Below are 115,343 nucleotides of genomic sequence, written 5' to 3'. Positions count from 1 at the left end.
CCATACCCATACTTTTCACGCAAAGCCTTAAACATAGTCACAACATCATTTCTATAGATGTCCGGATCAAAGTAAACTCCTTCACTTAACTCTTTTGTTACATGCATATCGTGATTCTTACCACCGTATAGCCCCAATTGACAACGAATATGTCTGAACCCACGTTCAATTAATAAATCAACATTTGAAAAAAGTTCTTCAAGCGTTAATCCGTCTGCATGTGTATAGGCTGCAATAGCGTTCTTAGATTTCCCACCTAATACTTGATAGAGTGGCATATTGGCTAATTTGGCTTTTATATCCCACAAGGCCATATCTACGCCAGCAATAGCATTATTTATGACAGGACCGTTTCTCCAATAAGAATTAACCATCAACATATGCCAGATATCTTCAATTTGATTCGCATCAAGGTTTATTAGTAATGGTCTTAAATATTCATCAATAACGGTTTGAACAGCTAAAGGGCGTTGTTGAAAAGTTGCGCAACCATATCCATAAACTCCTTTATTTGTTTCGATCTTCACGATAATAAGATTATGTCTGTGTGGGTTGGTCACAAATGATTTAACGTCTGTTATAAGTGTAGGTTCCAACTGCGATTCTTCCTCTCATTTTAAATTGCATTTGTCAATTCGAAGCAATTTATACTCAAAGTAAAACACAATGAAAATAACAACGTCAATTTGGTATGAGAAGTACATCACTTAAGAAAATTTACCGTACCAATTTGATCTTTAAAAGATTGTAAAGTGTTGATAACGATGGGTTTATTGTTTTTTTTGGTCTATTTTGAAGCGCTTTCAAAAAAACTTTTTTCCATGCTATCATTGGCATGTCAATTCGAATTGTAATTTTATATGTAAGATGTTGTATCTATTAATTTTTCTCAAGGAGACGAAAAATCATGAAAGAAAAAGAAACTGTAATAGACATCATCAAATTTGTAGGTGGAAAAGAAAATATCAAAAAAGCATGGCATTGTATGACAAGACTCCGCTTTGATTTGTATGATGATTCTCTAATTGAAGTTAATGAGATTAAGCAATTAAAAGGTGTTATTGGTGAACAGTTACAAAACGATCAGTATCAAATCATAGTAGGTACTAATGTACAGAAATATTATTCTGTATTAGCTGAGGAATTAGAAATGGAAGATGAAGAACATGATACAGTCTATGGAAATCAAAAGAAAAAAAGTCTTTTTTCTCGCTTATTAGATGTTGTTTCAGGCGTATTTGGACCAATTGTTCCAGCTATCGCTGGAGCAGGAATGGTGAAAGGAATTATAGCAGGGCTAATCGCATTAGAAGTTCTATCACTAGATACTGAAACAGTTAAAATTCTAGATTTGATTGCAAGTAGTGTCTTTTATTTCTTGCCATTTTTCATTGCAGTCTCAGCATCGAAAATATTTAAAACAAACATGTATCTCTCCATAGCTATTGCTGCTGGTTTTATGTACCCAACATTAAACGATGCCGCTAAATTAGGTGAAATAAGTAACTTTTATTTTATAGGTCTACCTGTTCCTGTTATTAACTATGCGGGTAATGTCATACCAATTATCTTGTCAATATGGGCACTAAGCTATATTCAAAGAAATGTTGATAAATATATGCCTAATGTATTAAAAACTGTATTTACTCCAACCTTCACGTTACTTATTGGACTACCATTTGCATTGATCGTGACCGGACCATTAGGAAGTTATGTAGGTAAGGGTTTAGCGTTTATGGTGGATTCATTATTTGGTATCTCTAATATCTTAGCTGGAGTTGTAATGGGTGGTCTCAGACCACTTGAAATAGTTTTTGGCGTTCATCATGCAATGACACCAATTGCGCTTCAAAATTTTGCGGACAAGGGATATGACATGTTAATGCCGATGATGTTTATGACAAATATGGCAATTGCAGGCGCGACATTTGCAATGTTCTTTAAAACGACTAGTAAATCAGAGCGTTCTATCATTGTTTCGGCAACTATTTCTGCTCTGTTAGGTATCACAGAACCTGCGTTATTTGGTGTACTAATCAAAAATCGAAAAGCGTTTATAGGTTGTATGATTGGGAGCGCATTAGCAGCAACATTTTTTGCTGTTATGGGTGTTAAAATCTACGGTTATATCCTATCAAGTATTGTCAGTTTAGTAGCGTATGTTGGTCCATATTTCTCTTACGCTTTGATTGGTATTACAATCGCAATCGTTACTTCGTTCCTTATTACATACTTTACTGTAAAGTCTAAAACTAAAAACACCTTGGATAATGTCACACTAAAAGATATTGGTTGATCCTTCTGTTTATTTATAACTATTCGAAAAACAATTTTGCTCATTCTACTGTACTTACTTGGACAAAATGAAAGGAATTAATTTATGAAAAAGTTAGCAGTTTTGAACAAGATAATTGATAAAGGTATCATTGCTGTCGTTAGAGCGGATTCAAAAAATGAAGCTCTTAACATATGCGAAGCACTTATAAAAGGTGGCATTACTGGCTTAGAGATAACTTTTACAATTCCAAATGCAGAAAAGATCATTCAGGAAATAAAAGAAAAAACTGAACATATCGAAGATGTCATAATAGGAGCTGGAAGTGTTCTAGATGCAGTTACTGCAAGAATCGCTATTTTGGCTGGAGCCAAGTATATTGTAAGTCCATTCTTTGATCGGGAAACTGCAAAATGTTGTAATTTATATCAGGTTCCTTACCTTCCAGGGTGTACTACTATTACAGAGATGTCTGAAGCATTAAAAGCAGGTGTCGACATAATAAAACTTTTCCCTGGAAATATGTTTAGTCCTGGATATGTAAGTGCAATAAAAGCACCGTTACCGCAAGTGAATATCATGCCTACAGGTGGTATTAGCTTAGACAATATGGACCAATGGTTCTCTAATGGAAGCGTGGCAATTGGAGTAGGGGGTAGTTTATTAGCACCTGCTAAAACTGGAGATTTTGATAAAATAACGAATTTAGCTAAACAATATGTACAGCGACTTAAAGAAATAAAAGGAGAACAATAATATGGGGAGAGTTTTAACTTTAGGTGAAGTAATGCTAAGACTTTCTACTAAGACAGATACTAGATTAAGTGAATGTAAACAATTTCAGGTTAATTATGGTGGTAGTGAAGCTAACGTTGCGGTTAGCCTATCAAACTTTAATCATGATGTATCTTTCGCCAGTAAAATTCCTGATAATGCATTGGGATTAGCTGTTAAAAAACATTTTCAGCATTTTGGAGTGGTAACTGATGATTTATTATTTGGCGGATTTAGATTAGGGTGCTATTTTTTAGAGGATGGTATTGGAGAACGTACATCTTCTGTTATTTATGATCGAGCTAATTCAAGTTTTGCAGAAATGAATACACTTGAATGGTCAATGGAGAATCTTTTTAATAACGTAGATTTATTACACATTTCAGGTATAACACCAGCGATATCTAGTAGTTGGACTATGCTGACATTACAATTAGTAGAAGAGGCAAAAAGACGCAAAGTAAAAATCAGCTTTGATTTTAATTATAGGGCTAAATTATGGAGTCATTCTAAAGCGAAAAAGGTATTAAAGAAACTTCTCCCACTTGTTGATTATTGCTCTGCAGGTAAATTAGACGCCATTCATTTATTGGATATTGAAGAAAATAAAACGAAACAAGATGATATTCGCTATTATTACGAAAAAATGAGTAAACTTTATCCTAACATAAAGGTGTTTTATTCAACTTTAAGAGAGATAAAATCAACTAGTCGTAATTATTTAACCGGATTCATGTGGAATGAAGGAATTTTATACACTTCAAAAAAACACTATATTACGCCTATTGTTGACCGAGTTGGTGGTGGAGATGCTTTTTCAGCAGGAATATTACATGGTTTACTGACGGACAGAGATTTTGATTATACAGTATCATTTGCAACAGCTGCATCCGCGTTGAAACACACTATTTATGGAGATTGCAATCAATTTTCTGTCCAGGAGATTGAAGAATTCATGAATCGTACAGATCAAAGAATTATGAGGTGAAGCTGAGCAACGAGAATGTAAAGAATTAAGATACCGATACAAAAACACATACATTATGTTATATAGTTAAAAAATAATTATAAATTTAAATAAATTTTAAAGCTCATAAAACTACTTAGAGTATGCATCAAAACTGCTCAAGTAATTTTATGAGTTTTTTTATATGAAAATTTATATTAATTATTTAACTATTGAAAATGTATAATTAAAAAAGGGAAAAAATACATTTTTAAGGAGAACAAACTTTGAAAAGAACAATTATTACTAGCGTAATTACAATTGCAGCTATTGTAACGATAGGATTAGCTGTTTTCTTTATATTCAAACCAATCGAACTAAAAACTGAAAAAAGGTCCAGTACCTCTCTGATCCAAGAAAAGATAGTAGAGCTATCGGAGCTAGCCACTTTAAAATATGAGTACAGTGATGTAGTGGTTAGTCGTACGAACAGAAAAATTTCACTTGGAGTCACCGATTTAAAGTTTGCTGAGGCGATAAAACTCATCAAATACTCTGGGTATTTAAAAGCAGGAACTGATCTTTCTAAAGCAAGTGTGTCGTATAACAAAGAAAAAAATTTGATGCTTGTACGAGTACCGAAAGCTAGAATTCTCGATAATGTTGCTGAAATCGAAAAAGCAGAGGTAGAAGATGTAAAGGGAAACATCCTATCGGACTATCCGACGCAAACTGTGTTCGATGTCATAAGTAAGAATAAAGAAAAGGTGGAAAAGAAAAAGATAAGTGAAGGACTTTTAGAAAAAGCAGATCAATCTACTCAAAAGTTGCTAACATCTTTTTTGAAATCGAATGAATATAAAAATATTTCGATTGAGTTTTATTGAGTTATTATACTGTTATAAATTTCATATAGTCCGCTTCTTTCTTAAACTGATCATTCACAATCAAATCCGGTGAAATCAAATAGGTTCCGACATATTCACCGTGCTTAATTTTGAAATAGCATGTCTTCGGTGCGAGTAGACTTTTTGATTGATGAATCTGCTCTCGTGATAGTGGCGTCCAACCTGATTGATCTTGTGAATTAGCGAAAGAGACAACAATCGATTGATCAGCTTGAATCAATAGTACAAGATCGTTGTCTTGTAAACGTGATGGATTGACGTGGGCGAGGATCGGGTCGGCAGACTTAGCGATAAACCCGCCAATAGTAGCGTGTGACTGCTGTTCCTTGATGAATTGTTGAATCAAAGTTATCCCCCTGACTGGACCATAGATTACTCCGACTTTTCTTTCGTGATGATACCGATACCGCAACCAAATAGCATGATGATACCCGTAACGAGTAACGCAGGCACGTGACTTTCTAGTGCCATGTAGAGACCTGCACCACTTAAGATGACGCCGGTTGGAATCAAAACGTTTCGCATGAAGTATTCCTCCCGAAAGGATAATGACGTTGTTTTCACTATACCGGATAGAACGTCAGATAAAACACATACTTTAGTAAATAATGACAATCTGATTTTGAATATACAGAACGAAAACAGACGCCGTCTATTAACTTGGACAGCGTCTGTTTTTCATTATGTTCGCTCTAGTACATTGACGAGCATCTGATGGATGACGTCATGATCCCGAACGTCATGGACACGATAACTGCCGGGTAACGTATAAACGTCTATCGCCCCGACATAAGCAATCTTCAGTTCCAACGTTCCGTCCTCCTGACAGGTCGTCCGGAGTTCGAGTTCACCGCTGATGACACCAACTTCTTGCGTCATGACACCATGTGTGGCGGTAAAGGTAGAGGTTTTCGTTTCCATCGAATCGACTCCTTTTTAGTATGTACATGTGTTCAACATCGTTTGTAAGGCGGTTTTTTCACTCGACTGTAAGCTGAGGTTCCAGCGGCTCTTCGTATTGATCCACATCTTCGAGTAAGCGCAGCTCGCACCTGCTCGTGTCGGCTTCCATGTCGACGGATCCTGATCTCCTTTTGAACGGTTCGAGCTTGCGGAGACAGCAATCAATTGTGGACCTGTCAAATCGTTTGCGAACGCTTGACGTGTTGTCGTCGTCCAGCTGCTTGCTCCTGAGCGCCATGCTTCCGCAAGCGGTACGACATGATCGATGTCGAGGTCAGACGGATTCGTGAATGTCAGTCCGTCATAGTAACTATACCAAGAACCAGATGTAACGGGGCACGATCCGACATATGAATCAGCGTCACGTTTTAAGACGACTTGTCGTGTATCACAGCCGCCTCCTTGACTGCTCCAGTGCGGGAACAAATCACGCGAATAACCGGTCATGCTGCCTTCTGTTTTAACCGTTAAGGCATCGAGTTGAGACTGGGCCGTCGCTTTCGATGAGATGCCCGATGGTAACGCGGAAACAGACGTCGTATCGAATTGGAAAGCGGTCAGGCAGACGAGCGTAGTGATGACGATGGACTTGATGGCTTTGAACACGTGTCATTCCTCCTATGTATGAGACGAGATGATGTGAAGACACCCTTCACAATTTTTAGTATGGCATCACTTATTTAGGAAAAAATGAATATCGTGTAAATGTTATTAAAATTAAACTTTTGTCATTATATAGAAGGGTCTGATGTTAGGATTTAGGTGGAGAAGAAAGGAAACTACATAATGAACGAACGAATTAGAGGATGGTTGATCGTGTGCGGTATCTTTTTAGTCGTAAGTGGCACGTTGACGGAAGCGCAACGTTATTTCAACACAAAAGAACTAGATAATTGCATCGCGCAAGCTCGCGCTGCCCACCAAGAATATGAATATGAGATCGTTAATCCTGTCACACGCGCGTATTCATTCCGTGCGCATTGATTTTCTAAAAGATGTCTGGTCATCTCGCATATGGTACGCTTTTCAGGAAGCAGGATTTTAATGATTCGAGGAGCTGGTATGCATGAATAAAAAAGACATCGCCGACATCCGTCGTCACTTCAAGATGGATGCTGATTTACTAAAAATCCATGAAATCTACAACGTCTATATCCGAAAAGAGACGAGCGAAATCTATCATGAGGAAGCCCGACCGTTTCCGTTGCTTGATCCGGAACAACAGGAGCTGTTTCTTGCGAACTTCAAGAAAGTACTAGGTGGAAAACTCGACGTCAAGCTGTTCGAGGTCAAGTTCACCCATCCGGAAGAAGGAGAGACGGGTCATACGCAACAGCTCCTTTATGAAGGACTGTATGCGGAAGAGCCGGAGGACTGGGTCGAGCAGATGCAGACTATGGCGTTGAAGATGGTTCAAGACGTCCAGTACGAGAATGACCTCGTCGTCACGTTCATTCGCGGACAATACTATAAAACGACGAAGCGCCAAGCGGATGAGACAGAGATCGATCCGAATGACGACGTCTATACGACGCCGTTCATCCTCGGTAGCCTTAACTTAACGGAGTTACCGAAACAATCGCTCGTCTTTGATTTTGTCGAACGGGAATTCAAGTCGAACTTATTCATCAATCCGGTCATCAAACTGGCGTCGCCAATTGGTGGATTCCTCTTCCCGACCTTCACCGACAATGCAGCAGACGTCAATCATGTCTTGTATGCGGCAGGTAAGCCGAATAAACCGGATTTCGGGTTCCTTGAAAATGTCTTGAACGGTCAACCGATCGTCACGGCAGATGAGGATAAAGCGATCTTCGAGGAAATCGTCAAATCGGTCGTCGGTGAATCAATGGATACGAAGACGTTAGCCGGTGTCTATGAAAACATCAATCAGTTGATCGTCGTCGAAGAGGATCAGGATGAGGAAGAAGTGCCAATGCTCGACGTCCAAGAAGTCGAGCGTGTGCTCAAGGCAAGTGGTGTCGAAGACGTCAGCACGGAGCAGGTCGAACGGGCGTTCAAGACGGTCGTTGACGATCCGACATACGAGATGAAGGCAAGTAACATCGTCCCGAACTATGAAGCGAAATCGATTAAAATCAATACGAAGGTCGCAAATATCGCGATCAGTCCGCAAGACTTGAAGTACGTCAAACAAGTCAACTATCAAGGGAAACGATGCCTGTTGATCGAGGTCGAGGAAGACACGGTCATCGATGGCTTTACGATCGTTTCCCAAGAACAATTACGATGAGGATCAGCGCAGGCGACTGCGCTGATTTTTTTAGGTGAAACATTTGCTTCTGCTGTCAAAGACAGGTATATTGTGATGTAAGCGGTCTCTTTTTTAAAAAAGAGGCATTCGAAATTTTTTTAACTGTTACCGAAAGCGCTTTCGATAACGGTTTGACTAGAAAGGAAGCGATTCATTTGTCTACCGCATCGATGCAAGACTTACTACGGACGTTACGAAATCGTTCATCCATCCATCAAGACGGACTTGAGATCGTCGATAAGCCGATTCCTGACGTCTCGACTCCAGGAACACTCGATCCGCGTGTCCGTGAGGTCGTCCTCACGCAGCGTCCATCGGTCTCGATTCCAGAAGGGGCGTCGCCAGTCGAACTCGCGCGTGCCGGCATGGGCTGGGACAACGAAGACGTGACGACTCGGCAAATCTCAACGGATGTCCTCGCGATCCCAAGACTCGGTACCACGATCGAAGCACGGCTGTATTGTCCGAAAGCGGCGCGTCCACTCCCGCTCGTCGTCTATTTTCATGGCGGTGGTTTTTTCGGGGGCACGCTCGAGACGGTCGAGAATCCGTGTAAGGCATTAGCCGATAAAGGGAACGTCGCCGTCTTGTCCGTTGGTTATCGATTGGCGCCAGAGCATCCGTTTCCGACAGGGCTTGAGGATTGTCATGCATCGATCGATTGGGCAGTCGAACACGCTGATCGACTTGGGATTGATCCTAGCGCAATCGCCGTCGCTGGTGACAGTGCCGGTGGGAACTTAGCGACGGTCTGTTGTTTGCTCGACCGCGAGCGTCCGACGCCGTATATCCGCTATCAAGTCTTGTATTATCCGGTCGTTAATGTCGGCGAACATCCGAATTCGGAATATGATTGGACGCTTGAAGCGTATGACCGACAAACGGAACCGGAGCTACTCGAACGGATCATTTTGTCGCTGCAAGATGAAGAGGGTGTCCTCGAGCAGTGGTACGTTCAAACAAGTGACGCAAAGGATCCGAGGATTTCTCCGTTGTTCGCGACACTCGACGATCTACCAGAGGCACTCGTCATTACAGGAGAGTTTGATTACTTACGTCTTGAAGGGGAAGCGTATGCGAAAAAGCTCGCACGCGCCGGCGTCAAGACCCGCTATCTCCAGTACCGCGGGATGGAACATGCCTTTCTTGATAAACTCGGTCTGTATCCGCAAGCCGAGGACAGCTTAGACGAAATCGCGAAAGACTTAAAACGACTTTTTTCTCAAACTAACTAACAAAGGTGGATGACGCATGACATACACGCTCGATTGGCAAGCCTATACAAAACTCGCTCGACAAACCGTCGCGGAAGGGGCGGTCCTCTTACAAAATGATGGTGTACTCCCGTTACAACCCGCATCGACGGTCGCTGTCTTCGGACGTAATCAGTTCAACTACTATAAAAGCGGTACGGGATCAGGCGGAATGGTCAACGTCACGAACGTCGTCAGTCCGCTCGATATGCTACGCGAAGACGTAACGCTGAATGCAGACGTCCTCAAGGCGTACGAGACGTGGCTTGAAGACCATCCGTTTGACCAAGGTGAAGGCTGGGCAGCCGAGCCGTGGTCGCAAGAAGAGATGCCGCTTGACGCGACACTCGTTCAGCAAGCAGCGCTTGACTCCGATGTTGCCTTGATCATGATCGGTCGTACGGCTGGGGAAGACCGCGACAATACAGCGGATCCAGGGAGTTATTTTTTAACGGAGACGGAACAGGAGATGCTCCGACTCGTGACGACACACTTCAAACAAACTGTGGTCGTCTTGAACGTCGGGAATATCATCGATATGCGCTGGGTCGAAGAGACGGCGCCAAGTGCTGTCCTTTACGCGTGGCAAGGAGGGATGGAAGGCGGAACTGGACTGAGTGATCTTTTGCTCGGCCGCGTCTCGCCGTCCGGAAAATTACCAGATACGATCGTCCGTTCACTCGATGATTATCCGTCAACACCACACTTCGGTCATGCTGATCGCGCGTTGTATCAAGAAGACATCTATGTCGGGTACCGTTACTTCGAGACGTTCGCACCGGAAGCGGTCTTGTATCCGTTCGGTTATGGATTATCGTATACGTCGTTTGACCTTACGACAGACGTGACGACGTCAGCTGATGCTTGGACGGTGACGGCGACGGTGACGAATACCGGGCAGACGAGTGGGAAGGAAGTCGTACAAGGATACCTCGAGAAACCACAGGGACAACTCGGGAACCCGACGCGTCAACTTGTTACGTTCGGAAAGACAGAAGAACTCGCACCAGGCGAGCAAGAATCTCTCACACTCGTCGTACCGTTTGCCTCATTTGCGAGTTATGACGATAGTGGCGTCACCGGGCATAAGTCGTCTTATGTCGTCGAACCTGGCACGTATCAGCTCTATCTCGGAACGGACGTCCGGTCGGCGGTTCCAGTCGCAAGCCATTTCGTCGAGACGCTTGACGTCACGGACGTCTTAACGGAGAACATGGCACCAGTGACGGCGTTTGAACGCATCAAACCACAAGCGACCGAAACGGGATATACGGTGACGTATGAAGCGACACCACTGCGGACGATCGATCCAGAACAACGTCGTCAACAGGAGCGTCCCGTTGAACGGACGCAGACGGAAGATGCCGGTTGGAAGTTACGCGACGTCAAAGAAGAGCGTGTCACGCTTGAGACGTTCCTCGATCAATTGACGAATGCGGATCTCGCGGCGATCGTCCGGGGGGAAGGGATGAACTCACCGCGCGTCACACCGGGAACGGCGGGCGCCTTCGGTGGCGTGACGACAGAACTCGAAGCGCTCGGTATTCCAGCAGGCTGCTGCGCGGATGGTCCGTCCGGAATCCGGATGGACATCGGGACGAAAGCCTTCTCGTTACCGAACGGAACATTGCTTGCCTCGACGTTCAACACAACATTGATTGCCGATCTATTTGAGATGACAGGTCTTGAGTTACGGAAGAACGATATTGATACGTTGCTTGGACCCGGGATGAACCTTCACCGCCATCCACTCAATGGACGGAACTTCGAGTATTTCTCGGAAGATTCGTATCTGACTGGAAAAATGGCAGTGGCACAACTCGACGGGATGCACCGGGTTGGTGTGACGGGAACATTGAAGCACTTCAGTGCCAACAACCAAGAGTTCCACCGACACGATCTGGATTCGATCGTATCAGAACGGGCGTTACGTGAGTTGTACCTGAAAGGGTTCGAGATGGCCGTCAAGGACGGGAAAGCCTACTCGATCATGACGACGTACGGTGCCGTCAATGGGATCTGGACTGCCGGCTTATATGATCAGAACACACGTATTTTGCGCGATGAGTGGGGCTTTGATGGAATCGTCATGACCGACTGGTGGGCGAAGATCAATGCGGAAGGAACGGAAGCAAACCGTCAGCAAACGGCGACGATGGTCCGTTCGCAAAACGATCTCTATATGGTCGTCGGCGAACCGGGAACGAATCCGTTCGAGGATGATACGTTGACGGCTCTCGCTGACGGAACACTTCGACGTTCCGAGTTACTGCGGAGTGCTGCGAACATTTGTCAGTTCCTGTTACGCTCACCGGTCATGGACCGTGTGATGGGAACAGGATCGCCGGTCGAAGTTCTCGGGGCACCGGTCGAAGAGGAGACGCTTGAAGAGCAAGCGGTCTCACACCAACGCCTCATCAGTGGAGATGCCTTCCCGTTAACGGACGTCACGACGACGACAGGCAGTAGTCATGTCTTCGCTGTCACGGCAGAAGAGACAGGGATGTATCAGGTCACGTTGACGGCACGTTCGAACGCCGGTGAACTGGCGCAGATGCCGGTGACACTATTTGCGAACAACATGCCGGTTGCGACCTTTACCTTCAACGGAACGAACGGCGAGTGGGTCAGCCAGACGAAGGATGTCTTCGTCTTCAACCCGCACAACTATTTAAAACTCTACTTTGCACTCGGTGGTCTGGAGTTAAAAGAGTTGACGTTTACGCTTGCGGAATCGTTTCATATGAAGAACGGCTAATCACATTAGTCGGACGGAAAGGACGGATCGCTTGCAGTTTTCCATCATCAAAAAACGGGTCGAGCAACTGCTCGCCCCGTCGTTACAGGGACGGATTGCTTTTCATGCAGCTGTCTACCGGATTCAAGATAGTCCTAGTCGCGTTTGGGTGACGTTTGACGGAGAAGAGATTCTCGGAGCAGACGACTTTCACTTCGAGCGGGAAGTCGAGCGGCGTTATGCATTACAAGCTGCACAGCTACCGGAAAAACCAGCCGGATCGTTATGGCAGTCCGACTGGTTGAAGCAGTCGCATGCGTTATCCACTGAGATCGAACGACAGGTCAAACAGGACGGATATCTAGAGAACTATGAGATGCAGCAAGACTTGTTACAGTATCCGAATCTTCCTTTTGAACAAGCGCTCGTTCATCCACATCCTTTCATCCGTGGCATCGCACGTCTCGATCGGCGACTCGGCAAACGACGTTTTCTGTTGCTGACGCATCAGTCTGACTTTGAACAATGGTGTGCAGATACACGTCAAACTATCGAACACTGGTGATACGAAAAAAGCACGCTTCCTCAAGACGAGGAGGCGTGCTTTGTTGTTAAATTGAAAACGAGTTGACCTCGTGAATTCCTTCTTCTTCAACGAAGGCGTCGAGTAAGGCACGCACTTCGTCCGTTGAGTTCGTCTCCATCAATTTGACCCGCAGTTCACTCGCGCCACGGAATCCGCGGACGTAAATCTTGAAGAACCGGCGTAATGGCTTGAAGAGACGGGGCTCGAATTGAGCCGAGTAATGATCGTGCAGATCGAGCTGGAGACGTAACAAATCGAGGAGTTCTTGGCTCGAATGTTCTTTTTTCTCGACTTCGAACGCAAACGGGTTGTGGAAGATCCCGCGACCAATCATGACACCGTCGACACCGTATTTCTCGACGAGTTCAAGACCGTGTTGGCGATCGTTGATATCCCCGTTGATCGTCAGTAACGTCTGTGGTGCGATTTCATCACGTAACTTCTTGATTTCCGGAATCAATTCGAAGTGCGCTGGAACGGCACTCATCTCTTTACGTGTCCGGAGGTGAATCGAGAGGTTCGCGATATCTTGCTCGAGGATGTGGCGCAACCAATCGTGCCACTCTTCGACCTTCGTATAACCGAGACGCGTTTTGACGCTGACCGGGAGACCGCCCGCTTTTGCAGCTTGGATCAGTTCAGCTGCGACTTCCGGACGATTGATCAAACCGGAGCCTTTACCGTTAACAGCAACGTTATGGACGGGACAGCCCATGTTGATGTCGATCCCGCTAAAGCCCATCTCTGCCATGCCGATACTCATTTCGCGGAAATATTCTGGTTTGTCCCCCCAGATGTGAGCAACCATTGGTTGTTCATCTTCCGTGAACTCGAGACGTCCGCGGACGCTCTGCTTGCCTTTCGGATGACAATAGCTTTCTGTATTCGTAAATTCCGTGAAGAAGACGTCCGGACGCGCCGCTTTTGCGACGACGTGGCGGAAGACGACGTCGGTGACGTCTTCCATCGGTGCTAAGACGAAAAATGGTCGTGGTAAGTCCTGCCAAAAGTTCTTTTTCATAGTATATTAAACCCTTTCCTTAAGGTAATGCACATGTGTGGTTAAAGAATTTCATCAACTATACACTTTAAGCGCTCTGGCTAAAAAGTGCAAGTGAGTGCTATTCGTTACCGTGAGGAAAGAGAGCGATCCATCATATGCCGTGTCATCCAGTCCGGTCCCGGAATCAGGTGTCCGGCTTCGTCCTTATAGATGACGTGTTCGGGTCGAAGTTCCGTCGGCGAGACGAGTCCTGCTGCCGCTGTCAGGTTATAGAGACCTTCTCGTAACGAAATGATGTAGTTCGTCACGCGGAAACTTTTTTCGTCGACGATCAGCGCCTTTTGCAGCTTCGGATCGGTCGTCGCGACACCGACCGGACAGTGATTCGTATGACAAACTTGCGCTTGGATACAGCCGACATTAAACATCAGACCACGTGCGATATTGACGAAGTCGGCACCGAGAGCGAGAGCAATCGCAATCTTATCGGCACTGATCAGCTTACCGGACGCAAACACTTTGACCTTGTCGCGTAAACCAGCTTCCGTCAGGAGTTGATGGACGAACGGTAAGGCGGAAAAGAGTGGTAGACCAGCAGCATCCGCGAGTTCCTGAAACGTCGCGCCTGTCCCTCCTTCACCTCCGTCGACCGTCATAAAGTCCGGGTGACGTCCGGATTCTTTCATATAAGCAATCAACTGCCGCATGTCTTCGAGATTACCGACGACGACTTTGATTCCGACCGGTTTTCCGCCGATCTCACGTAGACGTTCGACCCAGTCGAGCATCGTCTCTGGTGTCGTGAATTCGTTGAACCGGTTCGGACTGTCAATTCCGACACCGATTTTGACCTTCCGGACAGCGGCAATCTCTTCTGTTACCTTTGATCCTTCGAGGTGACCACCGCGCGTTTTAGCTCCTTGAGCGAGCTTGAGTTCGAAGGCTTTGACTTGCGGTAACTCACTTTTTTTCTGGAACTCATCGAACGAAAAATCACCGTCTTCCGTTCGGACACCGAACAGACCGGGACCGATCTGACAGATGATGTCGACGTCACCTTTAAGATGAAAGTCAGACAGCCCGCCTTCACCGGTATTCATCCAGCTCCCTTTGGCGCGACCCAGTCCGATCGAGAGCGCGGTAATGGCACGGTCACCGAGCGCTCCAAAACTCATTGCTGATTGACCAATCAGTCCTTGGATTTGATAAGGGTGTCGACATGTCGTTGCGCCAATGACTGGTGCATCCTCCATTTTCAAGAGATACGGTGAAATTTGCTTCGCAACGAGATGTTCTTTACGTGTAAATAGTTCATCGCGGTCAATCTGATAGATGTGTGTGTCGACACGTTCCGACTGGTCGATGCGTAATTCCTGACGATTCGTTGGAAAGAGGGCGTTTTGTACATAAAAACCGGCTTCTTCAAAATCACGTTCCGATCCAAAACCGAGAATCCGACTTTGATATTTGCCGGAAAGGACGGCCGTCTTGTATTCATTACGGGAGAAGGGTTTCCCTTCGTTATTGTTGAGAAATAAGTATTGGCGGAGTTCCGGTCCCATGTTCTCGAGGATATAGCGCATTTTTCCAAGGACAGGGAAGTTTCGCAGGACCGCGTGTTCTTGCTGGCGACGATCAGCGCGCCAGACGTGCCAAAAGAGAAGCGGTGGGACAAGGATGATCAACAGGGCGATGGCGAGTAAAATGAAGAGAACAATCGTATTGATAGACATCAAAATTCCTTCTTTCCCGTAGATTCGTGGTATGTAAGTTGATACCACTGAAAGTTCGGATACAAACGATAATTTCCAGATATTGAATCTTTTCCGTCGGTGATCGCGTAAATGAACTTATACATTAAAGGAGGAGACCGGTATGCATACACTCTATATGAAAGAAAAAGCGTTCAGTTTACGTGGACGATTCTCGATTCAAGACGAGGCAGGGCACGACGCCTATCACATCGAGGGAAGTTTTATGAAACTTCCGAAGTCATTCAGCGTGACGAACCGAGATGGAGAGGAAGTCGCGGAAATCACGAAGAAGACGTTCAGTTTCCGACCGGTCTTTTATGTCGAAGCAGCAGGGCAATCGTTTGAGATCATTAAAGAGTTCACGTTCTTCAAGGACCGTTATACGATCAACTCGGATCAGTTCGAAGTAACGGGCGACTGGTGGGATGTTGATTTTGAGGTCTTACAACAAGGACAACGAATTGGTCGCGTGCAGAAGAAATGGATCTCTTGGACCGATCAGTACATCATTGAAGTCGAAGATGAAGCGATGGAAGAATTGTTGATCGCCCTCGTCGTCGCGATTGATTGCGTCAAGGCGGAGGAAAGTTCGAACTCTACATCTTTCATTGATTAAAAAGGAGCAGGATTTAGAATGGAACAGTGGGACGTATACACAGCAGATCGTAAGAAAACAGGACGGCTCTGGCAACGGGGAACGCCACATACAGCCGGCGATTATCACATGACGATTCATGTCTGTGTCTTTAACGCCAAAGGAGAGATGCTCGTCCAACAACGGCAACCGTTCAAATCTGGTTGGCCGAACATGTGGGATGTGACGGTCGGGGGCAGTGCGATCAGTGGGGATACGAGTCAGATGGCAGCACAACGGGAACTGTCGGAAGAACTTGGACTCGATATCGATTTCACAGGCATCCGTCCCCATCTGACGATTCCGTTTGAGATCGGTTTTGATGATTATTATCTCGTCGAGCAGGAAGTGGATTTGACGACGCTGACGCTGCAGGAAGAAGAAGTCCAACGCGTCGCTTGGATGACAGAAGAAGCGATCGTTAACGGGATCGAAGAAGGATGGTTCATCGGTTATCATGAATCATTGATTCGGCTGTTATTTGCTCTTCGTCATAGTTACGGCGCGCATAACGAGGCATAAAAAACAAGCCCTTCCGGTGATTCGGAAGGGCTTGTTGCTTGATTAAGCGGATTTTCGAAGTGCATCCGTCCGTTTTGGTTTTGTTTCTGGTAAGAAGAACGTGAAGAACAGATACACGGAACAGCAGAGGAAGAAGACGATCATCGAGACCGTATATCCCGCATGTCCGAGTGCGTAACTCCAAATGATCGTAAAGATCGTCTGCGTCGCATAAGCAATCGCCCAGAAGAGACCGAATAAGACGGTAATCTTTTGCGGTGTCATCCCTTTTCGTTCGTGTGCCAAGTTCATGAAGATCGGATACTGGATGTACATCGCAAATCCGGAAATGAACGCAAAGACATACGAAACGAGTGGCGAGATGTTTCCGAACAAGACGGTGACGAGGAAACTCGCGATCATGACCGTCCCGCTGATCAACAGAATCGGTTTACGAGGTGTTCCTTTGTTACCGATCCGTAGACCGACGAACGTTCCGACGATTCCGGCACCTGAGACCAACAGGTTGACGAGCGAACCGTTCAACTGCGTATACGTATCGAACACAGGTTTCAAGCCGACGAGCGATAAGATATAGAGCGTCAAGAAACCGCCGAAGGCAACCGCATATTTCCAGAGGAACGGATCGCGGACAGCATCTCCATAACCGTAAGGCGTTTCGTCCGCGTCCGCAGCATCGTTCAACTCGAACGACTCACTACCAATCCACCATGCGAAGAAGAGAATCGCTGTCAGACTCGCGAAAATCGTCAACGTCAGTTTCCAGTCACTGACGAATTGATCGGCAAACAAGGTGAACAAGAGTGACACGACGAATGCACCGACGTTATAGGAAACAGTGTTGAAGGCGTTGATCCGTAATTTTTCAGCCGGATCTTGGACGTAACGTGTCACGACCGGGTTCATGTAGACGATGACCATTGAACCACCGAGTCCCATGACCATGCGAGCGACCGTATACGCCCAGTAGTTCGGCAGATAGATGGCGACGATCGACATCATCAGGAACAACAGTGCGAGCAACGGTGCTTTTTTCGGACCGAGCTTCATCAAGATGAGCGCGGCGAGAATGTTGGCGAAGACACGCGCCGTCGTAATCGAATAGTTGACGAGTTGTGAGATGAGGGGGTCAACGGTCTGATTACCGAAGAAATGCGCCGTTATTTGTGGCGTCAACGATGAACCCGCGACCCAGTTCATGGCGAAGGTCGCATAGGCGAACCAGAGGACGATCATCATGAAATAGCCTTTTTTTGTGGTAGACATAAAAATCCCTTCTTTTCTGAAGTTCCGCTTCATACCTGAATCGAAAACTACTTAACTTTATTATCAATTCATTCAATATAAAGCCGTTCCGAAGGGAAGTAAAATAGATAGTTCTTATGAAATCTATAAGCAAATTGAATGAGTAGAGTTTGTTATTATTCTTCAAATGAATAATAAAAGGAAATTAAATGGTTATAATTGTAATAAAAGGAGGTATTCATTTGAAACCTAATATTTTTGATTATGCCACAAGTGAGTTATCACAAGACGCTTTTCTATGTTGGTTATTGAAGTGGGCGGAAGAAGGAGCACGAAGTCACGATCCGCAACTCCATACGATTGCGAATGTATTTGTTAAAGAAGTTTTTGATCTTCATAATTGCCAGTTAAACGAATCGATTCAAAGTGTGTGTATTAAAAGACAGTTCAATAGTCTAGATATATTAGCGATCATCAATGAGAAATATGCCATTATGATTGAGGACAAAGTATTTACGAGTCATCATTCAGATCAATTACGTCGATATCTAGAAATGGTCAAAACTCACCCCGAAACATGGTATTTGAAGCCGATACCGATTTATTACAAAATCGTAGAACAAGGCGACTACTCCGGCGTGACAGAAGCAGGATATCAAATATTTACGCGAACGAAGATGATCGAAGTACTGAGCGGCCTTCATACTTCGACGACCAATGATATTTTGAACGATTATCTTAAGTATCTCAAGCAGATCGACACCTCGATCGAATCTTATAAATCACTACCAATCACCGAATGGAATTCTTTCTCTTGGCAAGGATTCTATAGAGATCTGCAAAAAGAATTGAAGAACGGAAAATGGGGACGCGTTGAAAATGCACGTGGAGGATTTTGGGCATTCTGGTGGAAAGGAGACGATAGTCAACCGCACTATTGGCAGTTAGAAGAATCAATGTTAAAAGCAAAGGTAGAAGCTGCTGATAGTCAAAATATAAGAGAGTATCGAGATCACTGTATGCAAGCATTATTGGAGTATTCTCAAAAAAATGAGTTGAATTTAAGTCGACCAAAAAGTGTTCGTAGTGGAAAAACGATGACGATTGCACAACGCCCCGATTACATACAAGTCTTTGATGATCAAAAAATTAATTTTGAACAAACCGTATTAGAGTTGAAGCGTTATGCGTACTTTAGTCAGGCTCCGTTAGTATAGATCGATTGGTTGAAAAGATATTACATCATCTACTTGCGTCACCTTAAAAATATCTGGATTCTTCAGCTGTAAACTTTCTTCGAATCCAAAAGTAGGGTCAATCGAATGCAAGTATAAAGATAACAAATTCCCATGTGTCACGAGAATGGAACCATCATGCTGTTGCAACGCTTTTTCAACGACACGCGTGATGCGCTTAGTTGCTATCCGGCTAGATTCACCACCAGGACACGTATAGTCTGGATCGATGAACGTTAGACGAAGATGATCCTGCCAATCGTCAAGTGGAACGGCACTTAACCGTCGTTCTTTTAAGTCATCTTCTTGTGCAACGGGTAGTTTCAGAGCAGTCGCAAGTGGTTGAATCGAGTCGAGCGCTCGGCGATACGGACTCGAAATAAGATGTGTGATCGGAAGCTCAAATAACTGCGTACACAGTCGTTGCGCCTGTTCTTCTCCACGAGGTGTTAACGGGGCTTCCGGTGCTTGACCAGTCGTTTCACAGTGGCGAATCAAGTAAATCGTCGACATGAATGTTTCATCCTTTCGTGATCAAGTCGTGCTGTATGATTTCTGGAAAAGATGGTAAAGTCCTTTTCATAGATTGAAAAAGCATTTTGAAAAAGGCGTTGACAAACGCTGTCGAGATTACTAGAATTAGAAACAATTCATCGATGCAGCGACGCATCGGATAATCAAATAAAGAGAAAGCTATGATTGTCATGGGTCACACTATGGCAGGAGCAGCTTCTGGAGAGACCGTGTCGACACGGCGCCGAAGGGTTCACAATCTCAGGCAAACGGACAGAAGAGTAATCACATGCAGCGACGGGCATTCATGGAATGTCATAGTGGCGTGTATGGGTTATTCCTTTGATTTTGTTGAGATTGGACATTCGTCCAGTCTCTTTTTTCTTTTTCAGGACCGACAGAACGGTCTGAAGCGTAGAGAAACCATCACAAGGAGGAGTTCAGGTTTGGAACAGCAAGGATTAAAGCGGGATTTATCGAATCGTCATGTACAGTTGATTGCCATTGGTGGAACGATCGGAACAGGGTTATTTTTAGGATCAGGAAAAGCGATCCAACTCGCCGGACCATCGATCATTTTTGCCTACTTACTCGTCGGGATCGCGATCTTCTTCGTCATGCGGGCACTTGGGGAATTGTTATTGTCAAAAGCAGGTTATCAGTCACTCACAGACATCGCAGAAGATTATCTCGGACCACGTGCCGCGTTCGTGACCGGTTGGACGTATTGGTTCTGTTGGATCATGACAGCGATGGCAGACATCATCGCTGTCGGTCTTTACGTCAAGTATTGGTTTGATATCCCGCAATGGATTCCAGCCGTTCTTGCTCTCTTGATTTTACTTGGATTTAACTTGTTGACCGTTAAATTGTTCGGTGAACTCGAGTTTTGGTTTGCCTTGATCAAGGTCGTGACAATCCTTGCTTTGATTGGTGTCGGAATCGTCTTGCTCGCGATTGGGTTTAAAACAGACGCGGGTCCGGTGACGGTCTCGAATCTCTGGTCACATGGCGGTTGGATGCCAAATGGAATTACAGGATTCCTGCTATCGTTCCAAATGGTCGTCTTCGCTTATGTTGGCGTTGAGCTCGTCGGGGTATCCGCAGCAGAGACAGCAGATCCGAAGAAGAACATTCCATCCGCAATCAATAAGATTCCACTTCGGATCTTATTCTTCTATGTCGGTGCCTTACTCGTCCTATTGATGATCAACCCATGGACAGGATTAAGTGCAACAGAGAGCCCGTTCGTCAAGACGTTCAGTCTGATTGGGATTCCGCTCGCAGCAGGAATCATCAACTTCGTCGTACTGACGTCTGCTGCTTCTGCGTGTAACAGCGGAATGTTCTCGACGAGCCGGATTCTGTATAACCTGGGAAATCAACAGCAAGCGTCGAACAAGTTCTCGAAGTTGAATAAAAACCATGTCCCGGCAAACGCCTTGTTCGTCTCAACGATCGTCGTCTCAGTCGGTGCTTTGCTCAGTAAACTGTTACCAGGACAAGCGTTCAGTATCGTTACGACGATCAGTGCGATCTGCTTCATCTGGGTTTGGGGTGTCATCCTCGTCTGTCATCTCCGGTACAAGAAACAAAATCCGGAATTGCATGCGGCGTCGACATTCAAAGCACCATTGACACCACTCGTCAATTACCTCGTGCTCGGATTGTTTGCAGTCATTCTCGTCGTCATGCTGTTTGCTGACGATACACGCCCAGCCTTGTTGCTGACACCGGTCTGGTTCCTCGGACTATTCGGACTGTATCACCTCCGGAAAAAGAAACAACAAGCAGCTAATCAAAAAAGTGCGTAAGCCAAAACAAGCCGGTCGGATCTAATCCGACCGGCTTGATTTATGGTGTATCGAAAGCACCGTCCTGCAGTTGTTTTCGAAGTGCTTTCGCTTTCTTTCGAATATCGCGTTTGCTGTCCGCATCGCGCTTTCCCCATTGCCGATACATCATCGACATCCGCTGATTATCAGCGAACCGTTTTTCGTGCCGGTCGATGAAGTCCCAGTACAAGGCGTTAAACGGACAAGCATCCTCTCCGAGCATGTCCTTTTGATGGAACGGACATCCCTTGCAATAATCACTCATCTTATGGATGTAATTCGCCGAAGCGATGTACGGTTTAGTCGATAACGTTCCGCCATCAGCATGAAGCGCCATCCCGAGGACGTTCGGTAAGACGACCCAGTCATAGGCATCGATGTACATCTCGTTGAACCAATCTGCCGTCTGTTGCGGCGAGATCGCAAACAGATTAGCGAAGTTCCCGAGCACCATCAAGCGCTGGATATGGTGATTGTGCGCATGCTCGACAACAGGACGTAACGATTCAGCGACACAGTTCATTTTCGTCTTCCCGGTCCAGAAAAAGTCAGGTAAATCCACTTCATGACGTAGCGCATTGACGGAAGCATAGTCTGGCATCTCGGCTAGGTAGACGGCACGCATGTACTCGCGCCAGCCGAGGATTTGTCGAATAAAACCTTCGACCGCATTGAGCGGAGCATCTTGATCTTCAAGGGCGGCCTCGACTTGACGAATGACTTCTTCCGGTGTCAGCAATCCGAGATTGATTGCTGCTGATAAGAGCGAATGCGATAACGTATCTTCACCGGTCAGCATGGCGTCTTGATACGTTCCGAACGTCTCAAGTCGTTCTTCGATGAAACGATGAAGAGCCCGCGTCGCTTCCTTGCGCGTGACGGGCCAATGGAAGGAATCAAGTGCTCCCGGATGATTGGAAAAATCACGTTCGACCTTGTCGATGACATCCTTTGTGATGCGATCGGGACGAAACTGAATCGGATCGGGGAACGTCGTCCCGGACTTCGCCGGTTTTCGGTTCTCGGCGTCAAACGACCACTTTCTACCAATCGGTTTGGATCCGTTCATGAGAACGTTTCGTTCCTTGCGCAGTTTGCGATAAAAACGGTCCATCTTGTAGGGCTTGTCGCCGATTGCTTCGACCGCTTCTTCCTGTGTCAGTAAAAACAACGGCACGTCGGAACAGACCTCGACCTTGATTTTCTTCGGTAAAGCGTCTTGCCACTTGTGCATCGCCTTTCGCATCGGTTCGTCCGTGATCGCCGTATAGAATACATGATCCGGATCATGATCTTTCCGGTGCGCCTTAAATGCCTGATCGAACGAATCAGCTTCCCGGTAATCGACGGTGAAGCCTTTTTCGCGCAGTTCTTCCGCAAAATGTCGCATCGCTGAGAAGACGAGGACAAGTTTTTGTTTATGGTACGTCTTCCACTTGGAGCGTGAGGTCGCTTCGACCATCAGGATGACGTCGTCTTGTTTGTTTGCTTCCTTCAATAAAGGGAGATCGTGATTCAATTGATTGCCGAATATCCAGCGTGTCGCCATGAGTGTTCCTCCTTTTACTTTCGTTATATGATTACCGTTTTTCGTCAAAGTCATGCCTGATTGTATGCCGGCTGACGAAAATCTTCTTACCTGAATCGTCGCTTTTACACATTTCTGAATGTAAAAGAAGTTCCTTTCTGTGCAAGCTATGATAGGGTTATAATGGAAAGGTAAGTTGTCGTCATGAGGGGGAAGTTTTTCATGACAGGTAGTCCATAATATCAACGGGGATAGGAAGGATATCATGAGCAGTATGCCTAAAAAAACAGACGTTATTTTAATTGGTGCCGGAGTCATGAGCGCGACGTTAGGGGTCTTATTAAAAGAACTCGCGCCTGAGATCAACATCAAGGTATTCGAGAAACTCGCGAGTGCCGGGGAAGAGAGCTCGAACGAGTGGAACAATGCAGGAACAGGTCACGCCGCACTATGCGAACTGAACTATACGACGGAAAATGCCGATGGTTCGATCGATATCAGTAAAGCGGTCAAAGTAAACGAACAGTTCCAACTGTCACGTCAATTCTGGTCGCATCTCGTCAAGGAAGGTGTCTTGCCGAATCCGAAAGAATTCATCATGCCGATTCCACATATGAGCATGGTTGAAGGAACGAAAAACGTCGAATTCCTGAAAAAACGATTGGAAGCGCTATCAGCGAATCCGTTGTTTGCGGGAATGGAATATTCAGAGGATCCAGCGAAATTAGCCGAGTGGATTCCACTCATCATGAACGGTCGGACGTCACCAGAGCCGATCGCTGCGACAAAAATCGATTCAGGAACGGACGTCAACTTTGGTGCGTTGACACGAATCCTGTTTGAATATCTCGCACAACACGATGTAGCGATCAACTATCAGCATGGTGTCGAGGATTTGAAGCGTGTTGACGGGGGTTGGGAAGTCAAAGTGAAGAATGAGCGCGATCACCGGATCGAGCATCATACGGCGCAGTTCGTCTTCATCGGAGGTGGCGGCGGTAGTCTGCCGTTGCTCCAAAAAACAGGCATCGAGGAATCGAAGCAAATCGGTGGTTTCCCGGTCAGTGGTTTATTCCTCGTTTGTAAAAATCCTGAGATCATCGAACAGCACCATGCGAAAGTCTACGGAAAAGCGAAAGTCGGAGCACCGCCGATGTCAGTACCGCACTTAGATACACGATACATCGATGGGAAGAAATCACTCCTCTTCGGACCGTTTGCTGGCTTCTCACCGAAGTTCCTAAAGACAGGATCAAATCTTGATTTGATCGCGTCTGTCAAACCGAACAACGTCTTGACGATGCTTGCTGCGGGAGCTAAAGAGATGGGATTGACGAAGTATCTGATCGAACAAGTCCTCTTGTCGACGGAACAACGGATGAACGAATTACGAGAGTTCATTCCGAATGCGAAGACAGAAGACTGGGATGTCGTCGTCGCTGGTCAACGTGTCCAAGTCATCAAGGATACACCACAAGGAAAAGGGACACTCCAGTTCGGAACAGAGGTCATTAGTGCAGCCGACGGATCTGTCGCTGCCTTACTCGGGGCGTCACCAGGTGCCTCAACAGCAGTTCCCGTCATGCTCGAAGTACTCGCGAAATGTTTCCCGTCCGAATTACCGGTGTGGGAAGCAAAAATCAAGGAGATGATTCCGTCTTACGGGATCTCACTCGTTGAAAATCCGGAGCTGTTCGAACAGATCCATGCCGAAACAGCTAAAACGCTCGAGCTTGAACAAGGTCAACCGATTCGCTAAACGAAAACCGTCCGACTCCACAAGGAGCCGGACGGTGTTTTGATTTAGCGGAAGTTACGGAAGAAACGTGTTTTCTTCAGTGCAATCCCGACTGGAATCGCAACGAGGATTCCGACGACGTTTTGTGTGATGTTTCCTGGAATTGAAGCGACTGGTGCGACCCAGTTGCTGTAAAGGATACCTTCACAAACATAGTAAACAGCAAGCATGACGGGAGCAGAAACAATCATTGCGAAAATATTTAAGCCTGGATTGTCTCCTTTGTATCGCGAAGACCAGGCGATACGCCCGACAATATATCCTTGGAGTCCTCGAGCTACGATTGTAAATGGAGCCCAGAGTGTCCATCCACTGATAAGATCAAATAATCCCATGCCGATTGCTCCGGCAATCAGTGCTGTCCGTGGACCGAATAAAATCGCGATGAGAAAGAGCATCGCTGTTCCCATATGAACGAGACCACCGCTTGAAGCGATTGGCAATTTGATATTGATGAATAGTGTCGCGACAAGAACAAGTGCGATTGACATCGCAGTGATGACGAGCTGGCGAGTACGAGTGCTAGAATACGGTGCTGCTTTTTGCATGTGGCTAACCTTCTTTATGATAGATTTTAAGATAGCTTTAATCTATCAGATGACTGGACTAGTCAAAAGTGTCAACTTTGAATTATTTATAGGGGTCAGATTGACTAAAAAGTCGTCATTCGTTCTTAATTCCAAAAGAGTTTAATCTATTCATACAGTCTTAAATGAAAAAATCTCCAAAACGGTTGTCGTTTTTGAATCTACTTTTTGTTTTTTCTGTACAATGAACAGCGAAAGGAAGGGGAAGTTAATGAAATATCAGATCGCGACAGCTGTTTTTTTATTCGCTTCATTGTCACCAGTCATATCGGAGGCAAAGGACCAGACGACACAACATCAACGTTATTACGCGGCATATGAAAAAATCGTGCAGAAAATAAATCGGACACATGAAAATGCGGACGTCACGTTGCTTGCAGCAAATCAATTCGCAGACGAGGACTGGGTTTCGCCGAAACGTTTTCAGGAACGAGCAGTCAAACGGTTGAAGCCGTTACGTGTCCAAACGAGCTTCGAGTGGGATAGTGAACGGACGCTCGAACGCACGCAACGTGGAAACGAAGTCCGGATTATCGGGAATTTCGAGACAGAACTCTTGGAACAGAGTAAACGCCAACGATTATCCGATGTCTTTTCGATGACGTCTCTTGCGATCGATGATGGAAGATGGACGCAAACTGAATTTGTCGGTAGACCAATCGATGCAGGACAAACGATGGTCGTAACGGTCAGTGGTACATACGCGAAGCAAGGCATCTTAACAAAGCACCACATCACAAAAGAATTTCATTGTTCATCCGTTGGTGAAATCTACTATTGAAATAGAAAAAGAGCAAAACTCGTTTGAGTTTCGCTCTTTTCGTTTAATTCCGGATCAAGTGATCGAAAGCACCCAGTGCAGCTGTTGCACCAGATCCCATCGAGATGATGATCTGTTTATACGCGCTATCTGTGCAGTCTCCTGCAGCGAAAACGCCTGGTACGTTCGTTGCGCCGTGGCGATCGACTTGGACTTCACCGAACTTGTTACGGCTCACCGTTTCACCGAGCCAGTCCGTGTTCGGTACGAGACCGATCTGGACGAAGACACCTTCGAGCTCAACGTGACGCTCGACGTTCGTTTCGCGCTCGATGTACGTGATACCGTTCACTTTGTCCGTTCCTGTGATTTCCTTCGTCTGTGCGTTGACGACGACCGTGACGTTCGGAAGCGAAGCGAGGCGTTCTTGAAGAACAGCATCCGCTTTTAGTTCCGGTGCGAATTCAAGGACCGTGACATGCTTGACGATTCCCGCGAGATCGATGGCTGCTTCGATCCCTGAGTTTCCGCCACCGATGACTGCGACACGTTTTCCTTCGAACAACGGACCATCACAGTGTGGACAGTAGGCGACGCCTTTGTTCTTGAATTCGAGTTCGCCTGGGACACCAACGTTACGCCAGCGTGCACCTGTTGAAAGGATCAAACTCTTCGTCTTCAAGACAGCACCGTTCTCAAGCTCGAGCTCGAGGAGGTCTTTCTTCTCAAGACGAGTTGCCCGCTGCAGGTTCATGACATCGATGCCATATTCCTTGACGTGCTCCTCAAGACTTGCGACGAGTTTTGGTCCTTCCGTGTACTTCATGCTGATGAAGTTTTCGATGCTCATCGTATCCATGACTTGTCCACCGAAGCGTTCTGCGACGATTCCTGTCCGGATGCCTTTACGGGCTGCATAGATGGCAGCACTCGATCCAGCTGGACCACCACCGACGACGAGGACATCGTATGGATCTTTATCAGCGAAATCAGAAGCATCGGCACCTGTGCCAAGCTTCGCCAAGATTTCTTCGAGTGACATCCGTCCGTTACCGAATGCTTCGCCGTTGACGAAGACCGTCGGAACAGCCATGATCTCTTTTTGTTCGACTTCTTCCTTAAATGCCGCGCCATCAATCATCGTGTGACTGATGTTCGGGTTGAGGACGCTCATGACGTTCAATGCTTGTACGACATCTGGACAGTTGTGGCAGCTCAAGCTGATGTACGACTCGAAGTGGTACGTTTCTTGAATGCCTTGAATCTGCTTGATGACGTCCGCATCGACCTTCGGTGCTCGACCGCTGACTTGTAGCAGAGCGAGAACGAGGGACGTGAATTCATGACCGAGTGGGATTCCCGCGAACGTGATGCCGCTTGTCTCACCGACACGGTTGACTGTGAAACTTGGTGTCCGGGGAAGGCTTGCCTGCTCGACGGAGATGCGTGGTGTCATGCTTGCGATCTCTTCGACGAGTGCGCTCATCTCAAGCGAGACGGCGTCTGTCCCAGCGCTAACCGCTAGGACGAGATCGCCTTCGAGAAGCTCGAGGTATTGCGCGAGTTGTGCTTTAATGTCTGGTGCTAAAGCCATCGCGAATCCGCTCCTTAAATTTTTCCGACGAGGTCAAGGCTTGGTGTGAGTGTTGCAGAGCCTTCTTCCCATTTCGCTGGGCAGACTTCGCCTGGATTGTTACGTACGTATTGTGCTGCTTTGATTTTGTTGACGAGCGTGCTTGCATCGCGACCGATACCGCCTGCGTTGATCTCAACTGTTTGGATGACGCCGTCTGGGTCGATGATGAACGTACCGCGGTCAGCAAGACCATCTTGTTCGTTCAAGACTTCGAAGTTACGTGAGATGACGTGTGATGGGTCACCGATCATGACGTACTCGATTTTACCGATTGTTTCTGATGTTTCGTGCCATGCTTTATGTGTGAAATGCGTATCTGTTGAGACAGAGTAAACTTCAACGTCAAGCGCTTTGAGGGTTTCGTATTGGTTTTGGAGATCTTCGAGTTCTGTCGGGCAAACGAATGTAAAGTCTGCAGGGTAGAAACATACGACACTCCATTTACCGCGAAGGTTAGCATCCGTTAGGTCAACGAATTCTCCGTTGTGGAATGCTGATGCACTGAATGGTTTTACTTCACTTCCGATTAAAGACATGATAAAAATCCTCCTCAAGGGTTCTATTTTTAGAATCTGTTCTAGTGCATACAAACAATCTGTATTTATCACACTAGAATAATTCTAATCTAATACTAATTTCATATAGACCAACACTTTTGTCAAGGTATAATCGGTAATTTCTTATTTCAGGAAAGATTGTGTGAACAAAAAAAGAAATCCCGACTCCTAAATGAAACAGGAGTCGGGAGCTGTATTCTTTATTGCCAGTCCGTGTGGAAGATCCCTTCGCGGTCTGTCCGAGCATACGTATGAGCACCAAAATAATCGCGTTGTGCTTGCAACATGTTGGCATTCGAATTCGCTGTCCGGTAGCTATCGTAATACGTCAGTGACGTCGATAGAGATGGGAGTGCAAAACCAGATAACGCACCCTCGGCAACGACGTGACGTAACGATTCTTGATACGCCTGTACTTTCTCAGCGAAGAACGGGGCGAGCATCAAGTTCGAGAGGTTCGCATCATTTTTGAACGCTTCACTGATGACGTTCAAGAAGTCGGCCCGGATGATACATCCACCACGGAAGATCAAGGCGATCTCCTCAAGGCGTAAGTTCCAGTCATACAACTCAGACGACGTTCGGTACTGGGTGAAGCCTTGCGCGTATGCGGCAACTTTCCCCATATAAAGCGCTTGACGAATTCGTTCGACCCACGCGTCTCGCTCAAGCGTCGACAAGTCTTCGGGTCCCTTTAAGACAGCAGACGCTGCGACGCGTTCTTCTTTAATAGCTGAAAGGTAACGCGCGAACAGAGCTTCTGTAATGATTGAAGAGGCGATCCCATTATCAATGGCTTGCAGGCTCGTCCATTTTCCAGTTCCTTTTTGACCGGCTTGATCGAGAATGACATCAATCAACGGTTGCCCTGTCTCGTCATCCGTTTTTCGGAGAATGTCCGCTGTGATCTCAATCAGGTAACTTTTCAGTTCACCCGCGTTCCACTCAGCGAAGATATCCGCGACTTCCGTGACGTCGAGTCCGAGACGGAAACGGAGGAAGCTATACGCTTCAGCGATCAGTTGCATGTCCGCATACTCGATTCCGTTATGGACCATCTTAACGAAGTGACCAGCGCCCTTCGGACCAATATAAACACAACATGGATCTCCTTCGACGTGAGCGGCGATCTTCGTCAAGATTGGTGCGACATGTTCGTAAGCTTCTTTCGATCCACCCGGCATGATCGCAGGGCCGGTCCGCGCACCGACTTCACCACCCGATACACCGACACCGATGTATTCGATCCCGTGGCGTTGTAACTCGTCGAAACGACGCTCTGTATCGAGGAAGTGAGAGTTTCCGCCATCCATGATGATATCGCCTGTTTCGAGATGCGGAAGCAACGATTCGATGACTGAATCAATCGCGCTACCGGCTGTGACCATCATGAAGATTTTACGTGGGCGAGCGAGTGATTGAACGAATGCTTCAATGTCGTAGTACGGATGAAGAGGTAGTCCTTCATCATGTGCGACGAGATCGTCCGTTAAATCACGTGTGTAGTTATAGATGGCGACTTCTTCTTGATGACTCGCCATATTCAGTGCCAGGTTGCGTCCCATGACGCCAAGCCCGATGACTCCGATAGAATGTTGCATAAGTAGAACGACTCCTTTTCTTAGACGACGAGGCTGAGGAGAAGAACGAACCCAAGTCCACAAACGGAAATGATCGTCTCAAGCACAGTCCATGTCGCAAACGTTTCTTTTAATGATAATCCGAAATACTCTTTAAACATCCAGAAGCCCGCATCATTGACGTGTGAAGCGATCAGACTACCCGCACCAGTCGCGAGAACGACGAGCGCTAAGTTGACGTCGGATTGCTCTAGTAACGGAATGACGAGACCTGCCGTTGATAGGGCAGCGACTGTCGCGGAACCGAGTGAGATCCGCAGAATCGCAGCGATCAACCAAGCGAGTAGAATCGGGGATAACGCCGACCCCTCAAATAAGTGCGCGACGTATTTTCCAACACCACCGTCAATCAAGACTTGTTTGAAGGCACCGCCACCACCGATGATCAATAGCATCATCCCGATTTGGGCGATCGCCGTCGTACAAGATTCCATGACCGTTTGCATCGGAATCTTACGCGCGATCCCCATCGTGTAGACCGCGACGAGTAACGAAATCAACATCGCCGTCGAGGCGTTCCCGATGAACTCGATTGCCGAGATGACACTGTTTTCACCCCAACCGAGTGTTTCTTGTAAAAGCGTGAAGATTGTTGCGACCGACATCAAGAGGACCGGTAGCATCGCCGTGAAGACACTGATGCCGAAGCCTGGTGTCTCGTCTAAATCAAATTCTTTTTGTTCCCCGAGTGACGCGATGTTTCCTGTCCGTGTAAACGATTCAGGAACGAGTCGTTTGGCGATTTTCGTAAAGATAGGACCGGCGATGATGACGGTCGGAACAGCAACGATGAAACCATACAATAAGACTTCCCCGATATTGGCTTTATACTCCCCGGCGATGACGGTCGGACCCGGGTGAGGTGGTAAGAAGCCGTGCGTGACGGATAGTGCTGCGACCATCGGGATCCCGAGATACAGGATCGAGACGCGGAGCTGACGTGAAATCGCAAAGACGATTGGAATCAACAAAACGAGTCCGACTTCGAAGAAGAGGGCGATCCCGATGATGAACGAAGCGACGACAACCGCCCACTGGATGTTCTTTTCCCCGAATCGGGCGACAAGCGTCATGGCGATTCGCTGCGCCCCCCCGGCGTCAGCAATCAGCTTTCCAAGCATGGCACCGAGACCAAAGATCAGTGCCAAGTGACCAAGCGTTCCTCCGATACCGGCTTCGATCGTCTTGACGATCTGATCGAGCGGCATGCCGAGTAGTAGTGCAACGCCAAAGGAAACGATGATGAGTGAGACGAACGTATTTAATTTCAACCCCATGATGAGAACGAGCAACGCGACAATCCCAATTCCTACGATGACTAAAGGCATGATGACTTCCCCCAAAAGATTAAGTTAGTTTTCTTCTTGAATCAAGCTCCGTTGATACGTAGCGATTCGTTTGTGATCCTCAGACAATGTCCGCGCTAGACTAATGAAAATTGGTAAGAGCTGACGATATTCATGCATCGCTTCTTCATTTGGTACATGGCGATGCGTTTCCCCGATCATCTCAGAGACGACTTCGAACGAATCGACTTCCCCTGTCGCATACAGTCCAAGAATACAAGCACCAAGACATGAACTTTCAAAACTTTCCGGAATGACGACTTCTGATTCAAAGATGTCCGCCATCATTTGGCGCCAGACTTCGGACCGGGCAAACCCACCTGTCGCCTGAATCCGTGTCACGGGACCGTCCATGCACTCGATTAGGGCGAGGAAGACGGTATAGAGATTGTAGATGACGCCTTCTAGTGCCGCCCGGATCATATGCTCTTTTTTGTGCGAAAGTGTCAAACCGAAGAACGAACCGCTGACATCCGGATTCCAGAGCGGCGCACGTTCACCGGACAAGTAAGGATGGAACAATAGCCCGTCGGATCCAGGACGGACGCGTTCGGCAATCTTCGTCAAAACAGCGTACGGATCGATGCCAAGGCGTTTTGCTGTCTCGACTTCTGCTGAAGCGAGTTCGTCTCGGATCCACCGTAAGACCATTCCACCATTATTAACGGGTCCGCCGATGACCCAGTGGTCCTCGGTCAGCGCGTAACAGAACGTACGTCCCTTTTCATCGGTCTGCGGACGATCAATGATCGTTCGGATGGCACCGCTCGTTCCGATCGTGATCGCAATTTCCCCTTTGCGAATCGCGTTGACACCTAAGTTAGAAAGAACACCGTCACTGGCACCGACTAGGAAAGGCGTATCGACGGAGAGTCCCATTTGTCGTGCGTAATCAGCATTCAGTTCGGTACATGTCGTCGTCGTCGGTACGGGTTCCGATAAGTAGCTTGCATCGATCCCTGCGACGTGTAACGCGCCTGTATCCCAGCCTAATTCATGAATGTTGAAGAGACCGGTCGCTGAAGCGAGAGAGTGGTCGATGACATATCTGCCGAACAGTCTTTGGAACACGAATTCCTTGATCCCGACATATTTTTTCGTTTGAGCGTGGAGCTCCGGACGATCTTCGACAAGCCAACTGATTTTGCTGAGCGGTGACATCGGATGAATTGGTGTTCCGGTCCGGTGATAGATCGATAGACCATATTGTTCCTTGATCTTGTTCGACCATGCTTCACTCCGGCTGTCCGCCCACGTGATGCAGGCAGTCAATGGTTGATGTTGTGCGTCCATTGCGATCAAGCTGTGCATAGCACTACTGAACGCGACGAACTTTGGTGGCATGCTCGAATGACGTTTCGTGATCAAGCGGATCGATTCGAGTACAGCATCAAAAATTTCTTCCGGATCCTGCTCCGCCGTCGAGCGATTTGGTGTATGGAGCGGGTAACCGACGTTCGTTTGTCCGATGACCTCTCCTTTTGTCGTAAATAAGACCGCTTTCGTACTCGTCGTTCCGATATCGACGCCTAACATATATTCAGTCATGTGAATCGACTCCTTTCGACATCATTTGTTGCGTTTTCCAGAGATCTTCGACTTCCTGGACGTCATCAAAGTTCTGATGTAAGGAAGCAACCATCCGTTCACGGTCGCCCGTCTCAATCGCTTCGATGTACAAGGCGTGGTTCGCGAGGATGCGTTCGAAGTCTTCGATGTCTTCCTCGAATCGTACCCGCATCGATAGGAGGATGAAACTTTCCATGACCGGTTTGAGATTTTGCCAAATCATGCTGACATATCCATGATCAATCGAGCGGATGATTGTTTCATGAAACAGTACATCCTGGAAGGAGAATTCATCGGCATCCTTGTATTTGATGGCAACCTTCATCATTTCGAGAATCTTACTGAGTTCCCGGACGAGTTCTGCCCGTTCGATTTTGACGAGTCGTTCGAAGACGAACGTTTCGATAAGTAGCCGGACATCATAGATTTCCTGAATGTCGCGCTCAGACAAACCGACGACGACCGCTCCCATCCGCTCGAGACGAATCAATTGTTCGGATGCAAGGACCTTTAACGCATCACGGACAGGCGAGCGACTGACTGAAAAATCAGAGGCTAATTTGTTCTCAGATAAGATGGTACCGCTTTCAATCCTTCCTGAAATGATGCGCATCCGTAGCTCGTGTGCGACACGATCTCCGGCGGAGGCTTTTGATAACCACTTCAAGGGGTATAACATTTCTGACATGGAATCACCTGATTTCTAAAGTGAGTATACTTGTATACAAGTTAGTATATACGTTTTTTTCTAAAATGCAAACGCTTAACTTAAAACGGATCGATCCACGCAGAAATCAGGAAATCGGTTCCAAATATGTTAGGGTGAAGGAGTAAGCAACGCACAGAACGGGTAAGGAGGAGATAGTACATATGAACATGTTAGTTGTAGGTGCAGGGGCAGTTGGAGGCTATTTCGGAGGTCGTCTTGCTGAGCAAGGGGAGCAGGTGACATTCCTCGTCCGTTCGAATCGATATGAACAACTACAAAAAACAGGACTACACATCACTAGTCCTCATGGCGATATGACGATTACGCCCCGGTTGATAACACGAGACATGCGACCGGATCGTGCATTTGATGTCATCTTGCTTTCGACGAAAGCCTATCACTTAGATGACGTCCTACAGGACCTCGCGCCATTCGTTTCGAGCGAGACGTATATCATTCCTTTGTTGAACGGCATGCAGCACATTCGACGATTAACAGAAGTCTTCGGAGAAGATCGGGTGCTTGGAGGGCTCTGCTTCATTGAGTCGACGCTTGATGCAGAAGGGCGCATTGTACAGACAAGCCCGTCGCATCGGCTGCTATTTGGTTCACGAACCGGTAAACCAACAGCGCGTCTAGAGAAAATCGCAGCGTGTTTTGCGAAAGCGAAGGCACCAATGAAGTATTCGATGCATATCATGGATGACATGTGGCAAAAGTATCTCTTCATTTCGACGTTCGCGGGCGTGACGACGCTATTTCGTTCAGCAATCGGTCCGATTCGGGAAGAAGCTGTTGGACATCAAATGATCCTAGACGTCATGGCGGAAGCGAAACAGGCGATGGAAAAACAAGGGGCAGTCTTTAATGACGATGTAGAAGCGGTCTTGCTGAAGCAGATGCATGCAATGGAAGATACGATGAAATCATCGATGTTACGGGACATGGAAAAGGGTCAGCCCGTCGAAGTGGAACATTTTTTCAGTGAATTATTAAAGCCTGCTACGACTGATCAGATGCATGCCTTGAAATTAGTTGAAGCGAATCTACGCATGTATCTCGAAACGATTAAATAGTCACATTTTTCTATTTTAGAAAAATGATGGTGTGGTGCAAATGTTTCTTTTTGATGACGAAAGACCTGTTTCCCTTAGGAATCGTTGACTTCCGAAATAAAGTTCATCTATTCTTAATGAGATTGAAAAAAACTGATAATATATTTTTCCGTATTTTTTCTTGCAAGGACGAATGAAGCAGACGAGAGGGGAAGTTTATCCATTATGAAACGTATTATTATTCGTGCAGGTATGACACCATTCGAACAGTTCGATGCTCCTTATTTGATGAAACATAATTCCATTGGAGGAAACGTTGGAAATCTTATCTATCAATACAGTATCTTTCGGACGTTGATGACAGAAGGTACGACAATTACACCTGACTATTACTATTACGACGAAGAACGGGCAGACGAAATCAATGCCAACTTTGACCTTTATGTCATTCCGTTAGCGGACGCATTCCGAAAAGAATTCGTACCGACGTTACGGAAATATACACGTCTCATCAAAAAATTAAAGATTCCAGTCGTCGTCATCGGTGTAGGGTTACGTGCACCGTTTGAACCAGACTTAGATGGTGGATTCCCATTCGATGAAGATGTCAAAGCATTCGTCAGTGCCGTTCTCGAGCGCTCGAGCATGCTGGGTCTTCGCGGGGAGATCACGTCGAAATACTTAACACGTCTTGGTTTCCGCGAAGGGATCGATCATCGCGTCATCGGATGTCCTTCGATGTACGCGTTCGGTCGCGACTTGCACATCCGTGAAACGAACATCACACCTGAGTCGATGATTACAGTCAACTCGTCACGTTTGGCACCACAAAACGTTCTTGATTTCATTACGCGCGGGATGGAAGAGTATCCGAATCACTACTTCATTCCACAGTGGATGAAGGAACTGAAGTTGACGTATACAGGAACGCACCCGATCGCAGACTTGTCCGTGACGAACTATCCGGTGAAGATGTCGGATCCTGCTTATATGAACGATCGTGTCCGTTTCTTCTTGAACGCACAGACATGGTTTGATTTCATCGGTCAAGCAGACCTCAGTTTTGGAGCTCGTTTACACGGAAACATCACAGCGACACTTGCGGGTACGCCGAATATCCTCATTCCAAAAGATGCACGGATGCGCGAATTGACGGATTACCATCAGTTGACGCACATTTGGGCGAACGACATCAAAGCGGATACACAATTATCCGACGTCGTAGCAAATGCTGACTTCCAAAGTCCGGCACGTGTTCAAGCGCGTAACTTCGACAACTTCGTTGACTTCTTGAACGTGAACAATCTTGAGCATATCTACCAAGAGACGAACTATCCTGAGAATGTACCGTTTGACCGTCAAATGGCGCAAACCGAGTTGCTCCCACCAGTCCAACCAATCTCTGGCGTAAGTCTTGAGGAAGCAGTCGCTCGTTTTGAACGGTTCTTCCCGGAACAAGAGAAGAAGATTGCGGATGCGCAAAAACAAACAAAAGCACAATTAGCTGAAAAAGATAAGAAAATCAAAGCATTGCAGAAACAAACAGGAACGGCTCAAAAGGATCAAGAGATTGCGGCACTCAAAGCGCAACTGGCTGCCCAAACGAAGAAAATGAAGCACCAGCAAGGAACATTGAACCGGAAAGCGGTTCGTGCAGCCTTGAAAACAGCGGATTTATTCGCTAAAAAGTAACCCTTTAAACATTCCGGATCGATACGATGCGGAATGTTTTTTTGATAGAAGTATTCTGAATTGTGTTGACAATTTGAAAAAGACTTGATAGGGTTATGAACAATTACATACTTATCCAGAGAGGTGGAGGGACTGGCCCTATGAAACCTCAGCAACAGGTCGAAAGATACTGTGCTAATTCCTGCGGGTGCTGCACCCGATCGATAAGATTTCCGAATTGTCGACCGACGCATCCGTGAGGATGCGTTTTTTGTTTGAAATAGGTGGAATGAGGAGGAAATGGATTCATGAAAACGAGCGGAGCATTTCGACGCAAGATGGAATCACGTCATTTGATCATGCTGTCGTTAGGTGGTGTCATTGGAACCGGATTATTTTTAAGTACAGGTTATACGTTGGAACAAGCAGGACGCGTCGGAACGATTTTATCGTATTTGATTGGGGCCGTCGTCGTTTACTTAGTCATGTTAAGTCTCGGTGAACTCGCCGTGCACATGCCGGAAACCGGATCATTCCATAAGTACGCAACGAAGTACATCGGACCCGGCACCGGTTATACAGTGGCCTGGCTCTACTGGCTGACGTGGACGGTCGCCCTTGGTTCAGAATTCACGGCAGCAGGCATTTTGATGCAACGTTGGTTCCCGTCGATTCCTGTATGGGTGTTCAGCGCATTGTTCGCTGCGATGATCCTCGGTATCAACGTCTTGAAAGTTCGCGTGTTCGCTGAAGTCGAGTTTTGGTTTTCCGCCATTAAGGTCGTGACGATCATTGCTTTCATTTTACTCGGTGCGGGAGCAATCGTCGGCTTCATTCCACTGCAAGATGGTAGCCCGGCTCCATTCTTTTCTTCGTTAACCGAAGGCGGGTTGTTCCCAAATGGCGCTTTCGTCATCTTCATGACGATGCTTGCCGTGAACTTTGCTTACTCGGGAACGGAACTAATCGGTGTCGCAGCGGGTGAAGCAGTCGATCCGAAACGGACGATTCCGCTTGCGATCCGGACGACAATTTTGCGACTCGTCCTCTTTTTCGTCGGTACGATCATCGTGTTAGCCGTCTTATTACCAACGGATGGGAAAGGTGTACTCGAAAGTCCGTTCGTCGCCGTGTTTGAACGGATCGGAATTCCGTATGCGGCAGACGTGATGAACTTCGTCATTTTGACAGCGATCTTGTCGGCAGCGAATTCTGGACTTTACGCCGCCTCTCGGATGCTCTGGTCGCTTGCGAACGAACGCATGATTCCACGCTTCTTCGCCCAGGTGACGCCAAGTGGGGTTCCACTTCGAGCCGTATTGTTCAGCATGCTTGGCGGAGGACTTGCCTTGCTGTCTAGCATCTATGCAGCAGGAAGTGTCTATATCGCGCTCGTCTCGATTTCCGGTCTCGCTGTCGTCGTCGTTTGGATGAGTATCAGCGTTGCCCAGTATCGTTTCCGGAAACAATTCCTCCGTGAAGGGCATACGATCGACGAATTGGTCTATCGCACACCACTCTTTCCATTTGTACCGATCGCCGCTTTCGTCGTTTGTTTGATTTCTCTGATTGGTATCGGATTTGATCCGACACAACGAATTGCCTTGTATTGTGGTATTCCATTCATCGTGATCTGTTATATCGTTCATGCGTTCACGAATTCTTCTCAGAAACGGAGTGTTGAAGATGTCCCGAATCAAAAATCCAGTTGATCAACGATTACAGGAAGTTCCCTTTCTTATTTTAGATGGTGCCCTTGCAACCGAACTTGAACAGAAGGGATTCGACCTGAACGATCCGCTTTGGTCAGCACGTCTCTTAATCGAAGCACCAGAACAGATCGAACACGTCCATCGTGACTACTTTGAAGTAGGTGCCGATGTCGCGATCACTTCAAGCTATCAAGCAAGTATCGAAGGATTCAAGCAACGTCATATCACGACAGAGGAAGCAAAGGCGCTGATTCGACAAACGGTCACCTTGGCGCAAAACGCACGCACGCGTAGCGGAAAGAGTGACGCATTGATCGCGGGATCAGTGGGTCCTTATGGTGCCTACTTAGCAGATGGTTCTGAATATCGCGGTCATTATGGGGTGTCAGCAGATGTGCTAGAAGCCTTTCATAGACCACGAATCGAAGCGTTGATTGAAGCGGGGGCTGATCTGCTGGCATTCGAGACGATTCCGTCGCTCGAGGAAGCTGTCGTATTGTTCAGGATTCTCGAAGCGTATCCGGAAGTGTCCGCTTGGCTGACGTTCTCGCTTCAAGATGCGACGCACATTAGTGAAGGAACGGCACTTGCGACGTGTATTGAAACGGTCGGACAACATCCACAGCTCGCAGCAATCGGTGCAAATTGTTTTCCGGCATCTTACGCGACCGACTTTATCCGTCACGTCAAGGCGTTGACGGATGTGCCAATCATCGTCTATCCAAACTCTGGTGAGGTCTATGATCCGGTCGCAAAAACGTGGTCAGGTACGAATCAGTGTACGTCGTTCCAAACCGTCGCGAAGACATGGTATGAGGCAGGGGCACGATTGATCGGCGGTTGTTGCCGAACGTCACCCGAACACATCGCACAAATTCGTTCGGTTTGTCAGGTTTCTCATACATCATGAAGAATGACGAAAAAACGGACGCGAAATCGATTGATTTCGCGTCCGTTCCTTTAAATGGTGTGATTTCGTTACCGCTCGCGCAAGGCACGGTTGAATTGTTGCAATAGACGTCCAAAATCTTCGGCATCGTCCGATGGCCAATCCGTCAGGAGACGTTCGATGCTCGCGAGGCGCGCTGTCCGGTAAATCGTGAGCTCTTCTTGTCCTTTATCCGTAATATGATAGAAGAAGGCACGACCATCTGTCGGATCTTTTACTTTTTCCACAAGTTGCTTCTGATCGAGCGCTGCAGCTTGGCGGCTGACGGTCGAGACATCAAGCTGAAGTTCACGGGCAAGTGTTTTGACACCGACGTTGCCGGAATCTGCTAGTTGTCGCAGTAAAAGGTAGGAAGCACGATCTAAATTACGATTGTCTGCCGTCGCTGTCGTCAAGCGCCGGATCAGGATTGCTAACTCCAATTCAATGGTTTCGAGTGCTTGTTGAGACATCGGGTATCTCCCCTTTCAAAAAAGTCTCTCTGTCCCTCATGATTACCCAATGTGGATAAGCTGTCAATGCGAAAAGCAGGAGGCTTGACAGAGTTGTAGTTGTATTATACAATCATTTTTGTTCTTTTAATTGTATCATACAACTTTCGTAGATGAAAAACGAACGACAAAGGAGAATTCAGATGAAAGCTTATGAGTCGATGAAACAAGAGGTCATCACGGTAAACGATACAGATCTGATTCGGACGGTCATCGAACGATTCATTCAATCTGGTATTAGCGGCGTTCCTGTCATCAATGCTGAGCAGGAGGTCGTCGGGTATATCAGTGATGGAGATATCATGCGCGCGATCGGAAAACACAAGGACATCATCGTCGATACATTCTTATATGTAGATGTCATCAAAGGAGACGAAGAAGATTATGAAGATCGGATTCGTCATATCTTGAATCGACCTGTTATGGAACTGGCACGCCGGAAAGTCGTAACTGCGGACGCTGACACAGAAATGGAAGAGATTGCAGCAACGCTCGGCGCAAAACGAATCAAAAAGCTTCCAATCCTGAAAGCAGGACGACTTGTTGGGATCATTAGTCGAGGCGACGTCATCCGTCATTCGTTTAAACAGTTCATGTAACACACTCAATAGAAAGAAGGGACACTATGGCACTTGCTGAAAAAACAACGACGCTTGAGCCGGAAACGGTATTAGCAGAAAGCAAACATGGATTATTCCATCAACCGGTTGCTGTCTGGGCAGTTTTTTTCGCCAGTATTACAGCATTCATGGGAATGGGTCTCGTCAATCCCGTCTTACCGACGATTGCCGAGAATTTAGAAGCGTCAAAAAGTGAAGTAACGCTCTTATTTACAAGTTATAACGCCGTCATGGCATTCGCGATGTTAATTACAGGCGCGATCTCATCACGGATTGGTCAAAAAGGAACATTGATGCTCGGGATCGCCGTCATCGCAATCGTTGCTGGTTTTGCTTCACAAGCAGACAGCATTTGGACGCTCGTCGCGTTACGCGGTGGTTGGGGACTAGGGAACGCCTTATTCGTCGCAACAGCACTCGCTGCGATCGTTTCTCTGTCGTCAGGCGGAACAGCAAAAGCGATCATTTTATATGAAGCAGCCGTTGGTCTTGGGATTTCGATTGGACCACTATTAGGCGGAACGCTCGGTTCAATCACATGGCGTGCCCCATTCATGGGTGTTGCGACGATCATGGTCATCGCGTTCCTTGTCTTGCTCTTCTTAATGCCAAAACCAGCAGCATCTGCTGCACCGAAACAGAAGTTGTCGTTAAAAGCACCGTTCCAAGCGATGAAGCATCGTTCGCTCTTGACGCTCGGGATCGTTGCAGCACTTTATAACGTTGGGTTCTTTACGATCATGGCCTATGCACCATTCGTCATGAAATTACCAGCTCAAGGACTCGGATTCGTCTTCCTCGGCTGGGGGATGTTGCTTGCCATCACATCGGTTCTAACAGCTCCGAAACTGAAACAATGGTTCGGAACGATCAAAGCGATGGTCATGATGTTGATAACATTCGCGATCTTGCTTCTGTTAATGGGGATCTTTACGGAAACACCAGCCGTCGTCATCGTCTGTGTCATTTTGGCGGGAGCCGTGCTTGGGAATAACAACACGCTCATCACGACAGCTGTCATGGACGCAGCACCTGTTGAACGTTCGACAGCATCTGCGGCATACAGTTTCCTACGTTTTCTCGGGGCAGCCATTGCGCCATTCATGGCCGGTAAATTGGCTGAAATCTTCAACGCAAACTTACCGTTTTATGTCGGAAGTGGCTTTGTCCTCTTATCCGTCATCATCATCGGGGTCAATCTCAAACACATTCGCCATATCGATCGGACAGAAGGCGGACATTAATTTCAAAAAACAGCCGAAGCGAATCCGCTTCGGCTGTTTTTGATTGAAATCAAGACGGGTACATGTCTCTTAACGTGCGAATCGAGTGCTCAATCATTTCCCGAAGGACGTTTAAATCGATGTCAGTCAGTCGTTTTACGTAGAGGCAGGACTTGCCGCGTCGATACGTACCGAGAGTGGCAAGCAGTCGTTCCGATACATCGTCTTCACCAAGGGCGAGGTAAAGGACGAGGTTCGTCTTGCGCGGAGAAAAGCCGACATAAAAGCTGTCGCCCTCGTGACCAGAGGCATAGCGATAATGATAGGCACCAAAACCAATCAAGGAAGACCCCCAAATGACGGCTTCGTATCCCGTGACATCTTCGAAGAACTGACGTAACGTGATACCATCTGCTTGACGTAGTGGTGGTTCGACTTGTGCCAGAAAGGCATCAACGGACTGTTCAGTAGGACCTGTCTTTGGCGTATCAGACATAAGCAGACTCCTTTCAGATGAAGAAGATATCGGTTACTTTCGAGAAAAGAAAGCGAAAATCCTTGTACATAAAGGAGGAAATCGAATGAAGCATCGAATCGTGTTTCGAGGAGAAGAAAGCAGCGTATCGTGGGACATCTTACACGTATATCCAAAGCAAGAGGAACTAACGATTCAAATGACGAGAGAAGATAGTGAACACGAGTTTTCAGTTACATTTAATCAATATGATGCGTTCATCCGTAACTTTGCTCGCGTCCATGAGTCGTTACACGGTGAAGTCGTATTCGAGCAGGGCGTGATTCGTCTCTGTTTACGATATGACCGGCTTGGTCGTGTCTTCATCAGTTGGTCTGACGGACAAACGAATCATCAGTTTCGCAGTGATCAAAGTTATTTAAGTGAGGCGTTGGCACAGCTTGGTGTGTACTAAACTAAACACAGTAAAAGTAGAAGGGACGACTCTGGGTATTGCACCCAAAAGTCGTCCCTTTTTTATTTAAAGCGATGGAAGTGATTGATGTAATGGTGTGTTGATCAAGTTAAAGCAAAACGCAATCGTTTGTTCATATTCGGATAACGGAATCGACTCATCGACTTGATGCGCGAGACGGAAATCATGGAAAGAAGCAATCGCGATCGGGAATGCTTTTTTTGCTTGGCTGAACATTGCACCATCTGTTCCGCCTGGGATGGCGATTTTTCGTGGTGTCACGCCGCTGACCTGCTCCATCGTATCTGCGACCTGTTGCAAGAAAGGCGCTTGTTCATCAGTTTCACAGGAAGGAATATCCTTGATGACGGTTACGCTCATATCAAAGTCAGGATCTTCTGCAACAAGTCGACGCTCGATATCCGTAAAGGCAGCAAGAACGTCCGCTCGACCGAATCCCGGAATCGTCCGGATGTCCATATAAAACGAAGCCTGACTCGGAACGACGTTTGGTCCTTCGCCTCCTGAAATCGAGGTGATCGATGCAACGACCGGACCAAGTGCCGAGTGATGATTCGTCGTGATCGAAAAACGCTCCGACTTCACTTCTTGGATGACGCGATATACGTCATCAATCGCATTACGTCCAAGTTGCGGGGCAGAGCTATGTGCACTTTTCCCACGGCATGTTACTTCAATCCCAACGACCCCTTTTTGTGCATAACCGATCATCCCACTCGTCGGTTCTGTGATCAGTAGAGCATCTAAATCATCCGCATGCCCTTGTTCCGTCAAATGCCGAGCTCCTGTCATGCCATTTTCTTCATCGGATGTAATCAGAAGTTTGACGGTGTTCGGACGGTTTTGACGTTCCTTGTATTGAATGAGCGCTTGCACCATCGCCATGACACCTGACTTCATATCCGAAGCCCCACGACCATAAATGCGTCCGTCTTCGATTTCACCACCGTATGGATCTTTCGTCCAGCCGTCTCCTTGCACAGGAACCGTATCGAGATGACCAGATAGCCCGAGTACGGAAGGGCGTGAAACCTCTTCACTCGCAGGAACGGTCGCGACGAGACAAATCCGTTTCGGTGAGACTTCGATCCATTCTGTCGAGATGTGATGATCAATCAGTACATCGTACACATAACGTGCGACGGCTTCCTCTCCGTCCGTCGGATTAACGCTTGGAATTTGAAGACATCGTTGTAAGTAAGTAATTGCTGTTTGCATAAGTATTTCCCCCCTTACCTATCCTGTACCCTGATAAAAATACTTCAGGGAGGTAAACGAATTCGGAAAATAATTTACGGAGCTGAACGTCTTGAGATAAAAGAAAACGGTGCAACCAGAGGGTTACACCGCGCGTTACTTATTCACTTTTTTCTGCTTCGTCTTTCCATTTCGAATCGATTAACATCTCTCCCGGCCATGTATAAGCCATGATGCCACCGTCCGCTGTGATATCCTCACCGGTGACATATGAGCTGTCATCAGAAGCGAGGAAGAGAGCGACCGTTGCCATCTCGCGTGGTTTACCGAGTCGTCCGAGTGGTGTGATCCAAGCGTTCGCATCGCGGAACTGTTTACCTTGCTCTTTTTCTTTTTCACCGACGAGTGTATCGATGAGTGGTGTTTCGATTGTTCCTGGTGATAACGAATTGACACGAATGCCATGACGCGCATAATCGATTGCCATCGCGCGCGTGAAGTTCGCAATCCCGCCTTTTGCTGCGTTATAACCGGATCGGTTCAAGTCAGCTGCGCGACCAGACATCGATGACGTATTGATGATTGAACCACCGTTATCAAGCATGAGTGGAATCAAGAATTTACTGACGAGGAATGTACCGCGCAAGTCGACCGCGATGATCCGGTCGAAGAGATCGATTGGATACTCGTGGACTTTCCCGCCTTGTTCATCGATTCCGGCATTGTTGAAGAGGACGTCGATCGTACCGTATGTCTCTTTGACGTGCTTCGCAAGTTGCTCGACACTTTCGACGTCTGAGACATCGACATGGACGGCTTCCGCTTTCCCACCTTGTTGTGTAATCTGTTCTACTGTTTGTTGTGCTTTTTCAAGTGAGACATCGGCACAGACGACCGTTGCTCCCTGTTCTGCGAAGACAAGTGCAGTCGCTTGTCCAATCCCTGTTGCCGAGCCGGTAATGACAGCTACTTTTTGATCGAGTCTACCCATTGTTAAATCCCTCCTAAGTCGTATCGTTCACCTTATGAAACATTCCCGGAGAAATGGAGATTAAACCCATCGATGCGTCTAGTGTTAGAGGATAGGGGGTACATCTACAACAGCACAATCGCTGTATAGAGGGAGATGAGAACGCTGACATCCGATCAATGGCAACTTGCCAAAAAATTATTACACGAAGCCGTCCAGTACCAAATAACACTCGAGAAGAGTGCATTCGCAAGTGAATTGATCGACCAAACGACACCGGTCCTCTGGTTTGGTGATGCGACACGTAGCAGTTGGGTGACGATCGCGACGAACCCATCTCGATCGCAGTTTTTAGACCGAACAGGTACATTACGATTTGACGAGCATGGTCCGCTTTTCATACGTCCGAAGTCGATGGCATGGGAGGATTATCTGCAGGAGAAAACGCTGACGGATTCGATCCGACGCTTCAATCGTTACTTCAAACAACCAAATGTGTACCGGACCTGGTTCGGTCGACCAGGTGGGGGGAAGCTCGAAGGATTCTTGAACGGACTCGGTGCGTCGTTTTACGAAAAGACGTTTGATCCAGTCATTCATTTGGATTTTTTCCCGTTTCCGACACACCATTACATGGGAGCGATCAAAGAACGTGGATTGTTGGAAGATAGTCCGTTCGGTCAGACATTTTTGTTACGCCTGCTTGAACTGTTTTCGATAAAAGGAATCATCCTGCTCGGTAAGGAACACACGGAACGATTTGCGAAGCTCGAACCAGACATCGATTGGACGACCTATCGACCAACGGATTATCCGGACGCGATTTTTCAAGTCGGCTTCTCGTCACGATTTCAGGTCCCCGTCGTCGGACTCCACTTCAAACCGAGTGAGCAGTTCATCGGTCTCGGTAATCGAAAGGATGAAAACGGCGTTAGCCATGGCACCTATGGGTCAGCAGAACACTTACGTCAAATCGGAATGATTGTCCTTGAAAAAGTCACGACATACAGTGAAAAAGGAGATTGACAGATATTTCGAACTCCCTAATAATAGGAGATGAATTAGCACTCTATATGATTGAGTGCTAAAAAAGGGAGGCAGAATGAGCATGGAAACGAAACAATTTAAGGCGGAATCAAAACGATTGCTGGAGATGATGATTCATTCCATCTATACGCATAAGGAGATTTTCCTGCGCGAATTGATCTCGAATGCAAGTGACGCCATGGATAAGATGTACTACAAAGCATTGACGGACGAGACGATTTCGTTCGAAAAGGAACACTACAAAATTACAATCGAACCAAATAAAGAAGCGCGTCAACTCATCATTCGTGATACGGGAATCGGAATGACGAAGGAAGAACTAGAAGAGAATCTCGGTACGATCGCGAAGAGTGGATCGCTTGCCTTCAAAGCAGAGAATGAAGCACAAGATGGTCATGATATCATCGGACAATTCGGTGTCGGATTCTATTCTGCATTCATGGTCGCAGACGTCGTCACCGTCGTTACGAAACCGTTCGGCAGTGCAGTCGCTTATAAATGGGAATCGCGTGGTGTCGAAGGTTATACGATCGAGGAAGTCGACAAGGAAACCGTCGGAACGGAGATTACACTCCACATCAAGGCGAACGAGGAAGAAGAATCGTATGACGAATACCTCGAGACATATCGTCTACGTAGCATCATCAAAAAATACTCGGATTTCATCCGTTATCCGATCGAGATGAAGGAACTCGAACGTCAGCCGATCGAAGGCAGTGACGAGACGGAAGAGGTCGAAGTCGTCAAGACGATCAACAGCATGGTGCCGATCTGGCGGAAGAACAAACGGGAACTGACAGACGAAGACTATACGAACTTCTACCAAGAGAAGCGTTATGGTTTCGACACACCAGCGAAACACATTCATATCAGTGTCGACGGCGCTGTTCGTTATCAATCGATCTTATTCATTCCAGAGCAGGCACCGTACGATTATTATTCGAAGGAATTTGAAAAGGGTCTTGAACTCTATGCCAACGGTGTCTTGATCATGGAAAAATGCAGCGACTTGTTGCCGGATCACTTCAGTTTCGTCAAAGGGATGGTCGACTCGGAAGACTTATCGCTCAATATCTCGCGCGAGTTACTGCAGCACGATCGTCAATTGAAATTGATCGCGAAAAATATCCAAAGTAAGATCAAGACACAACTCGAAGCCCTCCTGCGCGAGGATCGCACGAAGTACGAAACGTTCTATCAAGCGTTCGGACGCCAGCTGAAGTTCGGTATGTATAATGATTACGGCATGCACAAAGAACAGGTGCAGGACCTCGTCCTCTTCTACTCAGCTAAGGAGAAGAAGTTGATCACACTCGCAGAATACGTCGCAGCGATGCCGGAAGATCAGGCACATATCTACTACGCCGCTGGTGAGAGTACGAATCGTCTGGATAAATTACCACAATCCGAGCTCGTCCGTGATAAAGGGTATGATATCTTGTACTTCACGGAAGAGATCGATGAGTTCGCGATCCAGATGCTCGTGACGTACAACGAGAAGACGTTCAAGTCGGTCACGAGCAGCGATTTAGGGATTGAAGCGGAGGAAGCGGAGACGACGGACGCACAAGCAGAGATGTTCCAAGCCATGCAGGAAGTGCTAAGTGGGCAAGTCAAGGAAGTCAAAGCCTCAACACGTCTAAAATCGCATCCTGTCTGCTTTGCGACGGACGGCGCTGTCTCAATCGAGATGGAGAAAATTCTGAAGGCGATGCCGAATAATGAAGGGGTAGAAGCGGTCAAGATTCTTGAATTGAATCCGTCACACGCAGTGTTCGAGTCTCTTGAAACGGCGTATCAAAACGATCGTTCAAAATTCGAGCGCTATACCAAACTGATGTATCAACAAGCATTACTTGTCGAAGGGCTTCCACTTGAGGATCCGGTAGCGTTCGCGAATGATGTGTGTTTATTGATGGTGTGAAACGAATAGATATAAAAAAGGCATTGGATGCGCGCATCCAATGCCTTTTTCATAAAGTGTTTCATCAATCCGTTTGTAAATCCGAAGCGGTTTCGCCTTTTTTCGAGAGAACGTTCAAGACGACGACAAAGAGTACGAATGTGACAAGAGCTCCGATGAAACCGAATACCGAAGACTCCGTGAAACCGATGACTAAATAACCGACTGCCGCAGTGACGGCACCGACTAGCGCATACGGTAACTGTGTCGTAACGTGATCGATATGATGGGATCCAGCCCCTGTCGAACTTAAGATTGTCGTATCGGAAATCGGTGAACAATGGTCACCGAAGACAGATCCAGCAAGAACAGCAGCAAGTGTCGGTAACAAGAGTGAGGCATCGACAGCCATGACGAGATCCGCACCGATTGGCAACATGATCCCGAATGTACCCCAACTTGTTCCTGTCGAGAATGCCATCAAGCCGGCAATCAAGAATAACAAGAACGGCAAGTACGACGCAGAAATCGAGTTGCTAACGAAGCTCGCGAGATAATCACCGGTTTTCATATCACCGATGACAGCAATGATCGTCCAAGCGAATAACAGAATCACGACTGCTGGCCACATCGAACGCATACCAGCAACGATGCTTGCACGGTAATCGCGGCCCGGAATTTTTCGTCCGATCAGCATCAGGAAAGCGACGATTAAACTGATGACGACACCTGCGACGAGTGAACGTGTGACGTCTGTTGCCTCAAATGCTCCAATTAAAGTAAACGGGCGATTGTCGGCTGCAAGTGCCTGAGCACCTGTCCCGAGTAACGCACTGATTGTAGCAATGACAAGAACGACGATCGGAACGACGAGATCCCGGACTTTTCCGTTCGTATGTTCGTTGACCTCTTTTGCCATCCCCATCGGTGTTCCTTTTGACGCATCAAAAAGTTCACCATTCGCGGCACGGCGTTCATGCTGTTTCATCGGTCCGACAGAGATACCAGAGTAAGCGATGTAAAGTGTTAAAAGTAACGCGAAAATCGCATAGAAGTTCATTGGAACGATCATCATGAAAGCACTAAACGCTGAGTAATCCGTAATCGAGTGCGTCGTTAAGATACCGGCGATGATGGAGATGATGAATGCGCCCCAACTCGAAAGCGGACTGATGACACAAACAGGCGCAGCTGTTGAGTCAATCAAATAGGCAAGCTTTGCACGTGAGACACCACGGCGATCCGTTAACGGACGACTGACGTTGCCGACAGCGAGACTGTTGAAGTAATCATCGATGAAAATCAAGATACCGAGTCCGAAGGCAACTAAGCGTGCACCACGCGCTGTCTTGACGTGAGTAGAAGCCCATTCACCGAAGGCACGAGCGCCACCTGATGTCTGAATGAGCGTGGAAAGGACGCCGAGCAATAACAAGAAGACAAGCAATAAGACGTTCCACTCGTTCAAGGCACCGTCTGCCCAAAAGAGGCTGAAGATGTTCTTGCCGAGATAGGTTACCGTATCGATCGGGTTAAAACGGTGAAGTAACAGGGCACCGACGAGAATACCGACACCTAACGAAAGAACGACCTTTCGGGTAAAGATGGCTAATAAGATAGCTAGTAAAGCAGGTACAAGGGCAATGATGGAATCTGAATAGTTGACCATGAAAAATATCCTCCTCTTTAATAAATGGCTTAAAGATGAGACCCCGCGGCACAAAAAAAGCAAGGGCACCGGCAACAAAGCCGACACCCTCGCTGGATGCGTCTTTCTTAGCCGAATTGGAGCGCTCCATACAATTGTTATGTATGGCAATCGATCGGGTGTTTCCCGAATCGACCAACGACGATATGCTCGACACATACTGTCATTTCGGCGATGTCACCTTTCCTGTAGTCGTCTTCGTTGTCATCCTCGGACCAAGTACTGATTGAAATCGCGCCTCTACCTCATCGATAGAATAGTCATATTCTGTTCTTATGGACACTTTATCATGTATTTCAGAAGCGATTCAACCATATATTCTGATAATTTAAGATAAAGTTGTTTATTCAGCAAAATGTTGAATGAGCTGTTTCATCAAATAGGCTTGGTTTTCCTCGAATTGTTTTTTTCGATGACCGTTCGCGCCAGATGGGTGGGGGAATCCGGAAAGAAGCTGATGCTGTTCGATTCGTCCATCATGAATCAATCCACGGACTTGCGTCTCGACGACCCGACCGAGTGGAATTAATAACGCTGGTTTTTGTAACTGATTGATCTCAGCGACGAAGTGTTCTTCCGCGTAGTGCCTTAATAAAGGGCTACGATTGATCTTCGGTTGATGACCCGAGTAATTCTTTTCGCGATAAAAGACGGGTTGCTTTAACAGTGACGTTGGATGCAATAATTTCTGATGTTGATGAAATAAGCTAGCCGTCGTCTCGATTCCGAGCAATGCTGGAAGTTCAAGTGTATCGAGCATCTGGACGAGGTTACGTCGCATCGTTCCGGCAAAGCTTGCTGTATATTTGACGAGGCGTGCCGTCTCTTCTAATGAAACACCATGATGGAGGGCATCCGTCGCTTCTTCGAAAGCGATTCGCATCTGTTCAAAACCTGGTGTGATCCCGATGATGACGACTTTTGCTTCAGTATTGACATATTCGCCAATCGGAGAGTAATAGACGGTCAGCTCGTTCTCCTGTTGCAATAAAAAATCGTCCGTCCATAATTCATCACGTCGTAACGTACGATCGTCAGGTAAGCTACGAATGGCTTGTTCAAATATAGTTAATGAATTCATGAAGGACCCTCTCTCTCTGTAATGGCACTATGATAACAAATAATACCATTTGTGACAATTCGACCCTTTCACTATTTGTATATAGGTATATAAAAAAGGACTCGATACGAGTCCTTTTCGTGCATCATGCGCGTTCTTTGACCGAAGCGACTTCATAAGTCAGAATCTCGCTGCCGAGCATTGGCGATTCTCCTGCCTCACTACTCGCAGGTCGACTATGTGACGCTTTGAAATCGTCACTTTCCCGCCACGCTTGAAAACTCTTCATATCTTCCCAGTACATGTTGACGTTCATTTCATCGTGTTCTTCGATGTTTTGCGTCAATAAGACCTCGACGCGGATGAATCCGTCCATCGTATCAAGTCCACTTGGACGCGTAAAACGAGGAGCGAGAGCTGCAGCCATCCCTTTTTTGACTTTAATCCGGTTCGTAACGACGATCATCATAAAATCCCCTTTCAAAAAACGAGTAACGTACTTCTTCAGTATAGTACGATGAAGGCAAGAATGCCGGAAAGAAGGAACAAACGACAATGAATGAACAGGAATACGATCAACGATTACGAATCGAGACCATTGAGATGCAACATCTTTATGGTGTGTTTAGTCACTACAATCGATATGAACCAACGCCTTATGCGGCACTAGACGAATTATGCGAAACGTATTTGTTTCAAAAACAGGATACTGTCATTGATTTCGGGTGTGGGAAAGGGCGTTTGAACTTTTACTTACACGACCGATTCGATTGTTCCGTCATCGGAATCGAGATGAACGGACAATTTTACGAGGACGCACTCCGGAATATGGCGAACTACCAAAGTCGACGGAAGCGGCGTTCCGGAAGTTTGCGATTCGAACAGACGTATGCCGAGCAGTATACCATTCCGGATGAGGCGAATAAGTTTTATTTCTTTAATCCATTCTCTTCACAAATTTTCATGAAAGTGATCGATCACATTTTAAGTTCGGTCGAACGTTCCCCGCGTTCAGTTGATCTCATCTTGTATTACCCGACCGATGAATACCGGGAGTACTTGGAGCGCCATACCGTATTCGAGCAAATCGATGAGATTCGATTACGAGACCTCTATGAAAAAAATCATGACGAGCGGTTCGTCATCTATCGCTTTGATCCGAACAAACTGCTTCAAAACGGGTATGAATACAGTGAGGAAAGAAATAAAAGATAGGAGGTCGGACGATGATCCGTTTGGAGCATGTCACGAAAGAGTTTGCACCGGGGCGTGGAATATTCGATGTCAGTTTTACAGTTGATCCGGGTACGATATTCGGTTTCATCGGACCAAACGGATCTGGAAAATCAACGACACTTCGACATTTAATGGGACTATTGGCTGCGGATGGTGGAAAGGCGACGATCGGTGGTTTTGATTGCTGGAAGCAAAGTAAAGAAGTGAAGCAGTTGGTCGGTTACTTGCCGGGGGAGATTAGTTTACCTGGAGACATGACAGGAGCAGACATGCTCGATTTGATGCAACGACTGCATGGTAGTGACCCGGCACGGCGACAACTGTTGTTGAAACGATTTCCCTTTGAGACGAAGACGAAAATCCGCAAGATGTCAAAAGGGATGAAGCAAAAACTGGCACTTGTCGGTTGCTTCATGAAGGATGCACCCGTCTATCTACTTGATGAGCCGACCAGTGGACTCGATCCTTTGATGCAAGAGCGTTTTTTAGAGTGGATTGAACAGGAGAAGCATGCTGGAAAAGCGATTCTGATGAGTTCGCATCACTTTCCGGAGATGGAAAAATCGTGCGATCGAGCGGCTTTAATCAAAGCAGGGCGCATCATCGTCGAATCGGATATTCATGAGTTGGTTCGATCGAGTCGAAAGACGTACACGATCGTCTTCCGAACTGAGGTGGAGGCAGCACAGTTCGCGATGCAAGTCGGTGTTGAACCGAAGCGGCTGGAAGTCAGTTTTCAAACGGACGAGACGCTGAGCTTAAATCAGGCGATTGCTTATTTAACCCAATATGATGTGCGGCTGATTCGTCCGTCAGCAGATGATTTAGAACAGGTCTTCTTGCATTATTATGGAGAGGAGGAATCGTCGTGATATTGCTGATCCGCTCTTTATTCAAGCAGGTTAGAAAGCCCGTGCTTGCTTATGCGATTGGAACGAGTCTCTACTTATTGATGCTTGCGTTGCTTTATCCATCGATGATGAAGACAGGTTTACTAGAAGCAAAGCTAGAAGCGTTACCTCCGGAAGTCTTAAAAGCATTTCAATACGATAAGGTGACAGGGTTCGAGAATGTACTGGATCTGCTGGGGGGGAACTATTATGGACTGATTTTTCAAGTCATTGCGAGTCTATTCCTGCTCTCATTAGCAGCGCGCCTCGTTGCGCGACCGATCGACAACGGAGAGCTGATCGTCTATCTTGCAGCCCCGATTACACGGAATGCGTATACGTTTGCTGTCGCGATCGTCATGGGTATCGCAAGTATGGTTCTCGTAGGACTGAATGGACTCGTCTTGATGGTATCCGACTGGTGGATGACAGATATTTCGATCAATGACGTCATCTTATGGCGGATTCAACTCAATGCGCTATTGTTACTCTTCGCGATCGGTGCCTTTACGTTATTCGTTGCGACGTTATTTGACGAAGAACGTCGTGCTTTTTCGCTTGCTGGTAGTGTGCTTGTCCTATCGATCGTCTTGACGATTCTGTCGGAACTAAGTGACAAGACGGAGTGGCTTCGTTATCTATCTGTCTTCTCCTTATTCAATACGACGCAATTACTAGAAGGAACGGATCATTTTCTTCTTCATTCCATTCTTTTACTCGTCCTCTGTCTCGTGTTCTTGACCGGAGCAGTCGTTCAATTCGGACGTCGGAGTCTGTCGATTTGATCGAAAGTGGCGCAAAAACTTTACAGAAAGTGAACATTTAGGATTTGAACGTTGCGTCACGCGCTGATTTTTACTAAGATAAAGGAATGTTGTAGTTCTGGAAAAAGAAATGAGGTCTTTCGAAATGAATAAACCATCCATTTATGGATTAACGCTTGAGCAGATGACAGAATGGTTATCGAATCAAGGGCACAAACCATTCCGTGCCAAACAAGTATGGGATTGGCTCTACCGTAAACGTGTCACGACTTTCGCGGAAATGACGAATGTCAACAAGGATTGCCTTGAGTTGTTAGATCAGAGTTTTACGATTGACTCGATGACAGAAGCGGTCAAGCAAGAATCAGCAGACGGAACAATCAAGTTCCTTTTCAAATTATATGATGGCAACTTGATTGAAACGGTTTTGATGCGTCATAAATACGGTCTTTCTGTCTGTGTTACGACACAGGTCGGCTGTAACATCGGCTGTAGCTTCTGTGCAAGTGGTCTGATCAAGAAGAGCCGCGACTTGTCAGCAGGCGAAATCGTTGAGCAGATCATGAACGTTCAACATCACCTCGATGCAGTCGGTAACGAAGAACGTGTCAGCCACGTCGTCGTCATGGGTATCGGTGAACCGTTCGATAACTTCGACAACATGGTTGACTTCTTGAACGTCATCAAGGACCACAATGGTCTTGCGATCGGTGCACGTCACATCACAGTTTCAACAAGTGGTTTGGCAGACAAGATCTACAAGTTCGCTGACTTGAAACTCCAAGTCAACTTAGCCATCTCGCTTCACGCACCAAACAATGAATTGCGTACGCAAATCATGAAAATCAACCGGGCGATCCCGCTTGAGAAATTGATGCCAGCGATCGATTATTACGTTCAAACGACGAATCGTAAAATCACGATCGAGTACATCTTGCTTCGTGGCGTCAACGACCAAAAAGAACACGCAGTCGAACTCGCAAAACTGTTCGAAGACAAACGTCACCTGACGTATGTCAACTTGATTCCGTACAACCCAGTCGATGAGCACGGTCAATATCAGCGCAGTACGTCTGAAGATATCACGACGTTCTACGATACGTTGAAAAAGAACGGCTTGAACTGTGGTGTTCGTATCGAGCACGGAACAGACATCGATGCGGCATGTGGTCAATTACGTAGTAAGCAAATCAAAAAAGATAAAGTAGCATCCAAATAATTCGTTGGGCTTCTCATCGTTTCGGTGGGAAGCTTTTTTTACGATAAGAAATGAGGACATTCTATGACACGTACACGATTTAATGATTTTAACTTAAGCGCACCGATTCTCGACTCAATCGAGCAACTCGGCTACACGACACCAACCGAAGTCCAGCAATCCGTCATTCCGGTCGTACTATCTGGAAAAGATGTCATCGTCAAATCACGGACGGGGAGCGGAAAGACGGCATCGTTTGCGATCCCACTGTGTGAACTCGTCGAGTGGGAAGAAAACAAACCACAAGTCTTAGTCTTGACGCCAACACGTGAGCTGGCCTTGCAGGTCAAAGAAGATATCATGAACATCGGACGCTATAAGCGGATCAAAGCGACAGCTGTCTTCGGCAAGCAACCGTTCCGTGGGCAAGTCACGGAGCTCAAGCAAAAGACACACGTCGTCGTCGGAACACCGGGACGCGTACGCGATCATATCGAGCGGGGCACGTTATCGCTTGAGAAAGTCCGTTACGTCGTTTTAGATGAAGCGGACGAAATGCTGAACATGGGCTTCCTCGATCAAGTCGATGCCATCTTGTCTGAGTTACCGAAGGAGCGGATGACACTATTGTTCTCTGCTACCTTCCCAGAAGACATCGAACAGTTGAGTGACCGTTACATGGAGGCACCAAAACGGATCGAAGTGGGTGAAACCGTCGTCTCAACGATTACGCATAGTTATATTCCGGTGACGGACAAGACGAAGTTCGCGATTTTGAAAGATGTCCTGGTCGCTGAAAACCCGGATCGCTGCATGATCTTCTGTCGGACGAAAGAACACGTTGATTTCGTCGCGAACGGTCTACGCGCACATGACTATCCGGTTGAAGCGATCCATGGTGGGATGGAACAAGACGATCGACTCGATGCGATGAAAGCCTTCCGTGCCGGGAAGTTCCGGATTCTCGTTGCAACAGATGTCGCGGCACGCGGCATCGATATCGAGAACATCACGCATGTCATCCAGTATGATCTCCCTGTCGAACGAGAAAGCTATGTTCACCGGACCGGTCGAACGGGTCGTGCAGGAGCAGCAGGACAAGCAATCAGTCTCGTCACACCAGCAGACGAACGTCGCCTGAAGGAAATCGAGCAGTATCACGGGAAGCTGACACGTCGCCAAGCACCGACAGAAAAGGACTTGATGCGGACAGCGGATGCGTTCGAAGAGAAAATGGCGACGGAAGATACACGTTCTTCGAAAACGGAACAGCTTGATGCGGACATCATGAAGTTGTTCTTCAACGGTGGGAAGAAGAAGAAACTCCGTGCCGTCGACTTCGTTGGAACGATTGCGAAGATTGAAGGCGTCACAGCAGACGACATCGGCATCATCTCGATTCAGGATACGTTGACGTATGTCGATATCCTCAACGGAAAAGGTCCGCTTGTCCTCCGGGCGATGAAGACGACGAAGGTCAAAGGGAAACAATTGAAAGTGTACGAAGCATTCAAGAAATAAGACAAGCCGGTCATTCTCCGCTTAAGCGAAGAGGGACCGGCTGTTTTGCGTCAAGGCATGTCCAAGATGTAGTCCGCTTACGGCTGCTTGGGCAAGCGAGTGTGTAGCACCGGAACAATCACCGATCGCATAGACACCAGGACATGTCGTCTCAAACGTCTCTGATGTCTCAAGCATCGGTGCGTAAAACTTGCCATCTAGTCCATAAAGCAACGTATCTCCCGGAAGTTCCACTTCAAGGAGTTGCTCAAGGCGTTCTAAAAACCCTTCTAAGACGAGCAGGTCTTCTGCAGGCATTTCTGCATGCAAATTACCGGGAGACGCGGTTAGGGAAGGGACAATGGTGTTACGACTCAATTGATCGTGTGCCGTCGCTCGCGATGCTCGGAAATCACTGAGTCGCTGAACGAGAATGCGATCACCACCTTGGTTGATTCCGCCAATGATGCGTGCGGCATACGCATTCGCTTTCGCTAGTGTTGAAAAATACCGCGGGAGAAATAGCGTGAAGTTCAGATTTGTCGAGCCGTCTGCTGTCTCGTGGACGTTTTGGCCGTCCGGCATGACGAGTCCTTCTTGATATTTGCGGATGATCCGTCCGCGCGGATTCATGCAATAGGTGACGACTTGACCGTAAGGCGAGTCGTAACCGAGCTTCGTCTCGAACGTCTCCTGTAACAATGTCCGAAATAGTCCCTCATCCGTCTCAATTCGCACCCCGAGATCAAGTCGGGTCCGCTGTGGGGCGACGCCAAGCGTCGCTAACTGGTGCAATGTAAAGTCTGCACCTGAACGACCTGTTGCGAAAACGATCCGTTGACTGACGAAGGTCTCGTCCGCTGTTTTGATCGTAAACTGCTCCGATTTCGTGATTTGCTCGATTGTCGTTTCGAACCGGGCATCGAGACGTGGTAATAAGGCGTCCTCAAACGCCGTGAAGACGGCAGCGGTCCGTACTGTGCCTAAATGACGGACGGTCGTCTCGACCGAATGTAGACCGGCGCGGCGGGCGCGAGACGCTACAATAGGGGAATGCGTGGAATAGGTCTCAACTGTACCTCCACCATATGTACATAAGAGATCATCGACTTCTTGGAACAGTCGTCGTGTCGTCTCTTCACCGATTTTTGAGACGAGTTCCCCGCCGAATCCCGTCGCATAATTGAACTTTCCTTCTGATTTGCCAAGCCCTGCGAATCCAAGATACGCATCTTCTGCTGTTCGTTCGCGAATCGGTTTTCCGGCATCGAGTAGTAGGACGCGTTGTCCATCTTCAACGAGCTGATGGGCGAGGAAAATTCCTGCCACACCGGCTCCGATAATCGTCACATCATACATCACAGACGCCTCCTTTTCTTTGAGTATACAAAAAAGCCGGATTCCTGTGAAAGGAATCCGGACTAGGTGAGATCGCTTATTTCCACTCTGCGATGTCAGCGATTGGTAGACGAACTGATGGGTATCCTGCGTCGACTGCTTTACCGATTGAAAGCAGCATGACTGGAAGATAACGTTCTTTTTCAAGACCGAATGCTTCTGCGATTTGGTCTTTTTCGTAACCACCGATTGGGTTTGTATCGTAACCGTGTGCACGAGCAACGAGCATCAATTGCATCGAAACGAGACCTGAGTCGATCAAGATGCTATCACGTAATGTTTCAACGTCTTCTGGACGGTAGAAACCTTTGATAGCTGGTACTTGGCGATCACGTACTTCTTGCGGCATAAGCCCTTTTTCCACAGCCATATCATAGATTGTCTCGATACTGTCGACTGCGTTCATGTCACCGAAGACGGCGATGACAGCAGAAGATGTCTCGACTTGAACTTGGTTGAATTTCGCGAGTGGTGCAAGTGTTGCTTTGCCTTCTTCGCTATCGATAACGAGGAAACGCCATGGTTGCATGTTAACTGAAGAAGGTGCAAGTGTTGCTTCTTCAAGGATTTGTGTCATTTCTTCTTTTGAAATTTTTACGTTCGTGTCGTAGTTGCGGATTGAGCGACGTCCTTTGACGATTTCCATGAAGTCCGTTGTTGTTTGAGTAGTCATAATTATTCAATCTCCCTTGTGTGTGTTTTTTCTTTTTTATAGTGTAAAAAACTTATTTCCAGTCTGCGATGTCGTTGATTGGTAGGCGAACCGATGGGTATCCTGCGTCAACCGCTTTACCAATCGATAGCAACATGACCGGTACATAACGCTCTTTTTCAAGACCGAATGCTTCCGCGATTTGATCTTTCTCGTAACCACCAATTGGGTTTGTATCATATCCGTGTGCACGAGCGACGAGCATCAATTGCATCGAGACGAGACCCGAGTCGATCAAGATGCTGTCTTTCAAATCGTTCGCCGATACACTGCTGTACATACCTTGAATCGCTGGTACTTGGCGATCGCGTACTTCTTGTGGCATAAGCCCTTTTGCGACAGCTGTATCGTAGATGTTCTCGAGTTGATCAACAGCGTTCATGTCACCGAAGACCGCGATGACAGCAGAAGATGTCTCGACTTGGACTTGGTTGAATTTCGCGAGTGGTGCGAGTGTCGCTTTGCCTTCTTCGCTATCGATGACGAGGAAACGCCATGGTTGCATGTTGACAGAAGAAGGTGCGAGTGTTGCTTCTTCAAGAATTTGTGTCATTTCTTCTTTTGAGATCTTCACGTCTGTATCGTAGTTACGGATCGAGCGACGTCCTTTGACGATTTCCATGAAGTCTGTTGTTGTTTGCGTTGCCATATTAAATCGACTCCTCTTTTAATTTAGGTAATGTGTCGGCGTTCGCTTCGATGCGTTGAATCATCTCAGCTAGCGTCCGTTGTTCTTCAGCGGAGAATCCTTCGAGTAAGTTCTCGAGGAACTCATCTTTTTGTTCGCGTAATCGTGCAATGCGCGTCGCCCCTTGTTCCGTTAAGGAAACAAGAATCACCCGATTGTCAGCGGCTGACCGTTCGCGAGCAATCATCCCGGTCGATTCCAGATGTTTGAGATGACGGGTCACTGCTGCATGATCGACATTGACGCGTTTTTGCAATTCTTTTTGACTGATCGTTTGATCGACTTGTAGTTGAGCAAGTAGGTCCATTCGCGTCTGACTGAAACCATCCGTACAGAGATCGAATTTTTGAGCAATCGTCTTATTGACGGAGACGAGTGCATAGATCAAACGTCCTTTTTCGGTGCAGGAAATACTCAATCCATCACATCCTTCCCTTCGTTCGAAGAAACCTTTGACGTATCAAAGATTGATATGTAAACGAATATAACGTGTTTATTTTGATGGCGCAACTTATCTGCTTCTGACATAAAAAAAGATATCATTCACGCAGAATGATATCGAGTCAGGCGACTTAGCTAATTTGGCGTTCAGACGCCGGAAGTCCTTTTGCATCAATCGCTGCAATGATCCGTCGGAAATAGAACAACCAAAATTGCAGGAACGGTCCGATCAGGAAAATCGAGAGGATCGTACCGAAGAAAACAGGTCCCCCAAGCAACCAGCCAATGCCGCATGCCGTAACTTCCATGATCGTCCGCATCAGACGAATCGACGTTCCAAAACGCTCTGCAAGTGTCAATGTCAACCCATCGCGTGGACCGGCCCCGTATCCGACAGCGACATACAGACCAGCGCCCATCCCAATGATGAAGATGCCGAAAATCAGCCAGAGTGTATTCAACCAGATCGACTCAAATGAAGGTAAGAGATGAGAACCAAGAACAAGATTCATGAAGACACCGACGAAAATCGCGTTGACGAGCGTTCCGATTTGCGGTGTGACGCGGTCTAACGCGTATTTAACAAACACGAGTAATAGACCGACAAGCAAGATGATCGTTCCGACGGATAGTGGCGTCTTTTTTTGGAGACCAAGATGCAATACATCCCACGTCGAGACACCGAGTTCAGCCGTGATCATCATTGATGAGCCAAGAGCGAGTAAAAATAAACCGAGCAGGAAGAGTCCCCACTTTAACGTAGCGCGTAACAACCAGGAAGCGCGATGACGCGTCATGTCTGGCACCTCATTTCTTAAAAATAATTGATTCGTTAACTGTATCATGAGGAAAGTGGAAGAAGAAAGACGAAATTTTCCGTTTTTTCCATCTTAAGAAGGAGGGGAAGGTCAAAAGAGAAACGTATACTGAAGAAAAAGGAGATGACCAAATGAAAGCGATCCGGCACCTGATTCGTTTTACATATATAGAAGCCATCTGTTGTGTCTTTCCCGTAATGATTTTCGCGGCGCTTGCTCTTTCACGTTATCTTCCTACTGAACCGATCGCACGATACGATCTCCTGTTGCTCTGGTGTATTCTCGTCCAAATCGTCTTACTCGTCACGCGGTATGAAACGATGGAGGAATTCAAACTGATCTTATTGTTTCACGTCATCGGTCTAGCACTTGAACTGTTCAAGGTGAACGTCGGGTCTTGGAGTTATCCGGAAGACGCTTTGACGAAAGTGGCTGGTGTTCCCTTGTATGCAGGATTCATGTACGCAAGCGTCGCGAGTTATGTCTGCCAGGCGTTTCGGCGATTTCATTTACGATTCATAGCATTTCCACCCCCCTGGCTTGCGATCAGCGTCGGCAGTCTCGTCTATCTCAACTTCTTCACCCACCACTGGATCTTCGATGCACGCTGGCTATTGATGGTCCTCGTCGTCCTCGTTTTCTATAAGTCATGGGTTCATTTTACGATCGAGCAGACGATCTACCGGATGCCGCTCGTTCTATCCTTTTTACTGATTGCCTTTTTCATTTGGATCGCGGAGAACATCGTAACGTTCTTTAAAGGCTGGGTCTATCCGCATCAGGAAGGAGGCTGGGTAGTCGTTGATCTTGGAAAATTGTCTTCTTGGTTCCTGCTTGTGATCATCACGGTTTTGATCGTCATCGTTGCGAAATACAAGCGTCAGGATCCGGCTGTGGAAATTCAGCAACGTACCTAAATAAAAAATAACCTGGTTATTTTTTTGGACTACTTCCGCGTTTTTTCGTTGCTATAGTGAAAAAAACGCAAAGGAAGTGGTTACGGATGATGCAACAGGTGTTGGAACGAGCAACTGAATTGGTACAGATGAAATTAGCGGTCGTGGAGCAGTATGAAGATTGGCAACTCTGGCTCGACGAAGTGAACGGAATCGATGAATGGGTCAAAATGTCAGCGTATTATGCACCGCGCGACGTTCAAGAAACACCGGTCATCGATGAAGTGATGGAGTTAGAGAAACAGACTATCGTCATGCCACCGCAAGTACCGATCGAGCCAGTACGCAAGCAACGTTATGCCTATACGTTTCAGCGGGGGTTAAAAGGTGGTACTTTACTAGAATGGTCGGGCAGTCATATTTCTGAACGAGACGTCCGCGATTGGAATCTCGAGCACGGCATGGAAGTCCGTGTCCGTGTCGATCGTCAGGATGATCAAAAAACGATATGCCGTATCGAAGCCGTCGTCTCGACGGAGCGAATGAGAGAGAATCCAGAACGTGTCGTGTTTGAACAAGCAATCGTCAAGGCGCATGGAATCATTGAGGAAACGGTGAATGGTCCACTGCAAGATGAGTCGGGCAGATCGTTCTATTATGTCGTTCCGGTAGAAGACATGCGCTATTTCCGACTAGAAGCAGGTCAACTCGTCGATCTCGTCATGTGGCGGGAACGGAAGGATACACTGACGATTGCTTGGAAGCATCCATTCACGTATAAAGAGCCGATCGTCAACGCATCATCTAACCGCCCATCAGAGGTAGAGCAACCGGTAGTGAAGACGTCTGTGACAACGAAAAAGTCAAATCGGTATGCACGAAAAATGAAACGACAACCGGTTCCGAAAGCTAAAAAAGCACAGCGTCGCGTCCGTATACCAAAAGAGCGAACGATTGAACCGATCGTGACGACAGCCGTACCTGGACAATTGATGGATTTCGTTGATAAGACACCACTTGATTTCACGCGCTTCACAGGAATGCGTCTCGTCATCGTCGGAAATGAACAACAGACCGCTGTCTATCGCGAGTTCTTTGCGCCGACGGGAATCGAATTGATTCATCTTGCAGGGGACGCACAGTCCGCGAAAAAGATTGCCTGTCTCGCCAAAAAGACGGACGCGATCGTCGTCGTGACGAGTCGCGTTTCTCATGCAGCGAGTGCACATGTCATCGCGCAGGCGAAAAAGCATGGTATTCCATTCGCGATGGAACGGCTCGACGGTCGACGATCGTTATACACGGCGTGTGAACGACAACTTGAGCGTGCTTGGCTCAACCAGCAACGAGACGGGAAATTATTGAAAAAAGAGTGAAACATTAGAAGAATTCGACCGTAAAGTAAGGTGAGAACTTATTTTTCAAGGAGGACCTTACTCATGTCATCTCAATTAAAAAAAGCAGCGAAGGAGTCGCTCAGCGGTCGTTGGGGATTTGCCATCCTCATGTTCGTACTGTTTTCTATCATCCAGAGCGTTCCGACGTTCATCGGACCAGATCCTAACGAAGATCTAAATGCGATGAGTGCGGTCAGTATCATTCTTTCGATTTTATTGATCCCAATCGCAGCGGGTTGGACGTGGGTCGCGATGTCGTTCGCACGCAATGAAGAAGTCAAAGTAGCTGATTTGTTCGAGCCGTATAAAATCTTCGGCAAAGTCATCGGCGTCTCGATTGTGCAAGCGGTCTTCTTATTCTTATGGACATTACTCTTGATCATTCCAGGGATCATCAAGTCGTTCTCTTACCTGTTGACGTTCTACATCCTTCGAGATGAACCATCGGTCGGTATCTTCGAGGCCATCACACGTTCACGTCAACTCATGGATGGTCATAAAATGGAAGCATTCTTACTCTTCCTATCATTCATTGGTTGGGCATTACTCGTGATCGTTACACTTGGTCTTGCTGTCTTATGGGTTGGACCATACTTCAGCGTCACAATGGCAAAATTCTATGATCGTGTGCGTGGTGAACAAGCGCCAGAGCCAACATCAGATTTCGTCGCACCATATTAATACCGAATCCCGACACGACGTCGGGATTTTTTTATGCGTGAAATAATTCCGATTGGAAAAGACGGTTTAATGGTTGCTTTAGTTCAGTGAATTTTGTACGATGAATGCAACACATCTTATCTAGAGAAGTCGAGGGACTGGCCCGAAGACACTTCAGCAACCCCGCTACGGCGGAAGGTGCTACTTCCAGGAAGGGATACCTTCCGAAGATAAGAGCGGACAGGACAAGATACCGTCGCTCTTTTCGAACTTCGAAAAGAGCGTTTTTTTATGATAAGGGGGACGATGGAGTGGAGTATGGTTTTTGGTTACCGATTTTTGGGGGATGGTTACGTAACGTCGAGGATGAACAGATGCCACCGACCTTCGATTATGCGAAACAAGTCGCACAAACAGCAGAACGAATCGGGTTCTCGACGACGTTGATTGCGGAATTGAACTTGAATGATATCAAAGGCATTAAGGAACCGAGTCTTGAGGCATGGACGACGGCAGCAGCGATTGCTGCAACGACAGAACGCCTTGAGATCATGACAGCGGTTCGTCCCGGGTTCCATAATCCAGCGACGACGGCGAAGATGGCGGCAAACATCGATCAGTTGAGTGGTGGACGCTTTACGCTCAACGTCGTTTCAGCGTGGTGGGCAGAGGAAGCGAAACAATACAACGGTATCTTCACAGCGCACGATGAACGCTATGCTCGGACGGAAGAGTTCGTCACGGTCATGAAGGGACTGTGGGCAGATGCGTCACCGTATAGCTTCTCCGGTCATCACTACACGATCGAGCAAGCAGAACTCCATCCGAAGCCAGTCCAGCGTCCAGGCATCAAGCTCTACGCTGGTGGAGAGAGTGAAGCTGGAAAGCGAACGATCGTCGAACACTGTGACGCTTATGTCATGCACGGGGGCACTGTTGAAGAAGTAGCCCATAAAATCGACGACATGAAAGTACGCCGGGAAGCGACGGGACAAAAGCCGCTCGAAAGCTTCGGTCTTGCTGCCTACATCATTTGTCGGGATACGGAAGAAGAAGCACTTCTTGAATGGCAACGGATCACGGACGTCAAGGAAGACAGCGCCGGTTATGCCGGTTATCAGGATTTCATTAGTAAATCGCAACTGGAGCAACAGGTCGAGCGGAACGATTATTCTGTCTCGAACCGTGGTCTACGTCCGAATTTAATCGGGACACCAGAACAAATCGCTGAACGGATTCTAGCGTTCGAAGCCGTCGGTGTCACGTTACTTTTGTTACAATTCTCACCACAACTTGAAGAAATGGAACGCTTTGCTCGTGACGTAATGCCACTGGTCGAAGCGAAACGAAAGGTAGGTCAACAATCATGACAAAAATTCATATTCTCCACGAAAACCAAGAATGGACGGACCATCTCATCAAACGTCTCGAAGAACTCGAATTACCGTATGAACAGTGGCACTTGAATGAAGGAATCGTTCCGCTGGATGAACTGCCGCCAGAAGGCGTCTTTTACAGCCGGATGAGTGCTTCTTCGCATACGCGGGGACATCGTTACGCGCCGGAGTTGACGGAAGGGGTCCTCGCTTGGTTAGAAGAGCATGACCGGACCGTCTTTAACGGAACGCGTGCGCTCCGTCTTGAAGTCAGCAAAGTCAATCAATATACGGCGTTGCGGAAGGCTGGGATTCGTGTACCGAAGACGACGGCTGCCGTCGGACGTGATCAAATCGTACAAGCAGCAAAAGAAATCGGTGTTTCGTCATTCATCACGAAACACAACCGTGCCGGAAAAGGTCTCGGCGTCCAGCTGTTCCACTCGATTGAAGCACTTGAAGCTTATCTCGACGGTCCGACATTCGACGAACCAGTCGATGGCATCACGTTGATTCAAGAGTATATTCAAGCACCAGAACCGTACATCACACGTTGTGAGTTCGTAGGTGGAAAGTTCGTCTACGCGGTTCGAGTCGATACATCAGAAGGGTTCGAGCTTTGCCCAGCGGATGCATGCGTGATCGACGACTTGTTCTGCCCAGTCGGTGAAGAAGCACCGCAAACACCGATGAAGTTCCAAATCGTTGAAGGCTTCGATGACCCGATCATCCAAAAGTATGAAGCATTCCTCCAAGCGAACCAAATCGCGGTCGCAGGCATCGAGTTCATTAAGGATGCGTCAGGTACGATCTATACGTATGACGTCAATACGAATACGAACTATAATTCGGATGCCGAGGCAGCTGCAGGACGCTACGGTATGCTCGAACTAGCGAAGTTCCTCGGTGCAGCCCTTGAAACAAGCACAGTAAAATAAGAATCTGCTCTCGCCCTGTCACCGGACGTTACAAGACCGGATGACAGGGTATTTGTATAGAAAAGGGGGCGGATCTATGATTACGTGGAGAGAAGAACGACAGCTCGATATTCCGATTGAGGAAGCATGGCACTTGTTTGATCACACGCGATTGCAGCGTTTGATTCCAAACGTCGTCCAGCACGAGGTGATTGAACGAAAACCGGGTGTCGTCGGTTCGACGTATCGTCAAACATACATGCAGGGTAATCGACTTGAAACCTATATCGTGACCGATTTAGCCTATACGAACGAGCCTGACTTCAAACAAAATACGATTGGATTCACATTGGCTAAAATATTCAAGATCGAGATGACGTTTACACTTAAACCGATCGACCATGACCGTTGTCTGTTGATCTATACGGGAAAAAATGAGGGAGCGAACTTTGTTGGAAAGAGTCTGTTGTCGCTTGGAGGAGAGCGAGAGAATGAGAAAATCGTTCATGGGCTGTTGCAACGTGTCGAAGAAGAAGCGGCGAAACAAAAGAAGAATAACGCATGAAAAAACGGATTCCCGCGTTTTTGTATCCTGTCGCTTCGTATACGATTTATCAAAATCAGGCGAGAATACTCCCACCTCTAAGTGTAGCGTAGGTAGGAGATGAATCACCCGTTTCGATAAGACTATAATCATTTGATGAAATCAGTGCAACCAATAAAAGGAATTGATACACAAACAAAATTTAACACAGATAAGCATTCAGTCTTTCTTCTGAATTACGATCTTATCCTCGTAGTGAAATACAGGAGACAAGTGATTGATGACGCCATCTCGACGTTTGCGAGACAGATGTTCGAACGAATAGGCACGTCATATCGTATTACACTGATCGAGTGGAACCATGACAACGATTATATCGATGTGTTGTTTAAAGCGCACCCAAACGCGGAAATGTCCAAGTTTCTGAACGCTTATAAGAGTACCAGCAGTCGATTGATCAACCACGATTTTCCACATGTCAAAACACAACTTTGAAAAGAAATGTTTTGGTCCCGAAGTTATTGTCTAGTGAGGACCGGAAATGCGACGATCGATGTCATCAGACACTACATCGAAAAAAAGGAGAGGAGTGATTTCCTTGCTGAAGGCGTACAAGTTTCGACTTTATCCGACGAAGTTCCAACAAGAGTATTTCGTGAAGACGTTCGGTTGTGTCCGTTTCGTTTACAATAAGATGCTCGAAGAGCGTATCCGATTGTATAAAGAGTCTAAGCTCGACCCTGACGTGAAGCAGAAGCTCCCAACCCCAGCAAAGTACAAACCTGAATTCCCTTTCCTAAAAGAAGTCGATAGTCTTTCCCTAGCGAACGCTCAGATGGACTTGAATAAGGCATACCAGAACTTTTTTCGGGATAAGTCTGTTGGGTTCCCCAAGTTCAAATCGAAGCACAACGACCGCGCCTCTTACACGACGAACAATCTGAAGGGAAGCATCCGAATCGAGGCATGTCAGGTGAAGCTTCCTAAGATTGGTTTTGTGAAGTTGAAACAACATCGTCCGTTTACAGGTGTGATCAAGTCCGCGACGATCTCGATGACGAGGACCCGAAAATTCTTCATCTCGATCCTCGTCGATCAAGCCGAAGAGCAATGGATTCCCGCCAAACATAAAGTAGGGATTGATCTTGGTTTGGAGCACTTCGCCATCCTGACAAACGATAAACATTTTTCTGAGAAAGTTGCCAATCCGCGCTTTCTTCGAAAGTCTGAAGATAAGATAAAGAAGGCGCAACGTGGCTTGTCACGCAAGAAAATTGGGAGTAAGAACCGAGAGAAGGCGAGGATGATCCTTTCCAAGAAGCATGAAAAGATTGCGAATCAACGTCAAGATTTTCTTCATAAGCTGTCGAAACGAATCGTTGACGATAACCAAGTCATAGTCGTTGAGACACTTAAGTCGAAGAACATGATGAAAAACCATAAGATCGCCAAATCGATCGGGGATGTCAGTTGGTATGAGTTTGTTCGTCAGCTAGCATACAAATGCAAATTCTACGGGCGAACACTTATCAAAGCGGATCAATGGTATGCCTCTACACAGATTTGTTCTTCTTGCGGAATAAAAAGCGAGAAGAAAGCCATGGATGTGCGCGAGTGGAGCTGTATTTGTGGTGCTCTTCATGATCGAGACATCAACGCGAGCATCAACTTGTTGATGTTAGCATACTGAAAATTCTTCAGGGTGGGGACCACCCGATGAGCTTGGTCAATAATCGTAGCTTGTAAAAGTACGGTCTTCCCAAGAGGCTCCTACTTCAATTTGCGAAGCAAACAAGTGGTGAGTAGTTCACTCAGTCGATTATGTAGGGAGTGTAAAGAAACCTGGTTAGTTATATCTCAGTTAGTTAATCTTTCCTTTACAGTAAGTTCAGCAAACGAGTAATCTGTGAATCATCTTGAAGGTCCTTTAGTGGTCGGAAACGGACGGTTCGTAATTCCTGTTTATTAAGCGGAAGTTCGGGATCAATCCCGAGTCGAGGTGCAGAAGAACTACCTGAGGTGCGTTGAACGAGAAAACATGTCTCGATTCCCTGATCGATTGAAATCTCGTAGAGTTGTCGTTCGATTGTGATGTGAAGATGCGTCTCCTCTAATACTTCGCGCACGACGGCTTGTTCTTTTGTTTCACCACGCTCGACACCTCCGCCCGGTAACGTCCAAAATGTCCGGGAAGGCGTGTGTAATTCAACCATTAAGATCTGTTGCTCTTCAATCAGCGCGGCACATACGCGATGACGCATATCGCATTCCTCCTTCAAAGTGTTCAAAAAAGAGACCGAAACGACAGTTCCGGTCTCTTTTGACATCATTGTGCGTATAACGCTGTTAATTGCTGTTGGATCGTATCATTGTTCAAGTACTCATCGTATGTCGTTTCTTTATCGACGATACCGTTTGGCGTCAACTCGATGATACGGTTCGCAATCGTTTCGACGAACTGATGGTCATGCGAGCTGAAGAGCATCGCACCTTTGTAAGCGATCAAGCCATCGTTGAGTGCTGTGATCGATTCGAGATCCAAGTGGTTCGTTGGATCGTCGAGGACGAGAACGTTAGCACCGCTGAGCATTGCTTTTGAAAGCATACAACGGACTTTTTCGCCCCCAGATAAGACAGAGGCTTTTTTCATAACTTCTTCTCCTGAGAAGAGCATCCGACCGAGGAATCCACGGAGGAACGTATCACTCTCATCTGCCGGTGAGTACTGACGGAGCCAATCGAGGATCGTCTTGTCCGAGCCTTCGAAGAATTCCGAGTTATCTTTTGGCAAGTACGACTGTGAAGTCGTGACGCCCCATTTGAACGTACCGCTATCCGGTTCCATCTCACCCATAAGGATCTTGAAGAGAGTCGTGATCGCGATATCGCTCTGACTGATGAACGCGACTTTATCCGTCTTGTTCAACGAGAAGCGGACGTTATCAAGGACTTTGACACCATCAATCGTCTTCGAGATACCGTCAACCATCAAGAGGTCATTTCCGATTTCGCGTTCCGGTGTGAAACCGACGAACGGATAACGGCGTGACGATGGACGAATGTCGTCGAGTGTGATTTTATCAAGCAATTTCTTCCGCGACGTCGCTTGTTTCGCTTTTGAAGCGTTTGAGCTGAAACGCGCGATGAAGGCTTGAAGTTCTTTGATTTTCTCTTCTTTTTTCTTGTTTTGGTCACTTGCCATGCGCGAAGCAAGCTGACTTGACTCGTACCAGAAATCATAGTTTCCGATATACAATTGAATCTTACCGTAATCGAGATCCGCCATGTGCGTACAGACGTTGTTCAAGAAGTGACGGTCGTGGGAAATGACGATGACCGTGTTCTCGAATCCGATCAAGAATTCTTCGAGCCATTTGACGGCTTTCAAATCAAGTCCGTTCGTCGGCTCATCGAGTAAGAGAATGTCTGGTTTGCCGAACAACGCTTGTGCAAGCAAGACTTTGACCTTTTCCGATCCTGTCAGCTCAGCCATCGTTTTCGAGTGAAGGTCTTCCTTGATGCCGAGTCCTTGAAGAAGCATTGCGGCTTCCGACTCTGCTTCCCAACCGTTCATCTCAGCGAATTCACCTTCGAGTTCAGCAGCGCGCATGCCGTCTTCGTCCGAGAAATCTTCTTTCATATAGATCGCATCTTTTTCTTTCATGACTTCATAGAGACGTTTGTGTCCCATCATGACCGTTTCGATGACTTGGAATTCTTCGTATTCGTAATGGTTCTGACGGAGAACGCCTAAACGTTCGCCTGGTGTGATGATGACATCGCCTTGTTGTGCTTCGATGTCACCAGCGAGAATTTTCAGGAATGTCGATTTACCGGCACCGTTTGCACCAATCAGACCGTAACAGTTACCTGGTGTGAACTTGATGTTGACGTCTTCGAATAATTTTCGGTCTGCAAAGCGAAGACCGATGTTTTGTACTGTAATCATATAGAGATGAACCCTCGTTTCTAGTAAGTGATGTGCTCATTCGAGTGTACCACAAATCGTGATCTGTCGTAGAGCAGGCAAAGTTCCCTCCATATTAGGACAGAAATTAAAAATAAGCAACCAGACATTTAAAAAAATGAAACATTTTCCAGATAGATACGTAGAAGAAAGTAAGGAATTCGTTAGAGGAGGGGTTAGATGGCCATCTTTTTCACATTATTGTTTTTCGCCCTCATCGTTTTGCTTGGCATGGAACTCTACCGTTATATCCAAGAAAAGATCGATAAAGGAGATTCAGAATGAGAGAAATCAAACCGAAGAAAAAAATTCGCCCATCGATGATCATCGCTGGTGTGCTCGTACTAGCGTTGCTTGCAACAACACCGTTCATCGTTGAACAAATCGAACCTGGACAAGTTGGTGTCGTCTATACACCATCAAGCGGTGTCAAAGATGAGACGTTATCGCAAGGTTGGCATGTCGTTTCACCGATTACACGGGTGACAGAGTATCCGATTCGGACACAGACAAAAGCGCTTGAAAACATGACGCTTGCGACCAAGGATGGAAAGAACATCGTCGTCGACTTTACATACAGCTTCTCCGTCTCACCGGATAAGGTGACGAAAGTCTTCAATAAGTTCGGACCGATTGAAATCGATGAGATCGCAAAAGGATATCTGAAACAACGTCTCTATGATGCATCGCGTGAGCAAATCTCGAAAGTTACCGTCCTTGAACTGTTCGGTGAAAAATCAGGGAATGTCTCGACGAGCATTCAGACGCAGTTTGCAGAAGACGTCAAGGATATCGGTTTCATCATCGAAGATGTCGCACTCGGTGCGCCGAAACCAGATGAAAAGACACAGGAAGCAATCGATGCGCGTGTCAAAGCGTCGCAGGAACTTGATAAAAAGAAAACGGATCTTGAAATCGCTAAAGCAGAAGCAGAGCGTCTTCGCGTAGAAGCGAAAGGAGCAGCAGATGCGCGTTTGATCGAAGCCCAAGGTTTAGCAAAAGCTCAAAAAGAACTACAGAAGACATTGACAGAAGAGATGATTCAATACGAAGCTGTCAAGAAATGGGACGGAAAGTCACCACTCGTCAGTGGGTCGGGTAGTATGGTTCAATTACCGATTCCAAACGATACGACAGAAGAAAAGAATTAAATCTCGATGTGCTTGGAGACAAGCACATTTTTTTATTTCATCATAATAAAATGACTGTACTAATGCTCTTATGGCATTAAATTTTAATATACCAATAAATAATGATATATTTTATATCTTTTAAATCCCAAATTAATGGTTTAATTAACTTATTTAGAAGGAAAAAGATGTAAAGAAAAGTCATTTAGATCAACTAGGTCAATGAATTGTTCCAATTGAAGGAGGAATTTTATTGTATCGAAATCGATCACCAAATCTTTTTATCATCTTAATGATCTTACTGGCAACAAGCTTTCCGATTCCGCACAGTCATGCGACGACTGAGGAATTCGAGATTCCAGACCCTTTGACGTCATCGTTTTGTGAAGAGACGTTGAATGATCCAAAGAAAAAGGACTTGTTGGAAAAAGAGGAAATTGAACAATGCGAAGAACTCGTAGAAGTAGAGAAGACACCATCAACCGAGAGTGAAGACCCACCAACACCCGAGACACCCCCAACCGAGAGTAAAGACCCATCCACACCTGAGACACCTCCAACTGAGAACGAAGACCCATCCACACCTGAGACACCTCCAACTGAGAACGAAGACCCATCCACACCTGAGACACCTCCAACTGAGAACGAAGACCCACCAACATCTGAGACAGTACCAGCCGAGAGCGAAGATCCACCAACACCCGAGATACCTCCAACTGAGAATGAAGATCCATCAACACCAGAGATACCCCCAACTGAAAGTGAAGACCCATCAACACCAGAGACATCTCCAACCGAGAATGACGATCCACTGACACCTGAGACAGCACCTACTGATGAAGAGGAAAACAAAATTCCCGACCAACCTGATTCTGGTAAAGCAGAATCACCGAACGAAATCGAAACTCCTGTCCTAACGTCACCTAAACCAAGACAAGAGAAGCAACAAGCGGTTGTACCGATGCTTGCTGGAGTAGCACTGCTCGGAACATCAAGCTTAGATGCTTCTTATAATGGAACGACTAAAACGATCACATTAGAAAATACTGTTTCTGGATTGTTGGGCTTAAATTTATCAAGTGGATATATTATTTTTCGATTACCACCAGAAGTGATGCAAAGTATTGAAACGAGTTCCGTCAAACTTCAATATCGCTATAATGGATTACTTGGGATTGGATCGCAAACGAGAGATGCGACAGCAATAATCGATCGAACGAATAACCAAATTTATGCTGATGTTAGCTCTTTATTAAAGCTATCTCTTCTAAGTAGCGATCGATTCACCTTATCTTTCAAAGTCGGAAAATTACCAGTCGGAGTCGATAAAGTCTATACATTCCGGAGTGTTTTAGCAGATGGGTTAGTTGATTTGAATGTTTTAAGTAGTGGTACGGCTACAGCAACACTTGGAATCGGACCTACATTCAACTTAAGTGTTCCGGATACGCTAGATTTCGGAAGTCATGAGTTGACAGGACGTGAGAAAATAATCCCTCGCTTGTCCCCAATGACGATTTCTATTTCGCACGAAAATGCAACAGGTTACAGCTGGAAGTTACAAGCAAGTCTCAGTCGTCCTTTGACGAGTACAGACAATGACGTGTTGAGCGATGTTCTTTATTTTAAGACCACTTCGAAAACCCAATTGTTACAAACGACTGCTATTGAAATCGCAACAGGGACGATGTCGGCAAGCTCGAATCAGACACCGTTAACCTACGCAGAAAACGAAGGGATCATTCTCGACTTAACTGGCAAATATCCAAAACCTTCATCGTATAGCGCAGACATTCAATGGAGTTTAATCAATGCACCATGAAAAGGAGAGAACAGAAATGAAGAAACGTTTCGCTGTTTCGACGGTATTGATGAGCACAGCTTTGGTTTTAGGAACAACCACTGCATGGGCGGCGACTTCTACGGGCGAGTCGACGGCAAAAATTACGTTCACGACGAATGAAGCACCGGTCATCGTGGATCCAGATGATCGGGACCCGAACAATCCATATGAACCAGACAAAAACGGCGGAAATACACCTACAGGAAATACAGGAGCATTGACACTCGACTATGCGCCTAACTTTGATTTTGGATCAAACGAATTGCTTTCCAATAAAGCTGAGTTTAAGGCGACTGATCAAAAACCATTTCTCCAAGTAACGGATCGACGGGTTAATCGGACAGAATGGGAAGTAACTGTGAAGTTGGGAGACTTTATAGATGAAGGTGGAAAGCCCTCGTTAATAGGTTCGACGTTATCCATTGATGCCGGTACTGTTCAAACATTAGTGAATGTATCAGGATTCGCGGCACCTACGACAGGAGATATAACATTGACACCAGGAAATGCAGGAGATGCGCAAACGATATTAACATCCCCAGAAGGAACGTTCTCAACTTGGCAAATTTACTGGAAGGGTAATGGAACCGATAACGATTACATCAAACTCAATGTACCAATCAATTCTCAAGTGCAAGGCACACACACCGCAACACTCGACTGGACGCTTACGGATGTCGTGAATTGATTGGAAAGCAGGTGAAGACAAAGATGAAACGATGGGGAGCCAGTTGTCTTGCTATACTACTTTATGTATTGTTATTCTGCGTCATACCTTCGACTAGTTTTGCAGAAGATCGCGTCAATTTTTCGATTGAAGCCGTTCCGAATGCCTACCAAGTGGATTCTGGTGTCTCGTACTTTGACTTACGTATGACGGCAAAACAAAAGACAAACATTCAAGTTCGGATTTTCAATCACGGACCTGATGATCATACGTTTTTGACATCAATCCGGAATGCAACGACGAACGATAATGGTTTGATCGTTTACGATCAAAAGAAACCGGTCCCGTTAGCTCCGACTTCGTTGACGGATCTCATTCAACCGAACGCGACATCGACGTTCATCAAGGGAGGCGAATCAAAAGTCGTTTCTTTACCACTTGAGATCGTGAACGATTTAGACGGTACCTTGTTAGCTGGTGTTCGGGTCGAGAAGAAACCAGAAAAAGAAACAGCTGAAAAAAATACAATCGGTATTCAAAATCGTCACTCTTACATCATCGGTTTGAAAGTCCGATCTTCGATTAAAGACCTGGCGCCCGAGATTACGTACGAAGGGGTAGAGGCAAAGTCGTCTTTTTCTAGACCGACTGTCTTTGTTAAGCTAGCCAATCAGGTACCGACGATCAGTCAGCCTATGAAGTTCGAAGCCGTCGTCACGCAAGGCAAAAAAGTCGTCGTTCGGAAAGCGACGGAAGTTCGATTTGCTCCGTCGATTTATATGAGAACACCGATTGAAACGACAGGAATCTTAGAACCAGGTACGTATCAAATTAATATCCGTGTTGAAGGAAAAGAAAAGACGTGGAAGTGGAAAGACAGCTTTAAAATCACGAAGCGCCAAGTAGACCAGATGAAAGAACAGATGCCTGAGCGAGAGATTGAGGAAAATTCCAACTCCTTCGTCGGTGAATGGTCGAAGGAACTCATGATTGCCTCGACGTTGATTATCTTTTTGCTGATTGGTTACATCTATCGTTTGAAAAAACAACAACGCCAGACATGAAAAAAAGCAGATTCTCAGCGCTGAGAATCTGCTTTTGATTAGCGCGAAGCTTGTTCAAATTCTTGAGCGATGGCAATGATCACTTGTGTTGCTTTGACCATATTATTGACCGAAATGAATTCAAACTTGCCATGGTAGTTCTCGCCACCGGTAAAGATGTTCGGTGTTGGAAGACCCATGTATGAAAGTTGTGATCCATCCGTCCCACCACGAATTGGTTTAATGATCGGTGTGATGTCAAGCGACTCCATCGCTGCATGAGCGATATCGACGATGTGCATATGGGGTTCGATTTTTTCGCGCATGTTGTAGTACTGATCGTGTAAATCGATTTCGACACTGCCGGCGCCATACTTTTTGTTCCACTCATCGACAAGGGCAGATAAGAAGTGTTTCCGTCCTTCGAACGCCTCACGATCAAAATCACGAATGATATAGTCGAGCGTCGTTTTTTCGACAGAACCATCAAACGAAATCAGGTGAAAGAAGCCTTCGAAACCATCCGTGAATTCAGGAGACTCTTCTCCAGGAAGACGATCGTGGAATGCCATCGCATGTTTCTGCGAATTGACCATCTTATCTTTTGCTGTTCCCGGATGGACATTTGTTCCGTGGAAGACGATTTTGGCTGCAGCCGCATTAAAGCTTTCGTATTCGAGTTCACCCAGCGGACCGCCGTCAACCGTATAAGCATACGTGGCATCGAATGCTTCGACATTGAAGTGATGTGGTCCACGACCGATTTCTTCGTCTGGCGTAAAGGCAACACGAATGCGACCATGCTTGATTTCTGGATGTGAAATCAGATGATGCATGGCTGTCATGATTTCTGCGATTCCGGCTTTATTATCGGCACCGAGTAATGTCGTACCATCCGTTGTCATTAAGGTATGACCAACATAGTTGTGTAGTGCCGGAAAATCAGTTGGCGACAGGATGACGGACGGTACTTCACTTAACGTGATCGGATTTCCATCATAGGCTTCCACGAGTTGCGGACGAACATTCGTACCTGTAAAGTCCGTTGCTGTATCCAGGTGAGCAAGAAAACCAATTGTCGGAATGTCTGCATCTGTATTAGCGGGTAACGTCGCCATGACATAACCATTGTCATCGACCGTGACCTCTTCCATGCCAATGGTCTTTAATTCTTCTACGAGCAAACGAGCTAGTGTCCATTGCCCTTCAGTTGTTGGAACAGTCGTACTCTCATAGTTCGACTGTGTATCGACTTTCACGTATGTAGTTAGACGATCAATCAATTCTTGTTTCAAATCAAAAACGTCCCTTCTCGTCATAAGATACCTTCATCATAGCATGAACGCATAATGTGAGAGAATTCTGAATCATGATAGACTAATAATGAAAAAGGGGGAATTTTTCATGAGAGCATTCGTAGTCGATCAGTATGGAAAAGACGCATCACTTACAGAAAAAGACGTCACACCTGAAAAAGCGGGGAAACACGAATTACGGGTTCAAATCGAGGGGTCGAGCATCAATCCACTTGATACGAAGATGTTCTTCGGACATGTGGCGGCGGCTTCGACGACTGGAATTCTCCAGGGGGATGTAACGGGGAAAGTCATTGGGATTGGGGATAGTGTGACGTCTTTTTCTATCGGCGATCGCATCGTCGCATTTGGCGGTGGACTTGGAACACGTGCCGGTGCGCTAGCGGAAGAAATGCTTGTGCCTGAACAGATGGCAGTCTTCCGACCGGAAGGGGTCTCGGCTGAGGTTGCTGGTTGCTTACCGGTGATTGGGTTGACCGCGATGGAAATATTAAAAGAGCGAATCGCGATTACTCCAGGCATTCGTGTATATGTAGCAGGTGGAACGGGTGGAGTAGGACATCTTACCGTGCAACTTGCTCGTCATTATGGATGCGACGTCACAGCGAGCGCCTCTTCTGACGAGAAGGCAGCTTGGCTAGAAGCGAAAGGGATTCGCGTTCATCGGTACAAGAAAGAATCAGCTGAAGCGTTATTAAACCGACTGGATCTGGACGGATTCGACGTCATCATTGATACAGTCGGTGGTGACCATTTACAAGAATCGTTCATACTCGCAAAAGAGCGGGGACGCATCATTTCGATCGCGACACGGACGACACAAGATTTAACGATGATGCATAGTAAAGCCTTGTCCCTTGAAGCTGTGTTCGTCGCGCTTCCGTTACTGAAAGGAAAAGTAGAGGAGATGAAACAACAGCAACGTCACTTATCAGAACTCGTTCATTTAGTGGAAGAGGGTGTCATCGAGATTCGGATTGAAGAGCAGATTCCTTATGAACGCGATGCGTTAAACGATCTCTATCAACGATTTGATCAAACATCACATTTTGGTAAGGTGAGTGTATATCCAACCCCTAAAAAATGATTCTCCATTCATTTTACATTTCCTGTTAAAAGTATAAAAAATCCGCTACTGAAAAATTCGGTAGCGGATTTTTTATATAACAGATCATTTACGGCGAACAAGAATGCTTTTTGGAGCGAGTTGTGGCATGGAAGGAGGAGTCGGGAAATCTTTCTGCTCCGGTTGCTCCCATACGACTTCGAATTTTTGACGCAACTTGTTGAATGCCTGCTCGACAGCTTTTTTCAATTGTGAGGCATCAAGAGCAGGACTATCTGTCGTAATCGCAAGCAGTCCTCCGCGATTCGTCAGATGAATGACTTTTTGGATCCAAAGAGCGAGATCCTGTTCCGTCCGAAACTGACGCGTCCGTGTATTGACTTGTACGGGCGGATGGAACAAGACGACGTCAAAACGAGTCTTCTTATCCGCTTGTTCGATGTAGTCGAACGCATCCTGAACTATAATCTTCTGTTTTTCGGGAGTAAAACTGTTCAACATCAGATTATCTTTTGTCTTATTTCGACTACGTGTCGAGAAATCAACGCTTGTCGTTCGGGCAGCTTCACCATAAAGGGCAGCTACCGTTAACGTTCCTGTATCGGAAAAGAGGTTAAGTACGGTCTTTCGTTCGACGGAATCGAGAAGGATTCGGCGAAGTTCACGTTGGGCAATGTCAAAACCAGTCCGCATGCCAGCATCCAAATCATATTCATACAACACACCATATTCTTGTGCGACTTCAGGAAAATCGCCTCGTTCCCCCTTCAAAAAGTCGTCGCCTTTGACCGGTTGAAGATCGACGAGGAAATCTCGTTTTTCATAAATGCTTCTATAATTCAGTAGTGATTCAAGAGCCTCAAGAATCAGTGGGCGGAATGTATAGATGCCTTCATTTTCGAATGTAATGAGGTAATGATGATCATAACAGTCGATCGTCAAACCACCAATACCATCCCCAGCACCGTTAAAGATACGGAAGGCTTCTGAATACTCTTCAAAAAATTCATTTCGTTTGTCTAACGCTTTTTCAAAAAGTTGTTTGAAGAAGGCGACATCAATCGCTTCTTGCTCGTCCATTGAGAGAGTCCAACCGACACCTTTTTCCTGCTTGCCAAAATAACCGGTCGCGAGGTATTCTTTATGTTCTGTCATCAGATGAAGCAGTCCGCCTGCCTCTTTGACATGGTGCAAAGCTTCGAACATTTCCTTGCGTAACGCGGGATACCCGCTTTGAATCGATTCAATCCATTCTGGTTTGACGACGATCGGATAAAGTTCACGAGACATGTTAGTTTCCTCATTTCTACTTGTGGATAAGTGCCATAATTATACCATAAATGGGGTTATCCACATGTGGATAACTGGTATATAAAAAAGACGATGTCTTTAAAATCAATTATTCTACGATTTAATCAGAACGCTGGCCTTTTAACGGATGCTCGCTTATAATAAAGGTAAGAGGATGTTGCCAGGAGGTAAACCTATGAAATTAAACGAGAGAGGACGAGCAAAATACCGTCCCTTGACTGAATATGAAGAGAACGATGTAAAAAATGTACTATTCGAAAAAATCCAGGAAGAAACAAACCGTATTTTTGAAACAGACGATACCGCTTTTTTTTCTGATATCAAACGCTCAACAAAAGCACATAGTGTAATTAGTCTGTTTTCTGGAGCGGGAGGATTAGATTTAGGATTAGAACTAGCTGGTCTTGTTAGTCTGTACGGAGAAGATGTCATTGAACGAGTCTTTCAATCAAAAGAAGCTTTTGAGAAGTTAATATCAAAAGGAAACGTAACAGAGACGATTTTTTCGAATGACATGTTTCGAGAATCTGCCGTCACATATAAGATGAACTTTTCGACAGAGGTCTTTCAAGACGGTCGAGATATACGGAAAATCAAACACTTTCCTGAATGTGATGTCATACTTGGTGGATTTCCTTGTCCTGGATTCAGTTCAGCGGGTCCACGCTTGATTGATGACGAGCGAAACTTTTTATATATCCATTTCATTCGAGCGATCATGCAAGCACGACCTAAAGTATTCGTCGCTGAAAACGTAAAAGGATTATTAACCTTAGGAAAAGGGGAAGTAGCGCGTCAAATCATTGAAGACTTTGCTGCAGCGGGATATGAAGTGAATTACCAACTGGTCAATGCTCGAGACTATGGGGTGCCACAACTTCGGGAACGTGTCTTTATCATCGGTGTACGAAAAGATGTTTCATTCAGATATACATTTCCAGATCCTACTCATGGTCCTTTAGGAAAATATCCTTACGTGACTTTAGAAGAGACGATTGCAGATTTACCGAAGGAACCAACTGATGTGTATAGTGGTGGTTTTTCTCCGATGTATTTATCTCGTAATCGTAAAAAGAAATGGACGGAGCAAGCCTTTACGATTCAAGCATCTGGTAGACAAGCACAATTGTGGCCAGGTGGAGAGGCAATGCAAAAAATAGGAAAAGATGAATGGAGCTTAGTGGGTTCCAATCGTCGTATGAGTGTTCGGGAATCGGCCCGTATCCAGACGTTTCCGGATTGGTTCGAATTTTACGATGGTGGCAATACGAAAACGCAGCTAAACAACCGGTTAGATAAACAGTATAAGCAAATTGGAAATGCTGTACCTGTACTCTTAGCGTTGCGTATTCTGCAACCCATCATAGACTGGTTGAAATCAGAGGAGTTAGTTGCAGAGCAATCAGAACAACAATTGAAGCTTTTTTAAACGTGAAACGGATCTGCTCTTTGATGAGTAGATCCGTTTTTTTATTATGAGACGGAACGTTCACATGACAATTTTAGGGACGACCATCCATGAGAAACACCAGCACTGAACTTAACTCGAAAGTTCAAGTATTCGTTACCGTTGGACCAAGTCAAGCGTGTCGTAGTCGATGAATGTTGAGATACATGAATATGCCCTCCGACTTCAATCGGTGGATGAATGGAGCACGTTAAACTTTGATAAAAAGAGACAATCGATAAGTTCGTTCCAATCATTTTTTTCAATCCAGAAACAAGAGACGTTTGTGAAGCGATGGAAAGGTGTCTTGTGATTTCGTTCGATACCTCAGAGAGGACTTCCTGACGTGAGATCAATCCGACCAAATACTTTTCTTTTATCCTTGCAATGAACTCCTGCATTTCGTCGAAAACATCAAAATATTGATAAGAAAGAATCGTACCAGCACCTGGATTTTTAATCGTCATGACAGAATTATGAGCTTTTAGTGCTTTTAAGGACAGGGGAAGCTCAATCAAGGTTTGTTCATGTCGAAGAGTGAGTAAGATGTCTGCTGTTTCTAATTTATTCGCGACATAGCTATCTGATACGAGTTGAACTTGTTCAATCTGAGACTTACCATATACATCTTTTAGGTATTGAAGTAATACGGAAGTTGTAACGTGAGCACTATCAATCAGTTGTTGCATTACGTTTGGTTCAAGATACGAATAGTAAGCTGTTAATGTCTGATGGACTTGAGTAGGATCGACTAAATGAATCGTTGGATCGTGTTTGATGAATTGATATAACGTAAGGACTTCATGACAGCGACCGATTGCATTACTTTTATTCGAATGAGTAAGTAATGTATGAGTATGTAGAGAATCTTCAAAAGCATTTAACCACTTTGTATTGAGTTGCTTCGTTTTTTGTTGAAATTGATTCGTTAGTTCACGAGTATGCGATAGTTTTGTCGCTAATTTAATGGAAGACGTCAAAGAAGACTCGAATTTGAATCGAAGTTCGAGCTCATAGTCATCCACTAAGATATGAATCGATGAATTGTTCTTTTTCAATAGATGTACGGATTCGAATGATTGCATTGTCTGTTGTTCTAGTTTGATCTCAGAGGTTTCTTCGATGAATATAATTTTATATTCTTCAATCATCGATAGATGCTTGAAACCTTTGAAAAAATCAAATTGATGCTCATTTAGACTCTTAAGAAGGAGCGAATAACAATGATCCCGAATACCTTCTAAGAATCGTCTACGATAGGCTTTAAGTATGGTCTCATCTAACTGCAATGCATGAATTGATTTTTTTAACGTTGCCTCTGATACATATAAATCGGTGATCCCATGGTGAAACGCAATATCTTGAAAAAGTTTAGAACGCGCCTGATCCAGTAATGCATTAAAGGTGTGTTGGGATTCCGTTAAACCAAAGTACTTATGTAAGAAAGATTTAGCACCAGGATTTTTAGGTTGAATCGTTGTATTTTTCTTAAGGAAAAATAAATGAATCGGATAAATGTGTTCGTCTTGATAAATATATAAATCAGCATGATGATCAGCACGTTTAAAATCGAATTTAGTTTTGACTTCACTCGTTTTTGGAAACTGGGTGAATAGAAATTGAGCAACGATTGTTGCGGGATGTTGTTCTTGTGAAAGAGATGATTGCTCTTGAATCAATTGTTCTAAATACATCGCAACATCTTTAGTATGTTGGTCTCCTGATTTTTTCTGTTTTTTGATCATACATGCAATCCTCCAAATGAAACGAGAGTAGGGATAGATCTTGCAAAAAGATATTGTAGGTGTAATGAAAAAGTTAACAAAAGAGTGGTTAAAATCGTTGTCTGATCAATATAATGTATCATTTAAATCAGAAAAGAATAAGCAAATTTTAGATGGAAAACGTATCGGAATAAGAGGAGCAACGGGTGGAATGTATGGCATCCGAGATACGAAAGTAACCGAATATGATTACCTTATTTTTTGTATTACCAATGAGGAAGAATTAGTCAGAATAAACGATATACAATTTGTATGGCTGAATCAAAATGAAGTAATAAACTTAAAAAAAGATCTTAACGGATCAGATAAATCATTTAAACTGGAAAAATTTCATCCCTTTATGACCTTTGATACTTTCGAAAGTAAATTTAAAGAATACTTTGCTTTTCCAACAGAGTACTATACAGACGAAAGTGAAGTACTTAACTCGCACATTGCTGAAAGTCTATTGGAGGATGAGCGTTATACAGAAGGTGAAAAGCGACTCGCCACGCATTACGTAACAGAACGAAATGCAAAAGTAGTTAAAAAAGCAAAAGAACAGTTTGCAACTAAACACGCCGGACAATTATTCTGTGATATTTGTGAGATGAATTATGAGGAAGTTTATGGAGTTATCGGGAAAGGTTACATTGAAGCGCATCATAAAAATCAATTAAGTATAAGTGGCATAACAGATACTCAGATTGAAGACTTAGCTTTGTTATGTGCAAGTTGCCATCGAATAATTCATAAATTAATGAGACAAGATGAGAATGCCTCTTACGAAATGTTAAAAAGTAAGATACAAGGTTCTTTGAACACGCCTTATCGTTATGGAGTTCAGTAAAAAATACTCCTTTAACTGTGTTTTAGAAAATACATAGTTAAAGGAGTATTTGATTTCTAATTGAAAATTAATTTACACGCGCTCCACAACAGCCTCAAGCGATACTTTAACATTACCAGCTAGCGCCCGCGTAATCATACACGAACCTTCCGCTTTTTCAGCAAGACGTTGCGCCTTCTCCAGATCACGATCCGACAGATCAGATGGTAATAAAAGTTTCGGACGATGAATGATCGCGTCGTACGTAAAGACACCGTTCGTGACATCCACGATGCCTTCAGATTCCATCGTTAACGAAACTTTTGGAATGTGACTACGCTCAAGCATCGCGGCAAGCGTGATGATATAGCACGTAGCAGCAGCCCCAAGTAACATCTCATCTGGATTCGTACCAACCCCTGGACCATCCATGGCGTCCGGAATTGAGATTTTTGTTTTTAGTTCACCCGTCTCGATCTGACCGACATCATTGCGATTGCCCGGCCAGTCTGCAGTTAAATGAAAATGGTGCTTCATGATCAATCGCCTCCATGCCTCCATCATACGAAGTTTAGTATGATTTTTCGCCTATTCTGCTCATGTGCATAGGAAGAGATCGATTAGCTAAAAATTTGGTCGATTTTTTTGATATCCTCTTGCGACAACTGAACGTCTAACGTACGCAACGTATCCGTCACCTGATCTGGTCGTTTGGCACCAGGAATGATGGCATCGATGCCGTCCTGTGCCAAATACCACGCGAGTACGACGTGTGCGACTTCCGCATCGTGTGCTTCTGCGATCGGACGTAGTTGATCGACTTTTGCGAGATTTTGTTCGAAGACATCTTTTTGGAACAAGGGATCATTTTTTCGTAGATCATCAAACGTCGTCTCTTTCGTATATTTCCCTGCCAATAATCCAGCAGCGAGTGGGAAGTACGGGACGAAGGACATACCGTTTTCAACGATATACGGGAGTAATTCTTTTTCCGCATCCCGTTTGAATAGGTTGTATTCCCCTTGATAGACGTCGACATGTCCGTCTTTGTTCGCTTCCTTCAGTTGTTCGAGTGAGAAATTCGAGACACCGATTGCGCGAATCTTTCCTTCTTTTTTCAGTTCAGCGAGTGCTGCGACCGCTTCATCCTTTGGTGTCGATTCATCCGGAAAATGAATGTAATACAAATCGATATAGTCTGTCTGAAGACGTTTTAAACTCTCTTCGACCGATTGACGGAGAAAGTCTGGTGAATTGTTCATGACGACGTTTCCGTCAACGAACTGATGCGCACCTTTCGTCGCGAGGACGACATCTTCTCGAGCGACCGTATCGTTCCAGACCTCACCGACGAGTTCCTCCGAACGTTCTGGTCCGTAGATAAAAGCTGTGTCGAGGAAATTGATTCCTTGCTTCAAAGCGACACGAACGAGATCGCGTCCGGCTTGCTCATCGAGATTCGGATACAAGTTGTGTCCACCGACAGCATTCGTACCGAGACCGATTGGGTGAACGAATAAGTTAGATTGACCGAGTTGAACATGTTTTGTCATGAAAATGACCTCCTTAAACGATATCGAGTGGTTCTTTTTTTGTTGGTGCTGGGAACGCTTGATCAAGTGCAGCTAACTCTTCCTCTGTTAAATTCAGAAGCGCAGCGCGACCATTGGCTTCGACATGATGTGCTTGTCCGGCTTTAGGAATAGCGATGACGTCACCTTCACGAATCGCCCATGCGAGTAGAATTTGTGCCGGATCCACACCGTGTGTCTCAGCGAGTTCTTCGACAGTCGGATGATTCAGAAGTTGATCGCGTAATGAACCACCTTCTGCTAGTGGGCAATACGCCATCACTGGAATACCATGCTCACGTAGTAACGGTAATAGTTCATACTCGATTCCGCGTGATCCAAGGTGATAGAGTACCTGATTGACAGCGCATTGATCACCATTTGGCAGTGCCAACAGTTCTTTCATGTCTGATACGTCAAAGTTAGACACACCCCAACGGCGAATCTTTCCTTCTTGTTTTAAAGCTTCCAGTCCTTCGACGGTTTGTTTCAGTGGAATGTCGCCACGCCAGTGCAGAAGGTACAAATCAAGGTAATCGGTACCAAGACGTTCAAGTGTGTTGGAACAAGCCTGCTTCAATGCTTCCCCACCAGCATGATGCGGATAGACTTTCGAAACGAGAAAGACTTCCTCTCGTCGATCTGCGATCGCGTCGCGAATCAATTCTTCAGAAGCACCTTCTCCGTACATCTCTGCCGTATCGATGAGTTCCATTCCGCTATCAAGACCGACACGGAGTGCTTCGATTTCTGCTTCGTGCTTCTCCGACTCTTCTCCCATCCGCCACGTACCTTGTCCGAGTGCCCGAACATGCGTCTGATCGGGAAACGTCACCGTTTTTTGCTTTAATGCAGCAAGTATCAACGTCTTTTCTGTTGCGTTCATCGTTCTTCCTCCTTTAGTAGAGAGACAATAGTAGGGTTTACCACGCGAACTCCGAACAAAAACGTCTTCTTCAATAGAAGGAGACGTCACCAATGCTCAAACAAGGGACCGTGATCACCGAATACAGGATCTTGAGTTGGGCGCATCACCTGACGAATACGTTGAAGATTTTCCGGGCGTTCACTTGTTTGACCTGTCAGCGTATCGTAATCTTGACCATCCGGATAGGCACCGATTACTCGAAAGTGTCGACTTGTATCAAGTGCTTTATGTCCCGTACCTGCAGGAAGTAAAAGAATATCTCCACTCGTCAAAGTGAAGGTCTTACCGAGCGGACCACCCAGCTGAACGGTTGCATGCCCTTCAAGAATCCCGATCACTTCATGAGCGATACTATGATAATGATGAAAGTCAAAAATCCCATCCACCCAGCTGTTACGCCAGTCATGTGCATGGAAGGTCTGTTCGATGTGTGATGGCTCTGCAAATGCGTGCCGATAAATCAACACCGGGAATGTCGGGTTGTTCGGAATGTGCCCGTCATCCTCAAAATAAAATACCTCAACGCGCATCTTCGTTGCTCCTTTCTCTGGTGTGGCACAAAGTAATAATTACATCTGTAATTACCCGTAATTAAATATCATCAATCGTCCAAGCATCTTTATGGCGTAACGAATTCGGAGGTGCTAAGATGCTTAAGTTAACGAAATTACAAAGGAGGCTTTCCGATGATCGCCATCGAAGCAAAATTAGAAGTACAACCCGCAAAACGAGAAGAGTTTTTAGCAGCAACTAAAACACTAGTTGCAGGATCACGTGCTGAAGCAGGAAACATCAGCTATGACTTATTCCAAAGCACAGAAGACGAAAATGTCTTCATGATGATTGAAAAATGGGAAGACCAAGCTGCAATCGAAGCACACAACACGAGTGCTCATTTCGGACAATTCGTTGCGTTTGCACAAACGGCTCTTGCTAAACCATTAGACGTTCAATCGTTCCAAGCATAAGTGTAAGAGAGTAACGAAATAAAAAAGGAGGATATCCTCGGTTTTATGACCGAGAATATCCTCCTTTTTTCGTTCAATGTGACCGTTTAGAACGTTCATTTTCAATTCAGATTTCATATAAGAGTGTTTCACTTTTCTTTTACAATCATATGACATTTCACTGAAACTGTTAGTTTTTCCCTGATTAGGGCATTATTCTTATAAAGACACAAAAAGGAGGCTTTTATCATGAATGAACGAACGAATGCAGCAGAGTCGAAGCGATCATTCTTCAAGATGCCTCATACATATGCCATCATCATGGCAATTCTCATCATCTCAGTCATCTTGACGTATACACTTCCAGCAGGACAATTCGATCGTGAAAAGCAAGACGGACAGACTGCCGTCATCGATGGTACATATCGCGCGGTAGAGTCTGCGCCTGTCAATCTCTTTGGTTTATTTGAAGCAATTCCGCAAGGCATGGAAGCGGGTGCTGCGATCATTTTTTACATTTTCTTAGTTGGTGGTGTCTTCGGTATCATTCGTCAAACCGGTGCTATTGAAGCGGGAATCAATCAATTAATCCGTCGATTTGGTCAAAAAGGGCACATCATGATTCCGATGACGATGTTCGTCTTTTCAATTGCCGGAGCAACGATTGGTATGGCAGAAGAAACAATCATCTTCGTGCCAATTGGGATCATGTTAGCACGTGCCCTTGGATATGATGCGATGACAGGAGCCGCGATCGTCAGTCTAGGGGCAGCGGTTGGTTTTGCCGGCGGGATGTTGAATCCGTTTACGGTAGGTGTCGCTCAATCAATTGCGGAAGTACCGCTCTTTAGTGGTCTCGGGTATCGAACGGCTGTGTATATCGTATTTTTAGCGGTGACGATTCTTTATGTGATGAACTACGCACGGAAAGTTAAACATGATCCGGCGCGCAGTCTTGTTTATGATCTCGAACAACGTCGTTCGGAAGAAGCAGCGACGACGATTTCAAGCTTTTCGAAACGTCATGCCTTTGTTTTACTGGTTTTAATCGGTGGCATTACGCTCAATGTGATCGGAATCTTTGAGTGGGGCTGGTATTTGACGGAATTAACCGCATCCTTCTTGATCATCGGGATGATTGCGGGAATCGTTACGCTTGGTGTGAACGGTACGTTCGAGAGTTTGATTGACGGCGCAAAAGCCGTGACGTTCGGCGCCTTGATTGTTGGATTTGCTCGAGCAATCGTCGTCATTCTTGAAGAAGGACGTGTTATCGATACGGTCATTTACGGCTTATCGAATGCCGTAGGACATTTGCCAACGTTCTTCGCCGTCATCGGGATGTACGCCGTGCAATTGATTACGAACTTCTTCATTCCATCGGGGAGTGGACAAGCGGCGACGACGATGCCCATCATGGCACCATTGTCGGATTTACTTGGGATCGAGCGTCAAGTGGCTGTCCTAGCATTCCAATATGGAGATGGACTGACGAACATGATTTTCCCGACGAGCGCGCATTTGATGGCATTTCTCGCAATCGCAGGCATTCCGTATGAGCAATGGTTACGCTTCGTCTGGAAACTCTTCGCGATTTGGATTGCCTTGGCATGTGCTGCCTTATTACTTGCCGTAACGCTTGGTATTCAATGAAGTCGACCTTTCGGACATCTGTCCGGAAGGTTTTTCAGTTGCAGGAATCGGGAAGCGTTATCACGAACGGAATAGGTAATGACTAAAGGGGGAACTGAAGTGACATATTCAATCGTTGGGTATTGTGAAAAAGAACAAGCATGGGGCGTTGCCGTTCAGTCGAAGTTTTTAGCGGTCGGGAGTGCTGTACCATTTGCGAAGGCGGGAGTAGGTGCGGTAGCGACACAATCGTTTGCAAACACGACGTATGGCCCTGAAGGATTACGAATGATCGAACAAGGTGCTTCAGCGGACGAAGTGTTGCGTCGATTGACGGAAGCAGATGAAGGACGAGCGGATCGTCAAGTGGGAATCATTGATGCGAATGGCAAGAGTGCGACATTCACGGGAGAGGGATGTAACGACTGGGCAGGCGGTATTGCCGGGAAACACTTTGCAGCGCAAGGGAATATTCTTGTAGACGGTAACACGGTAAAAGAGATGGCACGTGTCTTTGAATCAACACAAGGTCCGCTCGCAGAACGTTTGTTGCGTGCGTTAGCAGCTGGTCAAGCAGCAGGCGGGGATTCACGCGGAATGCAATCAGCGGCACTCCTCGTCGTCAAGGAGGGTGGCGGATACGGTGGATTCAACGACCGATATATTGATTTACGCGTTGACGATCATCCGAGTCCGATTGAAGAGCTCGAACGCATCTATCAACTGCATACACTTTATTTGCAACCGAGTAAGCCAGAAGAAATCAAGCCAATCGATGATGCCTTAGAGTCAGAGTTGATGGATAAATTATTAGCGCTTGGCTACCGCGGTGATTTCGAAGACGCGTTCCGGACGTATCTGCATACGGAAAACTTCGAGATGCGCGAACAAGCGGAGCGTGCGATTGATACACGTGTTCTCGCGTATATTCGAGCACAATGAAAAAATGACAGGATGGACCGCGGTCCATCCTGTCATTTTGTTCATACTTGTGTCGACTGGGCGCGAATCGGTACTTTGAATCCGGTCGCGATGAATCGTTCCATTTCCGGTTCCGATTTAGCGTTTAAGCCAACTGTTCCGTCTCCTTTTAATGCCACGTTCGTTAGCTTGACACGCGTGATGTCTGGACCGATCGTAATCCCGTGTTTGGCAGAATCCTCAATGCGGATATCACGAAGGCGTACGTCTTCAGCCCCATTTTCTCCCCCAAAGATTTGGATGTCCGTTTTCGCTTGTCGGAATCCGCTCATCTTCAACTGACTGATCGTGACGTTCCGTGCCTTATATTGAATCCCGATCATCGGTTGTTCTTGATAGTCATAATAAGGATCACCGAGCACCGTAAAATCATGTATGACGACATTACGATAAGCGGAAACGACGAGCGCACGCGGTTTTGAATTCGCATAGAGTTCTGTATATTTAGGAGTCTGAGCAATCAAACGCGTTGCGATGATATTATAAGCCGTCTGAGACGTCGGATCAGTCGCTTGATGGTGACCGATGTGTCGGAAGTTAAACGCGCGATGATCATCAATCGATAGGTGTCCGACGATTTTGACGGTCGAGGCAGCAGAAGAGGTTGCATGTGCCTTAATCTCAAGTCCACCGAAACAACGACTTGTTGCGTTATTGAACAACCAGACGTCGCGTGATCCATCATCGACTTCGATTCCATTTGAATTGGAAAAGCCTTCTGCATGGGCACGTCCACTTGGATCATGCATGAAACAGTTCGAGATGAAGAGATGATCACTATGATGCGTCGTAATCCCGTCATCGCCGAATCCATAACCGGTCAATCCATCGAACCAGATGAATGAACTACTTAAATTTGCTCGAGCTCCATCTCCGTTGTAATTGTAATATGGTGTCGAGATATCAAAACAGTGAAGTCCCGGGTTGACGGCCTCAACATCAAAGACCCAGCCATAGGTGACATGCGCATACGTAAGACAACTGGAGTGGTTGCCCCATGTGCTACTTTTTTTCGCGTCACCGATGCGTTTAATGTTCCAATCAAGCGTCATTTTTTCGACGAGTAGATGATGATTGCCGAGAAGATAATTTTGGTTCGTCACGAGACGTCGTCCTTTTGGTGCATCATCGTGCATCTTTAAAATTGTCTTCCCTTTACCGGCTCCTGTTAAAATCGTATAACTTGGCAAACGAATTCCCCGAACGACGTACGTACCGGCTGGGACATGGACTTGTCGATGTCCATCACCGAGCGCTTCAATGAATGCTTGTGTATCATCCGTCTGTCCATCACCGACTGCGCCAAAATCAGTGATATCGACAGTTTCGACATCGCTGATCAAACGTTCGAACTCATGATTGAGACGACCGAACCAACTTGGTCGAATCTCATCGCGTGGTGTCACGAAAGCGGGTGTCAGCGGTAGAATATGTTTATCACGGTTCGTCAAAAATAATGGCGAGATCATCGAACGAAGCGTTCGACTGAGGTTAGGATTGCGTCGTGGTGCGACGAATGGACTATCGTGTAGCAGTTGTTCCGCTTGTCGAACTGCTTGTTCGTTGGTTGACGTTTCAACGTATTCCTGAATCAACGCCGCATTTTGATACGGATCATGCGTGTGATCGAGTTTTAACATGAAATGGTTCCCCTCTCTGAATAGGTCTGTCTACCTTTTCCCCTCTCTTTACACAATCATTCCTTGTTTCAAGACATCCATAAAAATACACAAAAATTTTTAATATGGATTATAATGGTATTTAAAAGAGGGGGTCTTCTGATGTCACTTCGAAAACGACTCGTAATTGGTATCGGACTGATTTTGCTAATCTTAGGAATCGGTAAGCCACTGACAGAAGCGGCTGTTCAAGCAATGAAGCCAAAAGCGGTTCAGCCGTCTGGAATCGAAACAAATAGATCGTGTAAACCGAACTGCAAGAAAAAAGGCGAATTGTTAAACATTCGATTTTTTTCATGGTTACCTAAAAAGAAAATGAAGAATGATGAAGATTTACGTGCTTGGGATACCAAGGAAAAGCCGAAGAAGCAGAAAGACCTCAAACCGAAAAAGAAAAAGAATAAGATCTTCACTATAGGAGTTGAAAATGCTAAACGAGGTACGAATGAAAAAGGAGGATCGTCCTCATCGATGTTACTGATGAGTCTGCTTGTTCTCCCGCTAGTCATCATAAGCTATATCGTTTGGCGGAAACGTCGAAAGACCAAGAAACAAGATGAAGACTTGATAAGAACGGATATCCCGTTGCAGCCTATACACAACGATTATGTTTCGATCGAGAAACAAATTGATTTACCAGATGCCTGGATTCGCAAACAGCTCATCCAGTTCAATCAGATCCTACCGGTCCGTTTACAGCGGCATGATACAGAGACGTTTCAGGAGTGGTTTCTGCGGATCGGATTTCAACCTTCCCATCTCTTAATAAAAACCTATCTCTTAGAACGGTACACAGAAAAAGCTACTACGTTATCGGAGAGGGATAAACAAACGATCCAGGGAGAATTCGGAGCCTTCGTCCACCAGTTCAATTGAAACTTTTTGAATTAGGTGACGTAAATGGAACAGGAAAGGGGAGATGATGATGTACCTAGCAGATGCTGTGAAATTAAAGAGTATCCTGAGGAAACAGCTTGATCAGTTGATTGAAGAGATGGAGCGCGTTGCGTTCATTGATTTAGAAAAGGGAGAAGCACTCCCCGCGCAACAAGGTCGAACCTTAACCGATGTCGAAGCCGCCATGGACATCGTACGTCATGACATGCGGGTCTTGGATCGTCTCGTTTATGCAGCGAATTTAAACACCGTAATTGAGACGGATGAAGGAGACATACCACTCGTCGAAGCGATCGAGTGGGCTACCCAATTACGGGCAAAGGCACAAAACTATCAGATGCTCGCAAGTCGACCAAAACGCGAGTTCCAATATGGATTCGAAGGGACGACGATCATTCGTCATGCCTTGTTTGATCCAGATGCCTATCGTTTAAAAGCGGAGGAAGTGGAACGACGAGCACACAAAGTATCGAATGCAATCAATGCGGCAAACTATCAGACGACGATTGACTTTGATGGTGGACGTTATATGTAACTTCCTTGGCGCGGTGAGACTCCCCGTCAAGGATAGGGGACGGACCTCAATTTTCCTTTGTGGAGAAGAAATGGCGATGGCAAACCGATGACCACGAACCGTTGACAGATTGACCTGTTACCTTTGACCACCTATGGAATCCTGATGTTTTTTTCCGTCCCCGCTCCCTGTCGCTTCTTTGAGAAACGGCAGGGATTTTTAGTGTGTCGATGGAAACAACAGGGTATAGAGAAGCACAAGCGAAAGGAGAGAGATCATGGAACACACTTTTTCAGCATTCGTCGTTCGCGAAGTCGATGGATCATACGAGGGGAATATCGAGACAAAGCACGTCGATGATTTACCAGAAGGAGATATCCTGATTCGTGTCACACACTCATGCGTCAACTATAAGGATGCTTTATCGATGTCGGGTAATCGTGGGGTGACGAAATCCTATCCGCATACCCCGGGCGTTGACGCAGCAGGATTCATCGAACAAACGACTGATGAACGATTTCACATCGGTCAAGCCGTCGTCGTCAATGGCTTTGATTTCGGGATGAACACTTCGGGCGGATTTCAAGAATACATACGTGTACCAGCCGATTGGGTGACGCTACTTCCAGAATCCATTCGTCCATTAGAAGCGATGCAATATGGAACGGCCGGATTGACGGCAGCGCAATCGGTTGATGAATTGTTGCGAATCGTCTCGAAGGATGCAGGACCGATCCTCGTGACGGGAGCGACAGGTGGGGTTGGTACGATTGCGATTTCTTTACTGATTCGATTAGGATACACGGTACATGCCGTGACCGGAAAACGAGTAGAACAAGAACGATTGCTCAAAAAGGGAGTGGCTGAGGTACTAGACCGCACGACATTCCTAGAAGAAACCGATCGTCCTCTAAAAAAAGGGCTTTATGCCGGTGTCATTGATACGGTCGGGGGACCATTGCTCGCGTCCGTCATTCGCTTCGTGCAATATGGTGGTGTCGTCACGACGTGTGGGAACGTCGGTGGGGCAGAAATGACGTTGACAGTCTATCCCTTCATCTTACGTGGTGTCCGCTTGATTGGAATCGATGCGGTGCAAACACCGATTGCTTATCGTCAAGCGTTATGGCAACGTTTAGCGAGTGACTGGCAGGTCAATCTTTCGTCAGAAGTCGATATCAAAACACTAAACGATTTACCTGAAATCGCAGAAGCCTTGCTGACTTCACGTCATCGTGGTCGAACTGTCATCGAAATTTAAATATTTCGAGTAAACATTGGTGGTATAGTGGGGAAAAACTGTGTCGACTTTTTCAGGAGGAACCATACATGAGTGAACACCAACAAGAACAAGAACGACAGTCTCGACAAGAAAGACGGAAACAAAAACGAAATCGTCGAGGGATTGCCTTTGGTGGTATTCTCGCGACATTATTCATCGTCGGTGGTTGGTTGTATATGTTGACGAACAACGATGCTTCTCAAGCGACATCTACACTTGAAAAACCGAAAACGACCAATCAAGCAACACAAAACGAGGAGTCGAAGAAGGAAACAGCAGCAACGGATGATAAAAAAGAAGCGAAAAAAGAAAAGAAGAAATCAAAGAAAAAAGCAGCAGAGTATGCGCAAGCGGCTTGGGTGACGCGTCCGTTCGCGAACGTTTACGGTGATACGAATCGTAGTAGTGTCATCTACAAAGCAGATTTAGGTGATGTTTATGAGGTACTGGATGCGAAGGACGGCATGGTCCATCTCAAACTCAATGACAGCATCGAAGGATACTTACCGGAAAGTGATGTTCGTTTGGAAGCACCAAAAGGGACGTCAGACGAAGCCGTTCTTGCGGCGCTCTCGCAAGCAGTCGCTAATCAACCGATTGACAAGCCGGAGCAGTATCTCGGAAAACCGATTGCTGAATTCGAAGCGAAGTATGGTGCTGTTGGTAATACACAACAGGATGCCGTCAATACGTATTACTTCTCGAATGCTGGATATCTGCTTGTCGTCTCGGATGGAATCATTGAAGCAATTGACTGGACGAATGCTTCGACTGGTGGATTATCGACACTGGGTGAACCCGTCGTCGATACGAGCTATGGTACGTGGTACGAGGGAGAATCCTTACAACTAAAAGTGTTCCCGGACAACGGAAAGATGCGTCTACGTCTTGCGCGTGATCCTGGACAAGAATGAATGAACGGCGAATTCGCTTGAAGCGAGTTCGTCTTTTTTTTGCACAAAAAACCTCCCGAGTCCGACACTCGGGAGGAAATATGAAAATCCTTTGGGAGGAGATTTTCTTAGTATACGCCTACTGCATCAAATGATTTCGCTGCAGCTGTTGCTTCTGCACTTGTTGAACCGTAAAGGTCTTTCGCCGATTGAACGACTGCTGCACGGAGTGAGCTGAAGTTCGAGTTTGGAGTCAAGTACACGTTGAGGGCACGGTAGTAGATCGCACCGAGTTTCGGTACACCGATTCCTGTGACAGATACGTTGTAGAACGTTCCGCCGTTACCGAGGAGGTAAGCAGCTTTGTTGATGATACCAGAGTTGATGTGGACACCACCGTTATCTTGCGTACCTGTGTAACGTTTAGAGTAGTGATCTGGATCACCGTAAGCAGCTGGGTTCGACATCGAACGGAGTGCGTCACCGCTGACTCCTGGTGTGTAGATGTCTTCTCCTACGAGCCAGTCAAAGTTCGATCCGACTGTATACTCAGCTACTGTACCCATGATATCTGAGACGGCTTCGTTGATCGCACCAGATTCGTTTTGGTACACGAGACCAGCTGTGTATTCTGTGACAGCGTGTGTCAATTCGTGAGCGACGACGTCAAGTGCGCCTGAAAGTGCGACGAATGTCGTGCCATCTCCGTCACCATAGACCATCTTCGTGCCATCCCAGAATGCGTTGTTGTAGTTCGTTGAATAGTGGACCGTTGAGTTCAAGCGTGCACCAGCGTTGTCGTAACTGTTACGACCATATGTGTTTTTATAGAAGTCATATGTTTTTGCAGCGTTGACGTGTGCACTGACAGCAGCGCGGTCATATGTCGCGTTGAAGACGTTATCTGCATCTGCCCAGAGTGTTCCCGGGAGTGATGTCCGGTTTTTCGCGTCGTATGTGTAGACACCTTTTCCACGCGTTGTATCTTGAAGATAGTATTTCCCAGCACTCAACGTCGTGTTGAACGTTGCGCTTGTGCCAAGTACAGTCGTACCTGTTGCATGAGCGAGTTGGTCGAATTTGTTAAGTACTTTACCTGAGTTCGCATCGATGAAGTATGTCCAACGTGATGGCTCTTTGCCAGCGAGGACTGTCGATGTGACTTTGTATGCATAGACAGCATCATCTTTTACTGGATAGATGACGAGTTCTGCTTTTGGAGCGACTTCGAATTTAGAAGCCTTGATTGCTTTTTGATAAAGTTTGATGGCTTTCTTTTCAGAGAGCGTTGCTTTTTTCGCGAGACCTGGTTTTCCTTTGACGTTGATTGCATCGTTTACGACTGCTTTCAAAGTACCGTCTTTCGCGACGTTCCCGACGACGACACTACCAAAGACAGGGACGCCATCCACTTCTTGTTGGAGACGTACGATCTGTGAAGATCCGTCTTTTTCGACGTTCTGAACAGCAAAGTCACCCTTTTTGTTCACGAAATCTTTAACGATCGTTGCAGCTGGTTCTGACGAAGCTTTCGTGAGCTTACCAGACTGAAGACCTTCTGCACCTACTACCGTAGGAACGACAAGTACACTTGCGACAAGCGATGTAGCGAGAAACTTTTTCAAAATAAATCGCCTCCTTGTTTGGGTTGAGTCTAACTATGCCAAAGAATCAGAGAAGCGAGAATAAGTCATTCGAATTAAATAGAATTTTCTGAATATAGTCCGTAGTACCTGGACTGAATTATTAAGTGTAAAAGATATTTCAAGACGAAAAAAGAACCATTCAAGAGAATGGTTCAGCGAATGCGTTGGTAGAGATGGTGGACGTCATCTCGGGTCTCATCAATTTTAAAATCATGTGGGTCAAGCTCAATTCCTTGTTTTGAAGCGAAGCGTTGGATTTTCTCGAACGATTTCCAAATTTCGATATCCGGTCCTTCGTGCTTCCAGAAGACATAACGCGCAGCAGGAATCCGATGCCCTTTCATACCTTTAGGAATCTGTTCAAGCGACGAGACGGGATACCCGACACATTGCGAATATTTGGTTCCGTTTCGTTCGAGCGAGATATCGAGCGGATAGCTGTCCAGCTTTGCAGGGATCTCATGCGAACGTCTTGAAAATTCACGCCAGAGTTCCGGCATCAATGTATGCAACTCGTTCTCTTCACACGTCAGTCCAAGTCCCACAAAATAAAATTCATGGCGTTCAACGATTTTTGGATGCATCAGAAACTCCCTTCCTTCTTATGACACGTCCTCGACGGGCGAACGCTTCAAATCTAGAAATAGACGCGTAAAGGTGGCGTCCCATTGTGTACCCATACCTTCTTCTAAAATCGACAAGGCTTTTTCTGCGGACATTCCCTTACGATAAGGACGGTCGGATGTCATCGCATCATAGGCGTCAGCAATCGCCATGATTCGACCGAAGAGTGGAATGTCCTCTCCTACGAGACCTTCCGGATACCCCTTTCCGTCATAGCGTTCGTGATGGTACTTTACCCCAGGAAGAATCGGTTGTAACGTCTTTGGTAGCTGAACTTGCGATAGAATGTGCACACCGATGACTGGATGTTGCTGAATGATCTGAAATTCTTCGTCTGTGAGACGTCCTTCTTTCAATAACACATCGTCTCGAATCCCAATTTTTCCGATGTCATGTAACAGCGCGGATTTACGTAACAGTTCGATTTGTTCGTTCGGTAGATTGGCAGCGGTAGCGATTTCGACTGAATAGGCAGCGACACGAACGGAATGACCGGCTGTGTAAGGATCACGGGCATCTAGTGTCGCAGCAAACAAGGTAAACAAACTATCAAGTAACTGTTCGTTTTCCGCATCACGCTTTTTAATACCTTCCATCATCAAGTTAAAACCAGAAACGAGATGGGAGAACTCGTCTGAATATGGATTCGGTAATGAGACGAGTCGATTGCTTTCGACATCTTGAATCCCTTGTTGCAGGGTAGCGATTGGTTTACGGATGTTTTCATAGAGAAGAAGACTACAAAACGTCGCAACGGATAAGATGACGATTAAAATAAGTGTCGCCCAACTCCAGTAAGAGCGAAGGCTCTCATTTTCCGTTAACTGGACAGCTGAGGCGAGAACGAACAGCATGATCGGGAAAACACCGATGATGAGTATGCTGATGAGCATTTTTTGTCTTAGCGTGACAACTGTCGTTTTTTTAGGAAAATCAAATCCATGTTCAAAAGCATACTTCTCTAACGTCAGAAGCATGTGCTCCGTGACACGATAGGTTAGAAAAAACTCAATCAGCGCATGCAGAATGGCGACGAGGACCGCACCAAAACAAGCAAGACCAATCAAATAGTACGGCATCTGTAACCATCCTTGAGAGATCGCTAGTGCTGTCAGAAGTGAAGCGGGAACAGAAAGTCCTAAAAAATGAGGTCCCATGATGCGCTGGACAGTCAGTACCGGAAAACGATGTACCGTTTGATAAGCCTCCTGAAACGAGACGAGAGACGGAATATCGTTTTGGAAGAAACGACGTAAAGGGTGAATATGTCGCGAATAGACTGTGTATTCGAGTAAAAACATCAGACTGACAGATACGGCCATGAGCCCCATCAACATCAATTGTTCGGTTCTAGTGAAGGTGAGGGTCTCAAAAATAAACAGACATCCGACGCCGAAGACAGCGACGAATGAACCGATTAGATAGTTCCTTAGTAAGTGACGTTCAAAACGTTGTAAAGCGCTCATTGTATCCTCCCTTAAGTGAATTAGAGTGCTTTCAGCGTACCGTTTTCTAAAATAATAAGAACGTATTTTTTTGAAAAAGAGGTGAAAGAATCCTTTGAAAATCTTTTGAAAATAATCCCCAAAAATAGGTATGGTTACAAAGCACTAATTGTCTTAAAAGCAATTGATTAACGAAATAAAATAATCTATGATTTGAATATTCAGAAAAGTATAGTAATCAGATGCTTTTCACTACTACATAGGGGGTCAATTCACGTGGGAAAAAAGAAACAGCTTAGCCTAGCCGTTCTTTCTGGAATTACGGCAGCTGCATTTGCTGTTGGTCCGGTCTTACCTGGTGGGCAGGTAACGTCCGTACAAGCAGCAGAAAAAGTAGCACCTGGTGCACCGATGGATTTGAACACGGTCGATCAGGATCGATTAGCAAAAGTGCTTGAAAAACGTGGGGTCATCTCAAAAGCAGCTTCAGCAGAAGCAAAACAAAAAGCCGTTCAAAAGTATCTGGACAAAAAGGCGAACGGAAAACCGGCCGTCGATCATGACCACGATCATGAATCAAGTAAAGAAGCCGCGTTTGATAAGAAAACAAAAGACTTCTTAACAAAACAAAAGGAACAACTTGCTAAACAATTAAAGAAAAAACACGACAACTACAAAAAAGGTAATCCGAATGGCTTCGTCAAAGTGGATAAAGCAAAACAGGCAGCCTATAACGGTGCGACACGGACGGACAAAGTCCTCGTCCTTCTCGTCGAGTACAGCGACTTCAAGCACAACAACGTCGTTCAAGAGCCTGGATATATGTATTCAGATGACTTCAACCAAAAACATTATCAAGATTTAATGTTTGGTGATCAAGAGTTCGAACTCTTCAACGGAGACAAAGTAAAAACGTTCAAACAGTTCTATGAAGAACAATCAGGTGGTAGTTACTCGGTAGATGGTACGGTGTCCAATTGGTTGACTGTTCCTGGAACAGCAAAAGATTATGGTTCGGATAATCCTGCAGGTGGAAACGATAACTTGCCTGGCGCAAAAGGACCACGTGGTCTCGTCAAGGATTCCTTGAATGCAGCTGTTAAAGCCGGCATTAACTTAGCAGATTACGATAAGTTCGACCAGTACGATATGGACGGCGATGGCGACTTGAATGAGCCAGATGGTCTCGTCGATCACTTGATGATCATTCATGCTGGTACAGGACAAGAAGCAGGCGGCGGTAAGCTCGGTGACGACGCGATCTGGTCACACCGCTGGACACTTGGTAGCGTGTATCCTGTAGCGGATACGACGGCAAGCGTCAATTACTGGGGCGGAAAAATGGCTGCTTATGATTACACAGTTCAACCAGAAGATGGCGCAGTCGGCGTCTTCGCGCACGAATTTGGTCATGATCTTGGACTTCCTGATGAGTACGATACACAGTACACAGGTCAAGGTGAACCAGTTGCATCTTGGTCTATCATGAGTGGTGGTAGCTGGAATGGTAAAGTTGCTGGAACAGAACCAACAAGTTTCTCGCCACAAAACAAAGAGTTCTTCCAAAACGTGATGGGTGGAAACTGGGCGAACATCCAACAGATTGATTTTGATTCACTCACTAAGGCAGGAACGGCATCGTACCTCGACCAGAGTGTAACGAAATCAAAAAATCCAGGAATCATCAAAGTAAATCTACCGAAAAAACCAGTGAAAGGTATCACGCCGGCTTACGGTAAGAAGTATTACTACAGTACGAAAGGTGATGATCTTCATACGTCGATGACTTCACCAGAGTTCGATTTGACGAATGCAAAAGAAGCGAAGTTCGACTTCAAAGCCTTTTACGATGTTGAATTTGATTACGATTACTTGACAGTCACAGCTACTGCTGACGGTCAATCGAAAGTCATCGATAAAATCGGGGATCAAGATACAGATGGTGATCAGCGTGCTGAATCAACAAAAGGAGCATGGGTCGATAAATCATATGACCTGAGCGAATTTGCGGGTAAAAAAGTCACGTTGAAATTTGAATACGTGACAGATGGTGGACTTGCACTAGACGGATTTGCACTTGATAACGCGAAGTTGACAGTTGACGGTAAAGTCGTCTTTGAAGATGATGCAGAGGGTACTCCTAAGTTCACTCTAGATGGTTTCGTTGCTTCAGACGGTTTCTCTTATGCCGATAACGCGTACTACCTCGAATGGCGTAACTATGCAGGCTCGGATAAAGCACTCGAGCATGCACGAGGCGTTAAGTACAACACAGGTCTTGTCGTCTGGTATGGCGATTCAAGCTTCAACGATAACTGGGTTGGCGTACACCCAGGTGAAGGATTCCTCGGAGTCGTCGACTCACATCCTGAAGCAATCGTTGGAACACTCAACGGTAAGCCGGTTACGACAGGAAGCACACGTTACCAGATCGCAGATGCTGCTTTCAGTTATGATAAAGCACCTGCATGGCTCATCGATTCGCCATCACGTGGACTCTATGACTACAAAGGTCTCCCAGGTGTGACGAAGTTTGATGATTCGAAATCGTACATCAACCAGTTGATTCCGGACGCAGGGAAATTGCTTCCGAACAACGGACTGAAGATTCAAGTCATCGGTGAAGCGAAAGACAACTCTGCTGGAGCAGTCTGGATCCACCGTTAAAAACAGAAGAACAGGTTCAGTTTCGGCTGAACCTGTTTTTTATTTTAGTTATGTAGAAGAAGTGGAATCAATTGGAAAAAACATTGGTCTGACAACTTGACTTTTAAAGCGCATCCATTCTATACTTACGTTAGCTTAATATTGTTATTGTCATTACGGATTCACATCGTGTCACGAACAATCTTTTCGTTGCTCCATGTATTTCGGGACAATAATGAATTCTTTTCATATGCCCAGCATATGTATTAAGTAATTTATTTTTGGAGGTTGTTCCCATGAACACAGGTAAAGTAAAATGGTTTAACGCAGAAAAAGGTTTCGGTTTCATCGAAGTTGAAGGCGGAGAAGACGTATTCGTACATTTCTCAGCAATCACTGGTGAAGGCTTCAAAACTCTTGACGAAGGTCAAGAAGTTGAGTTCGAAATCACTGAAGGCGCACGTGGAGCACAAGCTGCTAACGTCGTAAAACTTTAATTTCAACTATTCAATCGTCCCTTTTCGGAGGGGCGGTTTTTTATTAGACTAATATCTTGAATTCAAGATAAATGTGAGATATACTCCAATTACCAAATCATTGACAAGGAGTGAGGAAGATGGAATTACTCGGAATTCATCATGTATCGATCTTAACAGGCATGGCGGAACGCAATTATCAATTCTACACACAAATACTTGGCATGCGTCTGATCAAAAAGACTGTCAATCAAGATGACACGACATCGTATCATCTGTTTTATGGAGATGCGGAAGGGAATCCAGGAACGGACTTGACGTTTTTTGATATTCCGCATCTTGGAACGGGTGTACCGGGGGCATCGAGTATCTCTTCGACATCGCTTCGTGTCAAAACAACGGCTGCACTTCATTTTTGGAAACGACGTTTTGAAGCGAAAGGTGTGGATCACGATGAAACCGTCGAGCGAGCAGGGCGCCAAACACTAGCCTTTCGTGATCAGGAAGGAACACGCTTGATTCTCGTCGCGGAAGATGGTGAGGCAGGTGTCGCAGGTGGTGTACCATGGCCGCAAGAAGAGATTCCATCGGAGCATGCCATTGTTGGACTGGGAGCTGTCACATTAACGGTCAACGATCCGACGTTGACGATTCGTGTTCTGACGGAAGTCATGGGATTCCGAAAAGTAGGTTCTTATCCATCTTTAGCAGGTGACTTTGAACCGATTGAAGTCTATGCAACTGGAGAAGGTGGTATCGGAGCAGAGGTTCATATTGAGGCACGTCCAGATCTCGACCGAGAACGTCTCGGTCGTGGTGGTGTGCATCACGTCGCGTTCCGAGTGCCGAACAGTGATGAATATGAAAAGTGGGTCGAACGCTTGAATTCTTATCACTTACCGAACTCCGGTAAAGTCGATCGTCACTATTTCCAAGCTCTTTACTTCCGGGAACCGAACCATATCTTGTTTGAGCTTTCAACAGACACACCAGGGTTCGCGACGGATGAGTCCGTTGAAACATTAGGAGAGACGCTTGCGTTACCACCGTTTCTTGAACCAAAGCGAGCTGCCATCGAAGCACGATTACGTCCACTCGAAATCTGACAATCCTGTGACACAGGTCACAGAAGGATCGTCCATCCCGTATACTAAGAACAGGAATCAAGAAAAAGGAGTGACGGGATGTTAAGAACTACGCTTGGGCAATTCCGAATGATTGCGATACTAGAAGGAATCTCGTTTTTAGTTTTACTGTTGATTGCGATGCCGTTAAAGTATATGGCGGATATTCCGCAAGCTGTTTCGGTCGTTGGCGCACTTCATGGTGTCTTGTTCGTCATGTATGCACTCTGGCTCGCGGTCGTGAAATTCAAATACGATTGGTCGATTATCAAGGCTGGGATTGCGTTCATCGCATCATTCATCCCGTTCGGTACATTCGTGCTCGACTGGAAGCTAAAACAGGAAGCAACAAACGCGTAAATTGTGTATACTGAATAGAGCACGGCTGTGGATAACTGTTTTTGTCTATGCGAAGCAGGTTATCCACAGCTTTTTTTCTGTGGATAATTTTTAGGAGGATATATCATGTCAACATTTGAAACATTACACATCAGCGATCTGTGGATAAAAAAATTACAAAAACAAGGCATCAAGGAGCCAACACCGATTCAAGAACAAGCGATTCCGTCATTACTCGACGGACGTGACTTGATTGGGCAGGCGCAAACGGGAACAGGAAAAACGTTAGCGTTTCTCTTACCAATCCTTGAGCAAATCGATGTCGAATCACAAACGGTTCAAGCATTGATTGTTGCACCAACACGTGAACTTGCGCGTCAAATTGCCGATGAGACGCATAAACTGATTCGGAACATGGAACAGTATCGTGCACTCGCTGTATACGGTGGACAAGACGTCTTTAAACAAATTCAACGACTCGGTCGGATGCCACAAATCATCATCGGGACACCAGGACGGATTCTTGACCATGTCGGTCGCGGCACACTTGATTTAAGTGAATTACGGACGCTTGTCTTGGATGAGGCGGACCAAATGCTGCAAATCGGTTTCTTGCCAGAAATCGAAGACATCATTGAAGCAGCACCGGTTGATCGTCAATTCGTCATGTTATCTGCAACGATGCCACCGAAAGTAGAGGAACTGGCGAAAACGTATTTGCGTAATCCAGTCGAAGTACAGGTGGAAGCGGAAAGCATCACTGTTGAAGCGATCGAACAGTTCGTCGTCGAGACGACGGATCGCCGCAAACAAGCGACACTGCGGACGATGCTTGACGAGATGCGTCCGTACGCAGCAATCATTTTCTGCCGTACGCAACGTCGCGTCAGTAAATTGAATGAAGAAATGCAGATGCAAGGGTATCCGACGGATGAATTGCATGGTGGGTTGACGCAAGGGAAACGAGAAAAGGCGATGGCGAAGTTCTATCAAGGAAAAACACAATTCCTGATCGCAACAGACGTCGCTTCGCGTGGACTCGATGTGACAGGTGTGACACACGTCTTCAACTACGATTTACCGGACGATGCGGAAAGTTATGTTCACCGGATCGGTCGGACAGGACGTGCCGGGAACGACGGAATTGCTGTTTCGATCGTGACACCAAAAGATGGTCGGACGTTCCGTGATATGGAGCGGGAATTGAATATCTCGGTCACGCCAATCGTCGTCGAATTATCTGAAGAAGCGATTCGCGCACAGCACGACCAAAGCAAAGGATCACGGAAGACGACAGAAGGACGTGGAAACACACGTCGTTCGAATAACCGTCGCCCGGGACGTGCACATCGTAAATAAACAGAAACAAGATAAAAGAGCCGGTCTACTTCTCTCATAAAAAGAGAAAATAGACCGGCTCTTGTTTTTATTTGGCGTAGACCATCTGACCACCGAGATGACCGGTATAAGCAAGCAACCCGCTACCGACGATCGCAACAACGAAACTAAGTAACAAAAACATTTTTTTGTTTGAGCGGTAACCCAATAACAGAAATAACAGCGAGACACCAAAGGCAAGAAGACTGAACAACGCGAAATGTTCATGATTTTCGATAGCAGCATGAGTAACACTGCTTAAGTTCGCTTCCGCATACTCTTCTGCTCCGTCTCCAGACAAATAGGCGACGACTCCGGAAATCAGACCGACGACTAACGTAAAAAGGGCAAACAGTTTGAATTGCGTCCACTTCAGACTGACGAGTAATAAGATCGTCGCAAATAATAAAAGTGCAATCGGTGCATGAACAAGAAGTGGATGAAGCGGTACGTTCCCCAACATATCAAAGACCTCCTTGGATAAGTATGGTAAAGCATAATTTCACTTTACTCTGCTTATCTGACAGTTAACTGACACCGTTTTAAAGAGTGGGGAAATGAATGATGAACCGTGTGCCTTCACCTAATGTGGAATCAATGGAAATCGTTCCACCATGTTGCTCCGCAATGGATTGAGCAATCGATAGCCCAAGACCGGTTCCTGTTCCGTGACGCGAATGGTCACCCCGGTAAAAACGCTCGAATATTTTAGTTTGTTGATTGGAAGCGATACCGATTCCACGGTCCTGTATCGTCAACTGGCGTTCTGTAGCAGTTTCTTCGAGGGAGACATCAATGGCTTCATCGCTGTAGACAAGAGCATTTTCAAGAAAGACCGTCAATAAGCGGTTCAATTGATGGGCATCCCCTTTCATGCGTAAGTCAGGCATTATCGAGGCGTGAATGACGCGATCCGAGTAGGCATGCTGAAAACGTTCGACGGTCTTTTGAACGAGTGAACTAAGGTCAACTTCCTGTTTCGGTGAAGGTTGTCCTTCTCGCGCAAGCAATAGTAAATCAGAGACTAAATACTGCATCCCTGCCGTTTCTGCTTTGATATCCTCTAGAATCGTGCGTCCTTCATTCGAAAGTGATTCCGCTTCTAGCAATTCAATCCCGCTATAGACGATTGTCAGAGGTGTCCGTAGTTCATGTGAAGCATCGGACGTAAAACGACGTTGGCGATCGAATGCTTGTTGCACCGGAATGACGGCTCGACCAGCAAGAATGTATCCGACTAGCGTCAGGACAATCGTTGCGAGCACCGCGATCCCCGCCAGAACGGCAATCAATCGCTGTAAGGTGTCTTCGGTCGGAGAGATGTCCTTCATCAGTAGTAGTCGTCCTTCTTCGGTACTCCGTTGATACAGCAAGAAGTGTCGATCATCCCATTCCACTTGTTTCGTCGTATCATTCGAGCTTAAAAAACGGCGTAGTGTTTTAGACTCGACGTCTGGCGGCAGACTTTCATAGCGTTCGTTTCCTGAACCATCGAGTAACTGGAAGTAGATCGGATTTCGAATGAATTGATCTTCCCCATGCTCGATCCGTTCGAAGATATCTCGATCAGATACGCCCTTCAATTGATTCAATTCCATCCGATTCAGCAATTGGGCGTTTGTGACATACACTCCGATCAGGATGAGGACTAGTACAAGAAAAAACGAACCACTGAATAACAAGGTTAGTCGTTTTCGAATCGATTCAAGCATGCGGATCACCTAAACGATAACCGAATCCGCGAACTGTCCGGATCAAATTAGGAGCTCCGACCGCATCTAATTTTTTCCGAACGAGTCGGACGAGCGCATCGAGCGCGTTATCCGTAATATCCGCTCCGATCCCCCATACGACTTCGATGATTAATTCACGACTCATCACCTGTTCAGGTCGTCTTAAGAGCAAAGAAAGGAATTCAAATTCACGTCGTGTTAAATCAATCGGATGATGTTTGTAGGAAATCGTTTGTGAGGACAGATCGAGGACTAGTCCATTGAAAGAGACCGTTGACACGAATGCCTTTTGTTGACGACGACTGAGCGCGCGCAAACGTGCCAGTAATTCATTCGATTGAAACGGTTTAACGAGATAGTCATCGGCTCCACTATCGAGACCATGAACGAGATCGATTTCCGTATCGCGAGCAGTCAGCATCAAGATGCCGCCTTCAAACTGTTCTTTCCGTAAGGTAGCGGCGACTTCGACTCCGCTCTTGCGAGGCATCATCCAATCGAGAACGAGTAAGTCATAGCGATACGTCTGACATTGGAGGAGCGCTTCCACTCCATCCTGCGCAACATCTACCTGATATCCTGCCCGCTCCAAATGGAGGCGTAACATCTTTGCAAGACGCTGATCATCTTCTGCTACCAAAACGCGCATGCACATCGCTCCTCTTTTTTTCTCATTATCCCATAGTTGCCGTCAGTTAGTTGTCAGTTTTTTTCGATACAGTAGACGTAACAAGAAGGGAGAGGAAACAGATGAAACCCAAACCATTTGCGAAATGGCTCGTCGGGCTTAGTAGTTCCGTCTTCATCGGACTCGCCATTGGTCAGTTGAGTGTTAGTTCGAACGATTCCTCGACGACACCTGTTTCGACAGGCGATACGTATTCGAACGATACGACATTACCATCTCAAGGGAATCAATATAGCGATGATGAAGGCGAATACGAAGGGGATGATGGATATTACGAAGAAGACGATGATGATCAATGGCAAGGTGATGAATCATCTGGCTTCAGTCAACCCGGTGGATCGAGTGACGGTCAGTCTAGCCATTCGAGGTAAGGAGGAGGAAGATGGAGCGACAATTGTATGCGATGCATAATCAGGTGCGATTCGTGACGGATCAGCCGATCGATGAAGCAGAATGGGAGGAACTTGTCCGATTCTTTCATTATGTGGATCGGCAGTGGTCACGCTTTGATGAGCAAAGTGAAGTCAGTCGATTGAATCGCTTACGGATCGGCGACACGTTATCGGTGTCCTTACCGTTAGCCCGCTTGCTTGCCCGCGCCACACGATATTTCGAGCAGACCGAACGTTATTTTTCCCCGTTCCTGCTGGCGCAACAACAAGCCAATGGCTATCGGCAATCATTTCCCTTCACACAAGCTGTCGCTTATGAAGAGGTTGCTCCACCAGAAATCGCTCCATTCATCATTGAAGGATGTGACGTGACTCGAGTCGGAGGCGGTTTTATCGACCTAGGTGGCATCGGAAAAGGAGCTGCCGCGATGATTGCAGCGCAACGACTACGAAAAAGCTGGAGTCGTGGATTGATTGAAGCGGGAGGTGACGTCATCGTCTGGTCCGAGGAGGAACCATGGAATATCACGATCACGCATCCCGAGACCGAACAACGCGTCGCTGACATGCAATTACGACAAGGTGCGATTGCGACATCGAACCGTGTCTATCGATCGTGGAAGACGGACGGACAGACGCATCATCATTTGTTAGATGGACGAACAGGACGTCCGACGAGAAGTCCGATTCTTCAAGTGACGGCATCTGCGCCACAACTCTATGAAGCCGAAGTCATGACGAAGCTTGCCTTTCAGATGACAGAGGCAGAACGTCAAGAAAAGCTGTTTCGTTGGTTTCCAAAAGGACGATTATTGATCTTGGATACTGCTGGGGAATGGCGAAGTGAACAGAAGGGAGTGAGTGAGATATGGACTGGATGAAATGGTTGTTCTCGACATGGACGATGATTCGATTGAGTGGATTAAGTGGGCACTTCTTCATGACGATTTCTGTCTTAGCGGGATTGCTCGGTTCCTACCCGGCACTCAAAAAACAAAAAGCACGACTGCATCACGTGCACTTATATAGTGGCTGGGCAGGTTTGCTCGCAATCGTCCTTCATGCGACGCTCATCATCGTCGATTCATACGCACCACTGACAATCTTTGAGGTCCTGATTCCGGGCCAAGCTTCTTATGAACCACTCTGGAATGCGCTAGGAACGATCAGTCTCTACTTATTCGGGTTCGTTCTCGTGACTTCGGATTTCTTGAAGGAGACGCTAGGCAAGACGCTTTGGAAATTGACACACTGGCTCGTCTTACCTGCTTGGCTATTAATGACGGCACACGGTCTATTCATCGGTACGGATACCGGAACCCTGTTTACGACGATCTGGTACGCTGTCTCAACACTGACGATGTTTACGCTCGTCCTATACCGGATGCGGATCCGTCCTGTGCAACGGACTCGAACTTCAGCAAAAGAGCGCTCAGTCGTACGCTGAGCGCTCTTTTCATTGTCGGGCGAGCCAAGCTGTCCATTCGTTAAAGGCAGCGTCCCGATTCTCGATATAGTTGTGATCACTATCGACGATCGCTTCCTCGAACGGACTGCCGGATAGCAATAAGTCATGATGGAGTGCTTTGATCGAAGTTTCGTCCCGTTCTGACGTCATAAGCAACATCGAGCGATCGGCTAGACGTTCTTTTAGCGTCAGTAAGTTCCAAGTCGTATGATGGTGCTTTAACTCATCGAGTAACGCGTCAGCAACGGCACCATTTAGGAAACCAGCTCCTCGTTCGAGTACACCGTGTAGCGCAGCTTCGTATTCCGGGTGTTCGAGGACGAGCTGACCGACGAGACCAAAATTAAACGGAGAGATCCCGACATAATGTGCAACCTCCGGTGTCTCAGCAAAAGCATGTAGACCGGCGAATCCACCCATGCTATGACCAACGACGGTAATCTGATCCGCCTTGATGCCATGTTCGTCAGTGAAATGCTCTGAGCAGACGTGCTGTAGTGTCGCGGTCGCGTCTTCCAAAACATGTTGGAATCGAAAGGTTCCAGGACTGCCGATCGTTCCACGATACGACGTGACGAGTACATGGTACCCTGCACTTTGAAGTTGAACTGCCCAGTCCATGTTCAACTGTTTCCCGGGAAATCCGTGGAAGAGGACAATCAGTGGAGCATCCGCTGTATGTTCAGGTGAATAGAGACGGGCAATCAATTGTTCTGAACCACCGCTTGGAACATGGAGATAGGATAGTGTTGCCTTTTTCGTGATCGTTTCCAAAAAAACACGCTCCTTCATAATCATTTTCTAAGTCTTAGTGTGCGTGAAGATGCACGATCATGCAATGATTAAGTGTGTGAACTAAAAAGATGGGATACCCTTCTGGGCATCCCATCTTTTGTATGATGTAGCTTAGAATACTTTTGTCGTCCATGATTCACAGTTCCATAAGTCTGTCGCAACAGCTTCATAGAATTCTGGTTCGTGTGAGATCAACAGGACTGTTCCTTTGTACTCTTGTAACGCACGTTTTAATTCTTCTTTGGCTTCGACGTCCAAGTGGTTTGTCGGCTCATCGAGTACGAGGATGTTCGATTCCGTATTCATCAATTTACAAAGACGGACTTTCGCTTTTTCCCCACCGCTGAGCACTTCGATTTTCGATTCGATGTGTTTCGTCATCAAACCACACTTCGCGAGCATGGCACGGACTTGTTGTTGTGTCAGAGACGGGAACGTATTCCAAATCTCTTCGATACACGTATTCGAGTTCTTCTCTTTAACTTCTTGTTCGAAGTACCCGATATGCAAGTTCTCTCCTCGCTCAACGACACCCGAGACAGCTGGAATTTCACCGAGCAAACTCTTGAGCAACGTCGATTTCCCGATTCCGTTCGCACCGTGCAACGCAATCTTCTGCCCACGTTCGATTGTCAGATCAAGAGGGCGCGAAAGTGGCTCATCGTATCCGATGACGAGACCTTTTGCTTCGAACATCAATTTACTTGGTGTCCGTGCTTGGAGGAAGTGGAACTCTGGTTTTGGACGCTCTTGCGCAAGTTCGATGACATCCATCTTATCGAGCTTCTTCTGACGTGACATCGCCATGTTCCGTGTCGAGACACGTGCCTTGTTCCGGGCAACGAAGTCCTTCAACTCAGAGATTTCCTGCTGTTGACGCTTGAACGCAGACTCGAGTTGCTTTTTCTTCGCTTCATGGATCGTAACGAAGTTGTCGTAATCACCGACATAACGATTCAATTCTTGATTTTCCATATGATAAATCAAGTTGATGACGCTATTGAGGAATGGAATGTCGTGCGAAATCAAGATGAACGCATTCTCATATTCATTCAAGTAGCGTTTCAACCATTCGATATGCTGGACATCGAGATAGTTGGTCGGCTCATCAAGTAAGAGAATGTCCGGTTTTTCAAGAAGGAGTTTGGCGAGCAGGATTTTCGTCCGCTGTCCACCACTGAGCTCTTGTACATCCCGGTCGAGTCCGATCTCATCGAGCCCAAGACCGCGCGCGATTTCTTCGACTTTTGCATCGATCGTATAGAAGTCGTTATTCGTCAGAATGTCCTGCAAGACGCCGACTTCTTCGAGCATTTTTTCCAGTTCCTCTGGCTCGACTTCGCCCATTTTACCGTACAAATCATTGATTTCCTGTTCGATGTCGAACATGTACTGGAATGCACCTTTAAGTGCATCGCGGATGGTTAATCCTTTTTCAAGGACAGCGTGCTGATCCAAATAACCAACGCGTACATGCTTCGCCCATTCGACTTTTCCTTCATCCGGCTCAAGTTGCGACGTAATGATGTTCATGAACGTCGATTTTCCTTCACCGTTCGCACCGACGAGACCGATGTGCTCGCCTTTTAACAGGCGGAAGGAGACATTTTCGAAAATGGCGCGGTCACCGAATCCGTGACTTAAGTTAGATACCGTTAAAATACTCATAATTACTCCTTATTTCATGAATTCCTGTGACTTAGACGCCTGTCCGTTTTTTCTGGTTGTTTGCTTTTTTCGTCTGTTGGCTCGTCAATTGTTTCGTTTGTGTTCCTTGTAAGCCAGTCGGACGTTTTGTTTGCGCTTGTTTTTTTGCTTTCAAGCGTTCAATCATTGCCTCTTGCAATGATAGTTTTTTTGGTTGTTCACTCATGTTCGTTCACCTCGATTGATTCGTTCTTACTTTCTAGTATGCCAAAAAAAACGTCTCTTGGAAATGAAGAGACCTGATTTTACATCTCAAAGTGTATCGGCAAGATAGACGACGTAACAATTCCGGTCGATATCGATTTCACAGCTGTCACGCTCAAACACACCGTGGCCTTCGACTTCGATCTTGTCCTTGATCAAAAAACGCATCGCTTGGACGTGATTCGGAACCGTTGATGTCTTTAAGAGCGGTTGCGCGCTGTCAGATAAATACTGTCTGAACTCGATATGAATTTGATGCGGTGGATAAACGCGTTCTTCTGTCGCACGTGGTGATGCTTTAATGTGGTCGACGATCAATTGATCATATTCACCTGCCATCTCATTGGAACGAAGCTCGTATTGATGTCCTTCGATGATATGGAATTCGCAGAGTTGGTGGGCAATGATCTCTTCCGGTTCGATCGCATAACGATCATATTGATAGATCGGATGGAATTCACCATTTTCTTCAACGTAGTAGGCAAGTGACATGCGTAAATCCTCCTTTTCGTTCTATAGATACTATTACCACATTGAAGGAAAAAAAGTTCCGACAGAACAAAGAAACTTTTCTCTCCAAAAAAGCGTATACTATCCATAACGAGAGTAAAAGGAAAGGGGACTGAGACGGTGAATTGGATGAAACAAGCGACACTAGCTGCAACACTGTTGATCGGAACGACACTGAGTGGGTGTGGATCGGATGATGCACGAGCGGAACGACCAGATGATCCGGATTGTGATGACTATGAGTATGATAATGATGAAGGCGTTTGGTACTGTGATGATAGTTCATCAACCCATTCAGGATACTATTACTGGGGCGGTAGTTATTTCGCATCACGTGCCTTGATGCATAGTGCGATGCGAACAAAAGGGTATACGCCGAAATCAAAAGAAGTAAAGAGTTATAACACGAAGACAAAGGGATTCGGAACAGGCTCATCTTCCGGCTTTTTCGGCGGATGAATAGACGACAAACCTTTTACGGAGACATCGATCGTTTTTGGGATGTGCTAGACGGGGAACCGTACGCTGTGACGGAAATCATGCCCATCTCGGACGAACGAATCGACCAACTGCATATCGCGGCGCAAGAAGTTTACAAGATATTTGAAAAAGTACTTCCGATTCTTCGCTCGATGGATGATGAGGCACTGCTCGAGCTGGGCTTTCCAGTTGAAAGTCTCGCTTTTTTGCGACTCGAGACGATGCGACCGTTGACCGTCATCGGACGCTTTGATTTCATTGCGACGGCAGATCGTATCTCACTCATGGAATGGAACGCGGATACGCCGACTTTCATTAAAGAAGTATTTGAAGTCAATGATGTCGTAGCGGAAAAACAAGGTTTTGAACGGGTCAACGATGGGGAAAACAAATGGCTGAAGGCAACTGTCCGTCGTGCGATCGAAGCCGCGATACATCGGACGAAACAGCATCCGCATGTCGTCTTCACCTCACATGGTGACCACATCGAGGATCGATTGACGGCTGAGTATTTGCAGTCGTTTTGGAGTGATGCGACCTATTGTCCACTTCATGCATTAGAGATTCGTCCGGAAGAAGGTCTGTACGATGAGGCTGGTAAAAGAATCGATATCTTATATCGTCAAACCTTTCCGATCGAGATGGCCTTACTTGACCGGGATGAGGACGGAAGAAATTTAGGACAATTACTCCTGCAACTCGTCGAGACGGGTCGACTCGAAATCATCAACCCGCCGTCTGCCTTTTTAATGCAAGCTAAGTCGGTTCTTGCATTGATCTGGATGTTGCATGAAGCCAATCATCCGTACTTGAGCGAAACGGACCATATGACGATTACGCGTTACTTTTTACCGACGTACTTATCCGCTGATCCATTCATTTCAAGCCAGCGATCATTCGTTAAAAAACCAATCTTCGGGCGTGAAGGAGATACCGTGACGGTCCATGATGGACAAGGACATATCATGCTAAAGAATGAACAGCATACGTTTCGTGATCAACCGGCTGTTTATCAAGCGTATCAAGAATTACCGACGTACTCACTTCAGGAAGAGGGAGAAGTCGCGTATATGTATGGTGTCTTTATTTTAGGAGGAAGACCAAGTGCGATTGGTGTACGTGCCGGAGAACGGATTACTGGAAACCGTTCCTATTTCGTACCAATTGGTCGACAGCATGAAGGAGGGAGAAACGTATGAGAGCAGCAATTTTAGGAGCATCTGGTCTAGTCGGACAAGAACTCGTCGATCGTTTGTTGGCAGAAGATACGTATAGCGAGGTACATGTTCTCGTTCGCCGCCCGATGCGCCGTTTTCATCCGAAATTGGAAGAATGGGTGATTGATTTTGATCGTGTGACAGAAATTGAACTACCTGTCGTCGACCATGTCTATTGTGCACTGGGCACGACGATCAAACAAGCAGGATCACAAGAGGCATTTCGTCAGGTTGACTACACATATCCGATTGAACTTGGCCGTGAATTGTTAGACCTCGGGGCGACACGATTTGCCTTAATTTCGGCGCTCGGTGCCCATCCGAATGCCAAAACCTTCTACAATCGCGTAAAAGGGGACACGGAAAACGGATTACGTGTACTGGGGTATGACGCGTTATTGATTTTTAGACCATCCTTGTTATTAGGGGATCGAGATGAATTCCGCTTAGGCGAACAAGCGGCTGCGAAAATTTCGACGGTCTTACGCCCCTTGTTGAAGCGGAGCGCCATTGCTCCGATCGAAGCTGGTCAAGTCGCTGCGGCGATGATCCGTGAAACATTACATGCACCGCCTGGAATTACAATCATCGAATCGAAACAGATGCAATCCTGAGCAGTCGAGTAGTCGACTGCTCTTTTTGTTATTCTTGTAACGTAAATAATATTTGACTCGTCAAATGATTTGCGGTTGAATGGTAAAGTGCTGTCTCATATATAAAAAAAGAAGTGAGACAATTCAGGCAAAACAGTGTATTCGTATCCTATCTGTTTCGTCACGCTTATCGTTTGGGGAAAGCGGGAAAAGATGATGGATTATGCACTTATTTAGGATTGATGAAAGGAGCCGATCATATGGCAGAGTTTGATCGCGATCAGGTCTATAAGACCGTTCCGCAAAAAGGATTCTTCGGGAATCCGAAAGGGTTGTTCACCCTCTTCTTCACTGAGTTTTGGGAGCGTTTCTCCTACTATGGCATGCGTGCCATCCTTATCTTCTATATGTACGATTCAGTTGCCAACGGTGGTCTAGGTATCGATAAGACGACAGCTGCGTCAATCATGGCCGTTTATGGTTCGCTCGTCTACATGTCAGGGATCATTGGGGGATGGGCAGCTGACCGTTTACTCGGTACGTCACGCACCGTCTTCTATGGCGGTATCTTGATCATGCTAGGGCATATCGTCCTTGCTTTACCAGCAGGCATTACAGCCCTCTTCATCTCGATGGGACTTATCGTTATCGGTACTGGTTTCTTGAAACCGAACGTATCGAATATCGTCGGTGATTTGTACAGCAAGACGGATAACCGCCGCGATGCTGGTTTTAGTATCTTCTATATGGGGATCAACGCTGGGGCATTCCTCTCACCACTCGTCGTCGGTGAAGTGGCTGACCGCGGTGGATATCACGCTGGTTTCGCACTCGCTGCCATCGGGATGTTCGCAGGACTTGTCGTCTTCGTCTTGACGAAAAAGAAAAACCTTGGTCAAGCGGGTACGTATGTCTTGAACCCATTAAAAGGGGACGAGAAAAAACGCTTCATCACGATCGCATCAATCGTTGTCGTCGTCGTTGCGGTACTCGGTGTCGTTGCATCGATGACAGGACTGTTGACGATTTCTCGTTTTACTTTAATGGTCACGATTCTCGGGATCTTGATTCCGATCGCTTACTTCACAGTCATGCTTCGTAGTCCAAAGATCACGGATGATGAGCGCTCACGTTTGATTGCGTATATTCCGCTCTTCATCGCAGCAGCGATTTTCTGGGCAATCCAAGAACAAGGTTCATACGTCCTCTCCATCTTCGCAAGTGAACGGACGAACCTTTCATTCTTAGGATTCGAGATTCAGCCGGCATTCTTCCAATCGTTGAATCCGCTCTTCATCATCGTATTAGCACCTGTTTTTGCGAGCTTCTGGGTCAAACTCGGTGACCGTCAACCAACGACGATGCAAAAGTTCTCGTTTGGTCTTCTGTTCGCCGGACTTTCGTTCATCGTCATGACACTACCAGGTATCCTGTTCGGTGTGGAGACGTCAGTTAGTCCACTCTGGCTTGCACTGAGCTTCTTCCTCGTCGTCATCGGTGAGCTCTTCTTGTCACCAGTCGGTCTATCGGCAACAACAAAACTGGCGCCGGCAGCCTTCTCAGCGCAAACGATGAGTCTGTGGTTCTTGACGAACGCAACAGGTCAAGCGGTCAACGCACAAATCGTTAAATACTACACGAATGACACGGAGATTTTGTACTTCGGTATCACAGGTATCGTTGCCGTCATCTTCGGATTACTCTTGTTCGCTTTCGCACCAAAACTTCAAAAATACATGCGCGGTATTCGCTGATGCATGAAAAAAGACGCTTTCTCAATCGAGAAAGCGTCTTTTTATTAATCATTCGTCCGGATATGGCGTAACCCTTCTGCGAGCAAGGCGACCAATGTTCCGAGGACGAGACCGTTTGACATCAGGGTCGTCACGAGTGGCGGTAAATCGGCCGTTGCTCCTTTTGGTAGTAACAACGCACCGATGCCGACAAGGACCGGGAGACCGACCGTGATCATCGCCGTTTGACGATTCAAGTCGCGGGCTGCTTCCGTGACGCCGATGATTGCCATTCCGGCAACGATCGGTGCGACCATCGCATAACCGACAGCGACGGGGATTTTAGCGATCAATCCGACGAATGGTGTCACGATACTGAGGAAGAGACACGTGATATTCGCATAGACGAACGCTTTGCGGTCCGTGTTATCTGTTGAAGCAATGAACCCAGCCGTTCCGGAAATGGCGACAGGACCCACCGTACCGAACAGACCAGCGAAGAGTTGTCCGATACCAGCCGTGATACCAGCTGTTCCGACTTGTCCTTTGACGGTTTCACCACGCTTGGCACTGATGATCCGTTCGATGACCTTGATGTTCGCTAAGACGTTCGTCATTAACAACAACGAGATGATGAGAGCTGTCGGTAATAAGCTCCAGTCGACATGAATACCGCCGAACGGCAATAAACTCGGTAAAGTGAACAGTGGACCATCGAAACTTGGCATCTCGGCACGACCGATCAATGCAAACATGCTCCAACCGACGAGTAGCGTGATTAATAAAGCGTACTGGCGTAAGCGATCACTTCGTTCTAAATAAAGCGAGATCAAGACCGTCAGAATCGAGATGACGGCAGGT

Annotated in this window: 112 protein-coding genes, 1 pseudogene and 4 riboswitches (2 of these 117 only partly in view); of the genes and pseudogenes, 63 read left to right on the top strand and 50 right to left on the bottom strand. The window is 46.3% G+C overall.

Annotation, left to right across the window (positions count from 1 at the left end):
- Nucleotides 1-596: the 5' portion of an enolase C-terminal domain-like protein gene (locus KNQ06_RS14300; protein WP_215148635.1), read on the bottom strand. It extends 604 nt beyond the left edge of the window; the window shows 596 of its 1,200 coding nt (coding positions 1-596); its start codon is at nucleotides 594-596; its stop codon lies off the left edge, out of view.
- 311 nt (nucleotides 597-907) lie between these two features.
- On the opposite strand from KNQ06_RS14300, the gene KNQ06_RS14295 reads away from it, so the two are divergent.
- From KNQ06_RS14295 to KNQ06_RS14280, 4 genes are all read left to right on the top strand, one after another.
- On the top strand, nucleotides 908-2,296 hold the full coding sequence (locus KNQ06_RS14295) for a PTS transporter subunit EIIC (RefSeq protein ID WP_215148633.1): 1,389 nt from the start codon (nucleotides 908-910) through the stop codon (nucleotides 2,294-2,296).
- A gap of 84 nt (nucleotides 2,297-2,380) precedes the next feature.
- Complete coding sequence (locus KNQ06_RS14290; RefSeq protein WP_215148631.1) at nucleotides 2,381-3,031, top strand: bifunctional 4-hydroxy-2-oxoglutarate aldolase/2-dehydro-3-deoxy-phosphogluconate aldolase; 651 nt, start codon at nucleotides 2,381-2,383, stop codon at nucleotides 3,029-3,031.
- 1 nt (nucleotide 3,032) lies between these two features.
- Nucleotides 3,033-4,037, top strand: coding sequence for a sugar kinase (locus KNQ06_RS14285; RefSeq protein ID WP_215148629.1), 1,005 nt, complete (start codon nucleotides 3,033-3,035; stop codon nucleotides 4,035-4,037).
- A 245-nt stretch (nucleotides 4,038-4,282) separates the two neighbouring features.
- On the top strand, nucleotides 4,283-4,882 hold the full coding sequence (locus KNQ06_RS14280; RefSeq protein WP_215148627.1) for a DUF4230 domain-containing protein: 600 nt from the start codon (nucleotides 4,283-4,285) through the stop codon (nucleotides 4,880-4,882).
- A 4-nt stretch (nucleotides 4,883-4,886) separates the two neighbouring features.
- On the opposite strand, the gene KNQ06_RS14275 is transcribed toward KNQ06_RS14280, so the two are convergent.
- From KNQ06_RS14275 to KNQ06_RS14260, 4 genes are all read right to left on the bottom strand, one after another.
- Complete coding sequence (locus KNQ06_RS14275; RefSeq protein ID WP_215148625.1) at nucleotides 4,887-5,249, bottom strand: hypothetical protein; 363 nt, start codon at nucleotides 5,247-5,249, stop codon at nucleotides 4,887-4,889.
- 26 nt (nucleotides 5,250-5,275) lie between these two features.
- A complete protein-coding gene (locus KNQ06_RS14270; RefSeq protein WP_215148623.1) occupies nucleotides 5,276-5,428 on the bottom strand; it encodes a hypothetical protein in 153 nt (50 codons plus the stop codon).
- Between the two features lie 156 nt (nucleotides 5,429-5,584).
- Nucleotides 5,585-5,824, bottom strand: a complete 240-nt coding sequence (locus KNQ06_RS14265) for a hypothetical protein (RefSeq protein ID WP_023469834.1) — start codon at nucleotides 5,822-5,824, stop codon at nucleotides 5,585-5,587.
- A 15-nt stretch (nucleotides 5,825-5,839) separates the two neighbouring features.
- The gene (locus KNQ06_RS14260) at nucleotides 5,840-6,460 is read right to left on the bottom strand and encodes an HNH endonuclease family protein (protein WP_029343013.1); all 621 of its coding nucleotides are present in this window, start codon (nucleotides 6,458-6,460) and stop codon (nucleotides 5,840-5,842) included.
- A gap of 192 nt (nucleotides 6,461-6,652) precedes the next feature.
- Here KNQ06_RS14260 and KNQ06_RS14255 point away from each other — a divergent pair, with 192 nt between their 5' ends.
- The 5 genes from KNQ06_RS14255 (at nucleotide 6,653) to KNQ06_RS14235 (ending at nucleotide 12,696) form a co-directional block, all read left to right on the top strand.
- Nucleotides 6,653-6,850 carry a hypothetical protein gene (locus KNQ06_RS14255; RefSeq protein ID WP_035395460.1) on the top strand — a complete coding sequence of 66 codons (198 nt, stop codon included), beginning with the start codon at nucleotides 6,653-6,655 and terminating at the stop codon, nucleotides 6,848-6,850.
- 82 nt (nucleotides 6,851-6,932) lie between these two features.
- Nucleotides 6,933-8,120, top strand: coding sequence for a DUF4317 domain-containing protein (locus KNQ06_RS14250; protein WP_035395462.1), 1,188 nt, complete (start codon nucleotides 6,933-6,935; stop codon nucleotides 8,118-8,120).
- A 176-nt stretch (nucleotides 8,121-8,296) separates the two neighbouring features.
- Nucleotides 8,297-9,376, top strand: a complete 1,080-nt coding sequence (locus tag KNQ06_RS14245) for an alpha/beta hydrolase (protein WP_251133575.1) — start codon at nucleotides 8,297-8,299, stop codon at nucleotides 9,374-9,376.
- 16 nt (nucleotides 9,377-9,392) lie between these two features.
- A complete protein-coding gene (locus KNQ06_RS14240; protein WP_215148621.1) occupies nucleotides 9,393-12,152 on the top strand; it encodes a glycoside hydrolase family 3 protein in 2,760 nt (919 codons plus the stop codon).
- 31 nt (nucleotides 12,153-12,183) lie between these two features.
- Nucleotides 12,184-12,696 carry an SF0329 family protein gene (locus KNQ06_RS14235; protein WP_215148619.1) on the top strand — a complete coding sequence of 171 codons (513 nt, stop codon included), beginning with the start codon at nucleotides 12,184-12,186 and terminating at the stop codon, nucleotides 12,694-12,696.
- Nucleotides 12,697-12,742: 46 nt separating this feature from the next.
- Here KNQ06_RS14235 and KNQ06_RS14230 read toward each other — a convergent pair whose 3' ends face one another.
- The gene (locus KNQ06_RS14230) at nucleotides 12,743-13,738 is read right to left on the bottom strand and encodes a tRNA dihydrouridine synthase (protein WP_029343007.1); all 996 of its coding nucleotides are present in this window, start codon (nucleotides 13,736-13,738) and stop codon (nucleotides 12,743-12,745) included.
- 107 nt (nucleotides 13,739-13,845) lie between these two features.
- Nucleotides 13,846-15,453, bottom strand: coding sequence for an FMN-binding glutamate synthase family protein (locus tag KNQ06_RS14225; protein ID WP_215148617.1), 1,608 nt, complete (start codon nucleotides 15,451-15,453; stop codon nucleotides 13,846-13,848).
- Between the two features lie 142 nt (nucleotides 15,454-15,595).
- Between KNQ06_RS14225 and KNQ06_RS14220 the strand changes: the two genes are divergently transcribed.
- On the top strand, nucleotides 15,596-16,090 hold the full coding sequence (locus tag KNQ06_RS14220; RefSeq protein WP_047394907.1) for an LURP-one-related/scramblase family protein: 495 nt from the start codon (nucleotides 15,596-15,598) through the stop codon (nucleotides 16,088-16,090).
- Nucleotides 16,091-16,108: 18 nt separating this feature from the next.
- The gene (locus KNQ06_RS14215; protein ID WP_075642867.1) at nucleotides 16,109-16,630 is read left to right on the top strand and encodes an NUDIX hydrolase; all 522 of its coding nucleotides are present in this window, start codon (nucleotides 16,109-16,111) and stop codon (nucleotides 16,628-16,630) included.
- Between the two features lie 42 nt (nucleotides 16,631-16,672).
- Here KNQ06_RS14215 and KNQ06_RS14210 read toward each other — a convergent pair whose 3' ends face one another.
- Entirely contained in the window at nucleotides 16,673-17,896 is a 1,224-nt protein-coding gene (locus KNQ06_RS14210; protein ID WP_050678565.1) for an MFS transporter, read from the bottom strand.
- 221 nt (nucleotides 17,897-18,117) lie between these two features.
- Between KNQ06_RS14210 and KNQ06_RS14205 the strand changes: the two genes are divergently transcribed.
- On the top strand, nucleotides 18,118-19,092 hold the full coding sequence (locus tag KNQ06_RS14205; RefSeq protein WP_215148615.1) for a PD-(D/E)XK nuclease family protein: 975 nt from the start codon (nucleotides 18,118-18,120) through the stop codon (nucleotides 19,090-19,092).
- On the opposite strand, the gene KNQ06_RS14200 is transcribed toward KNQ06_RS14205, so the two are convergent.
- Nucleotides 19,084-19,623 carry a histidine phosphatase family protein gene (locus KNQ06_RS14200; protein ID WP_214806123.1) on the bottom strand — a complete coding sequence of 180 codons (540 nt, stop codon included), beginning with the start codon at nucleotides 19,621-19,623 and terminating at the stop codon, nucleotides 19,084-19,086. The two genes, KNQ06_RS14205 and KNQ06_RS14200, sit on opposite strands and share 9 nt — an antisense overlap.
- A gap of 209 nt (nucleotides 19,624-19,832) precedes the next feature.
- Nucleotides 19,833-19,910: riboswitch (glycine riboswitch) on the top strand.
- Between the two features lie 159 nt (nucleotides 19,911-20,069).
- On the opposite strand from KNQ06_RS14200, the gene KNQ06_RS14195 reads away from it, so the two are divergent.
- Nucleotides 20,070-21,437: an amino acid permease gene (locus tag KNQ06_RS14195; protein WP_050678563.1), complete on the top strand. Its 1,368-nt coding sequence runs from the start codon at nucleotides 20,070-20,072 to the stop codon at nucleotides 21,435-21,437.
- Between the two features lie 40 nt (nucleotides 21,438-21,477).
- Here the strand turns inward: KNQ06_RS14195 and KNQ06_RS14190 are convergent, their stop codons facing one another.
- Nucleotides 21,478-23,007 carry a cryptochrome/photolyase family protein gene (locus tag KNQ06_RS14190; protein ID WP_215148613.1) on the bottom strand — a complete coding sequence of 510 codons (1,530 nt, stop codon included), beginning with the start codon at nucleotides 23,005-23,007 and terminating at the stop codon, nucleotides 21,478-21,480.
- A gap of 244 nt (nucleotides 23,008-23,251) precedes the next feature.
- Here KNQ06_RS14190 and KNQ06_RS14185 point away from each other — a divergent pair, with 244 nt between their 5' ends.
- Complete coding sequence (locus tag KNQ06_RS14185; RefSeq protein ID WP_215148611.1) at nucleotides 23,252-24,745, top strand: malate:quinone oxidoreductase; 1,494 nt, start codon at nucleotides 23,252-23,254, stop codon at nucleotides 24,743-24,745.
- Nucleotides 24,746-24,789: 44 nt separating this feature from the next.
- Here the strand turns inward: KNQ06_RS14185 and KNQ06_RS14180 are convergent, their stop codons facing one another.
- Nucleotides 24,790-25,332: an ECF transporter S component gene (locus KNQ06_RS14180; protein ID WP_069940113.1), complete on the bottom strand. Its 543-nt coding sequence runs from the start codon at nucleotides 25,330-25,332 to the stop codon at nucleotides 24,790-24,792.
- Between the two features lie 250 nt (nucleotides 25,333-25,582).
- Here KNQ06_RS14180 and KNQ06_RS14175 point away from each other — a divergent pair, with 250 nt between their 5' ends.
- The gene (locus KNQ06_RS14175; RefSeq protein WP_149428069.1) at nucleotides 25,583-26,152 is read left to right on the top strand and encodes a hypothetical protein; all 570 of its coding nucleotides are present in this window, start codon (nucleotides 25,583-25,585) and stop codon (nucleotides 26,150-26,152) included.
- Between the two features lie 43 nt (nucleotides 26,153-26,195).
- Here KNQ06_RS14175 and ahpF read toward each other — a convergent pair whose 3' ends face one another.
- The 6 genes from ahpF to KNQ06_RS14145 form a co-directional block, all read right to left on the bottom strand.
- Nucleotides 26,196-27,725: an alkyl hydroperoxide reductase subunit F gene (gene ahpF / locus KNQ06_RS14170; RefSeq protein ID WP_149428068.1), complete on the bottom strand. Its 1,530-nt coding sequence runs from the start codon at nucleotides 27,723-27,725 to the stop codon at nucleotides 26,196-26,198.
- Nucleotides 27,726-27,739: 14 nt separating this feature from the next.
- Nucleotides 27,740-28,303: an alkyl hydroperoxide reductase subunit C gene (ahpC, locus tag KNQ06_RS14165; protein WP_023469815.1), complete on the bottom strand. Its 564-nt coding sequence runs from the start codon at nucleotides 28,301-28,303 to the stop codon at nucleotides 27,740-27,742.
- Nucleotides 28,304-28,524: 221 nt separating this feature from the next.
- Nucleotides 28,525-29,925, bottom strand: a complete 1,401-nt coding sequence (gene gnd / locus KNQ06_RS14160; RefSeq protein WP_214772358.1) for a decarboxylating NADP(+)-dependent phosphogluconate dehydrogenase — start codon at nucleotides 29,923-29,925, stop codon at nucleotides 28,525-28,527.
- Between the two features lie 20 nt (nucleotides 29,926-29,945).
- Nucleotides 29,946-31,292, bottom strand: a complete 1,347-nt coding sequence (locus tag KNQ06_RS14155; protein ID WP_214772356.1) for a GntP family permease — start codon at nucleotides 31,290-31,292, stop codon at nucleotides 29,946-29,948.
- A 24-nt stretch (nucleotides 31,293-31,316) separates the two neighbouring features.
- A complete protein-coding gene (gene gntK, locus KNQ06_RS14150; protein ID WP_215148609.1) occupies nucleotides 31,317-32,858 on the bottom strand; it encodes a gluconokinase in 1,542 nt (513 codons plus the stop codon).
- The gene (locus KNQ06_RS14145; RefSeq protein ID WP_064300753.1) at nucleotides 32,851-33,567 is read right to left on the bottom strand and encodes a GntR family transcriptional regulator; all 717 of its coding nucleotides are present in this window, start codon (nucleotides 33,565-33,567) and stop codon (nucleotides 32,851-32,853) included. The genes gntK and KNQ06_RS14145 overlap by 8 nt, the downstream gene beginning before the upstream one ends.
- 182 nt (nucleotides 33,568-33,749) lie before the next feature.
- On the opposite strand from KNQ06_RS14145, the gene KNQ06_RS14140 reads away from it, so the two are divergent.
- From KNQ06_RS14140 to mmuM, 4 genes are all read left to right on the top strand, one after another.
- The gene (locus tag KNQ06_RS14140) at nucleotides 33,750-34,664 is read left to right on the top strand and encodes a ketopantoate reductase family protein (RefSeq protein WP_215148607.1); all 915 of its coding nucleotides are present in this window, start codon (nucleotides 33,750-33,752) and stop codon (nucleotides 34,662-34,664) included.
- A gap of 204 nt (nucleotides 34,665-34,868) precedes the next feature.
- The gene (locus tag KNQ06_RS14135) at nucleotides 34,869-36,335 is read left to right on the top strand and encodes a polysaccharide pyruvyl transferase family protein (protein WP_215148605.1); all 1,467 of its coding nucleotides are present in this window, start codon (nucleotides 34,869-34,871) and stop codon (nucleotides 36,333-36,335) included.
- Between the two features lie 108 nt (nucleotides 36,336-36,443).
- Nucleotides 36,444-36,545, top strand: a riboswitch (SAM riboswitch).
- 77 nt (nucleotides 36,546-36,622) lie between these two features.
- Nucleotides 36,623-38,026, top strand: coding sequence for an amino acid permease (locus KNQ06_RS14130; RefSeq protein WP_215148603.1), 1,404 nt, complete (start codon nucleotides 36,623-36,625; stop codon nucleotides 38,024-38,026).
- Nucleotides 38,001-38,936: a homocysteine S-methyltransferase gene (gene mmuM / locus KNQ06_RS14125; protein ID WP_149428062.1), complete on the top strand. Its 936-nt coding sequence runs from the start codon at nucleotides 38,001-38,003 to the stop codon at nucleotides 38,934-38,936. The genes KNQ06_RS14130 and mmuM overlap by 26 nt, the downstream gene beginning before the upstream one ends.
- 68 nt (nucleotides 38,937-39,004) lie before the next feature.
- Here mmuM and KNQ06_RS14120 read toward each other — a convergent pair whose 3' ends face one another.
- Nucleotides 39,005-39,427: a MarR family winged helix-turn-helix transcriptional regulator gene (locus KNQ06_RS14120; RefSeq protein ID WP_035395500.1), complete on the bottom strand. Its 423-nt coding sequence runs from the start codon at nucleotides 39,425-39,427 to the stop codon at nucleotides 39,005-39,007.
- Between the two features lie 182 nt (nucleotides 39,428-39,609).
- Here KNQ06_RS14120 and KNQ06_RS14115 point away from each other — a divergent pair, with 182 nt between their 5' ends.
- Together KNQ06_RS14115 and KNQ06_RS14110 are read left to right on the top strand one after the other, a co-directional pair.
- Nucleotides 39,610-40,065 carry a CBS domain-containing protein gene (locus tag KNQ06_RS14115; RefSeq protein WP_035395501.1) on the top strand — a complete coding sequence of 152 codons (456 nt, stop codon included), beginning with the start codon at nucleotides 39,610-39,612 and terminating at the stop codon, nucleotides 40,063-40,065.
- Between the two features lie 26 nt (nucleotides 40,066-40,091).
- On the top strand, nucleotides 40,092-41,330 hold the full coding sequence (locus KNQ06_RS14110) for an MFS transporter (RefSeq protein WP_050678549.1): 1,239 nt from the start codon (nucleotides 40,092-40,094) through the stop codon (nucleotides 41,328-41,330).
- A 49-nt stretch (nucleotides 41,331-41,379) separates the two neighbouring features.
- Here KNQ06_RS14110 and KNQ06_RS14105 read toward each other — a convergent pair whose 3' ends face one another.
- Entirely contained in the window at nucleotides 41,380-41,805 is a 426-nt protein-coding gene (locus tag KNQ06_RS14105; protein WP_149428061.1) for a DUF1801 domain-containing protein, read from the bottom strand.
- Between the two features lie 85 nt (nucleotides 41,806-41,890).
- Here KNQ06_RS14105 and KNQ06_RS14100 point away from each other — a divergent pair, with 85 nt between their 5' ends.
- A complete protein-coding gene (locus tag KNQ06_RS14100; protein ID WP_215148600.1) occupies nucleotides 41,891-42,238 on the top strand; it encodes a hypothetical protein in 348 nt (115 codons plus the stop codon).
- A gap of 66 nt (nucleotides 42,239-42,304) precedes the next feature.
- Here KNQ06_RS14100 and KNQ06_RS14095 read toward each other — a convergent pair whose 3' ends face one another.
- Together KNQ06_RS14095 and KNQ06_RS14090 are read right to left on the bottom strand one after the other, a co-directional pair.
- Nucleotides 42,305-43,477 carry a M20 family metallopeptidase gene (locus tag KNQ06_RS14095; RefSeq protein ID WP_214725182.1) on the bottom strand — a complete coding sequence of 391 codons (1,173 nt, stop codon included), beginning with the start codon at nucleotides 43,475-43,477 and terminating at the stop codon, nucleotides 42,305-42,307.
- Between the two features lie 139 nt (nucleotides 43,478-43,616).
- The gene (locus KNQ06_RS14090; RefSeq protein WP_023469801.1) at nucleotides 43,617-44,447 is read right to left on the bottom strand and encodes an SDR family oxidoreductase; all 831 of its coding nucleotides are present in this window, start codon (nucleotides 44,445-44,447) and stop codon (nucleotides 43,617-43,619) included.
- Nucleotides 44,448-44,582: 135 nt separating this feature from the next.
- Between KNQ06_RS14090 and KNQ06_RS14085 the strand changes: the two genes are divergently transcribed.
- Together KNQ06_RS14085 and htpG are read left to right on the top strand one after the other, a co-directional pair.
- The gene (locus KNQ06_RS14085; RefSeq protein WP_215148598.1) at nucleotides 44,583-45,452 is read left to right on the top strand and encodes a hypothetical protein; all 870 of its coding nucleotides are present in this window, start codon (nucleotides 44,583-44,585) and stop codon (nucleotides 45,450-45,452) included.
- 82 nt (nucleotides 45,453-45,534) lie between these two features.
- On the top strand, nucleotides 45,535-47,397 hold the full coding sequence (gene htpG / locus KNQ06_RS14080; RefSeq protein WP_133208455.1) for a molecular chaperone HtpG: 1,863 nt from the start codon (nucleotides 45,535-45,537) through the stop codon (nucleotides 47,395-47,397).
- Nucleotides 47,398-47,461: 64 nt separating this feature from the next.
- Here htpG and KNQ06_RS14075 read toward each other — a convergent pair whose 3' ends face one another.
- The 3 genes from KNQ06_RS14075 to KNQ06_RS14065 form a co-directional block, all read right to left on the bottom strand.
- Entirely contained in the window at nucleotides 47,462-49,045 is a 1,584-nt protein-coding gene (locus tag KNQ06_RS14075) for a Na+/H+ antiporter NhaC family protein (RefSeq protein ID WP_149428056.1), read from the bottom strand.
- Between the two features lie 111 nt (nucleotides 49,046-49,156).
- A riboswitch (Lysine riboswitch) is annotated at nucleotides 49,157-49,335 on the bottom strand.
- 92 nt (nucleotides 49,336-49,427) lie between these two features.
- The gene (locus KNQ06_RS14070) at nucleotides 49,428-50,165 is read right to left on the bottom strand and encodes a uracil-DNA glycosylase family protein (protein ID WP_149428055.1); all 738 of its coding nucleotides are present in this window, start codon (nucleotides 50,163-50,165) and stop codon (nucleotides 49,428-49,430) included.
- A 124-nt stretch (nucleotides 50,166-50,289) separates the two neighbouring features.
- Nucleotides 50,290-50,610, bottom strand: a complete 321-nt coding sequence (locus KNQ06_RS14065; RefSeq protein ID WP_023469797.1) for a heme oxygenase — start codon at nucleotides 50,608-50,610, stop codon at nucleotides 50,290-50,292.
- 89 nt (nucleotides 50,611-50,699) lie between these two features.
- Here KNQ06_RS14065 and KNQ06_RS14060 point away from each other — a divergent pair, with 89 nt between their 5' ends.
- The 5 genes from KNQ06_RS14060 to KNQ06_RS14040 all read left to right on the top strand — a co-directional run bounded on the left by KNQ06_RS14060 (nucleotide 50,700) and on the right by KNQ06_RS14040 (nucleotide 55,753).
- A complete protein-coding gene (locus KNQ06_RS14060) occupies nucleotides 50,700-51,359 on the top strand; it encodes a class I SAM-dependent methyltransferase (RefSeq protein ID WP_149428054.1) in 660 nt (219 codons plus the stop codon).
- Between the two features lie 11 nt (nucleotides 51,360-51,370).
- Nucleotides 51,371-52,252: an ABC transporter ATP-binding protein gene (locus KNQ06_RS14055; protein WP_149428053.1), complete on the top strand. Its 882-nt coding sequence runs from the start codon at nucleotides 51,371-51,373 to the stop codon at nucleotides 52,250-52,252.
- Complete coding sequence (locus tag KNQ06_RS14050) at nucleotides 52,249-53,055, top strand: ABC transporter permease subunit (protein ID WP_064300737.1); 807 nt, start codon at nucleotides 52,249-52,251, stop codon at nucleotides 53,053-53,055. The genes KNQ06_RS14055 and KNQ06_RS14050 overlap by 4 nt, the downstream gene beginning before the upstream one ends.
- Nucleotides 53,056-53,179: 124 nt before the next feature.
- The gene (gene rlmN, locus KNQ06_RS14045; RefSeq protein WP_215148596.1) at nucleotides 53,180-54,253 is read left to right on the top strand and encodes a dual-specificity RNA methyltransferase RlmN; all 1,074 of its coding nucleotides are present in this window, start codon (nucleotides 53,180-53,182) and stop codon (nucleotides 54,251-54,253) included.
- Between the two features lie 63 nt (nucleotides 54,254-54,316).
- Nucleotides 54,317-55,753, top strand: coding sequence for a DEAD/DEAH box helicase (locus tag KNQ06_RS14040; RefSeq protein ID WP_149428052.1), 1,437 nt, complete (start codon nucleotides 54,317-54,319; stop codon nucleotides 55,751-55,753).
- A 21-nt stretch (nucleotides 55,754-55,774) separates the two neighbouring features.
- Here the strand turns inward: KNQ06_RS14040 and KNQ06_RS14035 are convergent, their stop codons facing one another.
- The 5 genes from KNQ06_RS14035 to KNQ06_RS14015 all read right to left on the bottom strand — a co-directional run bounded on the left by KNQ06_RS14035 (nucleotide 55,775) and on the right by KNQ06_RS14015 (nucleotide 59,768).
- A complete protein-coding gene (locus KNQ06_RS14035; protein ID WP_215148594.1) occupies nucleotides 55,775-57,091 on the bottom strand; it encodes an NAD(P)/FAD-dependent oxidoreductase in 1,317 nt (438 codons plus the stop codon).
- A gap of 76 nt (nucleotides 57,092-57,167) precedes the next feature.
- A complete protein-coding gene (locus KNQ06_RS14030) occupies nucleotides 57,168-57,803 on the bottom strand; it encodes a nitroreductase family protein (protein ID WP_023469790.1) in 636 nt (211 codons plus the stop codon).
- Between the two features lie 52 nt (nucleotides 57,804-57,855).
- Complete coding sequence (locus KNQ06_RS14025) at nucleotides 57,856-58,491, bottom strand: nitroreductase family protein (RefSeq protein WP_050678777.1); 636 nt, start codon at nucleotides 58,489-58,491, stop codon at nucleotides 57,856-57,858.
- Between the two features lies 1 nt (nucleotide 58,492).
- Complete coding sequence (locus KNQ06_RS14020) at nucleotides 58,493-58,948, bottom strand: MarR family winged helix-turn-helix transcriptional regulator (RefSeq protein ID WP_023469788.1); 456 nt, start codon at nucleotides 58,946-58,948, stop codon at nucleotides 58,493-58,495.
- 154 nt (nucleotides 58,949-59,102) lie between these two features.
- Complete coding sequence (locus KNQ06_RS14015; RefSeq protein ID WP_058265637.1) at nucleotides 59,103-59,768, bottom strand: YczE/YyaS/YitT family protein; 666 nt, start codon at nucleotides 59,766-59,768, stop codon at nucleotides 59,103-59,105.
- Between the two features lie 152 nt (nucleotides 59,769-59,920).
- Between KNQ06_RS14015 and KNQ06_RS14010 the strand changes: the two genes are divergently transcribed.
- From KNQ06_RS14010 to tnpB, 8 genes and pseudogenes are all read left to right on the top strand, one after another.
- On the top strand, nucleotides 59,921-60,706 hold the full coding sequence (locus KNQ06_RS14010) for a DUF817 domain-containing protein (protein WP_214772321.1): 786 nt from the start codon (nucleotides 59,921-59,923) through the stop codon (nucleotides 60,704-60,706).
- Nucleotides 60,707-60,792: 86 nt separating this feature from the next.
- Complete coding sequence (locus KNQ06_RS14005; protein WP_214772319.1) at nucleotides 60,793-62,061, top strand: DUF2325 domain-containing protein; 1,269 nt, start codon at nucleotides 60,793-60,795, stop codon at nucleotides 62,059-62,061.
- A gap of 63 nt (nucleotides 62,062-62,124) precedes the next feature.
- Nucleotides 62,125-62,763: a DUF975 family protein gene (locus tag KNQ06_RS14000; protein WP_214725166.1), complete on the top strand. Its 639-nt coding sequence runs from the start codon at nucleotides 62,125-62,127 to the stop codon at nucleotides 62,761-62,763.
- Between the two features lie 113 nt (nucleotides 62,764-62,876).
- Nucleotides 62,877-62,979, top strand: a riboswitch (SAM riboswitch).
- 74 nt (nucleotides 62,980-63,053) lie between these two features.
- The gene (locus tag KNQ06_RS13995) at nucleotides 63,054-64,112 is read left to right on the top strand and encodes an LLM class flavin-dependent oxidoreductase (RefSeq protein WP_149428047.1); all 1,059 of its coding nucleotides are present in this window, start codon (nucleotides 63,054-63,056) and stop codon (nucleotides 64,110-64,112) included.
- Nucleotides 64,109-65,056, top strand: coding sequence for an ATP-grasp domain-containing protein (locus KNQ06_RS13990; protein ID WP_050678782.1), 948 nt, complete (start codon nucleotides 64,109-64,111; stop codon nucleotides 65,054-65,056). Before KNQ06_RS13995 ends, KNQ06_RS13990 begins: the two co-directional genes overlap by 4 nt.
- Before the next feature lie 76 nt (nucleotides 65,057-65,132).
- Nucleotides 65,133-65,600 (top strand): SRPBCC family protein, encoded by a 468-nt coding sequence (locus tag KNQ06_RS13985; protein WP_023469781.1) that lies wholly within the window; start codon nucleotides 65,133-65,135, stop codon nucleotides 65,598-65,600.
- A 135-nt stretch (nucleotides 65,601-65,735) separates the two neighbouring features.
- Nucleotides 65,736-66,161: pseudogene (gene tnpA, locus KNQ06_RS13980) on the top strand (IS200/IS605 family transposase); the annotation flags it as partial.
- A gap of 16 nt (nucleotides 66,162-66,177) precedes the next feature.
- Nucleotides 66,178-67,269 (top strand): IS200/IS605 family element RNA-guided endonuclease TnpB, encoded by a 1,092-nt coding sequence (gene tnpB / locus KNQ06_RS13975; protein WP_133208443.1) that lies wholly within the window; start codon nucleotides 66,178-66,180, stop codon nucleotides 67,267-67,269.
- A gap of 187 nt (nucleotides 67,270-67,456) precedes the next feature.
- On the opposite strand, the gene KNQ06_RS13970 is transcribed toward tnpB, so the two are convergent.
- Together KNQ06_RS13970 and KNQ06_RS13965 are read right to left on the bottom strand one after the other, a co-directional pair.
- A complete protein-coding gene (locus KNQ06_RS13970) occupies nucleotides 67,457-67,840 on the bottom strand; it encodes an NUDIX domain-containing protein (protein ID WP_214725162.1) in 384 nt (127 codons plus the stop codon).
- 65 nt (nucleotides 67,841-67,905) lie between these two features.
- Nucleotides 67,906-69,528, bottom strand: a complete 1,623-nt coding sequence (locus KNQ06_RS13965; protein WP_214772315.1) for an ABC-F family ATP-binding cassette domain-containing protein — start codon at nucleotides 69,526-69,528, stop codon at nucleotides 67,906-67,908.
- Nucleotides 69,529-69,827: 299 nt separating this feature from the next.
- Here KNQ06_RS13965 and KNQ06_RS13960 point away from each other — a divergent pair, with 299 nt between their 5' ends.
- The 4 genes from KNQ06_RS13960 to KNQ06_RS13945 all read left to right on the top strand — a co-directional run bounded on the left by KNQ06_RS13960 (nucleotide 69,828) and on the right by KNQ06_RS13945 (nucleotide 74,250).
- Nucleotides 69,828-70,697 (top strand): prohibitin family protein, encoded by an 870-nt coding sequence (locus KNQ06_RS13960; protein ID WP_149428044.1) that lies wholly within the window; start codon nucleotides 69,828-69,830, stop codon nucleotides 70,695-70,697.
- Between the two features lie 232 nt (nucleotides 70,698-70,929).
- On the top strand, nucleotides 70,930-72,498 hold the full coding sequence (locus KNQ06_RS13955; RefSeq protein ID WP_214806147.1) for a hypothetical protein: 1,569 nt from the start codon (nucleotides 70,930-70,932) through the stop codon (nucleotides 72,496-72,498).
- Nucleotides 72,499-72,514: 16 nt separating this feature from the next.
- Nucleotides 72,515-73,207, top strand: a complete 693-nt coding sequence (locus KNQ06_RS13950; protein ID WP_167507595.1) for a WxL domain-containing protein — start codon at nucleotides 72,515-72,517, stop codon at nucleotides 73,205-73,207.
- Between the two features lie 23 nt (nucleotides 73,208-73,230).
- A complete protein-coding gene (locus KNQ06_RS13945) occupies nucleotides 73,231-74,250 on the top strand; it encodes a WxLIP family cell surface protein (RefSeq protein ID WP_215148591.1) in 1,020 nt (339 codons plus the stop codon).
- 38 nt (nucleotides 74,251-74,288) lie between these two features.
- Here KNQ06_RS13945 and pepT read toward each other — a convergent pair whose 3' ends face one another.
- Nucleotides 74,289-75,524, bottom strand: a complete 1,236-nt coding sequence (gene pepT / locus KNQ06_RS13940) for a peptidase T (RefSeq protein ID WP_215148589.1) — start codon at nucleotides 75,522-75,524, stop codon at nucleotides 74,289-74,291.
- Nucleotides 75,525-75,633: 109 nt separating this feature from the next.
- Between pepT and KNQ06_RS13935 the strand changes: the two genes are divergently transcribed.
- A complete protein-coding gene (locus KNQ06_RS13935; RefSeq protein ID WP_149428039.1) occupies nucleotides 75,634-76,632 on the top strand; it encodes a zinc-binding dehydrogenase in 999 nt (332 codons plus the stop codon).
- 84 nt (nucleotides 76,633-76,716) lie between these two features.
- Here the strand turns inward: KNQ06_RS13935 and KNQ06_RS13930 are convergent, their stop codons facing one another.
- On the bottom strand, nucleotides 76,717-77,901 hold the full coding sequence (locus KNQ06_RS13930; protein ID WP_214772305.1) for a class I SAM-dependent rRNA methyltransferase: 1,185 nt from the start codon (nucleotides 77,899-77,901) through the stop codon (nucleotides 76,717-76,719).
- A gap of 196 nt (nucleotides 77,902-78,097) precedes the next feature.
- Here KNQ06_RS13930 and KNQ06_RS13925 point away from each other — a divergent pair, with 196 nt between their 5' ends.
- A complete protein-coding gene (locus KNQ06_RS13925; protein WP_214772303.1) occupies nucleotides 78,098-79,351 on the top strand; it encodes a DNA cytosine methyltransferase in 1,254 nt (417 codons plus the stop codon).
- Between the two features lie 44 nt (nucleotides 79,352-79,395).
- On the opposite strand, the gene KNQ06_RS13920 is transcribed toward KNQ06_RS13925, so the two are convergent.
- A complete protein-coding gene (locus KNQ06_RS13920; RefSeq protein WP_214772301.1) occupies nucleotides 79,396-81,114 on the bottom strand; it encodes a hypothetical protein in 1,719 nt (572 codons plus the stop codon).
- 40 nt (nucleotides 81,115-81,154) lie between these two features.
- Here KNQ06_RS13920 and KNQ06_RS13915 point away from each other — a divergent pair, with 40 nt between their 5' ends.
- Nucleotides 81,155-81,982: an HNH endonuclease gene (locus tag KNQ06_RS13915; protein ID WP_214772299.1), complete on the top strand. Its 828-nt coding sequence runs from the start codon at nucleotides 81,155-81,157 to the stop codon at nucleotides 81,980-81,982.
- Between the two features lie 72 nt (nucleotides 81,983-82,054).
- Here the strand turns inward: KNQ06_RS13915 and KNQ06_RS13910 are convergent, their stop codons facing one another.
- From KNQ06_RS13910 to KNQ06_RS13895, 4 genes are all read right to left on the bottom strand, one after another.
- Nucleotides 82,055-82,501 (bottom strand): OsmC family protein, encoded by a 447-nt coding sequence (locus KNQ06_RS13910; protein WP_119182619.1) that lies wholly within the window; start codon nucleotides 82,499-82,501, stop codon nucleotides 82,055-82,057.
- 80 nt (nucleotides 82,502-82,581) lie between these two features.
- Nucleotides 82,582-83,514 carry an aldo/keto reductase gene (locus KNQ06_RS13905; protein WP_133208435.1) on the bottom strand — a complete coding sequence of 311 codons (933 nt, stop codon included), beginning with the start codon at nucleotides 83,512-83,514 and terminating at the stop codon, nucleotides 82,582-82,584.
- 13 nt (nucleotides 83,515-83,527) lie between these two features.
- Nucleotides 83,528-84,418, bottom strand: coding sequence for an aldo/keto reductase (locus KNQ06_RS13900; RefSeq protein WP_133208434.1), 891 nt, complete (start codon nucleotides 84,416-84,418; stop codon nucleotides 83,528-83,530).
- 86 nt (nucleotides 84,419-84,504) lie between these two features.
- Entirely contained in the window at nucleotides 84,505-84,990 is a 486-nt protein-coding gene (locus KNQ06_RS13895) for a cupin domain-containing protein (RefSeq protein WP_023469764.1), read from the bottom strand.
- A gap of 156 nt (nucleotides 84,991-85,146) precedes the next feature.
- Here KNQ06_RS13895 and KNQ06_RS13890 point away from each other — a divergent pair, with 156 nt between their 5' ends.
- The 3 genes from KNQ06_RS13890 (at nucleotide 85,147) to KNQ06_RS13880 (ending at nucleotide 87,981) form a co-directional block, all read left to right on the top strand.
- Nucleotides 85,147-85,428, top strand: coding sequence for a putative quinol monooxygenase (locus KNQ06_RS13890; RefSeq protein WP_023469763.1), 282 nt, complete (start codon nucleotides 85,147-85,149; stop codon nucleotides 85,426-85,428).
- 228 nt (nucleotides 85,429-85,656) lie between these two features.
- Complete coding sequence (locus KNQ06_RS13885; protein ID WP_215148587.1) at nucleotides 85,657-87,060, top strand: YfcC family protein; 1,404 nt, start codon at nucleotides 85,657-85,659, stop codon at nucleotides 87,058-87,060.
- Nucleotides 87,061-87,159: 99 nt separating this feature from the next.
- A complete protein-coding gene (locus KNQ06_RS13880; protein WP_050677198.1) occupies nucleotides 87,160-87,981 on the top strand; it encodes a DUF1028 domain-containing protein in 822 nt (273 codons plus the stop codon).
- Nucleotides 87,982-88,022: 41 nt separating this feature from the next.
- Here the strand turns inward: KNQ06_RS13880 and KNQ06_RS13875 are convergent, their stop codons facing one another.
- Nucleotides 88,023-89,660: a glycosyl hydrolase family 28-related protein gene (locus KNQ06_RS13875; RefSeq protein ID WP_214725153.1), complete on the bottom strand. Its 1,638-nt coding sequence runs from the start codon at nucleotides 89,658-89,660 to the stop codon at nucleotides 88,023-88,025.
- A gap of 141 nt (nucleotides 89,661-89,801) precedes the next feature.
- On the opposite strand from KNQ06_RS13875, the gene KNQ06_RS13870 reads away from it, so the two are divergent.
- The 4 genes from KNQ06_RS13870 (at nucleotide 89,802) to KNQ06_RS13855 (ending at nucleotide 93,306) form a co-directional block, all read left to right on the top strand.
- Entirely contained in the window at nucleotides 89,802-90,575 is a 774-nt protein-coding gene (locus tag KNQ06_RS13870) for a hypothetical protein (protein ID WP_214772286.1), read from the top strand.
- Between the two features lie 49 nt (nucleotides 90,576-90,624).
- A complete protein-coding gene (locus tag KNQ06_RS13865; RefSeq protein WP_149428168.1) occupies nucleotides 90,625-91,131 on the top strand; it encodes a hypothetical protein in 507 nt (168 codons plus the stop codon).
- 256 nt (nucleotides 91,132-91,387) lie between these two features.
- Nucleotides 91,388-92,371, top strand: a complete 984-nt coding sequence (locus KNQ06_RS13860; protein WP_149428032.1) for a YhdH/YhfP family quinone oxidoreductase — start codon at nucleotides 91,388-91,390, stop codon at nucleotides 92,369-92,371.
- Nucleotides 92,372-92,439: 68 nt separating this feature from the next.
- Nucleotides 92,440-93,306, top strand: coding sequence for a hypothetical protein (locus KNQ06_RS13855; protein WP_214772281.1), 867 nt, complete (start codon nucleotides 92,440-92,442; stop codon nucleotides 93,304-93,306).
- Nucleotides 93,307-93,413: 107 nt separating this feature from the next.
- Here the strand turns inward: KNQ06_RS13855 and KNQ06_RS13850 are convergent, their stop codons facing one another.
- From KNQ06_RS13850 to KNQ06_RS13840, 3 genes are all read right to left on the bottom strand, one after another.
- Nucleotides 93,414-94,910: a M4 family metallopeptidase gene (locus KNQ06_RS13850; protein ID WP_149428030.1), complete on the bottom strand. Its 1,497-nt coding sequence runs from the start codon at nucleotides 94,908-94,910 to the stop codon at nucleotides 93,414-93,416.
- Between the two features lie 173 nt (nucleotides 94,911-95,083).
- A complete protein-coding gene (locus KNQ06_RS13845) occupies nucleotides 95,084-95,515 on the bottom strand; it encodes a GyrI-like domain-containing protein (RefSeq protein ID WP_050677192.1) in 432 nt (143 codons plus the stop codon).
- A gap of 18 nt (nucleotides 95,516-95,533) precedes the next feature.
- The gene (locus tag KNQ06_RS13840; protein ID WP_149428029.1) at nucleotides 95,534-97,021 is read right to left on the bottom strand and encodes an HD domain-containing phosphohydrolase; all 1,488 of its coding nucleotides are present in this window, start codon (nucleotides 97,019-97,021) and stop codon (nucleotides 95,534-95,536) included.
- A gap of 255 nt (nucleotides 97,022-97,276) precedes the next feature.
- Between KNQ06_RS13840 and KNQ06_RS13835 the strand changes: the two genes are divergently transcribed.
- The 5 genes from KNQ06_RS13835 (at nucleotide 97,277) to KNQ06_RS13815 (ending at nucleotide 102,944) form a co-directional block, all read left to right on the top strand.
- Nucleotides 97,277-99,667, top strand: coding sequence for an immune inhibitor A domain-containing protein (locus KNQ06_RS13835; RefSeq protein ID WP_149428028.1), 2,391 nt, complete (start codon nucleotides 97,277-97,279; stop codon nucleotides 99,665-99,667).
- A 275-nt stretch (nucleotides 99,668-99,942) separates the two neighbouring features.
- Nucleotides 99,943-100,143: a cold-shock protein gene (locus KNQ06_RS13830; protein WP_023469752.1), complete on the top strand. Its 201-nt coding sequence runs from the start codon at nucleotides 99,943-99,945 to the stop codon at nucleotides 100,141-100,143.
- A gap of 119 nt (nucleotides 100,144-100,262) precedes the next feature.
- On the top strand, nucleotides 100,263-101,228 hold the full coding sequence (locus tag KNQ06_RS13825) for a ring-cleaving dioxygenase (protein WP_215148585.1): 966 nt from the start codon (nucleotides 100,263-100,265) through the stop codon (nucleotides 101,226-101,228).
- Nucleotides 101,229-101,306: 78 nt separating this feature from the next.
- Complete coding sequence (locus KNQ06_RS13820) at nucleotides 101,307-101,606, top strand: DUF3817 domain-containing protein (RefSeq protein WP_050677188.1); 300 nt, start codon at nucleotides 101,307-101,309, stop codon at nucleotides 101,604-101,606.
- Between the two features lie 105 nt (nucleotides 101,607-101,711).
- Nucleotides 101,712-102,944, top strand: a complete 1,233-nt coding sequence (locus tag KNQ06_RS13815; protein ID WP_050677187.1) for a DEAD/DEAH box helicase — start codon at nucleotides 101,712-101,714, stop codon at nucleotides 102,942-102,944.
- 67 nt (nucleotides 102,945-103,011) lie between these two features.
- Here KNQ06_RS13815 and KNQ06_RS13810 read toward each other — a convergent pair whose 3' ends face one another.
- The 3 genes from KNQ06_RS13810 to KNQ06_RS13800 all read right to left on the bottom strand — a co-directional run bounded on the left by KNQ06_RS13810 (nucleotide 103,012) and on the right by KNQ06_RS13800 (nucleotide 105,344).
- On the bottom strand, nucleotides 103,012-103,425 hold the full coding sequence (locus KNQ06_RS13810) for a DUF2231 domain-containing protein (RefSeq protein WP_149428026.1): 414 nt from the start codon (nucleotides 103,423-103,425) through the stop codon (nucleotides 103,012-103,014).
- A gap of 79 nt (nucleotides 103,426-103,504) precedes the next feature.
- Nucleotides 103,505-104,674 (bottom strand): sensor histidine kinase, encoded by a 1,170-nt coding sequence (locus tag KNQ06_RS13805; RefSeq protein ID WP_214725141.1) that lies wholly within the window; start codon nucleotides 104,672-104,674, stop codon nucleotides 103,505-103,507.
- Nucleotides 104,667-105,344, bottom strand: a complete 678-nt coding sequence (locus tag KNQ06_RS13800) for a response regulator transcription factor (protein ID WP_149428024.1) — start codon at nucleotides 105,342-105,344, stop codon at nucleotides 104,667-104,669. Before KNQ06_RS13800 ends, KNQ06_RS13805 begins: the two co-directional genes overlap by 8 nt.
- Nucleotides 105,345-105,445: 101 nt before the next feature.
- Between KNQ06_RS13800 and KNQ06_RS13795 the strand changes: the two genes are divergently transcribed.
- The 3 genes from KNQ06_RS13795 to KNQ06_RS13785 are packed head-to-tail and all read left to right on the top strand — an operon-like array spanning nucleotide 105,446 to nucleotide 107,222.
- On the top strand, nucleotides 105,446-105,754 hold the full coding sequence (locus KNQ06_RS13795) for a hypothetical protein (protein WP_058704368.1): 309 nt from the start codon (nucleotides 105,446-105,448) through the stop codon (nucleotides 105,752-105,754).
- Nucleotides 105,755-105,765: 11 nt separating this feature from the next.
- A complete protein-coding gene (locus KNQ06_RS13790; RefSeq protein WP_149428023.1) occupies nucleotides 105,766-106,656 on the top strand; it encodes an FAD:protein FMN transferase in 891 nt (296 codons plus the stop codon).
- Nucleotides 106,644-107,222: a ferric reductase-like transmembrane domain-containing protein gene (locus KNQ06_RS13785; protein ID WP_133208422.1), complete on the top strand. Its 579-nt coding sequence runs from the start codon at nucleotides 106,644-106,646 to the stop codon at nucleotides 107,220-107,222. Before KNQ06_RS13790 ends, KNQ06_RS13785 begins: the two co-directional genes overlap by 13 nt.
- A gap of 9 nt (nucleotides 107,223-107,231) precedes the next feature.
- Here the strand turns inward: KNQ06_RS13785 and KNQ06_RS13780 are convergent, their stop codons facing one another.
- From KNQ06_RS13780 to KNQ06_RS13765, 4 genes are all read right to left on the bottom strand, one after another.
- Nucleotides 107,232-108,017, bottom strand: a complete 786-nt coding sequence (locus KNQ06_RS13780) for an alpha/beta hydrolase family protein (protein WP_215148583.1) — start codon at nucleotides 108,015-108,017, stop codon at nucleotides 107,232-107,234.
- A 132-nt stretch (nucleotides 108,018-108,149) separates the two neighbouring features.
- The gene (locus KNQ06_RS13775; RefSeq protein WP_023469741.1) at nucleotides 108,150-109,706 is read right to left on the bottom strand and encodes an ABC-F family ATP-binding cassette domain-containing protein; all 1,557 of its coding nucleotides are present in this window, start codon (nucleotides 109,704-109,706) and stop codon (nucleotides 108,150-108,152) included.
- 31 nt (nucleotides 109,707-109,737) lie between these two features.
- Nucleotides 109,738-109,911: a hypothetical protein gene (locus tag KNQ06_RS13770; protein ID WP_023469740.1), complete on the bottom strand. Its 174-nt coding sequence runs from the start codon at nucleotides 109,909-109,911 to the stop codon at nucleotides 109,738-109,740.
- An 86-nt stretch (nucleotides 109,912-109,997) separates the two neighbouring features.
- On the bottom strand, nucleotides 109,998-110,441 hold the full coding sequence (locus KNQ06_RS13765) for a hypothetical protein (RefSeq protein ID WP_058704372.1): 444 nt from the start codon (nucleotides 110,439-110,441) through the stop codon (nucleotides 109,998-110,000).
- 147 nt (nucleotides 110,442-110,588) lie between these two features.
- On the opposite strand from KNQ06_RS13765, the gene KNQ06_RS13760 reads away from it, so the two are divergent.
- The 4 genes from KNQ06_RS13760 to KNQ06_RS13745 all read left to right on the top strand — a co-directional run bounded on the left by KNQ06_RS13760 (nucleotide 110,589) and on the right by KNQ06_RS13745 (nucleotide 114,503).
- Nucleotides 110,589-110,918, top strand: coding sequence for a hypothetical protein (locus KNQ06_RS13760; protein WP_035395686.1), 330 nt, complete (start codon nucleotides 110,589-110,591; stop codon nucleotides 110,916-110,918).
- Nucleotides 110,915-112,138, top strand: coding sequence for a glutathionylspermidine synthase family protein (locus KNQ06_RS13755; protein ID WP_214725137.1), 1,224 nt, complete (start codon nucleotides 110,915-110,917; stop codon nucleotides 112,136-112,138). The genes KNQ06_RS13760 and KNQ06_RS13755 overlap by 4 nt, the downstream gene beginning before the upstream one ends.
- Nucleotides 112,135-112,770, top strand: coding sequence for a Rossmann-fold NAD(P)-binding domain-containing protein (locus tag KNQ06_RS13750; protein ID WP_149428020.1), 636 nt, complete (start codon nucleotides 112,135-112,137; stop codon nucleotides 112,768-112,770). Before KNQ06_RS13755 ends, KNQ06_RS13750 begins: the two co-directional genes overlap by 4 nt.
- A 239-nt stretch (nucleotides 112,771-113,009) precedes the next feature.
- Nucleotides 113,010-114,503 carry a peptide MFS transporter gene (locus KNQ06_RS13745; RefSeq protein ID WP_215148580.1) on the top strand — a complete coding sequence of 498 codons (1,494 nt, stop codon included), beginning with the start codon at nucleotides 113,010-113,012 and terminating at the stop codon, nucleotides 114,501-114,503.
- 44 nt (nucleotides 114,504-114,547) lie between these two features.
- On the opposite strand, the gene KNQ06_RS13740 is transcribed toward KNQ06_RS13745, so the two are convergent.
- On the bottom strand, nucleotides 114,548-115,343 hold the 3' portion of the coding sequence (locus KNQ06_RS13740; protein WP_023469734.1) for a purine/pyrimidine permease. 476 nt of this gene lie beyond the right edge of the window; only the last 796 of its 1,272 coding nucleotides appear in the window; its start codon lies beyond the right edge, outside the window; it ends in the stop codon at nucleotides 114,548-114,550.

It is taken from the genome of Exiguobacterium sp. s91 (assembly GCF_018618915.1).
Taxonomy (GTDB): Bacteria; Bacillota; Bacilli; order Exiguobacteriales; family Exiguobacteriaceae; genus Exiguobacterium_A; species Exiguobacterium_A abrahamii.
The sequence above is the reverse complement of the archived record's forward strand: the minus strand, read 5'-3'. Positions and strand labels throughout refer to the sequence as shown.

What these genes read in the sequence shown, in the direction of transcription:
- KNQ06_RS14225 (WP_215148617.1), bottom strand. Translation starts at nt 15,453, where the DNA reads ATGTCTATCAATACGATTGTTCTCTTCATTTTACTCGCCATCGCCCTG.
- KNQ06_RS13765 (WP_058704372.1), bottom strand. Translation starts at nt 110,441, where the DNA reads ATGTCACTTGCCTACTACGTTGAAGAAAATGGTGAATTCCATCCGATC.
- KNQ06_RS13890 (WP_023469763.1), top strand. Translation starts at nt 85,147, where the DNA reads ATGATCGCCATCGAAGCAAAATTAGAAGTACAACCCGCAAAACGAGAA.
- KNQ06_RS14000 (WP_214725166.1), top strand. Translation starts at nt 62,125, where the DNA reads ATGTCATCTCAATTAAAAAAAGCAGCGAAGGAGTCGCTCAGCGGTCGT.
- KNQ06_RS14065 (WP_023469797.1), bottom strand. Translation starts at nt 50,610, where the DNA reads ATGATCGTCGTTACGAACCGGATTAAAGTCAAAAAAGGGATGGCTGCA.
- KNQ06_RS13840 (WP_149428029.1), bottom strand. Translation starts at nt 97,021, where the DNA reads ATGAGCGCTTTACAACGTTTTGAACGTCACTTACTAAGGAACTATCTA.
- KNQ06_RS14295 (WP_215148633.1), top strand. Translation starts at nt 908, where the DNA reads ATGAAAGAAAAAGAAACTGTAATAGACATCATCAAATTTGTAGGTGGA.
- KNQ06_RS13935 (WP_149428039.1), top strand. Translation starts at nt 75,634, where the DNA reads ATGAGAGCATTCGTAGTCGATCAGTATGGAAAAGACGCATCACTTACA.
- KNQ06_RS13925 (WP_214772303.1), top strand. Translation starts at nt 78,098, where the DNA reads ATGAAATTAAACGAGAGAGGACGAGCAAAATACCGTCCCTTGACTGAA.
- KNQ06_RS14085 (WP_215148598.1), top strand. Translation starts at nt 44,583, where the DNA reads ATGAGAACGCTGACATCCGATCAATGGCAACTTGCCAAAAAATTATTA.
- KNQ06_RS14095 (WP_214725182.1), bottom strand. Translation starts at nt 43,477, where the DNA reads ATGCAAACAGCAATTACTTACTTACAACGATGTCTTCAAATTCCAAGC.
- KNQ06_RS13970 (WP_214725162.1), bottom strand. Translation starts at nt 67,840, where the DNA reads ATGCGTCATCGCGTATGTGCCGCGCTGATTGAAGAGCAACAGATCTTA.
- KNQ06_RS14255 (WP_035395460.1), top strand. Translation starts at nt 6,653, where the DNA reads ATGAACGAACGAATTAGAGGATGGTTGATCGTGTGCGGTATCTTTTTA.
- KNQ06_RS14110 (WP_050678549.1), top strand. Translation starts at nt 40,092, where the DNA reads ATGGCACTTGCTGAAAAAACAACGACGCTTGAGCCGGAAACGGTATTA.
- KNQ06_RS13825 (WP_215148585.1), top strand. Translation starts at nt 100,263, where the DNA reads ATGGAATTACTCGGAATTCATCATGTATCGATCTTAACAGGCATGGCG.
- gntK (WP_215148609.1), bottom strand. Translation starts at nt 32,858, where the DNA reads ATGACTGAATATATGTTAGGCGTCGATATCGGAACGACGAGTACGAAA.
- KNQ06_RS13820 (WP_050677188.1), top strand. Translation starts at nt 101,307, where the DNA reads ATGTTAAGAACTACGCTTGGGCAATTCCGAATGATTGCGATACTAGAA.
- KNQ06_RS14145 (WP_064300753.1), bottom strand. Translation starts at nt 33,567, where the DNA reads ATGTCAGAAATGTTATACCCCTTGAAGTGGTTATCAAAAGCCTCCGCC.
- KNQ06_RS13875 (WP_214725153.1), bottom strand. Translation starts at nt 89,660, where the DNA reads ATGTTAAAACTCGATCACACGCATGATCCGTATCAAAATGCGGCGTTG.
- KNQ06_RS13870 (WP_214772286.1), top strand. Translation starts at nt 89,802, where the DNA reads ATGTCACTTCGAAAACGACTCGTAATTGGTATCGGACTGATTTTGCTA.
- KNQ06_RS14040 (WP_149428052.1), top strand. Translation starts at nt 54,317, where the DNA reads ATGACACGTACACGATTTAATGATTTTAACTTAAGCGCACCGATTCTC.
- KNQ06_RS14100 (WP_215148600.1), top strand. Translation starts at nt 41,891, where the DNA reads ATGAAGCATCGAATCGTGTTTCGAGGAGAAGAAAGCAGCGTATCGTGG.
- KNQ06_RS14120 (WP_035395500.1), bottom strand. Translation starts at nt 39,427, where the DNA reads ATGTCTCAACAAGCACTCGAAACCATTGAATTGGAGTTAGCAATCCTG.
- KNQ06_RS13810 (WP_149428026.1), bottom strand. Translation starts at nt 103,425, where the DNA reads ATGTTGGGGAACGTACCGCTTCATCCACTTCTTGTTCATGCACCGATT.
- KNQ06_RS14240 (WP_215148621.1), top strand. Translation starts at nt 9,393, where the DNA reads ATGACATACACGCTCGATTGGCAAGCCTATACAAAACTCGCTCGACAA.
- KNQ06_RS13895 (WP_023469764.1), bottom strand. Translation starts at nt 84,990, where the DNA reads ATGCGCGTTGAGGTATTTTATTTTGAGGATGACGGGCACATTCCGAAC.
- KNQ06_RS14055 (WP_149428053.1), top strand. Translation starts at nt 51,371, where the DNA reads ATGATCCGTTTGGAGCATGTCACGAAAGAGTTTGCACCGGGGCGTGGA.
- KNQ06_RS13990 (WP_050678782.1), top strand. Translation starts at nt 64,109, where the DNA reads ATGACAAAAATTCATATTCTCCACGAAAACCAAGAATGGACGGACCAT.
- KNQ06_RS13785 (WP_133208422.1), top strand. Translation starts at nt 106,644, where the DNA reads ATGGACTGGATGAAATGGTTGTTCTCGACATGGACGATGATTCGATTG.
- KNQ06_RS13885 (WP_215148587.1), top strand. Translation starts at nt 85,657, where the DNA reads ATGAATGAACGAACGAATGCAGCAGAGTCGAAGCGATCATTCTTCAAG.
- KNQ06_RS13830 (WP_023469752.1), top strand. Translation starts at nt 99,943, where the DNA reads ATGAACACAGGTAAAGTAAAATGGTTTAACGCAGAAAAAGGTTTCGGT.
- KNQ06_RS13965 (WP_214772315.1), bottom strand. Translation starts at nt 69,528, where the DNA reads ATGATTACAGTACAAAACATCGGTCTTCGCTTTGCAGACCGAAAATTA.
- KNQ06_RS14090 (WP_023469801.1), bottom strand. Translation starts at nt 44,447, where the DNA reads ATGGGTAGACTCGATCAAAAAGTAGCTGTCATTACCGGCTCGGCAACA.
- KNQ06_RS14105 (WP_149428061.1), bottom strand. Translation starts at nt 41,805, where the DNA reads ATGTCTGATACGCCAAAGACAGGTCCTACTGAACAGTCCGTTGATGCC.
- KNQ06_RS14250 (WP_035395462.1), top strand. Translation starts at nt 6,933, where the DNA reads ATGAATAAAAAAGACATCGCCGACATCCGTCGTCACTTCAAGATGGAT.
- KNQ06_RS14030 (WP_023469790.1), bottom strand. Translation starts at nt 57,803, where the DNA reads ATGACTACTCAAACAACAACGGACTTCATGGAAATCGTCAAAGGACGT.
- KNQ06_RS14010 (WP_214772321.1), top strand. Translation starts at nt 59,921, where the DNA reads ATGAAAGCGATCCGGCACCTGATTCGTTTTACATATATAGAAGCCATC.
- KNQ06_RS13860 (WP_149428032.1), top strand. Translation starts at nt 91,388, where the DNA reads ATGGAACACACTTTTTCAGCATTCGTCGTTCGCGAAGTCGATGGATCA.
- KNQ06_RS13900 (WP_133208434.1), bottom strand. Translation starts at nt 84,418, where the DNA reads ATGAACGCAACAGAAAAGACGTTGATACTTGCTGCATTAAAGCAAAAA.
- KNQ06_RS13855 (WP_214772281.1), top strand. Translation starts at nt 92,440, where the DNA reads ATGAGTGAACACCAACAAGAACAAGAACGACAGTCTCGACAAGAAAGA.
- KNQ06_RS14175 (WP_149428069.1), top strand. Translation starts at nt 25,583, where the DNA reads ATGAAATATCAGATCGCGACAGCTGTTTTTTTATTCGCTTCATTGTCA.
- KNQ06_RS14155 (WP_214772356.1), bottom strand. Translation starts at nt 31,292, where the DNA reads ATGCCTTTAGTCATCGTAGGAATTGGGATTGTCGCGTTGCTCGTTCTC.
- KNQ06_RS13865 (WP_149428168.1), top strand. Translation starts at nt 90,625, where the DNA reads ATGTACCTAGCAGATGCTGTGAAATTAAAGAGTATCCTGAGGAAACAG.
- KNQ06_RS13905 (WP_133208435.1), bottom strand. Translation starts at nt 83,514, where the DNA reads ATGACAAAACATGTTCAACTCGGTCAATCTAACTTATTCGTTCACCCA.
- KNQ06_RS14270 (WP_215148623.1), bottom strand. Translation starts at nt 5,428, where the DNA reads ATGCGAAACGTTTTGATTCCAACCGGCGTCATCTTAAGTGGTGCAGGT.
- KNQ06_RS13800 (WP_149428024.1), bottom strand. Translation starts at nt 105,344, where the DNA reads ATGCGCGTTTTGGTAGCAGAAGATGATCAGCGTCTTGCAAAGATGTTA.
- KNQ06_RS14190 (WP_215148613.1), bottom strand. Translation starts at nt 23,007, where the DNA reads ATGGCGACACGCTGGATATTCGGCAATCAATTGAATCACGATCTCCCT.
- ahpC (WP_023469815.1), bottom strand. Translation starts at nt 28,303, where the DNA reads ATGTCTTTAATCGGAAGTGAAGTAAAACCATTCAGTGCATCAGCATTC.
- KNQ06_RS14060 (WP_149428054.1), top strand. Translation starts at nt 50,700, where the DNA reads ATGAATGAACAGGAATACGATCAACGATTACGAATCGAGACCATTGAG.
- KNQ06_RS13760 (WP_035395686.1), top strand. Translation starts at nt 110,589, where the DNA reads ATGAAACAAGCGACACTAGCTGCAACACTGTTGATCGGAACGACACTG.
- KNQ06_RS14265 (WP_023469834.1), bottom strand. Translation starts at nt 5,824, where the DNA reads ATGGAAACGAAAACCTCTACCTTTACCGCCACACATGGTGTCATGACG.
- KNQ06_RS14070 (WP_149428055.1), bottom strand. Translation starts at nt 50,165, where the DNA reads ATGAATTCATTAACTATATTTGAACAAGCCATTCGTAGCTTACCTGAC.
- ahpF (WP_149428068.1), bottom strand. Translation starts at nt 27,725, where the DNA reads ATGGCTTTAGCACCAGACATTAAAGCACAACTCGCGCAATACCTCGAG.
- KNQ06_RS13745 (WP_215148580.1), top strand. Translation starts at nt 113,010, where the DNA reads ATGGCAGAGTTTGATCGCGATCAGGTCTATAAGACCGTTCCGCAAAAA.
- KNQ06_RS13960 (WP_149428044.1), top strand. Translation starts at nt 69,828, where the DNA reads ATGAGAGAAATCAAACCGAAGAAAAAAATTCGCCCATCGATGATCATC.
- KNQ06_RS14075 (WP_149428056.1), bottom strand. Translation starts at nt 49,045, where the DNA reads ATGGTCAACTATTCAGATTCCATCATTGCCCTTGTACCTGCTTTACTA.
- KNQ06_RS13920 (WP_214772301.1), bottom strand. Translation starts at nt 81,114, where the DNA reads ATGATCAAAAAACAGAAAAAATCAGGAGACCAACATACTAAAGATGTT.
- KNQ06_RS14140 (WP_215148607.1), top strand. Translation starts at nt 33,750, where the DNA reads ATGAACATGTTAGTTGTAGGTGCAGGGGCAGTTGGAGGCTATTTCGGA.
- KNQ06_RS14290 (WP_215148631.1), top strand. Translation starts at nt 2,381, where the DNA reads ATGAAAAAGTTAGCAGTTTTGAACAAGATAATTGATAAAGGTATCATT.
- KNQ06_RS14285 (WP_215148629.1), top strand. Translation starts at nt 3,033, where the DNA reads ATGGGGAGAGTTTTAACTTTAGGTGAAGTAATGCTAAGACTTTCTACT.
- KNQ06_RS14025 (WP_050678777.1), bottom strand. Translation starts at nt 58,491, where the DNA reads ATGGCAACGCAAACAACAACAGACTTCATGGAAATCGTCAAAGGACGT.
- KNQ06_RS13755 (WP_214725137.1), top strand. Translation starts at nt 110,915, where the DNA reads ATGAATAGACGACAAACCTTTTACGGAGACATCGATCGTTTTTGGGAT.
- KNQ06_RS13805 (WP_214725141.1), bottom strand. Translation starts at nt 104,674, where the DNA reads ATGCTTGAATCGATTCGAAAACGACTAACCTTGTTATTCAGTGGTTCG.
- KNQ06_RS14005 (WP_214772319.1), top strand. Translation starts at nt 60,793, where the DNA reads ATGATGCAACAGGTGTTGGAACGAGCAACTGAATTGGTACAGATGAAA.
- KNQ06_RS14200 (WP_214806123.1), bottom strand. Translation starts at nt 19,623, where the DNA reads ATGTCGACGATTTACTTGATTCGCCACTGTGAAACGACTGGTCAAGCA.
- KNQ06_RS13790 (WP_149428023.1), top strand. Translation starts at nt 105,766, where the DNA reads ATGGAGCGACAATTGTATGCGATGCATAATCAGGTGCGATTCGTGACG.
- KNQ06_RS14230 (WP_029343007.1), bottom strand. Translation starts at nt 13,738, where the DNA reads ATGAAAAAGAACTTTTGGCAGGACTTACCACGACCATTTTTCGTCTTA.
- mmuM (WP_149428062.1), top strand. Translation starts at nt 38,001, where the DNA reads ATGTCCCGAATCAAAAATCCAGTTGATCAACGATTACAGGAAGTTCCC.
- KNQ06_RS14135 (WP_215148605.1), top strand. Translation starts at nt 34,869, where the DNA reads ATGAAACGTATTATTATTCGTGCAGGTATGACACCATTCGAACAGTTC.
- KNQ06_RS14035 (WP_215148594.1), bottom strand. Translation starts at nt 57,091, where the DNA reads ATGTATGATGTGACGATTATCGGAGCCGGTGTGGCAGGAATTTTCCTC.
- rlmN (WP_215148596.1), top strand. Translation starts at nt 53,180, where the DNA reads ATGAATAAACCATCCATTTATGGATTAACGCTTGAGCAGATGACAGAA.
- KNQ06_RS14185 (WP_215148611.1), top strand. Translation starts at nt 23,252, where the DNA reads ATGAGCAGTATGCCTAAAAAAACAGACGTTATTTTAATTGGTGCCGGA.
- KNQ06_RS13815 (WP_050677187.1), top strand. Translation starts at nt 101,712, where the DNA reads ATGTCAACATTTGAAACATTACACATCAGCGATCTGTGGATAAAAAAA.
- KNQ06_RS13950 (WP_167507595.1), top strand. Translation starts at nt 72,515, where the DNA reads ATGAAGAAACGTTTCGCTGTTTCGACGGTATTGATGAGCACAGCTTTG.
- KNQ06_RS14210 (WP_050678565.1), bottom strand. Translation starts at nt 17,896, where the DNA reads ATGTCTACCACAAAAAAAGGCTATTTCATGATGATCGTCCTCTGGTTC.
- gnd (WP_214772358.1), bottom strand. Translation starts at nt 29,925, where the DNA reads ATGCAACATTCTATCGGAGTCATCGGGCTTGGCGTCATGGGACGCAAC.
- KNQ06_RS13770 (WP_023469740.1), bottom strand. Translation starts at nt 109,911, where the DNA reads ATGAGTGAACAACCAAAAAAACTATCATTGCAAGAGGCAATGATTGAA.
- KNQ06_RS13750 (WP_149428020.1), top strand. Translation starts at nt 112,135, where the DNA reads ATGAGAGCAGCAATTTTAGGAGCATCTGGTCTAGTCGGACAAGAACTC.
- KNQ06_RS14130 (WP_215148603.1), top strand. Translation starts at nt 36,623, where the DNA reads ATGAAAACGAGCGGAGCATTTCGACGCAAGATGGAATCACGTCATTTG.
- KNQ06_RS14180 (WP_069940113.1), bottom strand. Translation starts at nt 25,332, where the DNA reads ATGCAAAAAGCAGCACCGTATTCTAGCACTCGTACTCGCCAGCTCGTC.
- KNQ06_RS13795 (WP_058704368.1), top strand. Translation starts at nt 105,446, where the DNA reads ATGAAACCCAAACCATTTGCGAAATGGCTCGTCGGGCTTAGTAGTTCC.
- htpG (WP_133208455.1), top strand. Translation starts at nt 45,535, where the DNA reads ATGGAAACGAAACAATTTAAGGCGGAATCAAAACGATTGCTGGAGATG.
- KNQ06_RS14015 (WP_058265637.1), bottom strand. Translation starts at nt 59,768, where the DNA reads ATGACGCGTCATCGCGCTTCCTGGTTGTTACGCGCTACGTTAAAGTGG.
- KNQ06_RS13775 (WP_023469741.1), bottom strand. Translation starts at nt 109,706, where the DNA reads ATGAGTATTTTAACGGTATCTAACTTAAGTCACGGATTCGGTGACCGC.
- KNQ06_RS14215 (WP_075642867.1), top strand. Translation starts at nt 16,109, where the DNA reads ATGGAACAGTGGGACGTATACACAGCAGATCGTAAGAAAACAGGACGG.
- KNQ06_RS14220 (WP_047394907.1), top strand. Translation starts at nt 15,596, where the DNA reads ATGCATACACTCTATATGAAAGAAAAAGCGTTCAGTTTACGTGGACGA.
- KNQ06_RS13985 (WP_023469781.1), top strand. Translation starts at nt 65,133, where the DNA reads ATGATTACGTGGAGAGAAGAACGACAGCTCGATATTCCGATTGAGGAA.
- KNQ06_RS14115 (WP_035395501.1), top strand. Translation starts at nt 39,610, where the DNA reads ATGAAAGCTTATGAGTCGATGAAACAAGAGGTCATCACGGTAAACGAT.
- KNQ06_RS13945 (WP_215148591.1), top strand. Translation starts at nt 73,231, where the DNA reads ATGAAACGATGGGGAGCCAGTTGTCTTGCTATACTACTTTATGTATTG.
- KNQ06_RS13930 (WP_214772305.1), bottom strand. Translation starts at nt 77,901, where the DNA reads ATGTCTCGTGAACTTTATCCGATCGTCGTCAAACCAGAATGGATTGAA.
- KNQ06_RS13845 (WP_050677192.1), bottom strand. Translation starts at nt 95,515, where the DNA reads ATGCATCCAAAAATCGTTGAACGCCATGAATTTTATTTTGTGGGACTT.